At 37.3% G+C, this 115,343-nt stretch carries 88 protein-coding genes and 2 pseudogenes (2 of these 90 only partly in view); 36 read left to right on the top strand and 54 right to left on the bottom strand.

Going from position 1 to position 115,343, the window contains the following annotated elements; all coding sequences use genetic code 11:
* From QUE35_RS01555 to QUE35_RS01500, 12 genes are all read right to left on the bottom strand, one after another.
* Nucleotides 1–223 carry the beginning of a hypothetical protein gene (locus QUE35_RS01555; RefSeq protein WP_009316896.1) on the bottom strand. It extends 962 nt beyond the left edge of the window, so only the first 223 of its 1,185 coding nucleotides appear in the window; it begins with the start codon at nt 221–223; its stop codon lies beyond the left edge, outside the window.
* A 234-nt stretch (nt 224–457) separates the two neighbouring features.
* Nucleotides 458–970, bottom strand: a complete 513-nt coding sequence (locus QUE35_RS01550) for a hypothetical protein (protein WP_009316895.1) — start codon at nt 968–970, stop codon at nt 458–460.
* Nucleotides 971–1,067: 97 nt separating this feature from the next.
* Nucleotides 1,068–1,487: a DUF1893 domain-containing protein gene (locus QUE35_RS01545; RefSeq protein ID WP_009316894.1), complete on the bottom strand. Its 420-nt coding sequence runs from the start codon at nt 1,485–1,487 to the stop codon at nt 1,068–1,070.
* On the bottom strand, nt 1,484–2,890 hold the full coding sequence (locus QUE35_RS01540) for an aldo/keto reductase (RefSeq protein WP_022599333.1): 1,407 nt from the start codon (nt 2,888–2,890) through the stop codon (nt 1,484–1,486). Before QUE35_RS01540 ends, QUE35_RS01545 begins: the two co-directional genes overlap by 4 nt.
* Nucleotides 2,891–2,905: 15 nt before the next feature.
* Nucleotides 2,906–4,399 carry a 4Fe-4S binding protein gene (locus tag QUE35_RS01535; protein WP_009316892.1) on the bottom strand — a complete coding sequence of 498 codons (1,494 nt, stop codon included), beginning with the start codon at nt 4,397–4,399 and terminating at the stop codon, nt 2,906–2,908.
* 35 nt (nt 4,400–4,434) lie between these two features.
* Nucleotides 4,435–5,283, bottom strand: a complete 849-nt coding sequence (locus QUE35_RS01530; RefSeq protein ID WP_009316891.1) for a carboxymuconolactone decarboxylase family protein — start codon at nt 5,281–5,283, stop codon at nt 4,435–4,437.
* A gap of 168 nt (nt 5,284–5,451) precedes the next feature.
* Entirely contained in the window at nt 5,452–6,801 is a 1,350-nt protein-coding gene (locus tag QUE35_RS01525; RefSeq protein ID WP_022389709.1) for an MATE family efflux transporter, read from the bottom strand.
* 247 nt (nt 6,802–7,048) lie between these two features.
* Nucleotides 7,049–8,077 (bottom strand): NAD-dependent epimerase/dehydratase family protein, encoded by a 1,029-nt coding sequence (locus tag QUE35_RS01520; protein WP_031257994.1) that lies wholly within the window; start codon nt 8,075–8,077, stop codon nt 7,049–7,051.
* A 44-nt stretch (nt 8,078–8,121) separates the two neighbouring features.
* The gene (locus tag QUE35_RS01515; protein ID WP_244925440.1) at nt 8,122–9,468 is read right to left on the bottom strand and encodes an ArnT family glycosyltransferase; all 1,347 of its coding nucleotides are present in this window, start codon (nt 9,466–9,468) and stop codon (nt 8,122–8,124) included.
* A 181-nt stretch (nt 9,469–9,649) separates the two neighbouring features.
* Entirely contained in the window at nt 9,650–10,291 is a 642-nt protein-coding gene (locus QUE35_RS01510) for a lipid-A-disaccharide synthase N-terminal domain-containing protein (protein ID WP_022599341.1), read from the bottom strand.
* Nucleotides 10,284–11,018 carry a glycosyltransferase gene (locus tag QUE35_RS01505; RefSeq protein ID WP_022599343.1) on the bottom strand — a complete coding sequence of 245 codons (735 nt, stop codon included), beginning with the start codon at nt 11,016–11,018 and terminating at the stop codon, nt 10,284–10,286. The genes QUE35_RS01510 and QUE35_RS01505 overlap by 8 nt, the downstream gene beginning before the upstream one ends.
* Before the next feature lie 245 nt (nt 11,019–11,263).
* Nucleotides 11,264–12,352, bottom strand: coding sequence for an MBL fold metallo-hydrolase (locus QUE35_RS01500; protein ID WP_022599345.1), 1,089 nt, complete (start codon nt 12,350–12,352; stop codon nt 11,264–11,266).
* A 361-nt stretch (nt 12,353–12,713) separates the two neighbouring features.
* On the opposite strand from QUE35_RS01500, the gene mltG reads away from it, so the two are divergent.
* Nucleotides 12,714–13,781, top strand: a complete 1,068-nt coding sequence (gene mltG, locus QUE35_RS01495; RefSeq protein WP_122329701.1) for an endolytic transglycosylase MltG — start codon at nt 12,714–12,716, stop codon at nt 13,779–13,781.
* Between the two features lies 1 nt (nt 13,782).
* On the opposite strand, the gene QUE35_RS01490 is transcribed toward mltG, so the two are convergent.
* Nucleotides 13,783–15,318, bottom strand: coding sequence for a sulfatase (locus tag QUE35_RS01490; RefSeq protein WP_022599351.1), 1,536 nt, complete (start codon nt 15,316–15,318; stop codon nt 13,783–13,785).
* A gap of 261 nt (nt 15,319–15,579) precedes the next feature.
* Here QUE35_RS01490 and QUE35_RS01485 point away from each other — a divergent pair, with 261 nt between their 5' ends.
* The 4 genes from QUE35_RS01485 to QUE35_RS01470 all read left to right on the top strand — a co-directional run bounded on the left by QUE35_RS01485 (nt 15,580) and on the right by QUE35_RS01470 (nt 19,058).
* Nucleotides 15,580–17,169: a thiamine pyrophosphate-dependent enzyme gene (locus QUE35_RS01485; RefSeq protein WP_009316885.1), complete on the top strand. Its 1,590-nt coding sequence runs from the start codon at nt 15,580–15,582 to the stop codon at nt 17,167–17,169.
* A 12-nt stretch (nt 17,170–17,181) separates the two neighbouring features.
* Nucleotides 17,182–17,763 (top strand): indolepyruvate oxidoreductase subunit beta, encoded by a 582-nt coding sequence (locus QUE35_RS01480; RefSeq protein WP_022599353.1) that lies wholly within the window; start codon nt 17,182–17,184, stop codon nt 17,761–17,763.
* A gap of 114 nt (nt 17,764–17,877) precedes the next feature.
* Complete coding sequence (locus QUE35_RS01475; protein ID WP_009316883.1) at nt 17,878–18,561, top strand: 5'-methylthioadenosine/adenosylhomocysteine nucleosidase; 684 nt, start codon at nt 17,878–17,880, stop codon at nt 18,559–18,561.
* A gap of 8 nt (nt 18,562–18,569) precedes the next feature.
* Entirely contained in the window at nt 18,570–19,058 is a 489-nt protein-coding gene (locus QUE35_RS01470; RefSeq protein ID WP_022599355.1) for an S-ribosylhomocysteine lyase, read from the top strand.
* Between the two features lie 244 nt (nt 19,059–19,302).
* On the opposite strand, the gene QUE35_RS01465 is transcribed toward QUE35_RS01470, so the two are convergent.
* The 3 genes from QUE35_RS01465 to QUE35_RS01455 all read right to left on the bottom strand — a co-directional run bounded on the left by QUE35_RS01465 (nt 19,303) and on the right by QUE35_RS01455 (nt 23,410).
* Nucleotides 19,303–20,343, bottom strand: coding sequence for an AI-2E family transporter (locus QUE35_RS01465; RefSeq protein WP_022599357.1), 1,041 nt, complete (start codon nt 20,341–20,343; stop codon nt 19,303–19,305).
* Between the two features lie 154 nt (nt 20,344–20,497).
* Nucleotides 20,498–22,993: a beta-galactosidase GalB gene (gene galB, locus QUE35_RS01460; RefSeq protein ID WP_009316880.1), complete on the bottom strand. Its 2,496-nt coding sequence runs from the start codon at nt 22,991–22,993 to the stop codon at nt 20,498–20,500.
* A 159-nt stretch (nt 22,994–23,152) separates the two neighbouring features.
* Nucleotides 23,153–23,410: a hypothetical protein gene (locus QUE35_RS01455; RefSeq protein WP_009316879.1), complete on the bottom strand. Its 258-nt coding sequence runs from the start codon at nt 23,408–23,410 to the stop codon at nt 23,153–23,155.
* A gap of 296 nt (nt 23,411–23,706) precedes the next feature.
* On the opposite strand from QUE35_RS01455, the gene QUE35_RS01450 reads away from it, so the two are divergent.
* The 5 genes from QUE35_RS01450 to QUE35_RS01430 all read left to right on the top strand — a co-directional run bounded on the left by QUE35_RS01450 (nt 23,707) and on the right by QUE35_RS01430 (nt 29,045).
* Nucleotides 23,707–24,249, top strand: coding sequence for a ferredoxin domain-containing protein (locus QUE35_RS01450; protein WP_031258000.1), 543 nt, complete (start codon nt 23,707–23,709; stop codon nt 24,247–24,249).
* A complete protein-coding gene (locus tag QUE35_RS01445) occupies nt 24,246–25,277 on the top strand; it encodes an agmatine deiminase family protein (RefSeq protein ID WP_009316877.1) in 1,032 nt (343 codons plus the stop codon). Before QUE35_RS01450 ends, QUE35_RS01445 begins: the two co-directional genes overlap by 4 nt.
* A gap of 12 nt (nt 25,278–25,289) precedes the next feature.
* Nucleotides 25,290–26,177: a carbon-nitrogen hydrolase gene (locus QUE35_RS01440; RefSeq protein ID WP_022599363.1), complete on the top strand. Its 888-nt coding sequence runs from the start codon at nt 25,290–25,292 to the stop codon at nt 26,175–26,177.
* Between the two features lie 215 nt (nt 26,178–26,392).
* Nucleotides 26,393–27,712: an MFS transporter gene (locus QUE35_RS01435; protein WP_022599365.1), complete on the top strand. Its 1,320-nt coding sequence runs from the start codon at nt 26,393–26,395 to the stop codon at nt 27,710–27,712.
* A gap of 142 nt (nt 27,713–27,854) precedes the next feature.
* A complete protein-coding gene (locus QUE35_RS01430) occupies nt 27,855–29,045 on the top strand; it encodes an FprA family A-type flavoprotein (RefSeq protein ID WP_022599368.1) in 1,191 nt (396 codons plus the stop codon).
* A 137-nt stretch (nt 29,046–29,182) separates the two neighbouring features.
* Here QUE35_RS01430 and QUE35_RS01425 read toward each other — a convergent pair whose 3' ends face one another.
* Both QUE35_RS01425 and QUE35_RS01420 read right to left on the bottom strand, forming a co-directional pair.
* Nucleotides 29,183–30,445: a porin family protein gene (locus tag QUE35_RS01425; RefSeq protein ID WP_022599370.1), complete on the bottom strand. Its 1,263-nt coding sequence runs from the start codon at nt 30,443–30,445 to the stop codon at nt 29,183–29,185.
* Nucleotides 30,442–30,996 (bottom strand): RNA polymerase sigma factor, encoded by a 555-nt coding sequence (locus QUE35_RS01420; protein WP_022599372.1) that lies wholly within the window; start codon nt 30,994–30,996, stop codon nt 30,442–30,444. Before QUE35_RS01420 ends, QUE35_RS01425 begins: the two co-directional genes overlap by 4 nt.
* 185 nt (nt 30,997–31,181) lie before the next feature.
* On the opposite strand from QUE35_RS01420, the gene QUE35_RS01415 reads away from it, so the two are divergent.
* On the top strand, nt 31,182–31,937 hold the full coding sequence (locus QUE35_RS01415; protein ID WP_286261735.1) for a NigD1/NigD2 family lipoprotein: 756 nt from the start codon (nt 31,182–31,184) through the stop codon (nt 31,935–31,937).
* 80 nt (nt 31,938–32,017) lie between these two features.
* Here QUE35_RS01415 and QUE35_RS01410 read toward each other — a convergent pair whose 3' ends face one another.
* Nucleotides 32,018–32,503 (bottom strand): GNAT family N-acetyltransferase, encoded by a 486-nt coding sequence (locus tag QUE35_RS01410; protein WP_022599374.1) that lies wholly within the window; start codon nt 32,501–32,503, stop codon nt 32,018–32,020.
* A 319-nt stretch (nt 32,504–32,822) separates the two neighbouring features.
* Between QUE35_RS01410 and QUE35_RS01405 the strand changes: the two genes are divergently transcribed.
* Complete coding sequence (locus QUE35_RS01405) at nt 32,823–33,326, top strand: hypothetical protein (protein ID WP_147404855.1); 504 nt, start codon at nt 32,823–32,825, stop codon at nt 33,324–33,326.
* Between the two features lie 599 nt (nt 33,327–33,925).
* On the opposite strand, the gene QUE35_RS01400 is transcribed toward QUE35_RS01405, so the two are convergent.
* On the bottom strand, nt 33,926–34,189 hold the full coding sequence (locus QUE35_RS01400; RefSeq protein ID WP_147404854.1) for a hypothetical protein: 264 nt from the start codon (nt 34,187–34,189) through the stop codon (nt 33,926–33,928).
* 539 nt (nt 34,190–34,728) lie between these two features.
* On the opposite strand from QUE35_RS01400, the gene QUE35_RS01395 reads away from it, so the two are divergent.
* The 4 genes from QUE35_RS01395 to QUE35_RS01380 are packed head-to-tail and all read left to right on the top strand — an operon-like array spanning nt 34,729 to nt 39,588.
* Complete coding sequence (locus QUE35_RS01395) at nt 34,729–36,162, top strand: TolC family protein (protein ID WP_022599378.1); 1,434 nt, start codon at nt 34,729–34,731, stop codon at nt 36,160–36,162.
* Nucleotides 36,163–36,187: 25 nt separating this feature from the next.
* Nucleotides 36,188–37,180, top strand: coding sequence for an HlyD family secretion protein (locus QUE35_RS01390; RefSeq protein ID WP_022599379.1), 993 nt, complete (start codon nt 36,188–36,190; stop codon nt 37,178–37,180).
* Between the two features lies 1 nt (nt 37,181).
* Nucleotides 37,182–38,366, top strand: coding sequence for an ABC transporter permease (locus QUE35_RS01385; RefSeq protein WP_022389727.1), 1,185 nt, complete (start codon nt 37,182–37,184; stop codon nt 38,364–38,366).
* On the top strand, nt 38,350–39,588 hold the full coding sequence (locus QUE35_RS01380) for an ABC transporter permease (RefSeq protein ID WP_022599384.1): 1,239 nt from the start codon (nt 38,350–38,352) through the stop codon (nt 39,586–39,588). Before QUE35_RS01385 ends, QUE35_RS01380 begins: the two co-directional genes overlap by 17 nt.
* Nucleotides 39,589–39,694: 106 nt before the next feature.
* Here QUE35_RS01380 and QUE35_RS01375 read toward each other — a convergent pair whose 3' ends face one another.
* From QUE35_RS01375 to QUE35_RS01340, 8 genes and pseudogenes are all read right to left on the bottom strand, one after another.
* Nucleotides 39,695–40,573 carry an arginase family protein gene (locus QUE35_RS01375; protein ID WP_022599386.1) on the bottom strand — a complete coding sequence of 293 codons (879 nt, stop codon included), beginning with the start codon at nt 40,571–40,573 and terminating at the stop codon, nt 39,695–39,697.
* A 219-nt stretch (nt 40,574–40,792) separates the two neighbouring features.
* Entirely contained in the window at nt 40,793–41,521 is a 729-nt protein-coding gene (locus QUE35_RS01370) for a hypothetical protein (protein ID WP_244925439.1), read from the bottom strand.
* Between the two features lie 143 nt (nt 41,522–41,664).
* The gene (locus QUE35_RS01365) at nt 41,665–42,645 is read right to left on the bottom strand and encodes a DUF4249 domain-containing protein (RefSeq protein ID WP_022389731.1); all 981 of its coding nucleotides are present in this window, start codon (nt 42,643–42,645) and stop codon (nt 41,665–41,667) included.
* 4 nt (nt 42,646–42,649) lie between these two features.
* Nucleotides 42,650–45,241 (bottom strand): TonB-dependent receptor, encoded by a 2,592-nt coding sequence (locus tag QUE35_RS01360; RefSeq protein ID WP_031258006.1) that lies wholly within the window; start codon nt 45,239–45,241, stop codon nt 42,650–42,652.
* Nucleotides 45,241–46,041 (bottom strand): FecR family protein, encoded by an 801-nt coding sequence (locus QUE35_RS01355; protein WP_022389733.1) that lies wholly within the window; start codon nt 46,039–46,041, stop codon nt 45,241–45,243. Before QUE35_RS01355 ends, QUE35_RS01360 begins: the two co-directional genes overlap by 1 nt.
* 72 nt (nt 46,042–46,113) lie before the next feature.
* Entirely contained in the window at nt 46,114–46,623 is a 510-nt protein-coding gene (locus tag QUE35_RS01350) for an RNA polymerase sigma-70 factor (protein ID WP_022599394.1), read from the bottom strand.
* A 571-nt stretch (nt 46,624–47,194) separates the two neighbouring features.
* Nucleotides 47,195–48,304, bottom strand: a pseudogene (nspC, locus tag QUE35_RS01345) (carboxynorspermidine decarboxylase); the annotation flags it as partial.
* A gap of 36 nt (nt 48,305–48,340) precedes the next feature.
* Nucleotides 48,341–50,695 (bottom strand): annotated as a pseudogene (locus tag QUE35_RS01340) (ATP-dependent helicase); the annotation flags it as partial.
* Nucleotides 50,696–50,921: 226 nt separating this feature from the next.
* Between QUE35_RS01340 and QUE35_RS01335 the strand changes: the two are divergent.
* Together QUE35_RS01335 and QUE35_RS01330 are read left to right on the top strand one after the other, a co-directional pair.
* Nucleotides 50,922–51,497, top strand: coding sequence for a superoxide dismutase (locus QUE35_RS01335; protein WP_022389737.1), 576 nt, complete (start codon nt 50,922–50,924; stop codon nt 51,495–51,497).
* Nucleotides 51,498–51,905: 408 nt separating this feature from the next.
* Complete coding sequence (locus tag QUE35_RS01330; protein ID WP_009316843.1) at nt 51,906–53,267, top strand: TrpB-like pyridoxal phosphate-dependent enzyme; 1,362 nt, start codon at nt 51,906–51,908, stop codon at nt 53,265–53,267.
* Between the two features lie 297 nt (nt 53,268–53,564).
* Here QUE35_RS01330 and QUE35_RS01325 read toward each other — a convergent pair whose 3' ends face one another.
* From QUE35_RS01325 to QUE35_RS01305, 5 genes are all read right to left on the bottom strand, one after another.
* Nucleotides 53,565–55,598, bottom strand: a complete 2,034-nt coding sequence (locus QUE35_RS01325; protein ID WP_286261712.1) for a M13 family metallopeptidase — start codon at nt 55,596–55,598, stop codon at nt 53,565–53,567.
* A gap of 19 nt (nt 55,599–55,617) precedes the next feature.
* A complete protein-coding gene (locus tag QUE35_RS01320) occupies nt 55,618–57,570 on the bottom strand; it encodes an ABC-F family ATP-binding cassette domain-containing protein (RefSeq protein WP_022599401.1) in 1,953 nt (650 codons plus the stop codon).
* A gap of 235 nt (nt 57,571–57,805) precedes the next feature.
* Nucleotides 57,806–58,198, bottom strand: coding sequence for an MmcQ/YjbR family DNA-binding protein (locus tag QUE35_RS01315; RefSeq protein ID WP_022389812.1), 393 nt, complete (start codon nt 58,196–58,198; stop codon nt 57,806–57,808).
* A gap of 11 nt (nt 58,199–58,209) precedes the next feature.
* Nucleotides 58,210–58,884, bottom strand: a complete 675-nt coding sequence (locus tag QUE35_RS01310) for an NAD(P)H-dependent oxidoreductase (protein WP_022599403.1) — start codon at nt 58,882–58,884, stop codon at nt 58,210–58,212.
* A gap of 17 nt (nt 58,885–58,901) precedes the next feature.
* A complete protein-coding gene (locus QUE35_RS01305; protein ID WP_009316838.1) occupies nt 58,902–59,477 on the bottom strand; it encodes a sugar O-acetyltransferase in 576 nt (191 codons plus the stop codon).
* A gap of 454 nt (nt 59,478–59,931) precedes the next feature.
* Here QUE35_RS01305 and QUE35_RS01300 point away from each other — a divergent pair, with 454 nt between their 5' ends.
* From QUE35_RS01300 to QUE35_RS01290, 3 genes are all read left to right on the top strand, one after another.
* A complete protein-coding gene (locus QUE35_RS01300; protein ID WP_031258013.1) occupies nt 59,932–60,525 on the top strand; it encodes a sugar O-acetyltransferase in 594 nt (197 codons plus the stop codon).
* Nucleotides 60,518–61,027, top strand: a complete 510-nt coding sequence (locus tag QUE35_RS01295; protein WP_022599405.1) for a prolyl-tRNA synthetase associated domain-containing protein — start codon at nt 60,518–60,520, stop codon at nt 61,025–61,027. The genes QUE35_RS01300 and QUE35_RS01295 overlap by 8 nt, the downstream gene beginning before the upstream one ends.
* A gap of 268 nt (nt 61,028–61,295) precedes the next feature.
* A complete protein-coding gene (locus QUE35_RS01290; protein ID WP_022599407.1) occupies nt 61,296–64,193 on the top strand; it encodes a PD-(D/E)XK nuclease family protein in 2,898 nt (965 codons plus the stop codon).
* Between the two features lie 55 nt (nt 64,194–64,248).
* Here the strand turns inward: QUE35_RS01290 and QUE35_RS01285 are convergent, their stop codons facing one another.
* A complete protein-coding gene (locus QUE35_RS01285; RefSeq protein WP_009316834.1) occupies nt 64,249–64,899 on the bottom strand; it encodes a carbohydrate-binding family 9-like protein in 651 nt (216 codons plus the stop codon).
* A gap of 12 nt (nt 64,900–64,911) precedes the next feature.
* Nucleotides 64,912–65,556: a LysE family translocator gene (locus QUE35_RS01280; protein WP_009316833.1), complete on the bottom strand. Its 645-nt coding sequence runs from the start codon at nt 65,554–65,556 to the stop codon at nt 64,912–64,914.
* A gap of 265 nt (nt 65,557–65,821) precedes the next feature.
* On the opposite strand from QUE35_RS01280, the gene purL reads away from it, so the two are divergent.
* The 3 genes from purL to QUE35_RS01265 all read left to right on the top strand — a co-directional run bounded on the left by purL (nt 65,822) and on the right by QUE35_RS01265 (nt 72,445).
* Nucleotides 65,822–69,517: a phosphoribosylformylglycinamidine synthase gene (gene purL, locus QUE35_RS01275; RefSeq protein WP_022599409.1), complete on the top strand. Its 3,696-nt coding sequence runs from the start codon at nt 65,822–65,824 to the stop codon at nt 69,515–69,517.
* 100 nt (nt 69,518–69,617) lie between these two features.
* Nucleotides 69,618–71,021 carry an amidophosphoribosyltransferase gene (locus tag QUE35_RS01270; RefSeq protein ID WP_009316831.1) on the top strand — a complete coding sequence of 468 codons (1,404 nt, stop codon included), beginning with the start codon at nt 69,618–69,620 and terminating at the stop codon, nt 71,019–71,021.
* Nucleotides 71,022–71,227: 206 nt separating this feature from the next.
* Nucleotides 71,228–72,445, top strand: a complete 1,218-nt coding sequence (locus QUE35_RS01265) for a glycosyltransferase 87 family protein (protein WP_022599411.1) — start codon at nt 71,228–71,230, stop codon at nt 72,443–72,445.
* 17 nt (nt 72,446–72,462) lie between these two features.
* Here QUE35_RS01265 and QUE35_RS01260 read toward each other — a convergent pair whose 3' ends face one another.
* Nucleotides 72,463–72,804, bottom strand: a complete 342-nt coding sequence (locus QUE35_RS01260) for a cupin domain-containing protein (RefSeq protein WP_022599413.1) — start codon at nt 72,802–72,804, stop codon at nt 72,463–72,465.
* Between the two features lie 238 nt (nt 72,805–73,042).
* On the opposite strand from QUE35_RS01260, the gene QUE35_RS01255 reads away from it, so the two are divergent.
* The 6 genes from QUE35_RS01255 to QUE35_RS01230 all read left to right on the top strand — a co-directional run bounded on the left by QUE35_RS01255 (nt 73,043) and on the right by QUE35_RS01230 (nt 79,841).
* Nucleotides 73,043–73,918 (top strand): electron transfer flavoprotein subunit beta/FixA family protein, encoded by an 876-nt coding sequence (locus QUE35_RS01255; RefSeq protein ID WP_022599415.1) that lies wholly within the window; start codon nt 73,043–73,045, stop codon nt 73,916–73,918.
* A 48-nt stretch (nt 73,919–73,966) separates the two neighbouring features.
* The gene (locus QUE35_RS01250) at nt 73,967–74,986 is read left to right on the top strand and encodes an electron transfer flavoprotein subunit alpha/FixB family protein (RefSeq protein WP_009316827.1); all 1,020 of its coding nucleotides are present in this window, start codon (nt 73,967–73,969) and stop codon (nt 74,984–74,986) included.
* A 15-nt stretch (nt 74,987–75,001) separates the two neighbouring features.
* Nucleotides 75,002–76,708, top strand: coding sequence for an acyl-CoA dehydrogenase family protein (locus tag QUE35_RS01245; protein ID WP_022389822.1), 1,707 nt, complete (start codon nt 75,002–75,004; stop codon nt 76,706–76,708).
* 111 nt (nt 76,709–76,819) lie between these two features.
* A complete protein-coding gene (locus QUE35_RS01240) occupies nt 76,820–77,413 on the top strand; it encodes a WG repeat-containing protein (RefSeq protein WP_122329699.1) in 594 nt (197 codons plus the stop codon).
* Between the two features lie 221 nt (nt 77,414–77,634).
* A complete protein-coding gene (locus tag QUE35_RS01235) occupies nt 77,635–79,158 on the top strand; it encodes a family 43 glycosylhydrolase (protein ID WP_009316824.1) in 1,524 nt (507 codons plus the stop codon).
* Between the two features lie 50 nt (nt 79,159–79,208).
* The gene (locus QUE35_RS01230) at nt 79,209–79,841 is read left to right on the top strand and encodes a chloramphenicol acetyltransferase (RefSeq protein WP_009316823.1); all 633 of its coding nucleotides are present in this window, start codon (nt 79,209–79,211) and stop codon (nt 79,839–79,841) included.
* Here the strand turns inward: QUE35_RS01230 and araJ are convergent.
* From araJ to QUE35_RS01205, 5 genes are all read right to left on the bottom strand, one after another.
* A complete protein-coding gene (araJ, locus tag QUE35_RS01225) occupies nt 79,836–80,993 on the bottom strand; it encodes an MFS transporter AraJ (RefSeq protein WP_022599419.1) in 1,158 nt (385 codons plus the stop codon). The genes QUE35_RS01230 and araJ overlap by 6 nt on opposite strands.
* A gap of 135 nt (nt 80,994–81,128) precedes the next feature.
* Nucleotides 81,129–81,968 carry a patatin-like phospholipase family protein gene (locus QUE35_RS01220; protein WP_022599421.1) on the bottom strand — a complete coding sequence of 280 codons (840 nt, stop codon included), beginning with the start codon at nt 81,966–81,968 and terminating at the stop codon, nt 81,129–81,131.
* A 119-nt stretch (nt 81,969–82,087) separates the two neighbouring features.
* Nucleotides 82,088–83,569, bottom strand: a complete 1,482-nt coding sequence (proS, locus tag QUE35_RS01215) for a proline--tRNA ligase (RefSeq protein WP_009316820.1) — start codon at nt 83,567–83,569, stop codon at nt 82,088–82,090.
* Between the two features lie 115 nt (nt 83,570–83,684).
* Nucleotides 83,685–84,395, bottom strand: coding sequence for an OmpA family protein (locus tag QUE35_RS01210; protein ID WP_022599436.1), 711 nt, complete (start codon nt 84,393–84,395; stop codon nt 83,685–83,687).
* Nucleotides 84,396–84,491: 96 nt separating this feature from the next.
* Nucleotides 84,492–84,812, bottom strand: coding sequence for a hypothetical protein (locus QUE35_RS01205; protein WP_009316818.1), 321 nt, complete (start codon nt 84,810–84,812; stop codon nt 84,492–84,494).
* Between the two features lie 303 nt (nt 84,813–85,115).
* Between QUE35_RS01205 and QUE35_RS01200 the strand changes: the two genes are divergently transcribed.
* Both QUE35_RS01200 and QUE35_RS01195 read left to right on the top strand, forming a co-directional pair.
* Nucleotides 85,116–88,385, top strand: a complete 3,270-nt coding sequence (locus QUE35_RS01200; protein WP_031258018.1) for a discoidin domain-containing protein — start codon at nt 85,116–85,118, stop codon at nt 88,383–88,385.
* Nucleotides 88,386–88,630: 245 nt separating this feature from the next.
* Nucleotides 88,631–91,936 (top strand): glycosyl hydrolase family 28-related protein, encoded by a 3,306-nt coding sequence (locus tag QUE35_RS01195; protein WP_022599440.1) that lies wholly within the window; start codon nt 88,631–88,633, stop codon nt 91,934–91,936.
* A gap of 496 nt (nt 91,937–92,432) precedes the next feature.
* On the opposite strand, the gene QUE35_RS01190 is transcribed toward QUE35_RS01195, so the two are convergent.
* The 3 genes from QUE35_RS01190 to QUE35_RS01180 all read right to left on the bottom strand — a co-directional run bounded on the left by QUE35_RS01190 (nt 92,433) and on the right by QUE35_RS01180 (nt 98,492).
* Entirely contained in the window at nt 92,433–94,904 is a 2,472-nt protein-coding gene (locus QUE35_RS01190) for a beta-galactosidase (protein WP_022599442.1), read from the bottom strand.
* 188 nt (nt 94,905–95,092) lie between these two features.
* A complete protein-coding gene (gene clpB, locus QUE35_RS01185) occupies nt 95,093–97,681 on the bottom strand; it encodes an ATP-dependent chaperone ClpB (protein ID WP_009316813.1) in 2,589 nt (862 codons plus the stop codon).
* 301 nt (nt 97,682–97,982) lie between these two features.
* Complete coding sequence (locus tag QUE35_RS01180) at nt 97,983–98,492, bottom strand: hypothetical protein (protein ID WP_009316812.1); 510 nt, start codon at nt 98,490–98,492, stop codon at nt 97,983–97,985.
* A gap of 247 nt (nt 98,493–98,739) precedes the next feature.
* Here QUE35_RS01180 and tgt point away from each other — a divergent pair, with 247 nt between their 5' ends.
* Both tgt and QUE35_RS01170 read left to right on the top strand, forming a co-directional pair.
* Nucleotides 98,740–99,870: a tRNA guanosine(34) transglycosylase Tgt gene (gene tgt / locus QUE35_RS01175; protein WP_022599444.1), complete on the top strand. Its 1,131-nt coding sequence runs from the start codon at nt 98,740–98,742 to the stop codon at nt 99,868–99,870.
* Between the two features lie 10 nt (nt 99,871–99,880).
* Nucleotides 99,881–100,951: an LptF/LptG family permease gene (locus QUE35_RS01170; protein ID WP_009316810.1), complete on the top strand. Its 1,071-nt coding sequence runs from the start codon at nt 99,881–99,883 to the stop codon at nt 100,949–100,951.
* A gap of 79 nt (nt 100,952–101,030) precedes the next feature.
* Here the strand turns inward: QUE35_RS01170 and QUE35_RS01165 are convergent, their stop codons facing one another.
* From QUE35_RS01165 to QUE35_RS01150, 4 genes are read right to left on the bottom strand one after another with little or no spacing between them, the layout of a single operon-like run.
* Nucleotides 101,031–101,306: a CXXX repeat peptide modification system protein gene (locus QUE35_RS01165; protein WP_009316809.1), complete on the bottom strand. Its 276-nt coding sequence runs from the start codon at nt 101,304–101,306 to the stop codon at nt 101,031–101,033.
* A gap of 23 nt (nt 101,307–101,329) precedes the next feature.
* A complete protein-coding gene (locus tag QUE35_RS01160; protein ID WP_022599445.1) occupies nt 101,330–102,307 on the bottom strand; it encodes a CXXX repeat peptide maturase in 978 nt (325 codons plus the stop codon).
* Nucleotides 102,297–103,454, bottom strand: a complete 1,158-nt coding sequence (locus QUE35_RS01155; RefSeq protein ID WP_009316807.1) for a radical SAM peptide maturase, CXXX-repeat target family — start codon at nt 103,452–103,454, stop codon at nt 102,297–102,299. The genes QUE35_RS01160 and QUE35_RS01155 overlap by 11 nt, the downstream gene beginning before the upstream one ends.
* A 5-nt stretch (nt 103,455–103,459) precedes the next feature.
* On the bottom strand, nt 103,460–104,188 hold the full coding sequence (locus tag QUE35_RS01150; protein ID WP_009316806.1) for a hypothetical protein: 729 nt from the start codon (nt 104,186–104,188) through the stop codon (nt 103,460–103,462).
* Nucleotides 104,189–104,668: 480 nt separating this feature from the next.
* On the opposite strand from QUE35_RS01150, the gene QUE35_RS01145 reads away from it, so the two are divergent.
* Both QUE35_RS01145 and QUE35_RS01140 read left to right on the top strand, forming a co-directional pair.
* Nucleotides 104,669–108,877 (top strand): acyl-CoA dehydratase activase, encoded by a 4,209-nt coding sequence (locus QUE35_RS01145; RefSeq protein WP_022599449.1) that lies wholly within the window; start codon nt 104,669–104,671, stop codon nt 108,875–108,877.
* Nucleotides 108,870–109,502, top strand: a complete 633-nt coding sequence (locus QUE35_RS01140; protein WP_009316804.1) for a TetR/AcrR family transcriptional regulator — start codon at nt 108,870–108,872, stop codon at nt 109,500–109,502. The genes QUE35_RS01145 and QUE35_RS01140 overlap by 8 nt, the downstream gene beginning before the upstream one ends.
* Before the next feature lie 75 nt (nt 109,503–109,577).
* Here QUE35_RS01140 and QUE35_RS01135 read toward each other — a convergent pair whose 3' ends face one another.
* From QUE35_RS01135 to QUE35_RS01110, 6 genes are all read right to left on the bottom strand, one after another.
* Nucleotides 109,578–110,096 (bottom strand): ferritin, encoded by a 519-nt coding sequence (locus QUE35_RS01135; protein WP_022599451.1) that lies wholly within the window; start codon nt 110,094–110,096, stop codon nt 109,578–109,580.
* A gap of 126 nt (nt 110,097–110,222) precedes the next feature.
* Nucleotides 110,223–112,307 carry a right-handed parallel beta-helix repeat-containing protein gene (locus QUE35_RS01130; protein WP_022599454.1) on the bottom strand — a complete coding sequence of 695 codons (2,085 nt, stop codon included), beginning with the start codon at nt 112,305–112,307 and terminating at the stop codon, nt 110,223–110,225.
* 31 nt (nt 112,308–112,338) lie between these two features.
* Nucleotides 112,339–113,028: an RluA family pseudouridine synthase gene (locus QUE35_RS01125; RefSeq protein ID WP_022599456.1), complete on the bottom strand. Its 690-nt coding sequence runs from the start codon at nt 113,026–113,028 to the stop codon at nt 112,339–112,341.
* A gap of 103 nt (nt 113,029–113,131) precedes the next feature.
* Nucleotides 113,132–113,878: a 3-oxoacyl-[acyl-carrier-protein] reductase gene (gene fabG, locus QUE35_RS01120; protein WP_022390653.1), complete on the bottom strand. Its 747-nt coding sequence runs from the start codon at nt 113,876–113,878 to the stop codon at nt 113,132–113,134.
* 26 nt (nt 113,879–113,904) lie between these two features.
* The gene (locus QUE35_RS01115) at nt 113,905–114,849 is read right to left on the bottom strand and encodes a 3-oxoacyl-ACP synthase III family protein (protein ID WP_022390654.1); all 945 of its coding nucleotides are present in this window, start codon (nt 114,847–114,849) and stop codon (nt 113,905–113,907) included.
* 36 nt (nt 114,850–114,885) lie between these two features.
* A protein-coding gene (locus QUE35_RS01110; RefSeq protein ID WP_031258025.1) for a TetR/AcrR family transcriptional regulator crosses the window boundary here: on the bottom strand, nt 114,886–115,343 show its 3' portion. The gene runs 127 nt beyond the window's last position; 458 of the gene's 585 nt are visible here — the last part of the coding sequence; its start codon lies beyond the right edge, outside the window — the gene reads right to left on this strand; its stop codon occupies nt 114,886–114,888.

Genomic DNA, 115,343 nt, shown 5'->3' with positions numbered 1-115,343 from the left:
CAACCTCAGAAAAGCATCCCAAAGAGGCTCTCTCGGAATGCATCCAATCGATATATCTTTCAGAAGGAACTATTACATCATCACCATTCTCTGCATACCAAACCGGCAAGAACGCCAAATCTTCAGCTATAATTCTGGCTCGAGGAGGAGGCATATAATTTTCACCGCCATTGGCAACAGAAAGATCATTCTCGGGATTAAAAATATAGAGAGCACCAGACATATTTACACTATTCTGGCTGCAAAAATAAGAGTTTTATTTTAATGGATATTTAAAGCCTATCTAAATTTTGCTTTGAGAACTTATTATAGACTAAAGGATTCGTCAAACATATATAGATAATAAAACAAAAAAGAATCCTCTCTTTACGAAAAACTATTATTTTGATTAACCGACTTCAAATAATTATGTATTATTCGACTGGCTCTATGAGCCAGCCTTAGGTTCTCTTATTAATTATTTATATATTAGATATTTAATAAATAAATATCCTCCTATAACCTGAAAGCACATTCCCGGTAATCCGATACGAAAATCCTGTATTGCAATATAAAAATTATCAGAAATCACCCACTCGCCTAATGTCCCGAGAAACTGATAAGTTAAAACAACGGCTAATAATATAGGTATAGATACACGGTTAAAGTGATCTGCTGCATAGCCTGCCGCTACAGCCAGTACAACAGATTTAAAAAGAATACCGGGCAACACTTCAGGAAAAGGCATACCGAAAAACAGAGAATTCAATATCGGAGATAGTACACCTGTCAATAGACCTACTTTCCAGCCATATTTATATGCTCCTATAAGAGTAAAAAAGTAGATCGGCAACCAAGTAATACCTCCTTGAGGAATAAGATGACATAATTGGGGCAATACCATATTTCCCAATATAAATAACATTGCCACCATATATGTTCTCATATCTCGATAATCGAGAGCATAAAGATTAAGAGTTGTTTCTTTCATATTTTTAAATACTTTAATTCAATTATAATTACCTTAAAGACAAGAGTTTTGTTCATCACAAACTCTATTTAATCAGGGTTATAAGAATAATTTTCATTTATTTCACATTCTTTTTCTGCATAAAATCCTGTACAATCCTAAAAGAGGATATTGCAGAAACAGATTTAAAACAAGCTGATTCTAAAGGACACCAACCGTCTTGATTACGATTTTTGATATAGGGAACTTGACAACCGAAACTTACCTTTACAGACGCATTCCTCAATAGAGACAGAGCCGGCGTACTGATAACATCTGCATGCAACTCTCTTATTTCTCCAAGTATCATCAACGATGCCGCAGCTTTCCCGACAACTTTATCTGCAACCAACGCTCTTTTTAAGAAAGTTCGATCATTAAGTAATAAATCATATAAATCTATAACACCTCTCCGACTAAAAGTCCGTGTTTCATTGAGACCGAATATAACACAAGAATAATTCTCCTTATGTAACAAATTTACAAGAGAGGTCATCATACAACATTTTGTTTTAGCTTTTCTACAAAACTGTCTATTCGATGCAACTCCTCCGGAATATCAATGCCCTGAGGGCAATGATGCGAACATTGGTTACATCCTATACAATGATTTGCCTGCCTCAATTTCGGTACACTGCGATCATATCCCACAAGAAACGCACGACGGGCTTTTCTATAATTTTCTGTTCCTATATTTTCAGGAATATTTCCCTCGTTTACACATTTATTATAATGTAACAATACTCCCGGTATATCGATACCATAGGGACAGGGCATACAATATTTACAATCATTACAAGGCACTGTCGGATATTGCATCATAAGTGCGGCCGTTTGTTCTAAAAAATCGAACTCTTCATCGGTTAAAGGTTTCAATGGCGAATACGTCCGAAGATTATCTTGCAGATGTTCCATGTAAGTCATTCCACTTAATACGGTCAATACACCCGAAAAAGATCCGGCAAAGCGAAATGCCCAAGAAGCGACAGAATCTTCAGGACGTCTTTGTTTCAGACGCGACACAATATGGTCATGTACATTCGAAAGACGTCCTCCTAATAAAGGCTCCATAATAATTGCCGGAATATTTCTTTTTTGCAGTTCATTATACAGATATTCCGCATTCGTATTTCGAGGATTAATCTCTTTAGCATACTTCCAATCAAGATAATTAAGTTGAATTTGTACAAAATCCCACTTTATCGAGTCATGTATCGAAAGCAAATAATCAAAAACCTTAATATCGCCATGATACGAAAATCCAAGATTACGGATTCTCCCGGCCTTACGTTCTGCTATTAAAAAGTCTAATATGCCATTATCTATATAACGTTTTTCAAACTCATCCAAACCATTCCCCATCCCCACTCCATGAAGCAACATATAGTCTATATAATCTACTTGCAATTCTTTTAACGAATTACGATACATTGCCATAGATGCTTCCCGACTCCATGTTTCAGGTGAAAAGTTAGACAATTTTGTCGCAATAAAATAACTATTACGAGGATGACGGCTAAGAGCAATACCCATAGCATGTTCAGACCGGCCTTTGCAATAAGCCGGAGATGTATCAAAATAGTTCACACCATGTTCTATTGCATAATCGGTGAGCCTATTGACCATATCCTGATCAATGTCGTCACTATTGTCCCCTGCACCGCGCTGGGATATTGTCGGCAATCGCATGCAACCATAGCCTAAAAGAGAAACTTTATCTCCCGTTGTCGGAGAAGTCCGATAAGTCATTTTATCTGTAGGTATTTCACCCTCTCCTCCAGCAACAGAACTTCCCGCATTATTTTTACATCCGTAAAATGCGGCTGCCGACACCGCAGCCCCAGTTCCAAAAACTTTAAAAAATTTCCGGCGATCTATACCAGATTTATTATTTTTTTCCATGACCATTCTCTTTAATTAAACGGTTTTATGTATTTCATGCCCTTCTACATAAATAGCACTAAACGGACGGGCAGGACACAAGTTCTCACAAGCACCACATCCGATACAACGCTCAACGTTCACAACCGGAATTTTAGGAGAATCATAACTTTCAGAGTCGGAAGCTACCATTTGTATAGCTCCTGCCGGACAATGACGAGCACAATTTCCACAATCAACACCATCGGTCAAAACTACACAATTTTCTTTTATCCATACAGCATGCCCGATTTGGATAGAAGACTTTTCAGAAACAGAGATGGGACGTATCGCTCCTGCCGGACAAACTTCAGAGCATTTTGTACATTCAGGTCGACAATACCCTCGTTCATAAGACATCTCCGGTTGCATCAATGTCATCAGACTGCCTGAAGGCCGTAAAACTTGATTAGGACATACCGAAACACATAACTGACATGCCGTACAATGTTTTGCAAAATTACGAACACTCAACGAACCCGGAGGGGTCAATGCCACCACACGATTTGGAATTTTTTTGTCTTCTATTACTGCCAAACCTCCGTCAACTTTTTTTTCCTGCGCTTTTATAACCGTCGTAGCTGCAAAAAGAGCCGATACCGAAAGGAAATTGCGACGAGCACTATCAATCTGATCTTGAGTTACAACCGGGCTGCTGATTTTATCCTTTACTGCAGACCGCCGCATGTATTTTATCGCTCCATGCCGACATTTATCTAAACAGTCCAGACATACGACGCAACGGCTATAATCTATTTTATGTTTTTTAGAATCAATGCACGCTGCCTTACAATGTCGTGCACACAGCCCGCAGCTATTACATTTAGAAACATCTATTACCGGTTTAAAAAGGGAATATTTAGCAATGATCCCCAGAAATGTTCCTACCGGACAAATCGTATTGCAATATGTCCGTCCATTCCGCCATGCCAACAAGACTAATACACCGAATGTGATTAAAGCAATGATAAAAGTAGAAAGACTTTTTACCCACACATCTACTTCATAAAAAGCATAACTTTCTGCCCGTTCTGCCAAATAAGCGAACATATTATTCCCTAATTGGTATAAAGGGGCAAACAAATTAGATATTATCCGTCCATAAGAACTATAAGGAGCCAATAACGCAACGAATGATCCTACTCCTGCCAAAACAGCAATAATAAATACAATCAATATTCCATATCGTAGCCAAGAAAGTGCACGGGAATAGGTATATGGTAACTTTTTTCCCCGCTTTCCGAACCATGCTATTATATCCTGAAATACGCCTAAAGGACAAATTACAGAGCAATAAATACGTCCGAATAACAATGTTAAGAGTAAAAGAGACAATATTACCCCCACATTTAATGCCAATAATGCAGGTAAAAACTGTATTTTGGCAAGCCACCCGAACCAAACATGCAATGTCCCTGTAAAATCAAGAAACAATAATGAAATGAGCGAGAAACAGATTATAGCTACCGACACTCTGACTGTTCGTAACATATCAAAAAATTATTTAGTTTATAAGATGGATTTTTTCATTCCGAAACATCTACCGCTTTTATGATATTAATGGCATTCAGAGCATTTGGAAAACCGATATAAGGGAGACACTGTATCATAGCCGCATATAATGTCTCTTTATTATTGCCTGCCCGCAAATTACCGATCGTATGGGAATAAATCTGATTGCCTGCACCCAACGTCGCCAATATACAAATAGATAATAATTCGCGAGTTTTAATGTCCAAAGTATTACGAGTATAAAAATCGCCAAAACACACTTCCGTCAAAAAACGGGAAACATCCTCCCCCATTCCTTGAGGAAGGGAGTTCAACGCATCTCTTATCTCCGTTCCATATAACGGAGTCTGAATGCTGCTTCCTTTCTCATAACGGTTATATTCGGAGACTGTTCCTTGAGTTTCTAACGGCAAAGCAATCCCTCTCTCCTTAAAAACTTCATTAAGCGTTTCTATTGCATTCAGTGTTCTCGGAAAACCGATAAACGGCGCACATTGATAAACAACCTCACGTAATTCTATCGGAGTAACACCCACATTTAATGCAGCCATAGAATGAGTTTTCAACTGAGGTAAAGTTTGCATTGCGGTTAAAGTGACACAAGTAATCATTTCTCGAGTCTTTATATCAAGGCTACCGGTTTTAAAAACTTCACCGAAAATAAACTTTTGCAAAATATCCATCAATTCCGGATCTGTTCCTTTCCCTGTCAAAGCCTCTCCTCCAAATAACTTTGTATAATTTTCTTTACATAAATCTACTCTATTCATACTTTTCTCAACAAATTTCTCATTTTTGTTTTGTGCTATCACTAATGCTTTAACAAAAAAAACGAATAACAACGATAACAATAATTTCTTCATGTATAAATTTATTATCAATCAACTGTACAAATTTAAATATGATAGCTCAAAAATAATGTAAACAAATTACAGAGAATATAACCAAAATTACAGATTTACAAAATTTATATACCGATTTTTTACCTTCACTCAAAATCTTCTGAGAATTCACCTCTCTGTTCTCTTCAATCAATCATTCATTTTGCGATAATAATAAAACATTATTATAGCGATTGTCGTCATAATTTCCGATAAAGGTAAAGCCAACCATATTCCTTCAACACCTAACATGTGTGGCATTATAAGAAAACTCGGGATGAGAAATATAAAACCTCGTAATAAAGCGAACCACGTTGCCGGTCTCGCCCGTTCGACACTCTGGTAGTAACCGACAGCTGTTAAATTAAAAATAAAACATACAAATCCTATTGCAAAATAAGGAAAACCTTCGATTGCTATACGGGCTGCGACATTATCTTTATCAATAAAAAGACCTACCAAAAAATCCGGACAAGCCACAAATACGACCGTTACTACCACGCCACATAAAACCGCCGTTAACAATGCTATTCTTACGGCTTCCGTCACTCGTTTTCTATATCCAAGGCCAAAGTTATAACTGATAATCGGCTGTGCCGACTGAGCAACAGCATTTCCGACCATAAACACAAAAGGAATATAGTAACAAGCAATACCAAATGCTCCTACACCATCGTCACCCAAATAATGCATAAACACCTGATTGCCAACAAACATTAATACCGCTAATGTAGCTTCTCCTAATAAAGCCGAAGAACCTATGCGACATTGATAGCCAATGTTCCTGACAAATAAACGAAAGCTCTTTACACTCCACTTCAAAGGATACAGGCGTAACCGACGGGCAAAAAACAACAAATATAAAATAGCAATTATCCCACCCGAAATAATACTTATAGATGTTGCTAAAGCAGCACCCATTACTCCCCAACCGAAAGGAAAGATAAAAATCCAGTCAAGTACGACATTAATTACCGCTGTTACAAGACTACAAAACATCGCCAGTTTCGGTGCTCCGTCAAGACGGATAATAAACAAAGAAACAGCAATCCAAATTTGAAATATCCACGATGGTACAAACCAAAGCAAATAGTCTGTTACCATAGGGCGTAGATGTTCCGAAGCACCGAGTAAATAAGCCGTATCATCTGGAAATATCATCATTAAAAACGAAAGTAACGCTGCAATAATGGTAACAAAAAATAAAGCTTGCGTCACATTAATACGTGCAGTATTTTGTTTGCCTCGAGATAAATGTATAGAAGCGACAACCGAACAACCAGCACCGACCATCAATCCGACTCCGGTAAAGAACATCAATACCGGAATTAAAATATTAATAGCCGCAATGCCATCGCTGCCTACACCATGTCCGACAAATATACCGTCTATTGCCGTCACAGCAGACATACTCAACATGCCTAATAAAGTAGGGATGAAATACCTTCTGAATAAAGTAAACACATTTACTGTTTTCAAATCAATCGCATCTCTTTTCATAATATAGTAATTTTTACATTGTTGTTTACCTTCACCTAAACAAAAAATACCGGATAAGTTGATTGGTTTTACCCAGTCATCTTATCCGGCATTCACTTGCCTCCGATGAGGATTACAAAACGCTCATTGGTTCTATTTTCGAGTGCGAAGATGGGTCAAATCTTTAAAACATTCAAAATATTCCAATTCTTTTTTGTAACAATTTATTATAGTCGCAATCCCATCATCTAAAACACAATCAATTTTATTAATCGACCCTACATAACTTTTTCTCGTAAAAAACTTTATACCAATTATAAAAACGAGAGATTCCCTCCTCCACAGAAACTAAAGGCGTATATCCAAAATCATTTTTCATACGAGATATATCCGCATAAGTACAATACACATCACCCGGCTGCATTTCTACCATTTGTTTTATGGCTTTTCGTCCCGTGACATTTTCCATAATAGATATAAAATCCAATAACTGTACAGGTTTTGAATTCCCAATATTATAAACACGATAAGGAACGTCCTCCACAGAAGGATTGTTCAACAAACACATAATACCGTCTACTATATCATCAATATAGGTAAAATCACGACTCAACTTGCCGTAATTAAAGACTTGAATCGGACGCCCTTCTAAAATAGATTGCATAAATAAAAAAGGTGCCATATCTGGGCGTCCCCAAGGACCGTAAACTGTAAAAAAACGCACTCCGGTAGTAGGGAGTCCAAATACTTTACTATATGAATATGCCATCAACTCATCGCTTTTCTTTGTTGCAGCATAAATACTAACCGGCATGTCTGTCATATCACTTTCCACAAAAGGGAGATGTGCATTCGCTCCATAAATGCTACTGGAACTTGCATAAATAAGCTGTTTAATTTTGTGATAACGACAATTCTCCAATATATTCAAAAAACCCAAAATATTAGATTCTACATAAGCATAAGGATTTTCCAAGGAATAACGTACTCCCGCTTGGGCTGCCATATTTATGACTATATCAAACCGTTCTGTATCGAAAAGGAGCTTCATATTTATTCGATCAGTCAGGTCAAGTTTGATAAATTGATAAGCAGGATACACCGTACTTGCTATTTTTTTATTTTCTTTTATGTCTTTCTGTAGAATTCCTACTTCTGCAATTCTCGCATATTTTAAGGTTGTATCATAATAAGAGTTGATACAATCTAATCCTATAACTTCATAGTTTTGTTTCAACAAAGATTTCACAATACTTGATCCTATAAATCCAGCGGCACCTGTAACTAATACTTTCATCATACACTTTTTATTGCATCAAAACTAAATTTGCTCTCCAAGAACTATTTCATAACAACAACTGCATAATGCCCCACTCTATATACATTTATTTTAGAAGATGGAAACTCTTCCAGTTTATCGGCAGGCAACATGAATACACCTTTATATTTTCCTGAATCAACAAATTCATCCGGAGACACTACCTGTATACTCTTATGCAGATATACATCCATATTCTCAGGCCGATAAAGTCCCCAAACATAATATTTTTCTAAATTGTATTTTTGAGCAACTTCTACACTCTTAGCACATAATTCTCTATAACCAATTTCTGCATTAATATCAGATAGTCCCCAACCTCCAACAAAAACAGAACAAAACAATCCACAAAAAAGAACACAAATAGATATATTAATTTGTTTTTGCTTATAAAGTATATAAAATGAATAAAGGCCAGATAAAGTCAAGATACTTGCAGCTATATAAAATAATTGTGTATTTAAATAATAAATGCTACCGTTTTGTTGCACCAATACCATAAATACCGGTAAAAAGCATGCAAAAATTACAGAAGGGATAGATATAGATAATGCTAACCAACGATTCCAACTAAAATTCGGTAAAAACATAATTGTTAAATAAACAATAAAAGGAAATGCAGGAAGCATATAGACTTCTATTTTTGAACTAATTAAGGACAATAATAAGAATGTCACAACTATTACTACAAAGAAAAATTTCTGTAATTCAGTATGTATCATTTTTTTACATACGGCAACTGTAATAACACCAACCAACAACAAAGACCAAGGGAATAGAGAATACCATATTGAAACGAAATAATAATAAAACGGTGCCTTATGATGGAAAGAATCGACAGCACGGTCAATTGTTTGATGAAATAATAAATTATTCAGATATTCTTTGCCTCCTTCCCAATAAACTGCGCCAAACCATAATAAGCAACCTATAAAAAGAATTCCCCATGTTTTCCATCCCCAATATCGTCCGATAGAACGGATACGACCTGTCAACCACAAAAAAGTTATAGTTGAAAATAAAGGTATTAGTATTCCAATAGGTCCTTTGGTAAAAACCGTTAAAAAAATGTATACAGGAAAAAGCAATGTATTAAAGCGCATATTTCCTTCGTTATACATCATCTTATGAAAAGTGTATAGAGATAGAACTATAAACATGCACATCAGCATATCCATACGTAAAATAAGCGACAAGCCAACAAACAGTCCACAACTCAACATAAGAAGCTCTCCTGTCAAAAGATATTTTTTATCTACTTCACCAGCAACCCAACGATTCATTACAGAAACTATAATAAATGCCGGAATAAGTGAGAAAAGAGATAAAAACCACATACAATGTTCTCCTAACAGCCATTTGCCTGCCATAATAATCCAGAAATAAAGAGGCGGTTTATCAGCATAAGGTTCTCCATGATTAGAAAACGTTATCCATGATCCGTTTTTTATAGCTTCATCAGCAATACTAAGATAACGCAACTCATTCCCCGGTGTATAATCCCGTAAGAATAATACTGGAAGCAGAGCAAGAAATACAAATATAAATACTCTATAACTTTTCATCATTCATTACCATATTATTATGTCCTATCCATAGATTCCTCATATAAGCTATAGATCCAAAAGTCTGCCCGATTATCAATACAATATCCAAACGCATAATACCATATATAATAATAAGGAGAGACCCGAATAAACTAATAAGCCAAAAACCTCCTGGAAGAACCGACATACCCTTTTTATAAGAATAGCATAATTGATAAACAAAACGCAACGTAAACAATATCTGTCCAATAGATCCCAGAATAATGATTGCTAACGGAATAGTATCATTTTGAAAGAAATCTTGAATAAATGTTTTTGCATGACACAATACAAAGCAGACTGCAATAAACGGAGTCAGCACAAGAACCCATTTCAATATCGGTGCGATATTTTTCCATATTCCTTTTCCTTTTAAATTCCACAAATACACATAATAAGACATAAATTGTCCTAATATTATTGCAAAATCATTTCGTAACCATCCATAAATACATAACAAATAAGCCCCCATTAAACTGAATATCCAAAAGATAGATGGAGACAAAACTTTTCCCGCCTTTTCTGAAAGAAACCACTGAACGAGTATTCGTGCGGAAAAAAACAACTGTGCCAAAAAACCTATAGATAAAACAAATAGATTACTCATATAAATTATAATCTACAATATGATAATCAATAAATCTTTTCCTCATCCAATAAAATGCAAAACAATCAATAAAAGGAGATATCAATCTATTCCATAAATGATATTTAGAACTTCCCGCTACACGGGGAAAATGATGTACTGGTATTTGTTTTATTTTTCCTTTTTGCAAAAGAATCAAAGCCGGTAAAAAACGATGCATTCCAGTAAAAAACGGAATGCGTTTAGCGTAATCCGCACGCATTACTTTCAATGGGCATCCAGTATCCTTTACTCCATCATGAGTAATCATGCGACGAAAACCATTAGCAATTTTCGACTGCATTTTTTTTAAAATCGAATCTTTTCTATTAGTACGGATTCCCATAACAAGTTCATAATCGGATATATATGATAATAGCAGATTAAAATCCTCAGGAACAGTCTGCAAATCAGCATCCATATATCCAATATACGAAGATTCTGTTACATCGATACCTGCTTTCATGGCATTACTAAGCCCACCGTTTTTTCTTAAAGAAATATAAAAAAAATCTTTATGACGCGCACAAACATCCTTTATTCGTCCTAAACTATTATCTGTAGAGCCATCATTAACAAATAATACACATGACGAACACATTGAATGAGGCAAAAAATCACTCAATTTTTCCTCTAACAAATAAATATTTTCTTCTTCATTATAAACAGGTATTACGATTGTAAATTGGTAATCTATAGTCTTATTCATAATTTACATTTTTACACAAAAATTACGATAGAATAAACATATTAAGAGAGAAATTCTCCATTACTCTCTTATATTTTAATTTTATCGCAAAGAAATAAGATATACATACTATGAATAAGACCTATAAAGAAAAAAAAGTGATCTATTTTTCCATCAACAGAAAAATAGATCACTTCTATAACCTTATAGAACATAAACTTAAACTCAATCAAGCATATCAAATCATCTTGACAATTAATAACGAATCACTCATGCCAATTCACAACTTCTCCGATACGAGGTATCAAAACATCCAATGAATCTGCTTGCATATTTCGAGCATTTTGTAACGGCTCGTCCCAACGATGCTTCGATAACGCATATTTAGAATGATGCACAGTCAATATTTTCTTTGCTTTTAAATCTTTTGCCGCACGAGACATATATTGCGGCATTAAATGAATATATTTCCAATCATCACTATATTGCCCATTTTCCAAAATCGCAAGATCTATATCCGGGAAACGTTCACCTATAACTTCAAAACGCGAATCATATCCACCGTCTCCTCCTATATAAATTTTTTGAGAAGGAGTTTCCAATAAAAATGAAGCCCATAACGTTCGATTCGGAGTAAGTCCCCGCCCCGAAAAATGGCGGGCAGGCAAACAATGGACTGTCAACCCGGGATCGAGAGATTCATTCTCATTCCAATCGAGCTCTACGATCTTCTTTTTATCAAATTTCCAATATTCAAAATGTTCTCCGACACCTAAAGCACAAATGACTTTCCCAATGCGAGGCCTCAATTCAACAATCGTTTTATAGTCTAAATGATCCCAATGATCATGTGTTATAATTAAATAATCGATATCCGGCATATCTTCAGGATAATAGACATCAGTTCCTTTAAAAGGTTTATTGATAAACGAAACAGGAGACGCGACATAGAAAACCGGATCGACAAGTATTCGTTTTCCTTCTAACTGCATGAAATAGGAAGAATGTCCAAACCAAATCAAAAAATCCGAATCTCTCTTTATATGCCGAATATCTGATTTGACGACCTGCAATGCCGCATCCGGTCTTAGTCCCGGATCTTTCTTAAAAAGAAAATTTATAAAACTCTTAATCCGATTTTCATCATTCGTCAACATCGGAGTTACACATTCATTTTTAAACTCTCCGTCCTTAAAATTAGGAGAACGTTCAATCCTAACCAATCGTTCCCCTCGCGGTAATCTTCCAAAGCTCGGTTGATTAAGGAACAAACAAACAAGAGCAAACAATACTATAATAACCGCCAATACTACCAATATCACCATAGCAATCTTACTTTTTTTCAAGATTTTCATACATCTATATTCATTTTCGAAACAAAAATACTTTGATTTGTGAATTTAAAAAGTACATAAATTACGGTTATTCATACCTTAATCACTGTTAGTAAGAATCTGTTTAAATTTTCCGATAAAAATTCTTTAAGTTTTTCTTCGGTAGGTATCTCCGTCTCTATGCATAACACAACCCGCTACACTTCTTATCTTAACAATAAAATCCCCAAAAACAGTTTTCCCCAAAACGTTTGTACAGAATTTAACAATCTCTTAGAACGAGCTCTAATATTATTTTACAATCAGTAAAAACAACATTTCTATTAAATACTTATCTTTGCCGACGCTCTCGAATTTCACAAATGCCTTTTAATTTATAAATATGGCAACAAAGATATCAAGACGGAAGAAAAAAAAAACATGCGGATCTAAAAAAAATATTCTGTACATCATTACAGCCGTAGCTGCAATATTTCTTATCAGTATCGGTGTTATATTCAAACGGTATGTATTAGATAAAGTCACAGATACTTCATTTTTTATATACATCGATGAAAACAGTTCTCTCGATAGTGTTACCGAAGACCTTCAAAAATATTTAGAAAAAAGTGATGTCAACAAAATAAGACGACTCTCTAAATTAAACGGATATACTCCATGGAATAAACCCGGAGCATACCGAATAGATCCGGAAATGAACGCAATCCGTATTTATCGTAAACTCTCTACCGGAAGCCAAACCCCGATAAGATTTACTTTTAACAATATTCGTACGAAAGATGATCTTGCCGAGACTATCGATAAACAACTAAAAATGGATAAACAGGAAGTCCTCGAATTATTAAACGATTCGGCTTTTTGTACAGACATGGGGTTCGACACATATACAATACCGGCACTTTTTCTTCCCGATTCCTATGAAGTTTACTGGACCATTGCACCTCGCAAACTAATGGAAAAAATGCGTCAAGAATATGACAAGTTCTGGACTGACGACCGTAGAATGCTTGTAACACAAATCGGCATCTCCCCGATCGAAGTATCGACTTTAGCTTCAATCGTAGAAGAAGAAACTAAAGTTCCGGACGAAATGAATATGGTAGCCGGACTATATTTAAACCGCTTAAAAAAAGGGATGCCTCTGCAAGCCGATCCCACTGTAAAATATGCAGTAGGAGATTTTTCGATACGGCGTATTCTCCATGAACACCTAACAGTCAACTCACCATATAACACATACAAAAATACCGGATTACCTCCCGGTCCTATACGCATTCCTTCAAAAGCCGCAATAAAAGCAGTTCTGAATTATCGTCACCATCCGTTTATATATATGTGCGCCAAGGAAGATTTTTCAGGACGGCACAATTTTGCGACAACATACGCAGAGCACCAAAATAATGCGATAAAATATCATAAAGCCCTAAACAAACGTAATATATTAAAATAAACTATTCATCAGGATAACCGCACGGTATACCAGAAACTTTGTAAACAGGCATATTGGCTTTTGTTTCACGTAAACGATTGCTTAGATCTTTAGAAAGGTTCTCTTTTATTTTATCATAAAGAGGATTTTCACTCAAATCATGTTTTTCACTGATATCATTCGCTAAATTATATAATTCTGTGCATCGTGTTTCATAATCAAATAATAACTTCCAATCTCCCTTTATAATAGCACTTGACGGACGTCCGGCATCTCCAGTCCGTTCTCCCCAATCGTTCGGATAATGAAAATAAAGTGCCCTGTTTTTTTCTACCGCTCCTGATCTCAACAGTTTTACCATGCTGACTCCATCAACCCGCTGAGGAACAGAATAATTTTCTATCTGTGCCATCTCAAGTAACGTTGGAAAAAAATCTTCGATAATCACATTAGAGCGATTAACACTATTCGGTTGAGTTACTCCCGGCCAAAAAATTAACATCGGCTCTCGAATTCCTCCTTCATAAAGGCTACCTTTTCCCGACCGTAAAGGAGCATTTCTGTTCGGCTCACGGTACGATGAAGAATACCCTCCATTATCAGACATGAAAATAATAATGGTACTTTCGGCAATCCCTTTTTCCTCAAATAAATCCATCATATCTCCTAAACTTTTATCCATTCCTTCTATCAAAGAGGCATATTGTGCTTCACGATCGCACATCCCCTTTTTTATATACTTATCATAAAAACGCATATCTTTCTCGAACGGAGTATGAACGGCATAATGAGATAAATACATAAAAAACGGGCGGTCCGATTCTAATGCCCGATTTACTAATTTTTTTGCCTCCATAGTCAATGCTTCGGTAAGAAATATGTTTTCTTTACAATAATAATCTATGTTAGGCATCGGTACTTGCCATATCTCCGCATCTTCTCGATCAGCTCCATATCCCCGACATCCTGAATAACTCCCCATCGCTCCAGCTGCATGTCCCCCTATATTGACATCAAAACCACAAGTCAACGGATCAGCAGCCGTGGTTGTTCGAGAAGCAAAATGGGCTTTACCTACAATATAAGTCTGGTAACCGTTTTCTTTCAGAATCTGGGGTAACATTTTAGCATAAAACATGTGGGAATAATTTTGAACGACAGCGTTTGACGGACATATTCCATTCCAATTCCACTCAAAATCAAAATATTCATTATTTCCATCGGTAGGAGTATCATAATGCAATGTCCAGTTCGAAACTTTATGCTGCAAAACATTCGCCCCCGTCATAAGGCTGCATCTTGAAGGCGAGCTAACCGATGCCGCATAAGCATTCGTAAACTTCACACCCATTCTTGCAAGTCGCTCCATATTAGGAGTTTCATATAAATTATTAAAAAGAGTTTTTTCATCAGCAAAAGGCACCGATGTATCTTGCCATCCCATATCATCTACCATAAAAAAAAGAATATTAGGTTGTTTAGTTGCTGACAACGACACAATAGGTTGCAATAACGAAAAGAAAGAAATCCCGGTACAGGCTAAACTTTTAAATTTCATAGTATCACATTTTTTAGATTTTAATCTTGAAGTTCCAAATTCAAAACAAACTCTGCTTTTCCTAAAAACATATCATTGTTCCGAACACAGAATGATTTACGAAAATATGTAAATTCATCCGATAATACAATATTTCGATAAATATTTTCTTATATTTGCAACTAAATCATAACAAAAAGAATCTTCACAGGATTATCAGATATCTTTTTGAAAGAAACACACATAAATTTACAAGTCTAATAACCGTCAAAGTATAAAAGAATGAACAAACATCTATTTTTAGGAGACGAAGCTATTGCCCAAGGCGCACTCGATGCAGGTCTTTCGGGAGTTTATGCATATCCCGGTACTCCTTCTACCGAAATAACCGAATATATACAAATTTCTCCTGAAGCAAAAAACAATACGATACATACCCGCTGGTGTACGAATGAAAAAACCGCTATGGAAGCAGCTTTGGGTATGTCTTATATAGGTAAACGGGCGCTAGTTTGTATGAAACATGTCGGAATGAACGTTGCCGCCGATGCGTTTATCAATGCCGGAATGACCGGAGTCAATGGTGGACTCATTGTCGTAGCGGCAGATGATCCGTCCATGCATTCATCTCAAAATGAACAAGATTCTCGTTTTTATGGAAACTTTGCATTTGTTCCGATGTTCGAGCCTTCCAACCAACAAGAAGCATACGACATGATGGCAGCAGGGTTCGGTCTATCCGAAAAATTCAAAATTCCGGTGTTATTGAGAATTACCACCCGACTGGCACATTCTCGTGCAGGTGTAACGACAACATTGAAAATAAAGGATCAAAACGAGATTTCGTTTCCTGATAATACCGGACAATTTATCTTATTACCTGCAAACTCCAGACGTCGTTTCAGAACGTTGTTAAACGAACAAAAAGACTTTACAGAAGCGTCTGAAAACTCATCTTTCAACCGTTATATCGATGGTCCGAACAAAAAAATGGGAATCATCGCCTGCGGTATAGCCTATAATTATTTAATGGAGAATTACCCTGAGGGATGCGATTATCCGGTTGTCAAACTATCTCAATATCCGTTACCGTTGAAAATGTTACAAAAATTATTCGACACATGTGATGAGATATTGGTTTTGGAAGATGGGTATGCATTCGTTGAGGAAAAAATAAAAGGTATTATTCCGTCTAAAATAATAAAGGGGAAACTTGACGGAACACTGAATCGTGACGGAGAATTAAATCCCGATCGTGTAGCAAAAGCTTTAGGACTGAAATCAGGTGCAGAGTTTGAAATACCGAATATTGTAGCCATGCGTCCACCAGCTCTTTGTCAAGGATGTGGACACCGTGACATGTATGAAGCGCTCAATAATGTAGCCAAAACATATAAAAATGCCCGGATATTCAGCGATATAGGATGTTATACATTAGGAGCGTTACCGCCTTTCAGAGCTATACATTCATGTGTAGATATGGGAGCATCCATCACTATGGCTAAAGGTGCCGCTGACGGAGGATTATTTCCGGCTATTGCCGTAATCGGGGACTCGACATTCACGCATTCGGGAATTACCGGATTACTTGACTGCGTCAATGAAAATGCAAACGTCACGATCGTCATATCCGATAATGAAACTACTGCCATGACCGGAGGACAAGATTCTGCCGGAACAGGGAAAATAGAGGCTATATGCAAAGGTATAGGAGTTGCTCCGGAACACATTCGCGTACTGATTCCTCTAAAAAAGAATATGGAAGAAATGGAACGGACTATACGGGAAGAAATAGAATATAAGGGTGTTTCGGTATTAATTCCTCGTCGAGAATGTATCCAGACTTTAAGTAGAAAAAAACGTCAAAAATAAAATCCGACAAATATGAAAACAGATATAATTCTTTCGGGTGTAGGCGGTCAAGGTATTCTATCTATCGCTGCAGTAATCGGTGAAGCCGCTATACATAACGGACTATATATGAAACAAGCTGAAGTTCACGGCATGAGTCAACGAGGAGGCGACGTACAATCTAATTTACGTATTTCGGATAAACCCATAGCATCAGACCTCATTCCTTTAGGGAAAGCAGATCTCATCATTTCTCTCGAACCGATGGAGGCTTTACGTTATCTTCCGTATCTTGCCAAAGACGGTTGGATTGTAACTAATTCAACACCGTTCATCAATATCCCGAACTATCCAGAACCGGAAGATGTCATAAAAGAAATTAATAAAATGCCCCATAAAATCATTTTAGATGTAGATACGATAGCAAAAGAAAGCGGTTCGCCCAGAACAGCCAATATAGTCATGTTAGGTGCAGCTTCTCCATTTTTAGGTATCCCCTACGAACAAATAGAAACCGGAATACGGGACATATTCGGACGTAAGGGAGAGCATATAGTAGAAATGAATCTTAAGGCATTGGAGGCCGGTAGAAAAGTTGCGGATCAGCTGAAATAATCAATAAATATTGACAATAAAAAGCGTGTTTATCCTATTTATTAGGGAGAGACACGCTTTCAATTTTATATTATCCCATACAAATCGTATATTTGCCGATAAATAAAAATAAAAATGACAATAGGAATTATAGTTGCCATGCTATCGGAATTAGCATGTATAAAAGATTTGCTTACCGACTGTCGGGAAGAATCGAACGAAGGAGCAATTTTTTATATAGGGAAACGTGGAAATCATACTCTCATTTTAACACAAAGCGGCATAGGCAAAGTCTGCTCTGCGACAAGAACTCTGAATATGATATATCATTATCATCCAGACTGTATATTGAATACAGGTGTTGCCGGGGGTATAGATATATCGACCCAAGTTTTTGACATCGTAACCGGAAAAGAAATCGTTTATCACGATGTATGGTGCGGAGAAGAAAACGAACCTGGACAAATTCCTGAATATCCCGCCCGTTTCTATTCCGATCCCGAACTGCTGGAAAAAGCCTTATCTCTACAAACGTCAACACGAATATACAGCGGTCTAATATGTAGTGGGGATCAATTTATTACCAACCGTAAAGAATTAGACAAAATAAAAGCTACTTTTCCAAACGGTCTTGCTGTAGATATGGAATCAGCTTCTATTGCACATGTTTGTTACATGAATAAAATACCGTTCTTGAGTTTCCGCATTATCAGCGATACTCCCGGAATAGAAGACCATACGACTCAATACAATCGCTTTTGGGAAGAAGCTCCTCAAAAATCATTCGAAATAATAAAACAATTAATCGATATATTATAAAAACAATTATGAAAAAAATACCCAGCTTTACAATAGATCATATCCATTTATTACGCGGCATTTATGTTTCACGAAAAGACTATATAGGAAATCACACGATAACTACATTCGATATACGAATGAAAGAACCGAACCGTGAACCGGCACTCGGATATGGAGCTTTACACACAATCGAGCATCTGGCTGCAACTTATTTAAGAAACCACAATATATGGGGAGAGAAAATCGTATTTTGGGGACCCATGGGATGCTGTACTGGAAATTATTTTTTGGTACAAGGAGATTTAGAATCAAAAGATATTGTCGAACTTATGCGTGAAACATTCCGGTTTATACGAGACTTCGAAGGCAAAATTCCGGGAGCTGCACCTCAAGATTGTGGAAATTACTTGTTACACGATCTTCCGATGGCCAAATATGAAGCAGATAAATATTTGAAAGAGGTTCTGGATATTATAGAAGAAAAAAATCTTGTATATCCGAGTATTAAAGAATAACAGATCATATATATAGAAGACTTACGAACGGTATTCTCTAAATCCTCAAAGGCTCGGAATGGCAACACAGATTTTTTGAAAAAAACTCGTAAAACTGCTTACAAATGAGTTATAGGATCGGCCGCTGCGATATCCAATATCGTTCATCCGACAAATAAAGACGGATAAACAGACTGAAAAGAGACTTAAAAATAGAAACAAAAGGCCCTCTCTTTTCCAATTCTTAATCATCTGGACGATTTGTCTATAATCTCTTTATATGTGTTCTCGAAGAAGAATTGTTATTCTCTAAATATTCACGCTTAAAAATATCGGCACAAAGGAGGAATATAGATAACAATAGCGGACCGAAAATAACTCCCATAAAGCCAAATAACGGAAGACCTATAATAACTCCGAATATTGTTATCAACGGATGTATATCTGCCATTTTTTTCTGAATAACAAAACGTATCAGATTATCGACATGTGTAATAATAAGTGCTGCATAAATCAATAACCCTACGGCATCCCACCAATCTCCTATAATGGCAAAATAAATAACTAAAGGTACCCAAATCAATGCCGTACCGATGATAGGAATCACTGTCGCAAAGCATGTCAATATTCCCCACAATAATAAGTCGGGAACATTGAATATATAATATCCCAACATGGCTACTGCTCCCTGTATCACAGCTAATAAAGGAATACCTATGGCATTGGATTTTACTACCATATTTACATCATGCAAAATTGTCAATTTATTCTTTTCTGTAAAAGGGAGTATATCCATTATATAATTTTCCATTTTGTCATTTCCCAATAACATGAAATAAAGGACAAAAATCAAAACAAAAATATTCAGTGCCAAACTTGTAATTCCTCCCATTAACATCTGACCAACTTGAGGAGCCCATGATATTACAGATTTTAAATTATCTGTATTCAAAATATCATAACCTATCTTTTGCTTTATTAATACGGATATTTGTTCTACCGGTGCAAGTACCACCTGAGGATCGAGATTGATATGCTGCACTTTCATTATCAAAAACCAAACAACGAGAGAGATCGGGATCAAAAAACAAAGTACGGTTTCCATGATTAAAAGAAATGCGGCAATAGAACGTTTTATCTTTCTTTTTTCAACAAGATGTTTCATCTGATTTCTAATCAATGTATATATAGTGCATGCTCCTAACAAACCACCTAAAAAAGGAATAAGTTCGAAAAAAATAACAATGCCCAAACCCAGAATCAGTATAATAATCGAATACTTAAAATATTGTTCTTTTAAACTCATAATCTAACCGCAGTTTCTAAATTCCCGATCTATATTTAACGGTTTAACAAGGCGAATGTTTAGAAATAGATAAGAAAAAAAATATTATAATAATATCCAGCATAAAAAAGTCTGACTTTATTCAGCCAGACTTTTCTTCTCAATATTTATAGTTTTATTCGCTTATCAACTTAATAGACGCGCTTTTTATTCCGGGTGATGATGCTTCAAAAATAATTGTACCGGCCTTCGATATTGTTTGCACAATTGCAGTCAACTGACCGCTGAAAAGTTTCATCTCTGGTTTCTGAAATGACTCGAGACTTGCCGGATTACCGTTTGCCGCAGCACGGAAAACGCCAGCACCTTTTACCTTGAATTTAATTTTTGACGTAGCATCCGGACATAAGTTTCCATCTTTATCTACAACCTTTACATTAATAAAAGATAGATCTTCTCCATCTGCCGCCAAACGATCTCGATCTGCCGTTAGCACTAAATGGTGTGGTTTCCCTGCCGTATGTACTTCTTTTTCGGCAACAGCTTTTCCTTCATTATCATAAGCAACTACTTTAACCGTTCCCGGTTCATAACGAGTATCCATCCACATTAACCGATATCGTTTCTGCCGTTCGAAACTTTTTTGAGCGGCATCTGTATAAGTACTGTCTATGCCGATACTCAGGTCTTTTGTTCTTTTCCCCTGACTCTTTCCATTAATGAATAATTCGGCCGAAGGATAATTAGTATATACAAATACCGGCGTGATTTCTCCCTCACGTCCTTTCCACGTCCAATGAGGCAATATATGTAAAGTCTCTTCTTCCCTATTCCAATGACTCCGATAAAGATAAAAACGGTCTTTGGGAATACCTGCCAAATCTATAATTCCGAAAAGAGAACTATGGCTAGGCCAATCTGTATAATAAGGAGTCGGTTCTCCCAAATAATCGAAACCTGTCCAAACGAATTCTCCTATACAATAAGGAAGATCTTCATGTTGTATAAAGTCATCTTCCGGAAGGTTAGACCAACCGCAATGCTCTACATCATAAGACGAACTTTGATGGTCTTCATAGCGCTGCATCGCCTTTCGCTCTACTGGGAATTTATACACACCTCGAGAACTGACAGTTGAAGCCGTTTCGCTTCCTAAAATAATTCCCTGAGGCAATTTTTTATAATTAACCTGATAGCGGAAAGGACGATAATTAAATCCGGCAACATCCATTACTGCAGCAAAATTATTATTTACTACTGCATCAGGAGCATCCATACCCTGAGTTACCGGACGAGACGGATCTTCACGATGGCAAATATCCTGCAATCGTTTAGCAATTTTACAATCACCTTCAGTCCATTGATTAGGAACTTCATTTCCGATGCACCACATAACGACACTCGGATTATTACGATAATTCCATATCAGATTTACCAGATCTTTTTCCGCCCATTCATCAAAAAAAAGATTATACCCGTTTTTACACTTAGGAGTATTCCACTCGTCAAAGCTCTCTACCATAAGCATCATACCCATTTCATCACAAGCTTTTACCAACTCTGGAGCCGGCATGTTATGAGAAGTTCTTATTGCATTACACCCCATATCTTTTAACAGTCGTATTTGACGACGAATGGCAGCATCATTCACCGCTGCTCCCAATGGACCTAAATCATGATGATTGCAGACTCCTTTAAAAACAGTTTTTTCTCCATTTAGAAAAAATCCTTTCTCCGGAATTATTTCTATCGAACGAATTCCGAATGGAGTACTATACTGGTCTTTCAATGTAGTTCCTTCATATAAAAACGTTTTAGCAGTATATAAAACCGGCTGATCAGGAGACCACAAAACAGGATTCTTAACAACTATTTCCTGTGAAATATCTCCATACAGTAAAGAGGTAAGCGAAGTTTTAGTTTTTTGTATTTCCTTATGCGACGAATCAAAGATAACTGTTTCTATCGTATAAAGTCCTGGATCGGCATTTTCCGGCAAACAGACTTTTGTACGGATATTAACTTTTGCAAAATCTTTATGAATAACCGGAGTAGTTATATAAGTACCCCAAATCGGAATATATGCATCTGACGTTGTTATAATATGAACATTCCGATACAACCCTGCCCCAGGATACCAACGGGACGATTCCGGTAAATTCTCTAAACGAACGGCCAATACATTTTTCTTGCCTGAAACCAAATAGGGAGAAATATTGAAATAAAACGAATTGTAGCCGTTAGGCCACTCTCCGACTTTCTGTCCATTAATATAAACATTCGCCTGACTCATCGCACCATCGAATAAAATAAAAGACTGTCTATCTGGAGCGAAATCGGGAAGTTCAAATTCGATTCTATACCAGCCTACTCCGACAAAAGGTAAACCTCCAGTCCTACCGGCATGTTCCAGCGCTTCCTTTTGCCCATCTTGTGTAATCGCTACATTTTGCTTATCATTTTGAGAGCTGAACGGACCGTATATAGCCCAATCATGAGGAACGACTACAGGCTGCCATGCACGATCGTCAAAATCAGGATCGACAAACTCCGGATTATCGTCTCGGGTAAATTTCCATCCCTCCTTTAACAAAACTTCATTTCTAATTTGAGAAAAACAAATGAGATTAAATCCAAATAAAAAGATAAGAATGCACCAATTACGTTTCATAGTATTTTGATTTTTCATAGTTTCGTATGCAAAAATAGCACACTTCTCATTTATTTTATTACACAAAAGCTGTATATTAATAATTATATAGATTTTACTATAATAATTAAGATAATATACAGCCTTTATTTATCCGACCTAATCGGTCAATAGTCTAAATCAGCTATCATATCCATCATATTCTTCTTTATTCGGGAATATACTATCCCATATAGAATCATCACCCTCTATATATTCTTGATAAAATACTCCAAAACCTTTTTTCTCGGAACATCCCATAGCAGCACACCATTCTTCGTATGATTTTTTTAACTCTTCATCTTCATCCATCATCAATTTCAATTCATCAAAAGCGGCGTCTTGTTCACGATATTTTTTAATCAAACTTTCAAATAATTCTTCAATATCTCCATCCATAATACAAGAATTTAAGCAATTTCTCAATTTGTTAACCGTATCATAAGATTCTCAAATATAAAATTTTTTTTTGAAAATCTCTATCACAAATAACACAATTTCACCATATATAGTTTTAGTCTTTTGTATAAAACAATAATCTCAATTTTTTGTTTTATTTCAATTAAAACTAAGAGCCTGTCTAAAAACAAATGAGAATTTCATTTTGTTTTGTATTTGAAAAAGCAAAAATAAAAATTACATTTTACAAAAGAGTTTCATTACCTTTGTCGATACTTAAAAACTATAAAAGTATTATGATTATTGACGAAAGGATATCGAGACAATCTTACATGCTGGATGCGGCCAAGCAGATAATGACAGCTGCCCGTACCGCCCCTAAAGGGAAAGGTATAGATATTCTCGAGATTATAACGATTACCGAACGGGAAATAGAAATACTTTCTCAAGAAATGAAAAAACTTTCAGAAGAAACCAGTCTGAAGTTTTTAATGCGTGATTCGGAAAATATTCTTTCAGCCGATGCCTTGATACTTATCGGAACAAAAGAACAAAAACAGGCTCTAAATTGCGGGTATTGCGGCTTTCCCACATGTGCGGAAAAACCACAAAACACACCATGTGCCATTAATTCTATAGACGTAGGTATCGCTATCGGATCAGCTTGCTCAAAAGCATCCGACCTAAGAGTAGACAGCAGAGTAATGTTTTCTGCCGGATGGGCTGCTCAGCGAATCGGTTGGATGAAAGGATGCCATCAAATTATCGGTATCCCGATCAGTGCATCTTCTAAAAATCCTTTTTTTGACAGAAAACCTAAAGAAACAGAAACAAAGTGAAGCAAAATTTCTATTTACCTGCCGAATGGGAAGAACAATCGGGGGTGCAACTGACATGGCCTCATGCGGGAACAGATTGGGCACATATGTTAAAAGAAGTCCAATCTTGTTTTATAGAAATCGCTAAAGAAATTTCTAAAAGAGAAAAACTTCTGATCGTCGCACCCGATGTTGAAAATGTAAAGAAACAAATTTGCAAAAAAATAAATACAGATAATATTCGTTTTTTCGAATGTGAAACAAACGATACTTGGGCTCGAGATCATGGAGGAATTTCTATTCTGGATAAAAACGGCAATGCAGGAATTATCGACTTTAAATTCAACGGTTGGGGATTGAAATTCGCAGCTAATAAAGACAATCTTATTACCGGGAAAATTTTTCAGTCCCAATTATTTAATGCCCAATATATAAATTGTCTGAATTTCGTTATCGAAGGAGGATCTATCGAATCGGACGGAAAAGGAACTTTGCTCACTACAAGCGAATGCTTGTTATCTCCTAACCGCAACGGAGCATGGAACAAAGATCAGATAGAACAATATTTGAAAGAAAATTTGGGAATATCCCGAATCTTGTGGTTAGACCATGGCTTTTTAGAAGGAGACGATACCGACAGCCATATCGATACATTAGCTCGATTTTGCCCGAATGATACAATTGCTTATATACAATGCAATGATCCGAAAGACCATCATTATAAAGCATTAAAAGATATGGAGTCACAACTGCAAAGCTTTCGGACACAAGACAACAGACCTTTCAGACTCTTGCCCTTACCTATGGCTGATGAAATCGTATTCGACAATGAAAGGCTGCCTGCTACGTATGCTAATTTTTTAATCATAAACGGTGCTGTTCTATACCCAACTTATAACCAGCCGATAAATGACAGCCGGACTGCTGAAATATTGACAACAGCTTTTCCTGAACGTCAAATTATCGGGATCGACTGCCGTGCTTTAATCAAGCAGCACGGATCTTTACATTGTGTAACCATGCAATACCCGAAAAACGTAATAAAATAATAAAAGCGTATTATGGAGAAAAAAATAAAAGTCGGACTTATTCAACAGTCCAACACAAATGACATACATGCAAATATGCAACAGTTAAAGGCCAATATAGAAGATTGTGCTTCAAAAGGAGCTCAACTCGTTGTATTACAAGAATTGCATAACAGCCTTTATTTTTGTCAAACAGAAGATACTCGATTATTCGACCTTGCCGAAAGCATTCCTGGCCCATCTACCCGTTTTTTCGGAGATATAGCACGATCACTTGAAATCGTACTGGTCACATCTTTATTTGAAAAAAGGGCTCCTGGATTATATCACAATACGGCAGTCGTATTCGACACAGACGGGAATATTGCCGGAAAATACAGAAAAATGCATATTCCCGACGACCCGGCATATTATGAAAAATTCTATTTCACTCCGGGAGATCTCGGTTTTGAGCCGATACAGACATCAATAGGAAATCTCGGAGTATTGGTTTGCTGGGATCAATGGTATCCAGAAGCTGCCCGCCTTATGGCGTTAAAAGGAGCAGATATTCTTATCTATCCGACTGCAATCGGTTGGGAAAGCAGTGATACTGAAGATGAAAAAAATCGACAGCGAGATGCATGGATCATATCGCAGCGAGGACATGCGGTAGCCAATGGACTACCCGTAGTTTCTGTAAATCGTACAGGCTATGAGCCAGATCCATCAGGTCAAACCGGAGGTATCCGGTTCTGGGGAAGCAGTTTCGTCGCCGGACCACAAGGTGAGTTCTTAGCTCAGGCATCCGACAGTCAAGAAGAAAATCTCATTATCGAAATAGACCTGAACCGATCAGAAAACGTTCGCCGCTGGTGGCCTTTCTTAAGAGATCGAAGAATCGATGAGTATGGAAACATAATTAAACGTTTTATCGATTAATACGAATTTTATCTTTCTCATCAGATATCATGCCCTGCCGATGTCATAATGGTTTTGGTTTCGACAGGGTATTTTATGATTTATAAAAATACCGCTTGGTACGCACCAATCGAATTATATCCTCCTCTTTCTCATCATACGCGCCATTATACAACAAACTTTAATCGAAGATATTTGTTTAAAATAAAGATTTTTCACCGGATAAACATAGATTCATGAAACATCCTCGATTAAGTTTGCCTCAGATATGGAACATGAGTTTCGGATTTTTAGGAATACAATTCGGATTTGCTTTACAAAATGCAAATGCGAGTCGTATTTTACAAACATTCGGGGCTAATGTAGAACATCTTTCTTGGTTTTGGTTAGCAGCCCCGCTGACCGGAATGATTATACAACCGATTATAGGTTATTATTCTGATCGTACGTGGACTCGATTAGGGAGAAGAAAACCTTACTTTTTAGCCGGAGCAATCCTAACATCTGTAGCTCTTGTTTTCATGCCAAATTCAGGATCTTTATCCGGTCTCATTCCTCCGATGTTTATCGGTGCGGGTATGCTAATGATTATGGATGCTTCTATCAACGTAGCGATGGAACCGTTCAGGGCTTTAGTGGCAGATCTACTGCCTTCTGAACAACGTACACTCGGATTCTCAATTCAGACATTTTTAATAGGTGTCGGAGCTGTCGTTGCGTCATGGTTTCCTTATATTCTTGCAAACTGGTTAGGAATATCAGGAACAGCAGAGGCCGGAAAAGTACCAGATAATGTAATTTTCTCATTTTACATAGGTGCTGCCGTACTGTTAGGAACTGTTCTATGGACAATTTTCCATACACAGGAATATCCTCCGGAAATTCATACCCGATTTAATCATGAAAATACAACGGAAACTGCTGAAAAGAAAGGATTTTTCAATATATTTCAAGACATTATACACATGCCTAAAACAATGGCTCAATTGGGCATAGTACAATTTTTTTCTTGGTTCGGGTTATTTTCTATGTGGGTATATACAACTCCGGCTGTCGCCGACCGCTTTTTTGGAACGACAGACCCGTCAAGTAACGCTTTTCAAGAGGCAGGCAACTGGGTCGGAGTGCTTTTCGGTATTTATAATGCGGTAGCAATGGTTTTTGCATTATTTCTTCCCGTAATAGCAAAATATATAGGAAGACGCGGAACTCACGCTTTGGCTTTGGTATGTGGAGGGTTGGGGCTTTTGTCTTTCGAAATATTTACCGATGCACACATGCTTGTCTGGTCAATGATCGGTATCGGTATTGCTTGGTCCAGTATTTTGGCTATGCCTTATGCTATATTGGCCGGAGCCATCCCGGCCTCCAAAATGGGAGTGTATATGGGTATTTTCAATTTCTTCATTACAATTCCTCAAATTATAAACGGGATTTTCAATGGCTTTATCGTCGAACATATTTATAACAGAGAAGCCATATATGCCCTATCGACAGCCGGAATATTTTTACTGATAGCAGCATTGTCTGTTTTTTTCGTAAAAGACAAATCATAAATATCTAAGAATTTACCTGAATTTTCCAATAAGAAAATATTGTCAGATCATTTTACGATTTTACGAAAAACAGTTTTCTCTTTTCTTGAAAAGATACATTTTTATAACTTTGTAACCGAAAAATAAATAAAGAGAAAATAATATGTCAACTATTACAGAAATCAGTAGAAATATCCATTATGTAGGAGTAAATGACCGTACAAAACATTTATTCGAAGGATTATGGCCATTGCCTCTCGGGGTTTCTTATAACTCATACTTGATCGTTGATAAAAGTGTTGTTCTGATCGACACCGTAGATCATTGTTATACTGATCTGTTTTTTGAAAAAATAAAAAACATCTTGGGAGAACGTCCTATAGACTATTTGGTTGTAAATCATATGGAGCCGGATCATTCGGCTTCAATAAACGATCTTTGTCGTGTATATCCGGATATTAAAATTATCGGGAACAGCAAGACAATCGGAATGATTGAAGGATTTTACGGGATTTTCGACAAATTCCACGAAGTAAAAGACGGTGACCGGTTACCTTTAGGTGAAAAAGTACTTACTTTTTACATGACTCCCATGGTACACTGGCCTGAAACCATGATGACTTATTGTGAAGATGATAAAATTCTTTTTTCCGGAGATGCATTCGGATGTTTCGGAACATTGGACGGCGGAATCATAGACTATCAAATGAATACCGAAAAATATTGGGATGAAATGTTCCGGTATTATTCCAATATAGTAGGTAAATACGGAGCTCCAGTACAAAAAGCTCTTGCAAAACTTTCAGGAATAGACATACAGATAATCTGTTCTACTCACGGTCCGATATGGAAAGAAGAAATACAGAAAGTCATAAGTATATATAATAAACTAAGCTTATATGAAGGAGAAGAGGGTGTTGTAATCGCATACGGAAGCATGTACGGTAATACCGAAAAAATGGCAGAAGTTATCGCCAGAGAATTAGCTGCTCAAGGTATTAAAAATATCGTTATGCACAATGTGTCAAAATCGGATATGTCATATATCTTACGTGATATATTTAAATATAAAGGACTAATTATCGGAAGTCCGACATATACCAATGAGTTATTTCCCAATATCGAATCATTGGTTTCAAAATTGGAAAGTCGGGATATGAAAAATCGAGTATTCGGATATTTCGGTTCATTCTCATGGGCCGGAGCTGCAGTGAAACGACTCTCTTCTTTTGCAGAGAGAATGAAATGGGACGTAACCGAAAATCCGGTAGAAATGAAACAAGGTATTACGTCTGAAAAGATAGCCCAATGTCAAGAATTGGCAAAAGCCATAGCAACGAAATTGAAACAATAAATCTTTTAACCTAATAAAGAAAACCGTTGTTCTAAACTCAAAGAATAACGGTTTTCTTTTTACTTAACCCAATCATTAAACTTTAAATAAACTCTATTTCCCAAAATACGGCACGAATATATAAAACGACAACAATATCAGAATCCGAACCTCAATCCTATTTGTAAATTGATATTAAAAGGTTTCTCTTTTCGAATTGTCGAGACATCTGTTCCGTCATCAAAATAATATATCGCCCCCGGCTCAGCATAAATTCCGAAATGATCGGTTATATTAAATTGAGCACCAAACGACGCAAGAACAGACCACTGCAGTTTTTTCACATCCAAATGGTCATCTCCAATAAAAGATAAGTCATTTTGCATTTCATAATGAGTTTTCAATTGAGATTTGACACACTTTTCCACTGCTCCTCCGGCAGATAAATACAAAGAAACTCGCCTCTTTTTTACAAAATACCAACCAGCCTTTAAAGGTATACCTAAATAATGAAGTCTCTGTTCCTGAGAATAGTATATATCATTTCCGGCCTTTAAATCTGAAGATAATAAAGTATATGTCAGCCCGGTCTCTATAGAAAAACTATTTGAAAGATCTTTACGCAATGAAATACCAAACGTAACAGGGAAATGGTGTTTAATATCAGTTGTAGTCTCCAAATTAATATTTTTCAGCATAATCTGTTGATAGGCTGCCGTAATTTTCTGGTCTTCGGACGTCTCGTTCTCTCCAGTCTGTAACATATTCATACTCCGAGGCATTATTCCTGAACGATCAAGATTACTAAACCCATAATGATTCTCTGCAGAAGCAATCATATTATTCCCGACCGAAACGCCTATTGACCAACCTTTGCTTTTCTTAGGCAACTGTCTAATTTCAAAATCTTTGCCAACAGAAGAGCCATTCATAAAATGTTCTTTTTTTTCTTGTAATGTATTTTTTTTTTCTGACAGGTCTTCAACTTTCTCTTGTGAAGGGGCTTGAATCGTATCGATCAATTGTGCAACAGCTATATTTTCTTCCCCCAAAACATTGTTTCCCGTTTTCTTTTCTACTGTCCTAACATAAATCGGAGCATGTGTGATTATTTTATTACTATCGGTTACAATTGTTTTCCGAAAAGGCTTATCGACCTTATGATGTTCGAAAATACGAGAAGGAGCATCTGCTGTAATGATTCCGTCATTATCAGAAGTATAAGTAAGAAAATACAAACCGACCGATATAAATAGCAAAATAACTGCCGCCACAGCAATTCTGGGGAAACGATGCCGTTGCCTACTATTAAAAGACAATTCCTCGTCTAATCTTTCCCAAACGTCAGAAGGCGGCAATTCAACATATCCTTCCATCCGTTTGCGGAATCTTATAGTCCACTTATCATCTTTTTGTTTCATACGCTCGCTTTCGTTAAATACATTTTTATTCTCTTCGCCAATATAGCTCTAGCCCGGAAAAGCTGTGAAGAGGAGCTTTTTTCATTGATTCCCAATAAAGCAGCTATTTCTTTATGAGATTTTTCTTCGAAAGTATATAAATTGAACACCGTCCGATATCCGGACGGCAATTCCGATACAAATTTCATCAGTACAGTCTGAGGAATCTTCTCCAAATCCTCATCTTCGCTCTCTGGATCAATAATATCCGGGACTTCATTTAAAGTCAATACACGATTCATCTCCCCATCCTTACGGATATACTCTAATGCCGTATTGACCATTATACGACTCAGCCAAGCTTTTAAAGAACCTTCTCCTCTATAATCGAACTTGTCGAAAGATGTAAATATCCGGAGGAAACCATCATGCAAAATGTCTTCAGCAGCCTCCCTATTTCCGGAATAACGAATACAAAGAGCAAACAAAACACCTGCATACAACTCATACAATTGTTTTTGTGCAGATTTATCTTTTTGCTTACAATGCTCAACCAGTTCTTCCTCCCTCATTCTTGTTTTTAAATCACACTTTAATTTATAAATGCAGAAAATGTAAAAATACTGCACCGGATAAAAGAGAAAATATCTTTTTAACTCTTTAACATTTTTCGATGCAGTATTTCCTCCAAATTACCATTTACATTACAAAAGAGATAAACTGAATAAAAAACAATAAATTAAAAAAGGAATGACTTATGAAAAAAAAATCGATTTTTCTGACAGGTTTAATAATGCTGCTCTCATCGGTTATTCTGCAATCTTGTAAAGATGATGACGATGATGTCTATTACTACAACTCGTATGCATATGCTATCGGAGACATGGTTGTAAAAGAAGGTGAATCTCCCTATCTGCAATTGGACAGTAAAAAGACCATGTTACCCTCCAATACTTCGATACCCTCTTTTTTCTTAGAAGACGGGCGACGCGTAATCATCAATTTTTCTCTATTACAAGAAAATTATATGGGATATGATTATTATGTCGCTATTAACGATATAGACACTGTTCTGGTTAAAAATATCATCCCCATTACACCAGAAACCGCCGACAGTATCGGCAACGATCCTGTAAATATCATCGACATGTGGACGAGCGATGAATACTTAACCATACAATTTGAAATGCAAGGTGCAGGAGAGAAAAAACACATGGTAAACGTTGTGCGAGATTTTTCTCTTTCGAACAATCCCGACAAAGATAATTACATGCAACTGGAATTCCGTCATGACATGGAAGACGATCCGAAAATAGACAGAAGATTGTGGGGGGTTGCCTCGTTCAGGCTGAAAGATTTAGCTCCTCAGGAAAGCAACTTGTCGGGCCTAAAAATAAAAGTCAATACATTCGGAGGAGAGAAAACGTACAATCTCAAATATGACAAAGAGAAAAGTCTGAATACAAACTCAGAGAAAATTCAAGAAAACAGCTCATTCATACATATCAAGTAGAATCTTTAACCTTAACTATGGGAAAAGCCGGTTATTTTGATTAACAACCGGCTTTTCTTTTATAAATTCTAAAAAACCACCTAAATCAACAATAGTTGATAGTCTGCAACATCCAGCCACCGGCCGAATTTCAACCCCACCTGCTCAAAAAAAGAAACCTGCTTAAACCCAAGTTTCAAATGTAAAGAATCACTAACTTCATTACCCGATGTAATACAGGCAATCAACGCATGATAGCCACTTTTCCGACATTCTTCAATCAATTTTCGCATCAGTGCCTTCCCGATACCTTTTCCCACATAATCGGGAGATACATAAACTGTAGTTTCAAGCGTATATTTATATGCAGCCCGTTGTTTCCACGGATGAGCATAACAATATCCCACGACTCTATCGTCTATCTCATAAACCCAATAAGGAAAATTCTTAAAAATTTCGATTATACGAGAACGCATTTCTCCCTCTTTTAAAGATTTTGTCTCAAAAGTAGCTACACTATGTATGACATATTCATTATAAATATCTGCAATAGTCTTACTGTCCCGAAGTTCTACCCGTCTAATCATAACTATTATAAATCATTTAGTACAAATACATTTTACAATTCTTTGATAAGAGTAATAAATATATCAATTCTTTAAAAAGTATACCGTAAATAATAGATTAAATTGTCATAAATAGATTTCGTGTTGCACATTTGACATTATTCATAAATATCCCTATATTTGTAAAAATGTTAAGTCTGTTTAAACCTTACACAGTTAATAAAATATATAGCGTACGCGCCATACAGAAAAAAGGAAACAGGCAGAAATATGATAATAGGTAAATCATAAATTCAACAAGATTCGGTCACAAAAATATTAATTATTAAAATTTAGTATCATGATTAAGAAGATTTTGAGTATAGTATTAGTGTTCTCAATGTTGAATTTGAACTTTTTGGCAGCAACACCTCTCGAGAGAGGGACTATGTTTATAGTAAGACTGCTTTCTACTGTAAAAAGCAATTCAAAAGAAACTATTTCAGCAATAGTGGATAATGATGTGAAAGGAAAGAACGGTGAAATTTTAATAAAAAGAGGAACACCTGTCCAGACTTCCATAAAACAAGAAAAAGCAAGAGGCTGTGGTCGTGGAGGATTCGTAGAATTAAAATACATATCTACGACTTCTGTCGATGGACAAACAATATTACTAAATGGAAGTTCAAGTGAAACCGGAAAAAATAAAAAAGGTTTAGCAATCGGCTTAGGAGTAGGCTTAAACTTTACATTTTTACCTATAATCGGACTTGCTTTTTTATCTATAAAAGGAGAATCTGCAACTATCGAAGCCGGAACAATTTCTAATGTATTCGTCATGAATGATTATAACATTGAAAATTAGTATTAAGATATAAGTAAATAATTATTTTAAAATTCATAGATAACAAAAAGGCTTACGGTATGTAAGCCTCTTATTGTCTAAATTTTCAATTACCAAAAATCTAACAACCATCGAATCTTTCATGCCTCTAAAAACTTAAACAATACTATCATCTCTCTATTCCAAATTTTCCAAACACAAAATTTAGTCAAACTCCGATTCGAAAATACCGACAAAATATTTATCTTCGTAAAAGAAAGTAAACCTTTGGCTCACATTTTTGATTTGCCTATTTTGTACCGATTTATACGCCAAGCATAAAGTCTATGACATGACCCAATTCGGAATCTTTCCAGACACTCAAACTGAAACGTCGTCTCTCATGCAAAATCTGTTAACAGATTAATTTTATAAGAATAATAAAATCCTGAAAAATACAGAATACGAACCTTATCATTGGAATAAGAAAGCTATTTTACTCGAACGTGTAACCAACACTACGATAAAAGAATAAATCAAAAGAATGGGATATAAAAGAGTAGAGTGTTTAAAAGCATTAAACACTCTACTAAAAACGAATACAAAGTCTGTTTGCAAATTAAAAAATATCATTTCGTACTTTATTCAGCAATCGATTTCCGAAGTTTCGAATTTAACTCATCGGTTTTCTGCTGAAGTTTTTCTTGAGCTTCAGTCAAATTATCAATCGCTTTATTTACAGATTTCTCGATTCTACGTGAAGCTTTCGATATATTTCTATCAATAGACCGACGTCCTTCACGAACTTTTCTTTTCAAATTACACCGGGCATTCTGATTACAAGATAAATACAACGTCACTCCTACCGTTGCAGCTACAGCTGCTAATAAAACAATCTTTTTCATCTTCTCTACGATTTTAGTTTCAAACTCTTTATATAAAGAAACAAACCAAGAACTCATTACGTTTAATACTTTTCGGTAATATATCCTAAAATCACAAAATAAAACGATGAAAAAATTTTGTTTTTACAAGTAAGAGCCTGTTTAAATTTTGTTCGTGCCAAATTTTTGAGGATTCCTTTCTAAGGATGTTTTTCCTTCCTCGAGAAGGACCATAATAGCAAAAAGTACGGATAAAAAAATGGTTGTCATCCCGACAACCAATCTTCTATTAACCTTAAATTTAATACCATGAAAAAATATGATACAAATGTAAAAGTATTTCTATACTTAGACAAGGGGAAAGGGTTATATTTAAAGTTATTTTTACATACACATTCTTTATTAACAAATAATAATCCATATCATATCTAAATATATTGTCTGAAAGATTCATTAACTCTTTTTTTAGATAAAATTATCCGCCGCGTCTTTATTTTATCGAACAAACCTCCTGACTTCCCCGTTTATAGAAAAATAGAAATCTATAACGAAAAAGGTATATGTTCAGGTATTTTATATCATGTAGTATATTACTTCTCATCTCATCACCGATCCTCTTCGGACAAAATCAAGAGATAAGTCTCAGCTTTGAAGAGTCTATACAACTACTTGACAAAGGTAATCAGAGCCTTCAAATCGCAGATAAAGAAATTGAATGGGCAAGAAGCGAACACCAGCGTCTGAATGCTTTCTGGTATCCGGCAATCAATGCAACAGGGGCATACGTACACATGGCAAATAAAATAGAAGTGAAAGAATCACTGAACCAATTTACCGATCCGGCAAAAGATTTTATTCATTCTATTATTCCGGATGACCAGATTATATCTTCTATCTTAGACAAAATAGGAAGTTATTCTCTCAGTTTTCCCCTTGCTCCACAAGATCTGACAACTATCGACGCCAATATTACATGGCCTATCTTTACCGGTGGAAAACGTATTTATGCTGGAAAAATAGGAAAAGCAATGGTTTCTATCGCTGAAGTGAATAAAGAACAGATCAGCGCTAATACTCGTATAGCTCTTGTCGAAAGTTATTTCGGAGTACGATTAGGACAAAAAGTCGTCGAGGTAAGAGAGCAGACATTTCAATCTTTGAAAAAACATTATCAGAATGCATTAAAACTTGAAGCAAACGGAATGATAAATAAAGCTGAGAGATTGTTTGTACAAGTAAATATGGATGAAGCTAAACGAGAATTAGAATCTGCAAAGAAAGATTTAGATGTCGCCCAAAACGCACTAAAGACATTGATCAAAATGGAAACGGATGGTAATATTCGTCCTATCTCTCCCCTTTTCATCAATGATTCTCTACCGACAATTCTCTATTTCAAAAGTTTGATAGAAAGTAATAACTATCTTATAAACCAAATGCGACTACAAGAAAACATCGCTAACAATGAATTGAAAATCGGACGTACGGGTTACATTCCAAATATCGCCTTATTCGGTAAACAAACTCTATATGCACACGGTATCGAAAAGAACCTACTTCCCCGCAGCATGATCGGCGTAGGATTTTCATGGAACATTTTCGATGGACTGGATAGAGAGAAAAAAATTAGACAAGCCAAAATCACCAAACAAACATTGGCATTGGGAAAGGATAAAGCTATTGATGACTTAAATGTAGTTCTGGAAAAATTTTACAGCCAGATACAAAATGCGTTGAATAATGTTTCGGCTCTAAACACGACTATAGAAATGAGTAAGGAATTAGTTCGCATACGTAAAAAATCTTTTACAGAAGGTATGGCTACCTCAACAGAAGTAATAGATGCCGAAGTAATGTTGTCAAAAGTACAAATAGCCTCTTTACTTGCTTATTATCAATATGATGTTGCCTTGATAAATCTATTATCGGCATGTGGTATTCCCGACACATTCCATCAATACTGCAAAGAGGGGATAAACGAACCTTTTCTATGACCTATTATATTAATTATACATAACTATGGACAGAACAAAAAAATATCTGATAACGGCTTTCATATCTGTTTTAATAATCGTCGCTCTCATCTCTTTCTTAGGAATGATATTACTCGGGAATAAACCGACAATTCTGCAAGGACAAATAGAGGCTACCGAAATACGTATATCCGGGAAATTACCGGGACGGATCGATACATTCTTAGTCAAAGAAGGTCAAAACGTCTCTGCCGGTGATACTTTGGTAATTATCAATAGCCCTGAAGCTCGAGCAAAATATGAACAGGTAAATGCATTGGAAAACGTCGCGAAATATCAGAACCAAAAAATTGATGAAGGTACTCGCAGCCAAATTATCGAAACGATGTTCCAAATATGGAGCAAGGCTAAATCGGATCTGCAATTGGCAAAAACGACTTACGACCGTATTCTGACATTATATAAAGACAGTGTCGTAACTTCACAAAGAAAAGATGAAGTCGAGGCGATCTATAAGGCTGCGATAGCTAATGAAAAAGCTGCATACCAGCAATATTTGATGGCTTTGGACGGGGCTCAAAAACAAGATAAAGAAAGTGCCCGGTCATTGGTCAACGCAGCAAAAGGAACAGTCAATGAAGTCGAGGCTCTATTGCAGGATGCCAAACTTACAGCTCCCGAATCGGGACAAATAGCCTCTATCTATCCCAAACGTGGTGAATTAGTCGGTGCAGGTACGCCTATCATGAGTCTTGTAGTACTGGATGACGCCCATGTTGTACTGAATGTAAGAGAAGATTTCCTTCCTTACTTCAAGATAGGAAAAACATTCAAAGGCAATGTTCCCGCTTTGAATAAGAAAGAAATAATATTTAAAACAAATTATATCAGTCCCTTGGGTAGTTATGCAACATGGAGATCTACTAAGCAGACCGGAAGTTATGATCTGAGAACCTTCGAATTGCATGCCCTGCCCACTTCTCCGGTCGAGGATTTGCGCCCAGGTATGTCGGTATTGGTAAACCTTAATGAACAATAGAATGAGTACCCGTTCTGAAAAAGGATCTTTTTTCTCTGTATTCGAAAGGGAAATAGCACGTATGACATCTCGGAGATTATATTTCGGAGTATGTATCGTATTGCCTCTATTTTGCGTCTTTTTTATGGCAACGATATTCGGATCGGGACAAATGGAAAACCTCCCTATCGGAATCGTCGATTTGGATCAAACAGCGACTTCAAGAAACATTTCCAGAACAATCGAAACAGTACCAACCTTTAACGTAATCGCTCATTACACTGACGATATTTCTGCACGGACAGCAACTCAACAAAAAAAAATTTACGGATATTTAGTTATTCCTGAAAATTTTGAAGAGAATGTTCTTTCGGGTAAAACCACAACACTCTCCTATTACTACCACTATGCTCTGTTAAGCGTAGGTAGTGAAATACAAGGAGCTTTTGAAACCGTACTGCAACCGTTAGCTATAACGCCCATTATAAATGAAGCAACAGCGTTAGGAATCAGTGAAAATCAAATCGAAGACTTTCTTGTTCCAGTCAATGAACAAGGCCACCCTCTTTACAATCCCGATCTGGATTATTCGGTATATCTAAGTAATCCCTTTTTCTTTATTCTATTTCAAGTTATCATTCTGTTAGTAACCGTATATACAATAGGAAGCGAGATTAAATTCCGTACGGCAGACGAATGGTTAAAATGCGCCGATATGAATATATTTACAGCCATAACCGGGAAATTATTACCCTACACCATCCTGTTTATCATTATAGGAATATTTTCTAATTATATCATGTTCGGTGTTATGCAAATTCCTTTTTCTTGCGGATTCACCCCCTTGAATCTAACAACAATATTATTTGTCATAGCTACTCAAGCTTTAGCTGTATTTTTATTCTCCCTATTCCCGGCAATCAGTATTATCATCAGTATCGTATCTATGGTCGGATCATTAGGTGCAACTCTGTCGGGCGTGACATTCCCTGCTCCATTTATGTTTCCGGCAGTATATTACGCTTCATTTTTATTCCCCGTCCGCCATTTTGTAGAGATCAATCAAAACTTGTTGTACGGAGACTATGGATTTGCCTATACATGGCAGAACATAAGCGCTCTATTTTTATTCATCTTGCCGGCTATCCTTATATTACCGCATCTGAAAAAAGCTATATTAAGTCATAAATATGAGAATATCAAATAAAATATCATCTTGGTTTAAAGACATCGCAACAATAATAATGCGAGAATTCAAAACAATCGGCACAAGCTATGCCATATTACTCGTGCTGATGGGAGGAATTTTCGTATATGGGCTTCTCTATAATTATATGTATGAACCGAATTTGATCAGAGATGCTCCTATTGCAGTCGTAGATCAATCTCATAGCGCTTTGAGTCGAGAATACACCCGTCTGATCGATGCCGCACCTCAAGTAAAAGTATATTGTAACGGAGACGATTTTCCAGAAGCTAAAGAGCTAATGAAAAAGAATGAGGTTATCGGCATTATATACATTCCCGAAGATTTCGAAACAAGAGTAAATCGTGGAGATGAATCGATATTCGTCATGTATGGAACAACCAACGCATTTCTCTATTATCTGGCGATGCAAGAATCTTCGGCAGGAGCTATGCTGGAATTAAATAAAAAATATCGCCCTGAAATGCTTGTCTTTCTACCTCAACAAGACACTCAACAAATAACACAATCCAAAGCAATAACTGTCGTAGGAACAGCCCTGTATAACCACACAGAGGGATACGGGAGTTATTTAATTCCGGCAGTTCTGATGGTTATAATCTTTCAGACCTTATTAATGGTAATCGGAATGATCAGCGGTGATGAAAAAGACTCCGGATCTATTTCGCAACTTCCGGGCAAAGGATTTTCTTTTGGCAGAATGTCCGGAATTATCATTAGTAAAACTTTTGTCTATTGTTTCCTATATGCCTTTTTCTCCCTGTTTTTATTAGGATTAATGCCCGTAGTATTCAGTTTACCGAATATAGGGAATAAATATGAAATAGTTATGTTGATGATTCCGTATCTGCTTGCCACCAGCTTTTTCGGATTAGCAGCTTCGGTATTTTACACCGATTCGGAGACTCCGTTGTTAATGATCGCATTTTTTTCGGTCGGGCTCATCTTCTTGTCCGGAGTATCCTACCCGTTAGAACTCATGCCATGGTACTGGAAAGCATCTCATTTTATTTTCCCGGCAGCTCCGGGCACATTAGCTTTTGTAAAAATAAATTCAATGGGTGCAACCATTGCCGACATACGACAAGAATATATCACTTTATGGATACAATGTGCCGTATATTTCATTTTGGCCTGTTTAGCTTATAGGCACAATATAATGACATCTGCAAAAAGAACAGGAAAAAATCATAATATCCGACCAATAAATATACTAAAATAAAAACAGACCGGAAGAAACACTAAGGCAATCTTAAAATTTCCTTATTGGAAATTTTAAAACCGGCTCTTATTTCTTATCTTTTTATCAGTATTACCTGCATCTATATTTATTTCAATAAAGGCAAACGGTTTAACATGTCTTTAATTCTGATCGCTGTACGAGGCATAGGTTCGGCAATGGTCAGACCGACAATTTCTTTTTCTACAGCAATATCATTTATTACACGAATAACCTCCTCCATTTTCATTCCCTCCGGGTCTGTCCCTACTGCCGCAACAATTTCCGAAGGATCAAGAACATCCATATCAAAATGAATCAATACTTTAGATGCGCCACAAGTTTTCAGCCAACACTTGACCGCATCGCTATTCTGAGCCACATCTTTTGGAGCAAGATGAGGAATTCCATATTGTTTTTGCCGAACAATAATCTCTTTGCGCTCCCAATTACGTAATCCGACAAACAATATTTTCGATGATGCAATCCGGGAAGGAAGTTCTGCAATAATCTCTTTATCTCCGTATCCCATACATGCCGTAACCGCCATTGCATGATATCCCGAATAAACATCACCGGGCAATGTAATGTCAGGATGTGCATCTATCCAAATAACGGCTACATCATTATCGTATTTTTCAGCAAGATAGGTAAACGGCACAACGCTAACCGAACATTCACCTCCAAGCGTTACTATTTTATCGGGATTGCTAACTCGCAACATACTTAATGCAGCCCTTGTTTGACGTATTATGATATCTTTATCAAGAATTCCATCCTTCTCTTTACGCTCAACAACCTCAGTCGATACGGGAACGACCAACTTCTCCTGTCCATTATCCGGTGCAAGAAAATCAAGCAATCGAGCTCCTAAAAAATATCCTCGTGAAGCATCTGCCGGATTCTTTATTTCTGAAATCCATTTGGCAACATTTCCTCCTTGCCACTGCGGATAAATCAGACGAATTACAGATCCCTTTTTTTCCATACCTTATTGTTAAAACCATTTTTCACGAAACTTCCAAACCTGGCCCGAGTAAAATTGAGACAAGCTTTTAGCTATGATGCAAAATTAAACATTCTCAATAACATGAAAAATTTTTACTAAATAATTACATCTCGATAAACATACAAAAAATATATAAAGATCAAGTTAAATAAGCGTGACACTACTCGGAAGAGAGATAGAAAAAATTATCCAACAATATTATTTAAATAACTGAATGAGTCCACTGCCTACATCAACACTAAGTTTATTTCCTTTGTATCGAAAATAAGGTGCAATTATAGGTACTGTTTGTTCGTTGCGCAACCGGAAATCACAACAACGCTTAACTCCAATATCCATTCCCCAATTAGGATGCATATCATAAGTAACAAAACCTCCATAATTAATAGTTCTGAAAGAAGAAGAAAATATAAGCGAGTACGAAGCAAATGTATTTAAATTAACTTTCTCATTAACAGAGTAAGATAAACTACCAAACAACCCGAACAACAAACTTTCATATCTCGGTATATGCCATTTTAGTGCATATGTAAAGATATTTAAAGAACAACGGTTCATAGAATACAATCCAATACCGGCATAATTCATTTGTCCTAAACCGATAAAGTTAATTTGTTTACCCATACCATAAAAACGGCCATACGGATAGCGCTTTATGACACCTGACACGCTGTATTCTCCTTTATGTAAAAAAGACTTATTGGCATAGAACTCCGAACAATAAGAATATCCGTTATTAAATGCAAATTTATTCGAACGAGAGATTCCAAAAAGAAGAGTATCAGCCTTTACATTCATACCCTTTTCAAATATAACACGATCATTACTTAAGCAAAAATTACCTTTTTGAATAACCATTACCGAATCATGCACTCTGACCTCTTGGCAATAAGAACAAACATTGCTACCCCCCAAGAAAAAAGCCATAATCAAACATATAAATATTTTCCAATGCATAAAGAATATATCCATTCAAATTAAACTTCCCGAATCCATATCCTCAGATAGATCTAAATTTTCACTAAAAAATAGGCAATTATACCTAATGACAACATCTGACTCTATTTTATTCAGTCATCTTTTAAATTGTCGATCCATTGCGTTCGGAGAATTCTACAACCACCCACGACTCCTATACCATTTATAACATTTGTATAAGTAGCCCGTATGGGAGCTAACTCAGAATGCCCCAGTCCATTATTTTTCTGTTCATTTAGCGATTTCAAAAATTTATAAAACTCTTCAGAAAGGCTATATAAAATAACCCGATATTTCGTTTTACAAACAATATGTTCATATCCGTCGGGAGTAATGAAATCATCCTCATAGTCTGCCATATAATAGGTATTTAACCTAAATGTATAGCTTTTACCCTGAATTTTAGTATCATCCCAATAATATAGATTTTGATAAAAATCATTCTCATTCATCAGTATATCATCCAATCCCGAAGAGTTATTCAATAAAGGCTCATCATCCAAATCAAACACTATCGGGCTAATCGATTCTGAATAATTTCCATTACTCCAATACATCTGTTTATACTCAATTCTCATAGCGTAATAATCTTTTGTGCTTGCATCGTCATCGAAATGTATCTGAAACTGAAGTTTATCCATATCAGTTTCTTTTCTAATCAAATCGACCGACTTTAAAGGAAATGGTTTCGGAATAATCGTTGCAGCAGAGACAGTCTTCATACCGTCGGCAGATGCCGTTATATTTATTTTATCCCCATCTTTGTATTTCTTTACCACATAATAACTTTGAGCCGGAATACCCGGTATAGAATCATTCGTCCATGAAAAATGCATTGTCTCATCATTTACCGAAATAAGGACATTCGCAGCTTTCAATCCTTGACTAAGTTCTCCTTTCTGACTAACAGGAAGGCTGCGTGACAAATGTACAATAGTCGTATCGCCACTTCCCGGATAACAATATAGTACCAATTTAGGAGACTCTATAATATCATCCAACTTAAAGTGATATGTGCAAGATGAAAACAGAAATACACAAAAAAATAATATGACAAAATATAAATACCTCATGCGTTTAAAACTTTAATGTGTAACTGAATGAAGGGATTATAGGAAAGATTCCTATCGCCTTGCCTCTGAAACCACCACTCGGTAAACGTTCTATTCGAGTATAAAATGCATTCATACGGCAATAAGCATTGTAAACACTGATATTCCAAATACGCTCAAATCCTCTTTTTGTTATATGGTGGAAGTTCATACCCAGATCAAGACGATGATATGCCGGCAATGTGATATTGTTCGGCCTTTCATAAATCAGTTCCGGTTCACTCGAACCGGGTACATTCGGAAAAGACGGACCATTCACATATTGAGTAGGAACAGTAGCTCTATCTCCGCTACGATATGTCCATGCGGCATAAATATCTATATGACCGCTGAATTTATGACGGAATAAGAGATTAAATTTATGACGATTGTCAAACTTACTGTAATACCAATCCGGACAAAAATCTTCAAATTTTTGTTTACTCCATGATAATGTATATCCAGCTTCAATAATATTATTCCGGTTTCTATATTCTAAAAACAGTTCCATACCATAAGACTTTCCTTTACCCGTTTTCACCAGATTATCCCAATTATCGGCCGGAAGCATCAAACTATTTCCTCCATCATATTCAAGCAATTGACTTGTAGTACGATAATACCCTTCTATGTTCAAACTAATATGTAAAGGCAATTCTACATACACTCCGGCAGCAAGTTGTCTTGAATGCATAGGAGGCACTTTTCGTGTAGATGGTACCCAACTATCAGTCGGAAGATTAAGATAAGTATTCGATAATTGATGTGCGAATTGGCTCATCTCAGCATAAGATGCTTTTACAGCAACTCGATCTGCACATTGATAACTCATAGCTACTCTCGGTTCGAAAGAATGATAATATCTCCCATCTGTCTGATAGACCGCATAATGCAAGCCGGCATTGGCTTTTATCCTTTGTGTCAGTCGCATTTCATCTTCAATATAGAAAGAAACTTCACCACCTCTATAACGACTTGCACTTTCCAGCGATATAGTATCAATATCCGAATATTTTTCTGTCAGATTTCGAGACGCTATATTTTGAGGATGATAAATATGGTATAAATAATTATTACCAAAACGGATATGATGATTCACTCCGGGACGATAATCAAACTCTATACGATAACCAATATCATTTATCGAAGAGTGATTGAATCTCTCTCTCCGATTCATATAAATCTGATCCTTATCACTAAAATAGCGATCATCTTCTACATAGTCATACATAGAAGTATTACGTGCATATACAGCGGTAAAATTTCCTGACAATTTAGAAGTGAACTGATAGTTCCAAGCCAAAGCAGCAGTCAAATTCCCCCATGTCACTTTAAAATCTGAATTATAATGTTCCTTATCTGCATTCATAATACTTCCTTCAAAGATCTGCCGAGCTTTCACTTTCAATAAATCATTGCCGGAATATATACTGAGCGACAGTTTGTTCCTATCCGAAAATCGGTGAGTAATTTTCCCGTTGATATCATGAAAGGCATAACGCAAATTCTTCTTGTCTTTAGGATTAGAACGGTTAAGTACAAAAAATATAGGAGCAGTAAAAAGATCTGTCCAACTTCTTCTCATAGCAACATTAAACGATGTCTTGTTTTTTATTATAGGACCTTCAAATTGAATTCTACCATCAAGTAAACCCAGAGAAAAATTCCCATGAAATTCTTTCATGTCTCCCTCTTTGGTACGAACATCGACTACTGAAGATAGCCTGCCTCCATAACGGGCAGGGAAACCACTTTTATAGAAATCTACATTCTTGACAATATCCGTATTAAAGGCCGAAAACAGACCTCCCAAATGGTTAATTTGATAAAGGGGTGTTCCGTCAAGCAAAAAAAGATTCTCATCGTTTTTACCGCCATGCACATACATTCCAGAAAGGAGTTCTGTCCCGGCAGATACACCAGGGATAGTTTGAAGAGTTTTCACAAGATCAGGAGAACTTAATAACGAAAATTCTGCATTCAATTGTTCTGAGGTCAGCGACACTTTTCCTGTTTGTGTCGTATGAAAAGGTGAATTCAAATCTCCTATTACTTCTATTTCGGACAATGAAGCAACACCTTCTTTCATATAAACAGTGCCGTTATAATTTGAATTTAAATTCAATTCCTTTATAACATCTTGATAACCTATATAAGAAAAACGTATATTATGTTTCCCTTTCGGCAATGTTATACTGAAGAAACCATGTTCATTACTTAACGTTCCTTTTTTTGTATTCATGTCAAATATCGTCACATTAATGAGTGTTTCTCCATTTTCCTGACATACATATCCAGAAAAAGTATAACTATCTTGGCGGAATAGTAAAACATATTCATCCCGAATTTCCCATTGTATGCCAATACCACTGAATACTCTTTTTAAATTTTCGACTAACGAACTACCTGACAAAGGAGCACTTTTCGGTTTAATACTTGCCAAAGAAGAATCATACACAAAATTTACATGATACATATCTTGCATAGCATCTATGATTTTTTTCATTTCCGTCGTACTTTGTTGGGCATTTATACTCAGGCATGCGTACAATAAAATCACAGTCATTATGAATTTCATCATCTTACCTTTTCAATATTCACGTTCAATACTTTCTCTATGATCTCAATAATCTCATCCAAACTTTTTGATCTAAAATTGGCAGTCAGTCGCTTATTCGGATAGTCAACAGCCAGTCGTACCTTATAATATCTCGATAGCTCGTCAAGTACTACAGATAACGGTGTGTTATCAAATATAAAATTACCTGTCATCGAGCGTTTCATCACTTGCAGTTTATGCTGACCTTTAACGGCCTCCACTGTCATCCCCTCTGTCAATATCAGTGTATCAGGTTGCCCGATAATCGAAAATTGAACTTTTCCTGAGTCAACCCGAATAAACGCCGTATCGATCCGACTTTCATCTATTGTGAAACAAGTACCCAAAACTTTAACTTGAGATAGTTCCCCTTTTACGGTAAACGGACGTGAAATATCATGTTTGACAGAAAATGACACCCTTCCTCTCATTTGTACCTCACGACAAGAAAGCCGATAACTTTCAGAATAAAAACGAATAGAAGAATGAGGAAATAAAATAACGGAAGAACTATCCGGAAGAAGATAAACTACTGAATGAGAATCGGCTGTTACTTCCGTCCATTCTTTTTCCTCATAAAATTGATATTGCATAAAAAGCACTATGAATATTGCGGCGGCAACACCGGTAAATACCCACCAAAAACGTGCGATATTTTTATTACACTCCGATATTTGATGTTTGTCTTTAAAATCTTTTAATGCTTTTTGCGTATCCAACTTATTTTTCTGATAATAATGCAAAACAAAGCGAAGACATTTTTCTTCTAAATTTCCCATACTTTTCAATCTTTATTTCTCGTAACTATGACTGTTACAATAAAAAAATTCACTATAAAGGAATAGTAAAGATTAGTTAAATAAGAAAATATAAATCTTTTGCGCACCTTCGCGTATCAGCCGAAGAGCTTTACTAATATGATTATCTACCGTATTTACAGAAATGTGTAGTCTGTCCGCAATTTCTTTATACTTCATGCCATCACGCTTATTCAGTAAAAATACTTCTCGACAACGTTCTGAAAGAGTATCAATAATCGTCCACATTCGAGCTTCTGCAAGCGAACGTTCTTCTGCCTCTTCATCGGTCAGAATATCTTCCAAATCAAATGGAGAGAGGTTTGTCTCATAAATCGAATTCTCTTTCAGATAATCCAAACTACGATTTCGTACTGTTTTATAAAGGTATGCTTTGACATTCTCTATTTCAACACTATTTATTCTCTCCCATAAAGAAAAGAAACTATCTTGCACTATATCTTCAGAAATATCAGGATTATGAACATAATGTAATGCATATAAACATAATGGACGATAATAGCATTTAAATATTTTGTCAATATCTATTGCAGATTTATTCATACAAATGAATTTATATATTCAACTATTCTATTATTTAGGGACTCAAAATAAAAGAAAGTCCACTATCCATTATTGTTAAACAAATTAAAGACATATCATTTTTTATTGAGAATATTTCTATATCCTATGAAATTTTCATTCTCTATGATATTACAACGACCATACAAAAAATTCTACTATACATTTTTACAAGAAACCGTATACAAAAAAAATTTTCGAAAAATATTCCGATATAAACAAGTCTATTATCTAATAATTAAATTAACGACGATCTATTGAGAAGAAAATAAAAGAATCAAATTTTCAAAATACTATTTAGAAGTTTATATCTTTAATCCTATTTTAGGGAAGCATGTATATAAAAAAGAAAAGGTTGTCATCTCGACAACCAATCTTCGTTAACCTTAAATCTAATACCATGAAAAACACATCGCAAATGTACGAACATTATTTATATATGCAATACTATTATTCTATAAAATAGAATACATTAACCACAATTAACTATTTATTTATCAATAAAGCTTTTATGAAACCTTTTTTTACAAAAAATTTCCCTTTATCCAATATATTAAGCCATCCGATTTTTATAATCGTCATAAGTATAGGTACGCCATATTTTCAATTCTTCATCCTTTGTCCATAATGCTAATGCCGGATGTGGAATACCGTTGAACATATTCGTTTTGACAATTGTATAATGAATCATATCCTCAAACACGATCTTATCACCTACTTTCAATTCTTTATCGAACGACCAATCTCCCATATAATCTCCACTCAAGCAAGAATTTCCACCTAAACGATATGTTGGTTTTCCCGGAACAGGATCTGTCGCTCCACGAACGACCGGTTTATACGGCATCTCCAGGCAATCAGGCATGTGACACGTAAATGAAACATCCAAAATTGCGGTTTTTATTCCGTGATTTTCAACAATATCTACAACAGAAGAGACCAGAACCCCAGTCTGCCAAGCAAATGCACTACCCGGTTCCATAATAATTTCCAAATTGGGATGTCGTTCTTTGAAGGCTTTCAATACGCCTATCAAATGCTCTACATTATAATCCTTTCGAGTCATAAGATGCCCGCCCCCCATATTCAACCATTTAACCTGCGGTAATAAATGTCCGAATTTTTTTTCTACCTGCTCCAATGTTTTTTCTAAATCATACGATGACGATTCACAAAGCGTATGAAAATGCAAACCTTCGACTCCCTGCGGCAATACGTCACCTAATATAGAAGCAACAATTCCCAATCGAGAACCGGGAGCACACGGATTATAAAGATCTGTCTCTACATCCGAATATTCAGGATTGATACGTAATCCGCAAGATATTTTATTCCCAGCAGCTAAAATTTGAGGATAAAAATGCTGAAACTGACTGAGAGAATTGAAAGTTATGTGACTGCTATAATTCATAATAGCCGGAAAATCGGCATCGATATATGCCGGAGAATAAGTATGAGCAGGACTCCCCATTTCTTCATAAGCCAACCGGGCTTCGAATACGGAACTTGCCGTTGAATACGGAATATATTCCCGTACAATGGGGAATGCTTTCCATAAAGCAAACGCCTTAAACGCCAATATGATATTTACTCCCGCACGTTCTTTAACCGAACGAATCAGTTCTAAATTTTTACGAAACAACGCCTCGTCCAACACGTAACAAGGCGAGGGTATTTTTTCTATATCCATAATCTTATTTTCTATTACGGTAAATTTCGCGAATTTAAGCAGTAATTGTTTCTTACCGACATTTTCAAATTCAACTCCGATTTTAGCATTATCTCCATCTCCTGAAATATCGATAACCTCTCCTCGTCCGAAACGATCATGCCGTATCACACTTCCTACCTGTATGTTTCCGATCTGTTTCAATGTTCCTGACGTCTCCTTGGAAACAGCTTGTTCCATTCGTGTAAGCGGTCTGTACTGTTCCGAATTATAAAGGTCTGACTTCTTGGCTTTCAAGTTTACAGAATCCTGCCCGTCTGACCATTGACGACTATGTACACGACTGAATACATTTCCGGAAGAGAAACGATCCACCTCCCGTCTTTCCGGTCTTTCATCGCCATTGAGGGCAGAAGGCAAAGATAAATATCGAGAATCCATGTCTTTAAGAAAACGGCTGGGAGGCATAGCTGTAGGACTTCCGTTGCGATAACGAGTACCCGCATACGAAAGTATGCAATTTTTTTCCGCACGGGTAATCGCGACATAAAGCAGCCGTCTCTCCTCTTCTATTTCCCGTTCACTACTCTTACACATCGCCGACGGAAAGAGGTCTTCTTCAAGACCTACGACAAACACATTCGTAAATTCAAGACCTTTTGATGCGTGAACGGTCATCATCGTAACTTTATCGCTATTTTCCTCTTTATCATTATCCTGATCGGTAGCCAAAGATATTTCATTCAAAAAATCGATTAATGAAACCGACTCGTTTCCTTCTTCTTCACGTAAAGAACAAAACTCCTGCACTCCATTCATCAACTCCTGCAAATTTTCCTGACGGCTCAAATTCTCCGGAGTACGGTCAGAAAATACCGCTGCAAAAATTCCCGACTGTTTGACTATCTGCTCTGCCAGATCAAAAGCATTTTTCTCCTCTGCTGCCTCCCTGAAAGAGTCGATCAACTCTTTGAAATTTTTCAACTTGTCCAATGTGCCGTTATTAACAGAAAGGGCATAAGCGAGAGGATCAGAGACAACCTGCCACAAACTTACGCTATGCTTCGTGGCACATTCACCTATTTTGCGAAGAGTAGTATCTCCTATTCCCCGAGAAGGATAATTGATAATCCGCTTCAAAGCTTCCTCATCATGCGGATTGACTGTCATACGAAAATAGGCGACAATATCTTTAATCTCTTTTCTTTGATAGAATGATAATCCCCCGTATATTTTATAAGGAATATTTTTCTTCCGCAATGCTTCTTCAAAAATTCGGGATTGTGCGTTTGTCCGGTAAAGAATAGCAAAATCGCTATACGAAAATCCCGAAATGGCACGCATTTCGGAAATACGGTTCGCCACCATATATCCCTCTTCAAAATCGGAATACGCATTCAACACAGCAACTTTACTCCCCTCGTCATTATCCGAAAATACATGTTTGGGAATCTGTTCTTTATTTTTTTCGATCAAGCTGTTTGCAGCAGCTACAATCATGCGTGTAGAACGATAATTCTGTTCTAATTTAAATGTCCGGCAGCCGGGATAATCTGTCCGCAAATTTAAAATATTGCTGATATTCGCTCCCCGAAACGAATAAATACTTTGCGCATCATCTCCTACTACACATATATGATTGTGATCTTTTGCCAATTGGTGCACAATGAGATGCTGTGCAAAATTGGTGTCTTGGTATTCATCTACCAAGATAAACCGAAATATATTCCTGTAATGATCCCGAACATCGGGATGATCCCGAAACAGAATATTGGTATAAAGCAGTAAATCATCAAAATCCATCGCCCCCGCACGAGCACAACGATTCCAATATTCTGCATATATATCTTTTATAAGCGGTTTTTTAGAACGAATATCCGCTTCTATCAACTCTTTTGAAGCTGCATAAGCACCAGGAGTAATCAAGGCGTTCTTTGCATTTGAGATAATAGCTTGAACCGTTGCTGGCTTATAAAGCTTGTCATCCAAAGCTTTCTCTTTTATAATAGCTTTTATCAAACTTTTAGAATCGGCACTATCATAAATTGTAAATTTAGAATCAAAACCGATACGATCGGCATAGGTCCGCAAAATCCGCAAAAACACCGAATGAAAAGTGCCCATCCACAAACGGGATGCAGTATCTTCCCCTACTATTCGGGAAATACGCTCTTTCATCTCCCGTGCCGCTTTATTGGTAAAAGTCAATGCTAATATATTATAAGGAGCGTAGCCTGTTTGCAACAGATATGCAATTTTATAGGTAAGTACACGGGTTTTACCAGATCCTGCACCGGCAATAACAAGTGAAGGACCATCATTATATAAAACAGCTTCCCGCTGACTTGGATTAAGATCTTTCAAAAACTCTTCCACACTATACATTCTTTTATGCAAATGTAATTATTTTTTCCCGTTTCACAGAACTTTTACCGACAACGGCTGTTTATTAAGTAAAGCAAATAAAAAAGGGCTTTTCTAACAATAGAATAATACTGACTAAAAGAGCTTTAAGATTTTATTTGCAAAAAAAGATTAAAAAACGAACAATTACAGAACTTTTTCGCTGTTAGTTTGTTTTACTAATAAACAACGATAAAAAAATAGAATTATGAAATACGAATTGCCCAAATTACCATACGAATATGATGCATTAGAACCTGCTATCAGTAAAAAAACAATAGAGTTTCATTATGGCAAACATGAACAGACTTATATTAATAATCTGAATAATCTGACTAAGGATACACCTTATGAAGATACACCGATCGAAACAATTATCAAAGAAGCTGACGGAGCTTTATTCAACAACGCATCTCAAGCATGGAATCATATATTTTACTTTTTCAGTTTTACTCCGCACAAAAGCGAAGGACCTAAAGGTGCTTTAGCAAAGGCAATCGATGAAAAATGGGGTTCTTTTGATGCTTTCAAAAAAGCTTTTGTCGATGCAGGAGTCGCCCAATTCGGATCAGGTTGGGTATGGCTGGTAAAAGATAAAGATGGCAAGCTGGACATCATTAAAGAAGGAAATGCCGGCAATCCGATGACAAAAGGATATACACCGCTTCTCACTTTCGATGTCTGGGAACATGCCTATTACCTCGACTATCAAAATCGAAGAGCCGATCATTTAAATGGTCTATGGGATATCATCGATTGGAAAGTAGTTGAAGAGAGGTATTGATTAATTCGCACTTTTCAAATAGTCGCGCGTGATGCGTAACTTTTCTAGCACTTTAAAATAAGCATAATGTGATGAATTCTAAAAGAGAGGAATACTACGTGAGTAGTCCCTCTCTTTGCTTTTTTATATATACGGCTCATTTCGACACAAAACTAAAAAACGCCATCGAAAACAAGTATCAAAAAACATTCGTACAAAATCGAGATAGGTTATAAACAGATTCTATCATTTCACCGAAAAATTATTTTTTGATCGATTTGTTTATCAATATTGAATTATCCTTTCTTTTTGTTTGATTTTTTAATTATTATTTGTTCCTTTGTTTCAAGATTCTTTTGTTTGAGATAATTTTACAAAAAACATCAGATAAAAAAGTCAACTAATAATACCATAACTAAAACTCTTATTATGGATACGAAAAAATTTTTATTACAAGAAAACGACATCCCCAGAGCGTGGTATAACATAGTGGCGGACATGAAAAACAAACCCATGCCACCTCTTCATCCCGGAACAAAAAAACCGCTGCAACCGGAAGATCTCTATCCGATTTTTGCAAAAGAATTGGTTCATCAGGAACTAAATACAACCGATGCATGGATAGAAATACCCGATGAAATACGGGATATGTATAAAGTCTGGCGTCCTACTCCACTAGTACGTGCCTACGGATTAGAAAAAGCTTTAGATACACCTGCACATATTTATTTCAAAAACGAAAGTGTAAGTCCTATCGGTTCACACAAACTGAACTCGGCGATAGCTCAAGCTTATTTCTGTAAAAAAGAAGGTGTAACCAATATTACTACCGAGACAGGAGCAGGACAATGGGGAGCTGCACTTTCTTATGCTGCCAAAACATTCGGACTCGAACTGGCCGTATATATGGTAAAGGTCAGCTATCATCAAAAGCCTTATCGCCGTTCTATCATGCAAACATTCGGTGCACAGGTAATTGCATCCCCAAGTATGTCAACAAAGGCTGGACGTAAAATACTGACCGATCACCCTAACTATCAGGGCAGTTTGGGTACTGCTATTTCAGAAGCGATCGAATTAGCTCTGCAAACCCCGAATTGCAAATATACGTTGGGAAGCGTTTTAAACCACGTTATGCTACACCAGACCGTGATAGGTCTCGAAGCCGAAAAGCAAATGGAAATGGCAGGTGAATATCCCGACATCGTCATAGGTTGCTTCGGAGGAGGTTCTAATTTTTCCGGAATATCTTTTCCTTTCTTACGTCATAAACTGACAGAAGGTAGAGATATACGAATTATTGCCGCCGAGCCGGCTTCCTGTCCTAAACTGACACGCGGCAGATTCCAATACGACTTCGGAGATGAAGCGGGATATACCCCGTTACTCCCGATGTACACACTCGGGCATAACTTCGCACCTGCAAATATACATGCCGGAGGCCTTCGTTATCATGGTGCCGGATCGATTGTCAGCCAATTGAAAAAAGATAATCTCATGGAAGCTGTAGATATCAAGCAATTAGATACATTCGAGGCGGCAACGCTTTTTGCTCGTACCGAAGGTATTATTCCTGCACCCGAATCATCTCACGCTATTGCCGCAGCAATACAAGAAGCACAGAAAGCTAAAGAATCAGGAGAAAAGAAAACAATATTGTTCAACCTTTCGGGACACGGACTCATCGATATGGCGGCTTATGATCAATATTTCTCAGGAGACCTTATAAATTGCGAAGTAACGGACGAAGATGTAGCAAAAAATCTTGAAGAGATAAAAGACATTATTTAAAATCCTGTCGTAAATTTTCCGACAAAATATTATTAGGTCATTTTTGTGTTTGCTTCCGGTCTTTTTTCCCGTTTTCACTCATCAGATAGCCCGCTATCCTTCTTGTAAAAACAGAAAAATATCCTTGAAAAGAATTCTCAAAACTGACGCGAATAAAATTTAGACAAGTCCTAAGATTTGATTAAAATAAACAGGAAACTCCGGTAATAATTATAATATTTTTACCGGAGTATTTTTTGTAATTAAAAAGCCGGAATCTTGGCAAAATCCCGGCTTGATTCATATAAATAAAATTACTTACCAAATTGTTACTCTATCTTCAGGTTTCATATACATCGGATCTTTTTCCGTAATTCCAAAAGCCTGAAAAAAGCTTTCCAAATTACGTAATGCAGCATTTACACGCCATTTGCCTAAAGAATGAGGATCGATCTTAGTCAATCGCAATATCTCCTCATCCCGGATATTCTGCGCCCATAATCCTGCATAAGCCAAATAAAAACGTTGGTCGGGAGTAAATCCGTCGATCGGTTTCAAATCCTGTCCCTTCGTCGCATTTTTAAATGCAGTATAAGAGACCCGCAATCCTCCATGATCAGCAATATTCTCACCTAATGTGAAACGTCCGTTTGCATGTACTGTATCCAGGACAATAATACTGCTGTATTGATCAGCCAATTTGTCCGCTCTCAAATTGAACTGCTTCGCATCTTCTGCCGTCCACCAATCTTTCAGATTTCCATCTTTATCATATTGACGACCCTGATCATCAAACCCATGAGTCATTTCATGCCCGATTACAACGCCTATACCTCCATAATTTACAGCATCATCGGCATCCATATAAAAGAACGGCGGCTGCAAGATACCGGCCGGGAAACAGATTTCGTTCGTAGTCGGGTTATAATAAGCGTTTACTGTCTGCGGACTCATCAACCAACGGGTTTTATCGACCGGTTTATTTACATCGCTCAACATATAATCAGACTCGAATATAGCAGCTTCTCGGACATTATCCCAATATGATTTTTTCGGATCGATCGTTAATCCGGAATAATCACGCCATTTATCGGGATAACCGATCTTTACATAAAAAGCAGCAAGTTTTTCTTTTGCCTTAGCCTTAGTCTCTGCGCTCATCCATTCCAAACTATCGATATGCTCACCTAACGAAATTCGTAAATTTTCTACCAATTTAAGCATCCGTTCTTTTGCTTCAGGCGGAAAATATTTTGCGACATACATCTCACCCAACGCTTCGCCCAAAGCTCCGTCCGTTACACTCAACGAACGCTTCCAACGAGGTTTTAATTCTTGTTGCCCGGAAAGAACCTTACCGTAAAAATCAAAACGCGCCTGAACAAAATCATCACTCAAATAAGACGAAGCCGTATTTATTTGCTTAAAAATCAAATAATCCCGGATTTCTTCAGAGGTCAAACCTCCAACTAAAGCATCCATACCTTTTATAAAAGGTAACTGATTAGGGTTGATTTCGTTTAAAGAGTCCAAACCCAAAGCAGAAAAATAAGATTTCCAATCAAAACCGTTCATTTGCTTTAGAAAATCCGTCATTGGCATTTTATTATAATTTTTCAACGGATTCCGGGTTTCTTCACGAGAAAATGCAACCTTAGCCAATGCCGTTTCTATATTCATAACATTCTTTTCGGCAGCAACAGCTTTCTCTGCAGAATAACCAGCCAACGTAAACAGCTTATTTATATATTTTTTATATGCATCCCGAATTTTTACGTTAGCGCTGTCTTCGGACAGATAATAATCACGATCTCCCATACTCATGCCGCCCTGATATAAATTAACAATGTTCATCGAACTGTTTTTTTCATCAGCACCTACATATAATTGAAAGAAAGGAGATGATCCTTCTTTATGCATTTGAGCAACGAGAGATGCAAAAGCAGCTTTATCATCCAAAGAAGCTATATTTTTCAAAGCCTCCGAAATAGGAGAAACGCCTTCTTTATTAAGACGAACGCTGTCTAACCCCATTTTATATAAATCACCGACTTTTTGAGCAACCGATCCCGGTTCGTTTTCAGCTTTCTCCAACTCATCTATCAGCTCACGCATCTGTTTTTGATTGTTTTCGGCCAAAACATCAAATAAACCATAACGTGCATATTCAGGTTTCAACGGATTTTTTTTAATCCATCCTCCACACGCATACTCATAAAAGTCTTCTCCACAAGCCACTGTCGTATCCATATTAGACGGATCAATAGCCAAATTTTTCTCCGCTCCGGGCTTAGGAGCACAACCGGTAACCAAGACCCCGGCAACCAAAGGTAAAATCAATAATTGTTTCATTATTATTTAATTATTACGTTTATAAATCTTGTAATCGCAAATTTTCAAGTTGCTCACTGTGTTCTGTCCAATTCTCCATAACTTCATCCAGAGTCTTTTTCAATGCTCCATGTTTCTCATAAAGCTGTGTATCAGAAGCCCCCTCAGGAGAAGCCAATTGCTCTTCAACAGATTGTATTTCCGCCTCTATCTGTTCAACTCGTTTTTCATTATCCGCAATGGCTTTTTCCAATCTTTTTATCTGGCGTTGCAATTCTTTCCGTTCTTCATACGACAACTTCGTCTCCGAAATTTCCTTATCTCCGGAATTATTAGAGACAGATTTCGAACCAACGTTATTATTACGCTCCAAGTCCTGTAGTGTTTCCATTTTTTTCCGTTGCAGAAAATCGTAAATGCCACCCAGATGCTCCTTTATTCTCTTATTCCCGAACTCATAGACCTTATCAACTAAACCGTCTAAAAATTCCCTGTCATGAGAGACTACAATTACTGTGCCGTTAAAATCTTTTATCGCCTGTTTCAAAATGTCCTTGGTCTTCATATCTAAATGATTGGTAGGCTCATCAAGAATCAGAAGATTCACCGGTTCAAGCAAAAGCCGGATCATGGCCAGCCGAGTCTTTTCCCCTCCCGACAAGACTTTTACTTTTTTATCGGATGCTTCGCCCCCAAACATAAAAGCTCCTAAAATATCCCGTATTTTGGTACGTATATCCCCTACGGCCACACGATCTATCGTATCGAAAACCGTCAGATTTTCATCTAACAACTGTGCTTGATTTTGTGCAAAATACCCGATTTTGACATTATGACCGATTTTCAATGTTCCGTCATAGTCGATCTCTCCCATTATGCACTTTACCAATGTCGATTTTCCTTCCCCGTTTTTTCCGACAAAAGCCACTTTTTCACCCCTCCGGATCGTAAAATCAGCATTCGCAAACACAACATGATTGCCATAGGTCTTACCTACTCCTTGCGCTATAACCGGAAAGTCTCCGGAACGAGGTGCTGGAGGGAACTTTAAATTAAGACGAGAGGTATCGACTTCATCAACCTCGATTCGATCTATTTTTTCCAACTGTTTAATACGAGATTGCACTTGAACGGCCTTTGTCGCTTTATACCTGAAACGTTCGATAAAAGCTTCCGTATCTTGTATTTGCTTCTGCTGATTTTCAAAAGCCCGTTGCTGCTGTTCTAAACGTTCGGCTCGTAACTGAACATATTTGGAATAATTTACTTTATAATCATAGATGCGACCTAATGAAATTTCTATGGTGCGAGTTGTCACCGCATCTATAAATGCTCGGTCGTGAGAGACCAGCACTACGGCATTCGCTCTTGTCGCCAAAAAATTTTCCAACCACTGAATCGATTCTATATCCAAATGATTGGTGGGTTCATCAAGCAACAGCACATCCGGACGCTGCAAAAGCAATTTCGCCAATTCGATACGCATGCGCCATCCTCCGCTGAATTCAGATGTCGGGCGATCGAAATCTTCTCTGACGAATCCCAATCCCATTAATGTTTTCTCTATTTCCGCCTGATAATTTGCAGCACCGATCATCGTTAACTGCTCATTCGCATCTGTAACCCGCTCTATCAAATCATGATAATCCTGACTATCATAATCGGTTCGATTCGACAATTCCCGGTTCATACGGTCGATACGAGACTGAAGTTCAAATATATGAGCAAAGGCTTGTTCTGCCTCTTTCATTACCGTACGCGAATCGGATATTTGCATCTGCTGGGGCAAATATCCGATCGTCATATCTTTAGGAATATTCACCGTCCCCGATGTTGGCTGTTGCAATCCGGCGATAATTTTCAACATGGTAGATTTTCCTGCACCGTTCTTCCCGACCAGAGCTATTCGATCTTTTTTATTTATTACATAGGTTATATCATCAAAAAGCGGATTTCCGCCAAATTCCACCGATAACCCTTCTATTGAAATCATAACTGGTTATAATTACTTTATGAAAGTGCAAATGTAAAAAAAAACGTCCACTACAACGAATTTTAAATCATCGAATCTTTATAAGCATATCTCTATAAAATGAGCGTTCAAATCTTAATACGGTAACTTACACAAAGAAATTCAACAATATCGAACAACAGGCTAATCCTTAAAAACAGCAAAAGTACCGACTACAATAGTCGATACTTCTACAAAATATTTCGATATTAAGAACCTATATCGATTTTAGGCCAGTTGCTCCCTGTGACATCAATCCGGTTCTGTCTTTGAGCGGTAATGCGGCAACTACCGTATCATAAGAAATCCGGATCAATTCTTTAATCCGGACATCAGACAAGTCTCTGCCCGGATAAATACTATTCCAGTATTTCTTATTCATATGCCAACCCGGTCGAACAGCATCATATTCAGACCGAAGCTCCTCTCCCATTGCCGGAGGCAACTTGATATTGATAAAATCAAAATTATCTACATCACAAAAACAGAACCATTTTCCGCATATATAAAAACATAAACCGCTGCTATAAACTTTATGACCTATCCAAGGCATTTTCTCCGTTACCCCCGGCAGTGACAAACAATAGTCTCGCAAATCCTCAACAGTCATTATTGTGCATATTATTTGATGTTAACTCTTTCTACCATTGCTTTCAGACGAGCCTTATATTCCTCTTTACCTTTCTGTAAATTTTCTTCTGCGACAGTAGCGTTTTGCGGATTACCATAAACGACAAGCGGATCATTCCAAATCATTTTCGAGTGATTAGCCTGACCTTCATAAGGACGCAAATACTCGGACATCGTATATTTATTGCGTCCATCGTGCTGATAAGCAGCCTCTTCAGATCCAGTTGTGGTAACAACCATGAACTCTTTGCCTTCTATCAACCCTTCTTGTGTAAATGCCATGAATATTTCATCTGTCCACTGTTTCAACAAATGGGGCGCACTCATCCAATAAAACGGGAACTCATAAACAATACCTTTTGCCTGCTTTACTACATCACGGTACACATCAGGAGCAACAGGATAGTCATAAATATTGATTACTTGCACACCCTCTACTTCGGCTGCAGCCTGAGAAAGCATGGCATTCATGTGGCTTTTATTAATGTCGGGATGTGCAAGAAGCACGATCACAACGGCATCGGTTACAGGAACAGTTTTAAATGAGTCTTTCATTGCTGTCAAATTTTCTCGTTGATTGTCATTGCCATTTTTACTTGCCTGTTTGCAAGAAACAAATGCTATCATAACAACAATCAAAGTTAATAATGAAATTTTCTTTTTCATAATAATTTATTACGTTTTTACATCTGCTTTTTCAGCCTAATCTCCTTAATAAATTTAGCCGGATTTCCACCAACCACTGTATAAGGCGAAACATCGTGAGTCACGACACTATTAGCTCCTACAATCGATCCATATCCGACAGTAACACCAGGCAAAATAGTGGAATTAATCCCTATCCAAACTTTATCTTCTATAACAATAGGACGACCATAAGTTGCACTACGGTTTTCCGGATCAGAATCATGATTAATAGTAATGAGATTCACTTTCGGAGCAATAAATACATCATTTCCAATCGTGATACCGCCACGATCAAAAAAAGTACAACCCTGTTGAATCCAGCAGCGCTTTCCAATACGGATATTTTTTCCGAAATCTACATAAAAAGGAGGAAGTAGTGTCACTGATTCATCGACTTTCCGCCCGATAATTTGCGAAAGATAATCACGGACTTCTTCTGGCGAATGATAACCAGTATTCAACTCATACGCTAATTTCATTGTATCAAAAATAGAATTTATCAACTCATCATAACCAGGTTCATTGGGTGAAACCAGCGCACCCGAAAGATCTTTTTTGAAAATATTTTCCATATTAATATTATTTTACAGTATCAGTACAAATACTTTTTATAGTATCGAGAAAATCGATTATATTCTGACAAATATCTATCAATAAGGTAAATTTAGTACTGTGCAAAAATAAATTTTTATTCTAAAAAAAGAGAGAACCATATTACAGATAATCGTAACCATATTACAGATCATTTCCATGTCTATAATAAGAGCCTCATTCTCCAATCTAGAAAATTATTATAATTATCTTCAATTATTTACCTAATTTGTACGGCTACCTCTATTTATTTTTTTAGTAAAGAGTAACAAACTTTTTTGATTGACATAATCGAGATCGTTTTAACCCTAATATAAATGATAATTATAATACTTCTATTTTTTGCAGCCAATTTCATTGATAGAAAAACATTTTAACAAATATTTAATCACTTTCTTACTTCAATTTTCTTCTTTTGCAGAAAGAATATTTTATATGGGAACAGAATATGAGAAATGTATGTCGGGCAAGCCTTTCATCGGAAGCAAAGACCCTCAAATTACAGAGATGATTTTGCGCACAAGACGACTATTAATGCAGTTTAATGCTACCGACTATGCCGATACAAAACGTAAACAAGAATTACTACGTGAGATATTCGGCAGCATGGGTAAAGGTGTACATGTAGATATTGATTTTCATTGTGAATACGGGAAACACATTTTTGTAGGCGACAAAGTGATTATCAATATGAACTGTACCTTTGTGGACAATAACCGTATCGATATCGGCAACAATGTCTTGATTGCTCCCAATGTACAAATATACACAGCGACACATTCTATTAAAATAAATGAACGCATGGTACATGAATGGTCGGAAAGTGAAGAAATCTGTCGTACATACGCCTTACCTGTAAAAATAGAAGATGGCGTATGGATTGGCGGAGGTTCTATCATCTTGCCCGGAGTCATTATCGGACAAAATAGCGTTATAGGTGCAGGCAGTGTAGTTACTCATTCCATCCCAGCTAACTGTGTGGCAGTAGGAAATCCTTGCCGTGTAATTAAACAAATAAACAATGAATAATCCCGGGAAAATAAACAGTAAGCAAATGATATATGAGTATCTGAATTATTGTAAGATCGGTTTTGAAATAACAGAGCATAAGGCTGTTTATAATATGGTTGAACTTTCCGATATATCGTTACCTTATCCTGAAGTCATAGCCAAAAACTTATTTTTACGTGATGATAAGAAACACAACTATTACCTCATAACTGTAAAAAGTAACAAACGGATCGATTTGAAAGCAATCAAACGTAATTACGGTACAAGACCGTTAAGTTTAGCCAAAGAAGAAGAATTAAGAAATATTTTAGGACTTACCCCCGGCACGGTTACACCTTTCGGTATATTGAATGATAAAGAATGTAAAACGCTCTTTTTTCTTGATGAAGACTTTTTAGCATCGCCTGCCATTATCGGCATACATCCTAATGACAACACTTCTACCGTTTGGCTAAAAGTTGAAGATTTACTGCACATAATAGAAAAACACGGAAACAAAGTCAGAATAATTTCTACATGAACATCTAATAGTCTAATAAAATTACAGACAAACAACTAAAAGCCTGTTTAAATTTTCTAATAAGAAAACATAGACAAATTCTTAGCTAATAACTTATGAAATAATCAAATAGCAACTCACTATTATAAAAAAGTCAAGCTTTCTTTGAGAAGTAACCTCCAAAACTTAACCTAAAAGGATTTTCTTCTTTACATAAATCTGTACCTTCCGAAAGTTTTCCCACAAATTTTGCTTATACTTGTAAGAAATTATCTTGCATCGCATATTTATGAAACCGTTTTTATATCTTATAGCCCAGACTTTTTACAAAAAATACGGTAAAGAGATACAGAATATCGCATTTGTATTTCCTAATCGCCGTGCTGGAATATTTTTTCAAAAATACCTTGCCGAAGTAGCCGGACATCCTTTATTCTCTCCTCCGATAATGACCATTAACGATCTGTTCATCCGTTTGACACCTTATCAACCGGCAGATAAAATTCAGATGCTTTTTGTTCTTTATCGCCATTATATAACTTTAAGCAACTCCGATGAAAGTTTCGATAATTTTGTTTTTTGGGGAGAAATGCTTCTCAATGATTTCGACGATGTAGATAAATATGTAGTGAACGCAAAAGATTTATTCACTAATATTCAAGATTTGAAAGAGATAGAGAACAGATTTTCAGATATATTGACAGAGACTCAAATAGAGTTTATCCGCAGATTTTGGGATCATTTTATACCGGCAATGGAAAGCGAAAAAAAAATGCAGTTCGTTGCCTTATGGAAAATTCTGTATCCTCTTTATAAGGCTCTTCGAGACGAGCTAAAAACCAAAGGAATCGCATACGAAGGTATGATATTCCGAGAAGTAGCGGAGAAAGCAAAACAGCGGGAGGAATTGCACATTCCTTACAACCAGGTAGTTTTTATCGGCTTAAATGTTTTAAGTACTTCTGAAGAAATGCTAATGCATCGACTAAAAGAATTAGATATCGCCGATTTTTATTGGGACTATAACGCTCCGACCCTCCAAGATGAATATAATAAGGCTACATTTTTTCTTTCCCGCAATCGTAAGGCCTTTCCTTCGAAATTATTATTAGCAAACGACAAAGGAAAAGAAACTTGGCCTGAAATAGAATTGATCGGTATTCCGTCTGCCGTAGGGCAAGCTAAACAAACACAAGAAATCCTGAACGGATTGATTTCATCCGGAGCTATCCCTGATCCGTCAAAAGCAATCAATACGGCAATCGTCTTGCCTGACGAGCATTTATTACTCCCGATGTTATATTCCATACCGGAAACGATCGACCCGATCAACGTGACCATGGGATATACTTTATCTAATACTCCTGTTGCAGGCCTTATGGAATCTATATTCGATTTGCAGAAGCATTACCGCATGATACAAGGTGAGGTACAATTCTATCATCGAAAAGTTCTTTCTATCCTCAGTCATCGATATATACTATTTTCCGGAGAAAATGAAATAAATCTATTATCAAAAGAGATAAAACAATATAATAAAGTATTTATTCCGGTTTCGGAATTAGGAAGAACAGAATTACTGAAACTGCTTTTCGTAAGCTTAGAAACTGCGAATCAAGCTGCCGACTATCTGATCAACATTTTGGAATATTTACAGCAGGGTCTGCAAAATGATCATAATGACTCCGAAGAGGAAGAACATACCGTACAATTTTCCGAAATAGAAAAAGAGTTTTTATTCCACTATTATATAACAGTAAAAAGGCTGAAAGACGTCATTAAGGACGAAAACATACAAATGAATGTTTCTACATTTTTCCGGCTACTCGGTAAAATGGCAGGAAGTATCTCCATTCCTTTCAGAGGTGAACCTCTTTCCGGTTTACAGATAATGGGAGTTCTGGAAACCAGAGCTCTCGACTTCGAAAACTTGATCATCCTATCTATGAATGAAGGAATATTTCCGATGACAAAAGTCGCCAATACATTTATTCCCTATAATTTGCGCAAGGGATTCGGACTTTCGACCATAGAACATCAAGACAGCATCTATGCCTATTATTTTTACAGGATGATATATCGGGCAAAAAGACTTTATTTATTATATGACACCCGTACCGAAGGATTACAAACCGGTGAAATGAGCCGATACATCTACCAACTGAAATATCATTACCAAGTGCCTATTCAAGAAAAGGTCATGAGTTACGATATTACGGTTAAAGAAAATCAGATTATTCAAATACCCAAAAACGAATTTGTTCAAAAACAGCTAAACCGATTCCTGTCCGGAGGAGACCGGGCTTTGTCGGCAAGCGCCATCAATACCTATATCGATTGCCCTTTAAAATTTTATTTAGGTTATGTCGAAAGGGTATCTCCAGAAGACGAAGTAGCAGAAAGCGTCGAGGCCAGTACATTCGGAAGCATCTATCATGGAGTAATGGAGAATATTTACCAACGGATGCAGGGAAAACTCGTTACAGGAGACTTACTTGAAAAGATTCAAAAAGACGACACGCTATTAACAAACTTAATAGAAGCCATGTTTGCCAAACATTATTTTCAAACTTCTCGAATACGCCCCTTAACCGGGCAAAATTATCTGACGGGAGAGATTATCCGCAAATATGTCAAACAAACTTTAATAACGGACAGAAAGCATACTCCATTCATATATCTCCATTCAGAATTTCCTATCGACACTACTCATACATTCGACAGAATACGCCAAATCCGCTTAAAAGGATCTATCGACCGAATCGATGAAAAAGACGGCATTACAAGAATCATAGATTATAAAACAGGAAAAGGAGAAACAACCTTCAAAACCATGTACGACCTATTCGACCCACAAAAAAGAGATCGTCCCAAGGCTATCATGCAAGTATTCATGTATGCTATGATATATTCCCAAATAAATCACCCAAAATCTCTCTGTCCCGGCATCTACCACCTCAGAGATCTATTTAAAATACAATTCGACTGGTCTATCATCCATGAAATAAAAACGGAGAAAAAAAGAATAGAACAAACTATATATGACTTTTCCCCTTATATTCAGGAATTTACAGATACATTCAATAAATGCATCCAAGAAATCTTTAATCCCGAAATACCCTTTAAACAAACTGAAAATACTCAAATATGCGAATATTGCGATTTTGCAACAATCTGTAAGAGATAGAAAGAAGGCTCAAAAAAGACAAAACAGCGAGGTATTGAAACACCTCGCTGTTTTGTCATCTAAAGTATATCTCTCCAAAAAATTCGGGTCTGTGAAAATCGGGATTTTCCGTCTCAATAGGACTCCAACTCAAATAATGAGGTAAACTCGAATTGTCTGCACATTTATAGAAATTGGCATATAACTTTTCGGGTAACGATTCAGGGTTAACCCCTATCAAATCGAAAGGGATGGAAACAAGCAGTTCCCATGCAAATATTCCTTGCATCTCCTGAAACGGTTTATGTCCGGCTGAAGCATAACGCTCTATACATGCCATCTTTTCCGGAGAAAAATGGGTGCATATTTCCCGACTTTGACGCTTCGACGCCAATGCCGTACCGATGCAGTTGAATTCAAAATTATAATATTCGGTTTCACCCGGAACTTGCACAAAAAACTCTACACAGCTATCCTGCCATACCGGAGAATTATCTTCGCTATTCAATGCCAACAGACAATTTCCCCTAACAAAATACTTGATGTAAAGAGCCGTTTCGCTTCGGGCTATATCGAATATAGTGATCGGCTTATACGGAAATTGTTCGGGCCAATTCACGCACTCCACACTTTGCCGTGCAGCTTTTTCCTCAAGCAACTCACACGCTTTTTCCAACGGCTGATCTTTTAAGCCCGGAATAAAAGGTACTGACAAAACTTTTTTCATAGTAAAAAAAAATTAATGATTGAAATATCCTGACATACCCATAAAACAACCTACTAAAGACATGATAATAATAACGCCTCCAATACAGCGGTTAATCAACCATAAGCTACGCAAATTGAAACGAGTACGCACCTTATTTATAAAAAATGTTATTGTAAACCACCAAGAAACAGCCCCTATGATAATAGAAATATAGCCGAGAATATAGTGGTACAAAGTAGATTCGGGAACAAAGAAATTAAGTCGGGCGAACAATCCTATAAACAGAAACAATATCAACGGATTTGACAATGTAAGAAAGAATGCTGTCACAAAATCTTGTGTAAAAGTATTTTTATTCGCACTTTGTTTCTTAATATTCTTTGCAGGATTTTGACGATATAAATAAGCCCCGAATCCGGCCAACACAAGGCTTCCCAATATCTGGATCAAATATTCATTCGTTTCTATAAAATCTATTACGATAGACATACCGAGACCTGTCAACACCGCATAACCTAAATCTGAAATGGAAGCGCCCAGCCCGGTAACAAAGCCCGACCACCGCCCCTTATTCAGAGTGCGTTGTATGCATAATACTCCGATAGGGCCCATGGGTGCCGATACCAAAATACCGATAGCCAAACCTCTTATAATTGTGTATAATACCAAATCCACTATTTCCCTATTTACACAGTTAATCTGTTTCTGAAATGCAAATATAAGTCATAAATGTTACATTTCCGCCAATTGTTTTGGCTTTATTGTTTTAAAGAACGCAGCTTTTGATTAATTTTGCAAACGAAATCTGAGAAAGGATAACATCTCTTTTTTATATTTCGAATCAAAGTGCAGATGTCTTATTACATAAAGATAAGAGAATAAAAATATTATCAAGAACAATAATAACAGTCAAAATAATTCACAATTTAAATAGACTATAATGGTTCTTTTTTTCAAAACACCTTCCCGGAATGTGATAGCAGTCGATACCGATCACACTCTTTCGTCCCATGAAACAGAGAAACTGAGCTGGCTCTTCAGTGAGGCCGAAGTACTAAACGAACAAATTATCGACGGCTGGTTCGTCGGTCCTCGTAAAGAAATGATTACCCCGTGGAGTACCAATGCTGTGGAGATTACCCAAAACATGGGATTAAAAGGAATAACCCGTATCGAAGAATATTTCCCTGTAAAAAGCGAAAAGGCAGATCACGATCCGATGCTCCAACGCATGTATAACGGACTAAATCAGTCTATTTTTGAAATAAACAAATTACCTGATCCTATCGTCTATATAGACGACATCGCTTCATACAGCAAACAGGAAGGACTTGCACTAAGTGAAGATGAAATAAATTATTTGAACGATTTAGGAAAAAAAATCGGACGAAAACTTACCGATAGCGAAGTATTCGGGTTTTCCCAAGTCAACTCAGAACATTGCCGACATAAAATATTCAATGGAGTTTTTATCATCGACGGACAAGAAAAAGAAAGCTCTTTATTTAAATTAATAAAAAAAACATCCGAAGAAAATCCGAACAAATTAGTATCGGCATATAAGGACAACGTTGCTTTTAACGAAGGACCGGTAATCGAACAATTTGCTCCGGCATCACAAGACAAGCCCGATTTTTTTGAAATTAAAGATATAAAAACCGTTATTTCCCTAAAAGCGGAAACACATAATTTCCCGACTACCGTAGAACCGTTTAACGGAGCTGCAACCGGAACAGGTGGAGAAATACGCGACCGATTAGGCGGTGGGAAAGCGAGTTTACCTATTGCCGGAACAGCAGTATATATGACCTCATATCCCAGAACGGAAAAGGGGCGCGAATGGGAAAAGAAAGCTATGCCAGAACGGAAATGGCTTTATCAAACACCGGAACAAATTCTGGTAAAAGCATCAAACGGAGCATCGGATTTTGGGAACAAATTCGGACAACCGATGATCTGCGGATCTCTTCTTACTTTTGAGCACGCGGAGAACTATAAAAAATTTGCATACGACAAAGTTATCATGTTGGCAGGAGGTGTCGGCTTCGGAACTATGCGGGACGCTCTCAAAGGGGCTCCTAAACCCGGTGAGAAAGTTGTCGTTATGGGTGGAGATAACTACCGTATCGGAATGGGAGGCGGTGCTGTATCATCCGTAGAAACCGGTGTATATGCCAATGCTATCGAACTAAACGCTATACAACGCGCTAATCCTGAAATGCAGAAACGTGTATCGAATGTCGTTCGTGCACTTGCCGAATCGGACAATAACCCCATCGTTTCTATTCATGACCATGGAGCCGGAGGACATTTGAATGCCTTGTCGGAACTGGTAGAAACGACAGGTGGTAAAATCGAGATGGACAAATTGCCGATAGGTGACCCGACTCTTTCTGCAAAAGAAATTGTCGGAAACGAAAGTCAGGAACGCATGGGAATGCTTATCGGTGAAAAAGACATCGATCATGTTAGAAAGATCGCAGACCGTGAACGTGCACCGATGTATGTCGTAGGAGAAACTACCGGAGACATGCGTTTTGTCTTTGAACAAAAAGACGGAATAAAACCGATAGATCTCGCCATGGAGGATATGTTCGGCAAAGCGCCCCGTACCTTTATGAAAGATCACACGGTCGAAGAGAATTATCAGGACGTTGCCTACGAAACCGGAAAAATACATGAATATCTGGAAAATGTCCTACAACTTGAAGCCGTAGCTTGCAAAGATTGGCTGACCAATAAAGTAGATCGTTCCGTAACCGGGAAAGTGGCTCGCCAACAATGTCAGGGTGAAATACAACTACCTCTCAGCGATTGTGGCGTAGTAGCTTTGGATTATCGGGGGAAATCGGGTATTGCTACTTCTATCGGACATGCACCGCAAGCAGCCATGATCGATCCGGCTGCCGGTTCGGTACTTGCCATATCGGAAGCTCTTACCAACATCGTATGGGCACCGATGACAGAGGGATTGAAAAGTGTATCGTTAAGCGCCAACTGGATGTGGCCATGTAAAAATGAAGGTGAAGATGCCCGTCTATATAAAGCGGTGGAGGCTTGCAGTCAATTTGCTTGTGATCTGGGAATCAACATCCCCACAGGAAAAGACAGTCTGTCTATGACTCAAAAATACGGTGACGAAAAAGTTTTCGCTCCGGGAACTGTTATCATCTCAGCGGGAGGTGAAGTGTCGGACATAAAAAAAGTCGTTTCTCCTGTACTCATTCGTGATCGCAATACGGCTATTTATTATATAGATTTTTCATTCGATAATTTTCAGCTCGGGGGATCGGCTTTTGCACAATCGCTCGGAAAAATCGGTAAAACAGCACCTACTGTAAAAGATTCGGAATACTTCGTTTCAGCATTCAATACAATACAAGAATTAATCGAAAAGGACCTCATTCTGGCAGGTCATGATATTTCGGCCGGCGGTATGATTACTGCCCTGCTCGAAATGAACTTTGGAAATCCGGAAGGCGGTTTGGAAATAAATCTCGATAAAATCGCAGAAAAAGATATTATAAAAATCCTTTTCAGTGAAAATCCGGGAGTATTGATTCAGGTAAAAGACAAGAACAGCGTCGAAAAGATTTTGCAAAATAACGGCATCGGGTTTTCCAAAATCGGACGGCCTTGCAAAGAACGTCACATTCTGGTCAAGAAAGACAATGCAGAATATCAGTTTGGAATCGATTATTTGCGTGACGTATGGTTTTCTTCCTCTTATCTGCTCGATCGTAAACAAAGCGGAGAAAAAGCTGCCGCCGCACGATTCAACAACTATAAGGAACAACCTTTACAAATTAAATTTAATGACGATTTCACCGGAAAAATGGCACAATACGGAATCAGTGCCGACCGCAGAAAACCGAGCGGCATAAAAGCGGCTATTATTCGGGAAAAAGGTGTAAACGGAGATCGGGAAATGGCTTATTCTCTTTATTTGGCCGGTTTCGATGTCAAAGATGTCCATATGACCGATTTGATCAGCGGGCGGGAAACGCTTGAAGATATAAACATGATCGTTTATTGCGGAGGTTTTTCCAATTCGGATGTATTAGGTTCTGCCAAAGGCTGGGCCGGAGGATTTCTTTGGAATGAAAAGGCTAAAGCCACTTTGGACAATTTCTATGCACGTGAGGATACTCTAAGTTTAGGTATTTGTAACGGCTGTCAACTTATGGTAGAATTGGGACTATTGACTCCGGATCACGAAAAGAAACCTAAGATGCGACATAATGATTCACATAAATTCGAATCTGAATTTATCGGCTTGACTATTCCCGAAAATAATTCAGTAATGTTCGGATCTCTGTCAGGCAGCAAATTAGGAGTATGGGTAGCTCACGGAGAAGGAAAATTCGAATTACCTTATGATATCGACAAATATAATGTCATAGCAAAATACAGCTACGATGCTTATCCGGCCAATCCGAACGGATCACCTTTTGCCGTTGCGGGTATCGCAACAAACGACGGACGGCACTTGGCTATGATGCCACACCTCGAACGCGCGATTTTCCCATGGCAATGGGGGTATTATCCGACCAACCGTAAAAACGAAGATCAGGTGACCCCGTGGATAGAGGCATTCGTAAATGCCCGCAAATGGGTAGAACAGCATAAAAAATAATAATGCTATAACGGGAACGCTCGGGTATATACCGAACGTTCCCGTTCTTTTTAACATCAATAACATCACATCTACAATTAAGTATTATATTCAATAAACAATGGGCGGTTTTTTTGGAACGATAAAAAAAGAAAATTGTGTAGCCGACCTCTTTTATGGGGTAGATTACAATTCTCACATGGGAACAAAGCGTGGAGGTATGGTAACTTTGAATAACGGAAATTTTACTCGCTCGATTCATAATATCGAGAATTCTTATTTCCGTACAAAATTCGAGGCTGACCTTCCTTCTTTTTCAGGAAATTCAGGAATAGGCGTTATCAGCGATACCGATGCTCAGCCGATTATCATCAATTCTCATTTAGGGAAATTTGCCGTAGTAACAGTTGCTAAAGTAACTAATCTGCCGGAACTTGAAAAGGAACTTTTGGCAAAAGGAAATCACTTTTGCGAACACAGTAACGGCATTACCAATCAATCGGAATTGGTGTCCATGCTTATTATCGAAGGCAAAACTTTTGTCGAAGGGATAGAGAATGTCTATAATCGATTGAAAGGTTCTTGTTCGATGCTTCTTCTTACAGAAAACGGAATTATTGCGGCACGAGATAAATATGGACGAACACCTATCATGATAGGAAAAGGGAAAAACGGTTATGCGGTATCATCCGAAACCTGCAGTTTTCCGAATCTGGGTTATGAAATGGATTATAATATAGGACCGGGAGAAATCGTTCAAATTACAGCCGATGGTTTTACTCAACTGCGAAAACCCAATAAAAAAATGCAAATATGTTCTTTCCTTTGGGTATATTACGGTTATCCCGTATGCGAATATGAAGGGAAGAATGTTGACGAGATGCGTTTCGACTGCGGTGTGGAAATGGGTAAAAACGATGATATCGATGCAGATTTTGTATCAGGTATTCCCGATTCCGGGGTCGGCATGTCTCTGGGATATGCTGTCGGAAAACAAATTCCATATAAAAGAGCGATCGTTAAATATACTCCGACATGGCCGAGAAGTTTTACTCCTCCTACACAAGAAATGCGAGAACTGGTAGCAAAAATGAAGCTGATCCCTAACAAAAAATTATTGAAAGATAAAAAGGTCGTTTTTTGTGATGACTCTATTGTCAGGGGAACTCAACTTCATGACAATGTAAATGATTTATATCGTTATGGAGCTAAAGAGGTGCATATGCGCATCAGTTGTCCTCCATTAATTTACCCTTGTAAGTTTCTGAATTTCACAGGTTCAAAATCGGAGTTGGAACTCATCACGCGGAGGGTTATAAAAAATCTTGAAGGAGATTGCTCTAAAAATCTCCCGGCTTATGCAACCACAAATTCTCCCCAATATTGCAAAATGGTGGATTGCATCCGAAAAGATCTGAATATTACGACTTTGAAATTCAATCCATTGGAAACGCTCGTCAAATCAATAGGTTTACCTAAAGAATGTATTTGCACTCACTGTTTCGATGGAAGCAGTTACGAATAACATACCGATAAGAAAAACGATATGCACTCTAAAAGTTAAACGAAAACTTTTAGGGTGCATATCATTTTTTATATTATAACAGTCTAATTTTATAAACATGCAATTCTTCCCAATATTATAAAATAATCAAACAAGGTTTCTTATTACCTTAAATATATAATATATTTGCATTACATTGTTTTTTAAGACATTCAAGTAATGCGTTTATGAACCAAAGTAGAATCAAAAAAATATTCACAGGACTTACTTTTTTATTAGCTTGTATCTGGATCATACTATTGTTTGCAGATCCCTCACACCAACTTCATGTATTTTTTCTGAAATTAGATAATTTCTTTGCCGACTTCTATAATACTCTAATTTATATTGCCGATAAGAACCCGTATTATAATGAATTGAACGGTACTTGTAACAAAAATTATTTACCGTTCTCTTACATGATCTTATATCCGTTTACTTTGCTTACCAACTACTCTTCAATATCGCTTGAAGATTGTTGGAATTCTCAAATAGCCGTATTGAGCTGCTTTTTCTTTACATTACTCTCGCTCTTCCTATTATTTCATTCTCTATATCTTTTGTGTATAAAATATAAATGTTCTCCGATCATATTGTTTATCATATTTTTTTCATCCATCAATCTTTACGCTTTGGAGCGTGGAAACGAAATTATGATCTCAGCAGCTTGCATCAATTACTTCGTATATGTGAAAGATCAAAACGAAAAAAAATGGTATGGAATAATTTGTCTGGCTATCGCCTCTGTTTTAAAGATATTTCCGGCTATATTCAGCTTATATTATTTATACAAAAAAGAATACAAAACATTTTTCCAATATGCAATTCTTGCTTTTTTATTGGCATTCTTACCTTTTTTATTTTTTGAAAACGGATTCGAAAATATCGGTCAACTGTATGAAAATGTAAAAGAACAAACAACTATTTACGGAATGTCTTTCTCGGTATATCGGTTCGGGATCATTCCTTTATTCCTACAATTAGGAAAGACATTGAATATAGAAAATCAATTTATACTTTACGAAACGGGTAAATATCTAACTTATATCTTGGGATTGCTTTCCACAGGATTATTCTTTACGACCAAATCTTCTTTAATCCGTTTTGGCTTAGCGGCTATGATTTGTGTATTAGTTCCCCAGCAAGCATTCGTTTACAACGGTATCTATATTTTTCCGTTATTGATCATGTTATTATCCGCAAACAGCAAATTATCCAGCATAGAGACCTGCTTAACTCTGTTTTTATTTATTTGGATACTATTACCTGTTCAGTTAAATAAATTCACTCCTAAAATCAATAACATAAGCATGATATTAATGTGGGTATTATTTATTTCGATAGCTATACGACAATATCTACTAAACAAGAAAAATAATTTAAACTCCTCGTCAAAAGAACGATAAAAAGTTTGCCCCAATAATCATTTTATAAAATCTTCCCGCATAGGAGTAAATGTATCGATTAAAATACCGGTCTCTATACATTTGCAACTATGCAATATTCCCGAGCGCATATAAACGCCATCTCCGGCACGAACAATCTCGGTTTCACCTCCTACGGTAAATTCAAATATTCCGCTTACAACATACGTAGCCTGAGTATGCGGATGTGTATGAGGTGCACCTTCCGCTCCTGTTTCGAACTTAACCTTAACCATCATCATATTCTTATTATAAGCCATAATCTGACGGATGACTCCAACTCCGGCACTCTCCCACTCTGTTGTATTCTCAAACTGAAAACTATCGCTCTCTTGTTTCATAAATCATATTTTTACGATTCAAAGATAATAAAACAGATATGAATCAAACAACAGTAACATGCACAAAAGCCTATCTAAAAAAATTGCTTTTATCCTTAAGAATTCGTTCGGAACATCTTCCGGAACATCAAATTTTCAATAAAAACACTTGTCAGATTAACAGCTTTCAGTAAATTTGTGGAGCGTTGAAAAATGCTTTTTAGATAACAATATTTCAAATCTAATATCTCTATCAATTATGAGTTTAAAAATTATCGTACTTGCCAAACAAGTACCGGATACGAGAAATGTAGGTAAAGATGCCATGAAAGCCGACGGAACGGTAAATCGAGCAGCATTACCCGCTATTTTTAATCCAGAAGACCTGAATGCACTCGAACAGGCTCTGCAATTAAAAGAACAGTACCCCGGATCGACCGTATCATTACTGACTATGGGACCTCCTCGCGCCGCTGATATTATACGAGAAGGCTTGTTCAGAGGAACTGACGGCGGGGTATTACTTACCGACCGGGCATTCGCCGGTGCTGATACATTAGCAACATCTTATGCATTGGCTTGCGCTGTCAAGAAAATGAAAGACTACGATATTATTATCGGAGGCCGTCAAGCAATTGACGGAGACACAGCCCAAGTAGGCCCTCAAGTCGCAGAAAAACTTGGTTTGCCACAAATTACTTATGCAGAAAAAATCTTAAAAGTTCAGGACGGCAAAATACAAGTCAAAAGACGTCTGGAAAGAGGTGTCGAAGTTGTAGAAGCCAAATATCCGGTAGTCATAACCGTTAATGGAAGTGCAGATGATTGCCGTCCGCGCAATGCGAAACTAATACAGCGGTATAAATATGCCAAAACCATCAGTGAAAGACAAAATCAGGATAATGACTATTTCAGCAATTTATACGAAAACCGCCCTTATCTGAATCTAACGGAATGGAGTGTGTCCGACGTTGATGCAGACCTGGATCAAGTAGGATTGGCTGGGTCTCCGACAAAGGTAAAACAAATCGAGAATGTCGTTTTTCAGGCTAAAGAAAGTAAAAAATTATCCGGAAACGACACAGAAATAGATGAACTCATGAAAGAGTTAATAGTAAACCACACAATCGGATAATAATCAGATACGTGACAAAAAATCATTAACTCTCCAAAAGAAAATCGTATGAATAACTTATTTGTATATTGCGAAATAGAAGACGGCATCATCGCCGATGTAAGCTTGGAATTGCTTACTAAAGGCCGTTCGTTGGCCAATCAACTGAATTGTAAACTTGAGGCTCTTGTTATCGGTAGCAATTTAGACGGAGTAGAAAAACAAATTTTCCCATACGGGGCTGATACGGTTTACCTTGTCGATGACAAAAGGCTTTATCCTTATACGTCACAGCCTCACGCATCGGTTCTTATCAACCTTTTCAAAGAGAAAAAGCCTCAAATCTGTCTTATGGGAGCAACCAGCATCGGCCGCGATTTAGGACCTCGTGTCTCTTCTGCTTTGCATAGCGGATTAACAGCAGATTGTACTGCTCTTGAAATAGGATCTCACGAGGATAAAAAAGCAGGAAAATCTTACGAAAATTTATTATACCAAATTCGCCCGGCTTTCGGAGGAAATATCGTTGCAACCATCGTTAATCCGGAGTGTCGACCTCAAATGGCAACAGTGCGCGAAGGTGTAATGAAAAAAGAAATCGTTTCTCCAACATATAAAGGCGAAGTAGTTAAACTGGATGCATCAAAATATGTTTCGGATACCGACTTTGTCGTTTCTGTAATCGAACGACAGATCGAAAAATCAAAAATCAACATCAAAAGTGCCCCGATTATCGTTGCCGGAGGTTATGGAGTAGGATCGAAAGAAAATTTCAAGTTACTTTATGATCTCGCCGCTACCATCGGTGCGGAAGTAGGAGCTTCTCGTGCCGCTGTCGATGCAGGTTATGCAGAACATGAACGTCAGATCGGACAAACAGGTGTTACCGTACGCCCGAAACTGTATATTGCCTGCGGTATTTCCGGACAGATACAACATATTGCCGGTATGCAAGACAGTTCGATGATCATCGCAATCAACAATGATCCGAATGCACCGATCAACACAATAGCAGATTATGTAATTACCGGAACTGTAGAAGATATTCTTCCGAAAATGATCAAATATTATAAGAAGAATAGCAAATAATAAACTCAAAAGAATATGGCTAATTTTTATTTAGATAACAGTGACCTTAAACATCACTTGAACCATCCGCTAATGAAGCGTTTGGTAGCTCTTAAAGAACGAAACTATACCGATGCCGAAAAATATGACTATGCTCCCATCGATTTTGAAGATGCGATGGACAGTTATGAAAAAGTTCTTGAAATCGCCGGTGAGATATGCGGAGACATCGTTGCTCCCAATGCCGAAAGCGTAGACCATGAAGGTCCTCAAGTTATAAACGGACGGGTTAAATATGCTTCCGGAACAGAAAAAAATCTGGACGCCCTTGTAAAAGCCGGCTTAATGGGAATTTCTATCCCTCGCCGATATAACGGACTGAACTTTTCTCTTGTACCGTATATCATGGCAGCCGATATGGTAAGTCGCGCAGATGCCGGATTTGTTAATATTTGGGGATTGCAAGATTGTGCTGAGACTATCTACGAATTTGCCAGCGAAGAACAAAAACAAAAATATCTCCCTCGTGTTTGTGCCGGAGAAACTATGGCTATGGACTTGACCGAACCGGATGCCGGCTCAGATCTTCAAGCTGTTATGTTAAAAGCAACTTACAGTGAAAAAGACGGATGCTGGTATTTGAACGGTGTAAAACGATTCATTACAAATGGAGACGGACATATAGCTCTTGTTCTGGCTCGTTCGGAAGAAGGGACCAAAGACGGCCGCGGATTATCAATGTTTATCTACGATAAAAACGATGGCGGCGTAACCGTTCGACGCATAGAAAACAAAATGGGAATCAAGGGTTCTCCTACTTGTGAACTGGTATTCAAAAATGCCAAAGCCGAGCTTTGCGGAGATCGCAAAATGGGGTTGATCAAATATGTCATGGCATTGATGAACGGTGCTCGTCTGGGAATTGCAGCACAATCGGTCGGAGTATCTGAAGCAGCTTATAGAGAGGCTCTTACTTATGCTCAAGAACGACGACAATTCGGTAAAGCAATCATCGAATTTCCAGCCGTTTATGAAATGTTATCTCTGATGAAAGCCAAACTCGATGCATCTCGTTCACTACTTTATGAGACAACCCGTTTTGTAGATATGTATAAAGTATATGAAGATATTTCAAAAGAACGTAAACTCGAAAAAGAGGAACGTGACGAGATGAAAAAATATCAAAGACAAGCCGATGCTTTCACTCCTCTTGCCAAAGGAATGAGCAGTGAATTCTGTAATCAAAATGCTTATGATTGTGTACAGATTCACGGAGGTTCGGGATTCATGAAAGACTATGCTTGTGAACGTATTTACCGGGATGCTCGTATCACTTCTATTTATGAAGGTACAACACAATTGCAAGTTGTCGCTGCTATCCGTCACGTAACTACCGGGACATTCCTTAATATGATGAAGTTCTATGAACAGGAAACAATCTGTCCTGAGTTAGTTCCTTTACAGAACCGGTTAAAAGCCATGACTGAAATTTACGAAAAAACAGTGGCTTCGGTTGTCGAGACTAAAGACAACGAATATATTGATTTTCATGCACGCCGTATGGTAGAAATGGCCGGTCACATCATTATGGGACATTTATTGCTATTAGATACGACCCGATGCGATTCATTCCGCAATTCGGCAGAAGTATATATCCATTTCGGAGAAGCTGAAGTAAAAAAACAGGCTGAATTTATCAGTAAATTCAATGTTGAAGATTTAGAATTTTATCGCAAAGGATAATTCTCCTTACAAAAATCCAGAAGAGGCGGTCTCAAAATGAGACGGCCTCTTTTACGTATATTTGTAACCCAATATAGTTGATCAAAAGAAAACGATAAAGTATATTTTATTATGAAATATTACATCGGGCTTTTTATCTTATTATTATTTATCGGATGTATATCAAATAAATGTTATACAGTCTATCAGATTGATAATGGTGAAGACTATATACAAGACGGAATGCGCCGCATTGTAGATAGGCGGGGGCGTATAGGATATATAGATGAAAAAGGGGCAATTATCATTAAACCTCAATTTGCTTTTGGTTTTCCTTTTAAGGATGGAAGAGCGAAAGTTACAAATAAAGGAGAAAAAAAAGTAGTACCAAATTCTAAAGGGGAATATCATTATTGGGAGAGTGATAAATGGTTCTATATAGATAGGACAGGAACACTACTCCCTCAATTCAGTGTTATGGAATGGATACCAACGCAAATTATAGATGATAAAGAAAATAGACAATATCGAATTGGTTTTATAGGATTAGCCCGGTGGTTCTATTTACCTTATGATAACTCTAATGATTGGATGATGATAAAGATAAAGGATGCCATCAAAAATATTACGATGATAGAAGTCACTCTGTTAAACAAAAGTACTATTATAGCTGTTAAACACAGCTATAAAGAACGACCAAGTAACCTTCTTATAACAGATCCTTGATTACAAAATATGCCCAAGATTTTGTTCTTTTAAGTGATTGTTTTATTTTTGTAGTTAGAAGAGTTATTCGACAGCATAACAATTCAAAACACTGAAATTCGCACGGTTTGCAAATCGTCACCTTTTATTTTTCAAATAATTCACTAAAAGTTTATTTATCATCGGTTAAGTCTAACTGATGATAATCTAAAATAATAATTCACCACACAAACTACACACACATGAAAAAATTATTACTATTATTCGCTTGTATATCATGTATTCATTTTACATCAGGACAGCGAGTCGAAACATACAATAATCCGGTAATTCGGGGCGATCTGGCCGACCCTACGATTATCAGAATCGGCAACACTTATTATGCGACAGGGACATCCTCAGAATGGGCTCCGTATTATCCAATGTTTAAGTCAAACGATTTGATCAACTGGAAACAGACCGGACATATATTCAATAAACAACCCGAATGGACACTCTCTTCGTTCTGGGCTCCCGAATTGTTTTACCATAATAACAAAGTTTATGTTTATTATACTGCTCGAGATAAGAACGGCGTTTCGTATATAGGTGTTGCGACTTCCGATAATCCGGAAAAAGAGTTTACGGATCATGGATTATTAGTCAAGTTCGGAAAAGAAGCTATCGACGCTTTTGTCATGGAAGATAACGGAGATTTATATATCACTTGGAAAGCTTACGGTCTTGACAAACGCCCGATAGAATTATTGTGTAACAAAATGTCTAAAGACGGATTACGGCTCGAAGGAGAACCTTTTACCCTTCTACGGGATGACGACCACACTTTAATGGAAGGTCAATATTGGTTTAAAAAAGGCGACTACTATTACTTAATGTATGCGACGAATAACTGTTGCGGTCCTAAAAGCGATTATCAGGTTTATGTCGCCCGCTCAAAAACACTAAAAGGCCCTTATGAGAAATATGAGGGTAACCCGATTCTTACAGGAAGTAACGACATTCTTTCTTGTGGACACGGTACTGTGACGACAACTCCGGATGGACGCATGTTTTATCTTTGTCATGCTTATTTAAATGGAGCGGGATTTTTTACAGGAAGGCAGCCTATTTTATTAGAGCTGACCATAGATAAAGATCAATGGCTTCGATTCAAGTCTGGAGATATAGCTCAACTTCAACAACCCGTACCATTTCCCGGAACAAAGCAAAAAATCATAAACGAATTTCGTGACAATTTCAAAAGTAAAAAACTTAAAAATGACTGGTGCTGGAATTACCTCTATTCAGATATAGATACAAAAACAGGTAATGGATATCTATTGCTCAGCGGTACTCAAAAAAATAACAGTCAAAACGGAACTGCCTTATGTGTACGATCCGTAAAACCGAATTATTCATTTGAAACCCAAGTAACAAACTCGAACAAAAGTTTGAAAGGCCTTACTTTTTATGGCGATGACAAAAATCTGGTTATATTGGGATACCAAAATAACGAGTTAATTTTAAAGGAAGTAAAAGACGGAAAAGAAAATATCATAAGAAAAATGAATTTACCGACAAATAAACCTTATCTAAAAATAAAAATAACAGAAGGATGCAATTGTTCATTTTTCTGGAGTAAGAATCAAAAAGATTGGCATATAATAAATACAGACAAGAACGGATATAATCAATTAGATCGCTGGGACAGAGTCGCCCGTCCCGGACTTATTCATTGCGGAGAATCTGATCAACCTGCTGAATTTTCATATTTCATTATTCAATAATGATATTAGGGCCTGTCTAAAATATACAATAAAAATACGGATTTGGAAAAATGAAACAAATTATCGACATAAACTCTTGGAATAGAAAAGAACATTTTTATTTCTTTTCAAAACTCGATGATCCTTTTTGGGGCATTACTACAACCGTTGATTTTACCAAAATCTATTTGCTAAGCAAAGAATTAGAAAAACCTTTTTTTCTTTACTCTATACATTTTCTATTAAAATGTATCAATGATATAGATGCTTTTAAACTGCGAATAGAAGGTGAAAATGTCGTGAAATACGATAAAATCAATATTTCTCCCACAATCGGAAGAGAAGACGGAACTTTCGGATTCGCTTTTTTCGAATATAGTACAGACTTCAATATTTTTATGCAAAACGCTGAGAAAGAGATAAACAGAGTAAAAAATAGCACTGGATTATCTTTCTCTGAAAATACAGGAAGAAAAGATCTCATACGCTATTCAGCTTTACCTTGGTTTGCTTTTTCCGACATGAAACATGCAGATTCTATCAGAACCGGAGATTCTGTACCTAAAATTTCTACGGGAAAATTAATACAAGAAAAAAAGAAATATACTCTTCCTATCTCTATCAGTGCACACCATGGGCTTACGGATGGTCGTGATGCAGCTCTTCTTATACAAAAAATGATCGATGCACAATCTTTATTATGACCGGATTCTCATAGATTCGTATTTTCTAAAAAAGATCGTCAACAAAATAAAACCGCATAAGGCAAAAGGAGCTCCGATCAGTGCCGGATATTGGTAACCCATATTGGCTTGTAGGGGCAATCCTCCACAATAAGCACCAATAGCATTTCCCAAATTGAATGCAACCTGGACACTTGCTGCCCCCAACATTTCTCCACCCTTAGAATAACGAATCAGCAATACTTGTTGCGGGCTTGAAACCGCAAACAGACCGGCTGTACAAAGGCACATTAAAAGGACTGACAACCAAGGAACTTTTGCAAAAAAGAAAATCATGAGCAATACAATGCATATACTCCCCTGTGCAAAAGCCGCTACCCTTCCCGGTGTATATTTATCAGACATTTTTCCTCCCGTCAAATTACCCACGACCATACCAAACCCGGCAAGAACCATAAAGAAAGTAATCGAATGAGGTGAAAATCCGGAAACATGTGTCAACAAAGGGTTTACATAACTATACCAACAAAATACTCCTCCATTTCCCAGCATAGTCGCACCTAATAATAACCATGGTGCTGGAGACTTAAGAAAACGAAATTGTCCTTTCAACCCCGTATCCGGCAAGTTCTCGACTTGAGGAACCCACCGCCAAATATAATACATAATAATAACACTCCATGCTCCTACCAAAAGGAAAGTCAACCGCCAAGATATCGACGCGCTCAAAGACGTCCCCAAGGGAACACCAAACAAATTTGCAATAGTCATTCCCGCAATCATAATAGAAACGGCTTCCGATCCTTTTCCTTTATCCGCCAATTTTTCAGCTACGATAGATGCGACACCGAAATAAGCTCCATGCGGTAATCCGGATATAAAACGAGCGACAAGCATTACCCAATAATTCGGAGCTAAAGATGCACAGATATTTCCTATCATAACAATTGCCACCAAACCCATCAGAATACGTTTCAAAGGAAATTTTCTCGCTAAAATAAGCATAGGTGCACCAACACAGACTCCTAATGCATACGCAGAAATCAAATGTCCTGCCGTAGCAATGTTTATATGCAAATTTTTAGCAACATCCGGCAAGATTCCCATCATTACAAACTCGGCGATCCCCAAACCTAATGTACCGAATGCCAATGCTATAAGACTTTTTTTCATATCCTTAAAAATTTTCAGTCGGCAAAATTAAAATATTATCGTAACATAAGGTTTTCTTTAACTGTTTTTTTACGTTCATTCTTCAAAAACGCAGAACTCCTTTTCTATGAAAACATATTAAGTAAAAATAAATGCCTACAAGTTAACAGCCGAAAAAACAGCTTCGGCACAATAATATCCTTCTTCGTATAGATCTGTCAATTTTTTTATATTCTGTTCTATCCGATCAACGACTAAGGGCTTTTGAGGACGTATAACGATTGCCTGATTATTTTTTTCCATCATTTCTATTTCATCCATCGTTTTATTGTACTCACGCATACGGTGACAAAGCCGATTTTTCAATGCCGGATATTTATGATAAAAAAATGGTGGAAGTTTCACCTCTTTTTCTTCTTTTCTATATCCCTTATTACGTGTCAAGACCAAAACCATCTGATCATACCCGTCTTCACAAGCTTTCCGAAAAGGTATAGGATCACAAATTCCTCCATCCAGCATCGGTTTATTATCAATCCATACAATCGGCGAAACAAACGGCAGGCTGCTGGACGCCCTACATATCTGCAATAATCTTTGCGGAGATCGTTTTTCTTCAAAATATTCGGCTTCTCCAGTTTCACAATTTGAAGTAACCATGATAAAACGATCCGGTGATGCAAAATAGGTATCAAAATCATAAGGAAGAACCTTATTGGGCATCTCATCAAATAAAAAGTCCATATTCAATATACTTTTATTGCTCCAAAAAAATTTAGGACTTATATAATGATATTTATCCAATAAGTCTATATTCGAAATTTTAGCTCGTCCCCGTTGTTTCGATGCATACGATAATCCATTACAAGCTCCTGCCGATACACCTATCGTATATGGGAAATAGATGTTTTTATCCATAAGATAATCCAGAACTCCAGAAGTAAATACTCCTCTCATTCCACCACCCTCTAAGACTAAAGCCCAATCACTAATCATAATATTTTTTTGTGTTAGAACAACCAAAAATAATAAAAGTTTCGTTTTTCTATATCAATGACAAAAAAATAAGGAAACCTTTTTCAAAGTTTCCTTATTGACTAATATACCGTCTGTTTTTAATATGCACGGGCAAATAGAACTCGTCGAGCAGAAGGCTTACCGGTTACCATACAAACACCCGGAGTCATATCTCCATCAAAAGGAATGCAACGTATCGTCGCTTTAGTTTCTTCTTTGATACGAGCTTCTGTTTCTGGTGTTCCATCCCAATGAGCAAGGATGAATCCGCCCTCCTCAATCTTTTCTTTAAATTCATCGTAAGAATCGACTTCAACAATATGTTTAGCACGATAATCAAAAGCTTTTTTATAAATATTAGACTGAATATCATCCAGTAACTTTTTCACATACAATTCGATATTATCGCAAGAGACCGTTTCCTTTTCTAATGTATCGCGACGCATTACCTCCATCGTGTTGTTTTCTAAATCCCGTCCTCCCATAACCAAACGAACAGGCACTCCCTTCAATTCATAATCGGCAAATTTAAATCCGGGACGTTTATTGTCGGCATTGTCATATTTGACAGATATTCCCAATTCTTTCAATTTAGCCACGATACCGGCAACTTTCTCATCAATGACAGCCAGTTGCTCCATATTTTTATAAATGGGGACTATTACTACTTGAATCGGTGCTAACTTAGGAGGCAATACCAAGCCGTTATCATCGGAATGAGACATAATCAAAGCTCCCATCAAACGAGTAGAAACTCCCCATGAAGTCGCCCAAACATAGTCGAGTTTATTATTTTTATCAACAAACTGCACATCAAAAGCTTTTGCAAAATTTTGTCCGAGAAAATGAGAAGTTCCCGATTGCAAAGCTTTACCGTCTTGCATCAAAGCTTCGATAGTATAGGTATCCAAAGCTCCGGCAAACCGTTCGTTTGCCGACTTAACTCCCTTGATTACCGGCATCGCCATATAATTTTCAGCAAAATCGGCATACACATTCAACATGCGTTGAGCCTCTGCCTCCGCTTCCTCACGGGTAGCATGGGCCGTATGACCTTCTTGCCAAAGAAACTCTGCCGTACGCAAGAATAGCCTTGTGCGCATCTCCCAGCGCATCACGTTTGCCCATTGATTGCAGAGAATAGGCAGATCACGATAAGATTGTATCCAATTTTTATAGGTACTCCAAATAATAGTTTCGGAAGTAGGTCGTATAATCAACTCTTCTTCCAGTTTTGCTGCCGGATCGACAATAACGCCAGAACCGTCTTCTGCATTTTTCAACCGGTAATGAGTCACAACCGCACATTCCTTAGCAAAACCTTCGACATGTTCCGCCTCACGGCTTAAATAAGACTTAGGGATCAATAGCGGAAAATAAGCATTGACATGTCCGGTTTCCTTAAACATATCATCTAATTGACGTTGCATTTTCTCCCATATTGCATATCCGTAAGGTTTTATAACCATACAACCTCTTACTGCCGACTGTTCCGCCAAATCGGCTTTTACGACCAAGTCATTATACCATTGAGAATAATTTTCACTGCGTTTTGTCAGGTCTTTCAGTTCTTTTGCCATGTATTTATGATATTTTTATAATCCTAATTTTGATTTCGAGATGCAAAATTATAAAAAAGCGGAATTATTTCATGCTTTTACTATTGAAAATCAATATAACAATGCACATTTATAACTAATATGTAATCTTTCCTTTTCCTGCTAACTTTAACAAAGCCTCACCCGGGACAAGATAAATTTCCATACGCCGATTTTCGGTTCTATTGGCATCCGATGTATTCGGCATTATAGGATTTGAGTTTCCCATACCATAGGGAACTATGTAGTCTGACACTCCGCCATGCTCTTGTAACCATCCTGCTACGGCACGTGCGCGAGATTCGGATAACCTACGTGTATAAGCATCACTGCCTGTATCATCGGTATACGCAGCCAACAAAATATGATAATAATCGGGATTCTCTACATATTTGACAAACGGACGCAAAATCAATTCTGCTCTATCCCACAAAAGTGTATCATTGGGTTGGAAAAGCTGGTCCATCGGAATAACGACCTTTATAACTTCTCCTTTTCGAGGCGTAGATAATTGAGCATGCTTTATCCGGCTCAAACGACGTACTTCCTGAGACAAAGCAGTTTTCAAATTATTGACAGCCGAACTTGCCGGAACTGGTATTTTAATGTTTTCCTCTAAAGTAAGTTCATGGAGGTTTATGTGTATCTCATCTTTTTTTTCTCTCTTTTTAAAAAAGCGTTTTCCCGAATCTATCCAACGAGATATACGGTTTTTCTCTTTTACAGATTGATTATCTTGTGCCTCTATATAAAAAGGACAAGATAGCAATAAAGTCAGCAAATATATGATATAAATCTTGGTTTTCATTAAAAACGAGCTATACGGTACTGGAGACAAACTCTCACAAAAAAACGGAAAGATATATAAATATCATTCCTTTTCATACAATCATAAAAGTAACAATCATTCGAACATTCCTATAGAATCGCAATATTCAAGTTCACCTTGAACTACCATAGAAACATCATCCGCATCAAATCGTGTAAATCCGTTTTTACGAGCATTCGTTATCACATACTCGGTCAGTTCATCTTCTATGATATCGACCTCACTATCATTGTTCTCATCCATATATCCTTTACTTTCGTAAAATTCATATATCAGATCGATTACATAGTTGATATCATCATCAGAAAACTTAGAAGCGACTTCTCCAGGAAGAAAATTCCGAATAAATTTCACGGCGTCATCTTCATCATATTGCAAATCATCTTGTTGGCTCATAAAGATAAATTTATAAAGTTTATCGGGTAAAAGTAAGCAACCTTATCGGCATATCCAAACTCATACACTCTTTTTTGAGTATTTTAAAAATAGAGGAAATAAAAACAAATTAATTTTCTATCTCAAACAAATATTAATTCTCAATTAATAATAAATCGAGCCATAAAATAAGCATGTAAAATTATTTTTGTTAAAACTTAATTTTAAAAACCCATTTAAATCTCATAAAAATACTTTATTAACGATCTGCTCTACTTTCAATAAAATTGTCAAACAGATTCTAAACTTGAAAATAAAATAGAAATGAAGAAAAAAATTTGCACCTGTTTTCTTATGACAGTCATAGGCATGAGTTCGCTGTACGCCCAAAATTGGCGGCTTATAAAACCCGCCTACCCGACAAAAGACGCTTTCGTAGCGGGATACTCGGTTACCGACTTCGGAGCTAAAGGCGACGGTATAACAGATGATACCGAAAGTTTCCAGAAAGGGCTTAACAGCCTGACTAATGTTGGTCCATCGAAAGTTAACGGCGGAATACTATTCGTACCAGCCGGAAAATATGTCATCAAAGGAAATCTTAATATTCCCAAAGGGGTGACAATACGAGGCGAATGGAAAAAACCGGAAAAAGGGCAACCGATAGAAGGGACTATTCTTATGGCATACGCAGGACGAGGAGATGAGAATGCTACCCCGTTGATTACAATGGAGCCGGCAGCCGGAGTCATGGATTTAGCAATTTGGTATCCGGAACAAACTCCGGATAATATCGTACCCTACCCCGCTTCTATCGTAATGGGTAAGCCCAAACATTTCGGGAATGAATATTGTAATGTTAAAAATATTACACTAGTCAACTCCTATATCGGTATTGCAATCTCCCGAGTAAACGGAGGAGGATGTCCGGTCTTTTATGACATATACGGAAGTCCTCTATCGGTTGGTATCGAAATCGACTACATCGCAGACGTAGGACGTATAGACCGCGTAGATTTTTCTCCGGCTTATTGGTGCGGATCGGGGCTTCCCGACTCTCCAGCAGCAGGCGGATCATTCGATAAATGGATCTACGAAAACGGAACCGGTATCATGATGCGTAAAAACGACTGGTCATATACTACCAATATCACTGTAGAAGGTTATAAAGTAGGGTTCAACGCAGCTCCATCGATTACGAATGAAGGGTCTAAACCCAACGGACAAAATTACCAATTGAAAGTTATCGGTTGTAAAACGGGTATCCAATGCGATGCTATTGCCAACTCAGGAATACAATTTACACGAAGCATCATAAAAAACTGTGAAAACGGTGTAGTCGTAAACAAAGGTACTGCAGGTGCATTGCATTTTCATACTTGCGAAATAGATGCAACTCAAAACGCTTTTGTCACAGATGCAGAAAGCTCTACCCGTATTATGATTCTTCAAAATCAAATTCAAAAGGGGAATGTCAATATCAATGGGGCTATTTTGACTTTTATCGACTGCGATTTTTATAATCCCGCACCACAAATCGTTCTCGGAAGAAATGCCAGAAGCATAATTACGGGAAATCGGTTCAAAGAAAAAGTAAACATAGAGAATCATTCTTTATTGGAATGTATTATAGACCACACTCCTGTTTCATTGGAAAAACTTCCGGAATTTCCCGTGGCAATGTTAGAAAATCAAAAACAAAAACCGGACAGAGAATATTTGTACCTGGCAACAGATCCTGAATTCGGTGCAAATCCTGACGGAAATACCGATAACACTCAAGCTATACAAAAAGCTTTAGATAAAGCCGCTGCTGAAGGAGGAGGAATCGTTTATCTTCCACCGGGGAAATACAAGGTATTAGGAAATCTGAATATTCCTTCAGGAGTAGAATTAAAAGGAGCTCTGGATAACAGCTCTGCTCCTGTCGGTCCCGGGAGTATCCTGCAAGTATATTCAGGGAAAGGGAATTTAAACGCCCAACCTTTTATGACGATGAAAGAAAATAGCGGATTAAGAGGCGTCGTATTCGACTATCCTGAACAAAAAACCTCAGACCTTCCCAACCCTATCGTCTATCCTTATTGCGTACAAGTACAAGGAAAGAATGTATATATTGTTAATGTCGGTATTCGAGCTGCTTATCAAGGTTTCGATTTATTTACATACAAATGCGATAACCATTATATCGATTATATTTCGGGACATTCGCTAAAAACCGGAATAAAAGTAGGTGGAGGATCGGAAAATGGAAAAATCTGCAATCTACAATATAATCTCATCGTCTATGCTTGCGGTTACCAGACAAAATTTGGTAGCTTCAGCAATTCTATAGAAGCTTATAAAGATATGGTATATACCTATGGTTATGAAAACTTCGACTTTTTAGTGGTTGAAAATTGTAAAGATGAATGGTTATACAATAACTTCGCTTTCGGTGCTCAACGTGGATTACTGTTTACCGGCAATAATGCCGAAAACGCTTCTAACGGTATAAGTGTAGGAATGGCAATAGATGGAGCAAGAAGAGCATATTGTTTCGATGCATTAAACAGTAAAGGGTTCGACTTTATTAATAATCAGATTGTATCTACGGGAGAACCGAATACTCGATATATCGAAACAACAGCGAACTTTACCGGAAGAGTAACTTTACATAACTCTGACTATTGGGGCAGCGCTCTACAAGGGGTACAAGTAGAAAACGGGACAGTCAATCTGATTGCAGCCAGCTTCGTACAACCAGGGAAAGACAGATTTGCCAATATTATCGGAGGTAAGTTGAATATTACAGCATCTCACATTACACTGAAAGACCCGCTATTGAATTCAGATAATGAATCTCGATTTTCAGCCCAATCTTCCGTTTTAGATGGGAAAGGAATAACAACCTCGAAATGTGAACTCTGGAAAAATAACATGAGTAACACTCCGACATTGGCGATACCACAGTCCAGTGTACTGGACAGAACAGGCTGGATCGCCTCCGGCTCAAAAAACAGTAATAGTGCCAATAATGCCATAGATGGAAAAGAGGATACCCGATGGACCAGCGGTTCTCAAAAAGAACCGGGAGACTGGTTTAAAGTCGATATGCGAAACAAACAAAAATTCAATCTCATCATTCTCGACACGACAGGCAGCCCCAATGATACTCCGGCAAAATATGAACTGTATGTCTCTGATGACGACCTTGACTGGGGAGAACCTATCGCAACAGGAGAAGGTAGTAGCATGATGACGATCATCAGTATTCCTACACAAAATGCCCGCTATTTCAAAGTCGTACAAACAGGCAATACGAAAACTAATTATTGGTCGATACACGAAGCGTATGTCATTAATGATGATTATGAAAATGCCGTAAAATCGACTTTTCAAAAGGACTCGAACATTTTTTATGCTAACGGTAATATTTGTTTAAAAGGGTTTTCCGGAAAATCAGAAATAAACGTATTTCGAATAAACGGAGAAAAAGTTTTCTCTTGCCAATCGGAATCTCAACAAGTGCAAGTTCCGATGGAACAAGGAATATATGTTGTTCACGTCAACAATCAAAATCATAGTTTCTGTAAGAAAATAATTATTCAATAAATCTTTTACCAAAACTTGTTCGATTTAATATTAATATAACATTATTTATTACGTGAAAAAGAATAAGGATATCTCCGTTATACATGGGAATATCCTTATTTTTTCTTTGAAATAAACATTTGGACCTTTCCACAATTAAATCCGATCTATTTAATCATAATTTAATTCCTTTTTTATTCCAAAATAAGAAAATTCATAATACATCGCCCATATCTTTGTTTATTATTAATAAAACAAAATACACCATGAGAAAAAGAATACCTATTATTTCATTTTTATTTCTTTTTTGCTGTATAACAACAGTCTGGAGTCAGAGACCTGTTCCGACAACCATCACATGGGAATTGGCAACACCCCAATACCCTACACCGGATGCATTTGTTTATGCTTTTAATGTAAAGGAGATGGGGGCTAAAGGTGACGGCATAACTGACGACACAGAGGCATTTCAAACAGCATTAAATAAATTAAAACTTATAAATAACGTAGCAACCCGTTTTGGAGGTACAGTTTTTGTTCCTTCGGGAAAATATGTCATTAAAGGTAATCTAACGATTCCCAAAGGGGTCACACTTCGGGGAGAATGGAAAAAACCGGTAAAAGGAGAACCGATAGAAGGGACTATTCTAATGGCATACAACGGACGAGATGATGCCGCCGGAACTCCTCTGATCACATTAGAACCGGCTGCCGGTTTTCGGGATATGGCAATCTGGTATCCGGAACAAACTGCAGACAATATTGTTCCGTATCCGGTTTCTATAAGAATGGGACGAAATGGGATTTTCGGAAACAATTTCTGCAATGTCAGAAACGTTACCTTGGTGAACAGTTATTTCGGAATAGAAATTTTCGATGAACAGACTGCCGGCTGTCCTGTTTTTTACGATATATACGGAACTCCCCTTTCGGTCGGTATAGAATTTGACAACATCGCAGATGTAGGACGTATAGACCGTGTCGATTTTTCTCCGGCTTACTGGAGCGGTTCAGGATTAGAGGGTTCTCCACAAATAGGAGGACCGCACGAACAATGGATTTATGAAAACGGAACCGGTATCATGATGCGACGCAATGACTGGTCTTACACTTGTTATGTCAGCATCGAAGGCTATAATACCGGTTTCAATGCCGCACCCTCCACAGCAAGTCCGGGATCGTTCCCTAACGGGCACAACTATGAATTATCATTCAAAAACTGCAAAAACGCTGTAAAAATAGACGCTATTTCCAATGCCGGAATTTTATTTTCAAAAATACATATCGATGATTGTGATAATGGGTTTGTCATTTCTCCGGGTGTCGGAGCAACGCTTCACATGATGGGATGCGACATCTCGACAAATCAAAATGCAATCACGACAGATAAAGAAGCATCTACACGTGTCATGATGCAAAGTTGTGAAATAAAAGAGGGCGAAATAAATATAAACGGAGGAATCTTATCTTGCACCAGTTGCGATTTCAATAATAGTTCCCCACAAATACACATAGGTACTAATGCTCAATATATTATTACAGGAAATAGATTTAAAGAAGCTTGTAATATCGATAATAAATCTCTTTTTAAAGGGTATATCGATCATTCTCCAATTACGGTAAAACCATTACCTGAATTTCCTCAGATTAGTCACGATACACAAAAACAAAAACCGGAAAGATTGACGTTGTATAAAGCAGAGATGAAAAACGGCGTAGATCCTTCCGGAAATTCAGATTGTACCTCTGGACTTCAAAAATTATTAGATCAAGCAGCTGCAGAAGGAGGAGGTATCGTATTTTTACCTCCGGGAACTTACCGATTTAACGGCAACCTAAATATTCCGTCGGGAGTAGAACTAAAAGGAGCAATCGATAATAGTACCACTCCCGTAGGCGGAGGTAGCATTATACAAGTATATAACGGTAAAGGCGATGAAAATGGAACTCCATTTATCACCATGCAAAAAAATAGCGGTTTACGAGGAGTTACCATTAACTATCCGGAACAAAAATCCTCTCTCCTGCCCGATAATATATTAAAATATCCTTATACGGTACAAGTACAAGGAGAAGATGTGTATATTGTCAATATTGCCATTCGCGCTGCTTACAGAGGATTCGATCTATTTACATACAAATGCGACAATCATTATATCGACTATATTTCAGGGCATTCATTCAATACCGGAATTCGTGTAGGCGGAGGATCGGAAAATGGAAAGATATGCAATCTACAATACAATCCGATCTGCTATACAAACGGTTATGAATCGAAATTCGGCAGTTTCCCAAATTCCGTAAAAGAATATGGAGATATTGCCGGAAATTATTGTTTCGATAATTTCGACTGGTTGGTTTTAGGCGATTGTAAAAACGAACTGTTATACAATGATTTTGCTTTCGGAGGACAACGAGGGGTAATATTCTCTCAGGATAATGGAAAAGGGCCTCAAGGAACAAGTGTCGGATTAGGAATCGACGGAACACGCAGAAGTATGTATTTTGGAGGAATGTCTCCTGAAGGGTTTGAACTCATAAACACGCAAGTAGTAGCAGTCGCTAAAGGCTCGTCTGATCTTTCAAACACAAAATATCTCGAACTCTCAAGTGATTTCACCGGTGGAGAAGCGACTTTATTCAATTCCGACTATTGGGGTAGCGCCAAACAAAGTATTTTAGCAGAAAACGGGACAATAAATTTATATAACGCATGGTTTCAATCTCCCGGAGAGAATCATTTTGCCGATTTGAAAGGAGGAACTATAAATATCGTCAATTCAAATATATCTACTAAAAATCCATTATTGACAAATGGCAGCGAAGCACATCTTTCGATCCAATCTTCTGTTGTCGATCCTTACAATAGCAACACAGACAATTGTATCCTCTGGAAAAATAACTTAGCGAATACGCCCGAACTAGCCGATGTCGAGATGTTGGACAGGAGCGGATGGATAGCTTCGGGATCTAAGAATAACGGCGATGCAAAAAACGCTATAGATGGAAAAGATGATACCCGATGGACCAGCGGACCGCAAAAAGAGTCGGGAGACTGGTTTAAAATAGATATGCGGAGTCCTCAAAAATTCAATACGATTATTCTGGACACATCGAAAAGCCCGAATGACTCTCCGGCAAAATATGAGCTGTATGTTTCTAATGACGACCTTACATGGGGAGAACCCGTTGCAAGCGGTGTAGGCGGAGGAACATTGACGATTATTAATATGCCGACACAAGATGCCCGGTATTTTAAAATAATACAAACCGGAGATACCAAAACAAATTATTGGTCGATATATGAATTAAAAGTAATCTACAATAGCACAGAAACCGGAATAGAAACATATACTCAAAACGAGGGTAATGTCTATTGTACAAACGGAAATATTCACTTAAAAGGATTTTCCGGCACAAGTAAAATATCGATTTATAATCTTGAAGGGAAAAAAGTTTATTCTGTGAAAACAGATACGAACTATATAAAATCAGGACTTACTCCGGGTATATATATTATACACATACAAAATGAAGAAAAACAATTCAGAGGGAAACTGAACATACAATAAAATAAACTGCAAATCAAGAGCAGAAACAATAAATTTATTCGATCCGGAACGTAATCGTTTAATCTTGATTTTATTAGAACAAGAAATAAGACATGATAAAATAACCAATCGCAGAGAATAATATGCGGTTGGTTATTTATTTGAACGATTATCTAAAATCAACACATCAGTCTATCTAAATTCTGCACAAACATTTTGAGTACTGTTTCAAGTATTTGTATTCCAATAAGAAACATACGGACTACCAAACAGTAAAATAGACAAAAAAGAAAAGCAAAAAATTCTGAATATATAATTTTATCGGAAATCTTAAACAGATTAAACATTGCATTGCACTAAAAAATACACCCCAAAGTTTTTTTGTCTAACTTTTGGGGTGCTGAACATCTTGAATCTCGTATTTTTAGTATGAAATAAAACAAAAAGTGATTCGCAATATTAATCCATAAATCTCAACAACAAGAACAAGAACAAGAACAATATCCAATTCATGAGGTCACAATTTAAAAGGATGAGGCTTTACATAAATTTTAAAATCCCTGATTCCTCCGGGAACTTCACTCTCCATACGAGGCAAATACTGAATTCCGGTTAATGTATAAACTGCTCCTAAGTCAATGACTACGGAATGAGGATAATCAATCCCCGCAACAGTACTCCAATAAGTAGATTCCTGCAAATCGAAAATTTTATCTGCCGAACGATTGACATGCGACACATCCTCACTATCGGCATAAGTTACAATCCACGGTTCACGAGAAAGTCGTTCACCATTTTCAGTCAATACATGCATTTCTGCAATACAAGCAAGTTCTTTCCCATCTTGGGCATTCAATGCTTCTAAACAAATATAACGACCTGTAACAGGTTTATCAAATTTTATTTCTTGCCAGCCATTTCCCGATTTAAAACATCCTGAAAAAACAGGAGATTCATTCGAAAGATTTAAGTTTTCACCCTTTTTACGATGCGTAAGCGGCTTTTGAACAAGCAATTGATCCAAAAGCGGCTTATCCAAACCTTCAGATTTCGCATCTTTAGGACCGATAATATCAAAAACGAGGATTTCATTCTCTCCTTTCTTCAACCAACAACCCGGAACATAAAGCGTCTGTTGCGGACCGATTTCCCAAATGCGCCCTAATGCATAACCGTTGACATAGACCAGTCCCTTACCCCACGTCTCGAAATTCAAAAAGGTATCGCCTGGCTTTTTCACTTGAAAAGTCGCCCGATAACAACCCGGAATACGCTGACCGTATTTATCTTTTAACGACCGTATCGGGTGGAATTTCATTTTTTTATAAAATTCATAGGAATCTTCAATATTGAAAACTTCCCAATTCTTTAAATCGCAAGTAAAAGGATACCCATCTATATTTATAGAAAGCTCCACATTTTTCGTAATACCTTTATAATCTTTAATTGCTCGTCCGAAATTAATACGTCCCATAGCCTCTACAAGAATATCAAGCTGTGCTCCTTTCGGACATGCTGGTAAAGTAAGTTGTTTTTCTCCGTTACGGCGATCCAGCTTTCCTATATATTTACCATTGACAAAGATCTGTGCATAATCGTGCGCCTCATTTACCGTAAGTTGTGCTGAAGAGGTTATTTCCGGTAAAATCGTACGATAAAGAATCGTACCGAATCCTTGATCATACTCTTCCATAGTGCGAATGTTTTTATCTTTTTTGGATATCGGTAAATTTGCAAATAACGGAGCGACTTCTGTAAATTGAAAAGCAGGAATACTAACAGATTTGATCATATCCGGCACTTTCGTCTGTTTCTCCCCATTCATATATTTTCCCAATGTTTTCCGTAACGCCCAATATTTGGGTGTAGTTTGCCCCGATTCGCTAATAGGGGCATCATAATCATAAGAAGTAACATCAGGGGCAAATCCCGGAGAGTTTGCTCCTGCCCAATGCCCCCAATTAGTTCCCCCGTGGGTCATATAGAGACTAAACGAAATGCCTTTCGACAGCATCTCATCAATACCAGCTATCATGTCCGAAGCCGGTCGGGTTTCATGGTTAGCACCCCATTTATCGAACCAACCACTCCAAAACTCACTGCACATCAACGGGCTATCGGGACGAAGCTTTTTCAATCCTGCAAATTGCTGATCGATATTAGCACCCGTGCCGAAATTTATAGTCCAAAGTAAATCCGGCAAAGCATTTTTGGTAAAATTTGATGCCCAGTCACACTGAAATAATGTTACATCTCCAAAATTAGTACGTACAATATCACGTATCAGAGATACATATTCTTTACTTTCTCCGTAAGACCCGTATTCATTTTCTACCTGGACCATAATGATAGGTCCTCCATTCTGAATGGTCAATCCGCCAACTTGTCGTGCAACTTCCTGTTCAAATATATTTACACGTTCTATAAAATACGGATCTGCTTCTCTCAGGCGTATATCTTTTTTCTTAAGTAACCACCAAGGTAATCCGCCCATCTCCCACTCGGCACAGACATACGGACCCGGACGTAAAATGACATACATATCATTTTGCTGACACAGCCTACAAAATGCAGCCAAATCATTTTGCCCGGTAAAATCAAACTCTCCCGGTCGAGGCTCATGCAAATTCCAAAACACATAGAGACATATCGTATTCATACCAAGAGCTTTACAAAGCTTGATGCGCTGTTCCCAATATGGTTTCGGTATGCGAGGGTAATGTAATTCTGCCGCTTTTATGATAAAAGGCTTACCGTTCAATAGGAAAGTACCTTTCCCAACTTCAAAGCCAGATCGAGGCATTTCACCTTTTCGAATTTCATCATTTACATTAAATTTATCTTCATGGCAAACCTCGTATCTATAAACTGTATTCTTTGGGTTTTCCTCTCTTGACACCACAAAATCACTGACTAAACTATTCTTTGCCTCTATCACAAAGAGATTGCACACAATTCCAAACAATAAACTCAAAAATATATTTCTCATACAACCAGTATTAGATATACAAATCTATGATTTTTTAAAATGCAAATGTAAATGAAAGGGGGAAAAGAAAAGGAATAGAAATATTTCAAAAAAGATCAATTTTAAATCAAAATCCAAGACTCACAAACAAAAAAAGGGGAACTTTACTTTTTAATAGTAAAATTCCCCCTCTATTATAGAAATATCAATTAATTTCTAAATACCAACCCGTTTTCATCAGCATCGATAACTATGGGTTTGCTTTTATCTACTTTCTGAGCCAATAAATCTTTTGACAATTGATTCAATATATATCGGTGAATGATACGTTTTACGGGACGAGCACCGAATTGCGGATCATAACCTTCTTTAGCGACAAATGCCAAAGCTGCCGGTGTAATATCCAGTTTCACACCATTCGAAGCCAACAATTTCTCAATTCCTTTAAGTTGCATTGCAACAATCTGTTCGATCTCTTTTTCATTAAGAGGAGTAAACATAATCGTTTCGTCGATACGATTCAGGAACTCAGGACGTATAGACTGCTTCAACAAATCCAAAACCTGACGTTTGGTCATTTCTGTAATTTCATCTTTATTTTCGGGTGTAATTTTCTCGAAATTCTCCCGAATAAGACTTGATCCCATATTGGAAGTCATGATGATAATCGTATTCTTGAAATTCACCAAACGCCCCTTATTATCGGTCAAACGTCCGTCATCCAACACTTGCAATAAAATATTGAAAATATCGGGATGAGCCTTTTCTATTTCGTCGAACAACACTACCGAGTACGGTTTACGCCGTATCGCTTCGGTCAACTGCCCGCCTTCTTCATATCCGACATATCCGGGAGGCGATCCGATAAGACGGGTCACACTGAATTTGTCTTGATACTCACTCATATCGATACGGGTCATCATATTTTCATCGTCAAACAAATATTCCGCCAAAGCTTTTGCCAACTCTGTTTTTCCGACACCCGTAGTTCCCAAGAAAATAAATGAGCCTATCGGACGACGCGGATCACTCAGTCCCGCACGACTACGACGAACTGCATCCGAAACAGCCTGTATTGCTTCTTCCTGCCCGACTACACGTTTATGAAGTTCTTCTTCCAGATGAAGCAGTTTTTCTTTTTCACTCTGCATCATCTTGCTGACAGGAATTCCCGTCCATCTGGAAACGACATCGGCAATATCTTCCGCATCCACCTCTTCCTTGATCATGGCAGCTCCGCCTTGCAAAGTCTTCAGTTTTTCCTGAACATCTTTTATTTCTTGTTCTTTGGCCGTAATCTTTGCATACCGTATTTCAGCGACTTTTTCATAATCGCCCTCTCTCTCCGCACGGTCGGCCTCAAACTTAAGGTTCTCTATATCGATTTTGTTTTGCTGAATTTTATTGACCAATTCCTTTTCGGATTCCCACTTAGCTTTAAATTTCGTTTCTTCCTCTTTCAAATTGGCAATTTCCTCATTCAACGTTTTCAGCTTATCTTTATCATTTTCTCTTTTGATCGCCTCCCGTTCGATTTCCAACTGTTTGATACGACGAGAAATCTCATCCAAAGCCTCAGGAACAGAATCTACCTCAAGACGCAGCTTGGCGGCAGCTTCATCCATTAAATCGATTGCCTTATCCGGTAAAAACCGATCTGTAATATATCGTTCGGACAGTTGTACGGCAGCAATGATCGCATCATCTTTAATACGCACTTTGTGGTGATTTTCATACCGTTCTTTTAAACCTCTCAAAATCGAAATCGTACTCAATTCATCAGGTTCATCGACCATAACAATTTGGAAACGACGTTCAAGAGCCTTATCTTTTTCAAAATATTTCTGATACTCATCTAAAGTAGTAGCTCCGATCGAACGAAGTTCTCCTCTTGCCAATGCAGGTTTTAAGATATTGGCGGCATCCATTGCCCCCTCACCTTTTCCCGCACCGACTAAAGTATGTATTTCATCTATAAAAAGAATAATCTCTCCTTCAGCCTGAGTCACCTCATTAACAACAGCTTTGAGTCGTTCTTCAAACTCGCCTTTATATTTAGCTCCAGCAACCAAAGCTCCCATGTCCAAAGAATATATCTGTTTACTTTTCAGATTTTCAGGAACATCACCACGTACAATTCTGTGAGCCAAACCTTCTGCTATGGCAGTTTTACCAGTACCCGGCTCTCCTATTAATATAGGATTATTTTTCGTACGCCGACTTAATATCTGCAATACCCTACGGATTTCATCATCTCGTCCGATAACAGGATCAAGTTTTCCGGTACGGGCACGTTCATTCAAGTTAATTGCATACTTACTCAAAGCATTATAAGTATCTTCAGCAGAAGCATCCTTTACACTTTGTCCCTTTCTCAATTCATCAATAGCCGCTCCCAATTCTTTTTCATTAATTCCGGCATCTTTCATAAAAGACGATGCAGAACTTTTTGTCTGTAATAGAGCCATTAGAATAGACTCTAAAGCAACAAACTGATCTCCCATTTTAGAAGAGTAGTCAGAAGCTTTCTGCAATACCGCATTTGCTTCACGACTCAAATAAGGTTCACCGCCACTCACCTTAGGTAAAGAGGCAATCTCCCGATCAACCGCTGTTTTCAGTAAGTTGACATTAACGCCTAATTTCTGAAAAATATAATTGACAAGGCTTTCTCCTACATCAACAACACCTTTCAGCAAGTGTACCGGCTCGATAGCCTGCTGTCCATTGGCAGAAGTTATCTCGACTGCTTTCTGAACAGCTTCTTGCGATTTGATTGTAAAATTATTAAAGTTCATATCTTTTTTCTCCTTTCCATTCTTTTTTTAGTTAAATTCAAGAAGTTATTCGCAAAAGGGATGCCAAATGAATTTACGGACAAAAATACTAGTAACCAATCGGTTAAAATGACAAAATGACCACATTAAAGATTACGAACAACCTACCGATAAAAAAATGTATTTACACTTAAACAGTTCCATAAACTGACATTTTGACCTATATCACCTATAACAACTCGAGTTCAGCTTTGTTCGACAAACAATAAAGAAGAAGCAGTAAACTAATACTTCTTCAAAGAGTCTATTTTTATAAAAGGTGTTATTTAGAATCTAATTTATTCAGATTCTGGATGATCAACCGCGCTCTCTCAGCACTTTTAATCTCCTTCCGATGCCGGATATAATAGACCGGATCAAGACTGAAACCAACACTTTTCGCCCGTTTAGCTCCTGATAAATTCAACATTTGAGCTACATTATTTCTTGCTCTCAACATCAATGCGTTTTGCTCCTCATCTCCCTTATAATTCGCCATATGAATAAGTAATGCCCGCTTTATTGTCTGAGAAGGATTATTAGGTAAGGCAAACTTATACTCCGACAGTTTAAGATTCAACGGTTCTATATACGCCTCTATCGGCATCCCTACTAAAAGCGTGTCTGCAATTTGACGCTTTTGCAATACCGGGCTTTCAAGCGGAAGTGTAAATGTTTTTCCATCAAAAAGTAGTTTCGGAGTCTCTACGGGCGGTTCTTGCGCAAACATGTACGACGGATATAAAATCAGTCCGACAAAATACGACCAAACAAGTACCGCCTTCCGTGTCATAATAACATTGGGTAATTTTTATACAAATATATTTTATCATCCGGGGAAAAAGAGAAAATCATTTTTCATTAACCTACTTGAACAATAAGAAACAAAAAACACCTGTAAAAAAACATCTAAAGACAAAACTTCTTATCTTGAAGATAAATTTTATCTTTTCATAGAGAATTTTCGATATTCTATCTGTTGCGGATAGCAATTCTATCTTTAAAAAGCAGTATATTTGCGACAAATTTTAAATAAAAGAATGGACTTCGAATTACAATATACCGATCCTTGCAGTCGTGCCAGAGCGGGGAAAATAACTACAGATCACGGATGTATCAACACTCCTATATTTATGCCGGTAGGTACTGTCGCATCGGTGAAAGCCGTGCATCTGCATGAACTGAAAGAGGATATAAAAGCCCAAATTATATTAGGAAATACATACCATCTTTATTTAAGACCCGGTCTCGATACTTTGGAGAAAGCCGGAGGGCTGCATAAATTTAACGGTTGGGACAGACCTATTCTTACCGACAGCGGAGGATTTCAAGTTTTTTCTCTTTCAGAAAACCGGAAGTTAACTGAAGAAGGGGCACATTTCCGTTCTCATATAGATGGTTCGAAACACCTTTTTACACCTGAGAAAGTTGTAGATATTCAACGCATTATCGGCTCGGATATTATGATGGCTTTAGATGAGTGCCCTCCCGGACAATCAGACTACTCTTATGCAAAGAAATCTTTACAACTTACGCAACGCTGGTTAGAACGAGGATGGAAACATTTTTGCGAAACAGAGGGCAAATACGGATACAAACAAACATTTTTTCCGATCGTACAAGGATGTGTATATCCCGACTTGCGTAAAGATGCGGCAAAACATGTAGCTCAGTTAGAGGCTGACGGGAATGCCATCGGAGGTCTGGCTGTCGGAGAACCGACAGAAAAGATGTATGAAATGATCGATGTCGTAAACGAAATATTGCCGACCGATAAACCCCGTTATCTCATGGGTGTAGGAACTCCTGCAAATATTCTGGAAGGAATAGAACGCGGTATCGATATGTTCGACTGTGTAATGCCTACTCGCAACGGTCGCAACGGAATGTTATTTACAGCAAACGGGATCATGAACATGCGGAATAAAAAATGGGCGGACGATTTTTCACCTATCGATCCGGACGGCACATCCTATGTAGATCATCAATACTCGAAAGCTTACCTAAGGCATCTGTTTATCAGTAACGAAATTCTCGCCATGCAAATTGCATCGGTGCACAACCTCGCTTTTTATGTATGGCTTACTCAAGAAGCCCGAAAACATATTCTGAACGGTACTTTTAAAACTTGGAAAGACGAGATGATAATACGGGTTACACACCGGTTATAAACATTATCGCATGCTAAAAAAAATCGACATATATATTATCAAGAAATTTTTGGGGACTTATTTTTTCGCCATTGCTCTTATCATATCGATTGCGGTAGTCTTCGACATAAATGAAAAACTGGATTCGTTCCTCAACGCTCCGTTAAAAGCCATAGTCGTAGATTATTATTTGAATTTCATCCCCTATTTCGCCAACTTATTCAGTCCGCTATTCACTTTTATCGCCGTTATTTTCTTTACATCCAAGCTTGCCGATAATTCTGAAATCATCGCCATGTTATCCAGCGGTATAAGTTTCAGAAGATTGATGATTCCCTATATGATTTCGGCAGCGATTATCGCAGGTGTTACATTTTATCTTAACAGCTATGTAATCCCTCCTGCTAATGTCACCCGTATCGAGTTTCAAAACAAATATGTAAAAAACAAAAAAGTGGATTATGCCAGCAATATACAGTTACAAGTAGAACCCGGTGTAATCGCTTATATGAGTCGATACGATAATAATACGAAGACCGGCTATCGTTTCTCTTTAGAAAAGTTCGAAGGAAAAATTTTGAAATCGAGACTAACTGCTCAAACTGTTACTTATGATTCTGCATACCATTGGATTATAAAAGATTATATGATCCGAAATTTTAATGGAATGCGGGAAGAGCTAACTCGGGGTAGCCGCTTAGATTCTATCATCACCATAGAACCTTCAGATTTCCTCATATCCAGATATGACAGTGAATTAATGACGACCAGCGCACTGAAAACATACATCGACAGACAAAAAAAACGTGGTGTAGCCAATATCAAAGATTTTGAAATTGAATACGAGAAACGATTTGCAATGACGGCAGCCTCTTTTATCCTTACCGTAATCGGGATGTCCCTCTCTTCGAGAAAAGTCAAAGGAGGAATGGGTGTCAATATCGGTATCGGCCTGCTTTTAAGTTTTTCTTATATCCTTTTCAGTACCGTTTCGTCAACTTTTGCCGTATCCGGAGCAACATCTCCGCGTGTTGCCGTATGGTTACCCAATATCGTATATAGTATTATAGCTGTTTATCTTTATCGAAAAGCTCCGAAATAAATTACAGAGTATAAAAATGAACAACAAAGAAAATGAATTTATATTTCTTTGTTGTTCTAATAAAATATACGTACAAAGACTAACGTTTAACCAAGAAAATTTCACAAGTATCAAAATCTATTTCCCACCTATGATCCGGCAAAGAGTCCCATTGATACTTCTGAGCTTTCTCATCCCACCATGATTGAAACTTGGTTGCCGTTATACTCATATCTGCTACCAACTTATTATATAATGCCTCATTTTCCGCATCAAGAACTTTAAATAACTCATTAAGACCATTTTTTCTTTCAAATAATGTTCTAATCTCATCTCTTTCTTGCTCCGACACAGAACCTATTAACTTTCTTTCCATTTTCTATCTTTTTATTACATTATTCATTTTACTATATCTTGATAATAATCTAACGGGTCTAAATAATATAGTGGCGGTATATTTTTTATATGACTGAAAAAATGCTTGCTTTGCAGCTTCTGCAATAAAATACCAGACAAATTCCGTTCATGATGGCTCAATACACATTGTTGATGAGAAGGAGTATTGACTTCATGTGTCATCTTCTTATTCAAAAATACACATCTTCTACATTGATATGAGTCACAAATACGGCACAAAGCAGAATATTGTATTGTCAATAAATGACTATTAGGTATATTGATACCTGTATTTAAAGAACCGACTGCATGATCCTCATCTTCATAATAAAATGCCGGACAAACATAAAAACAACCATTCGGAGCTATCGTTAGATGTTTTATCCCCGCATCACAAGAATTTACGCTATCTAAAACCATCCTATCGGTTACCATATTAAACTCAAATGCATTGCCCGATACTAACAAATCGTATATAACATTTTTTAACGGCTCTATATCTATCCTGAACTGATTTAAAGCCGATTCCGTTGCCGATCCAACATTTTTAAAAAGAACATTCAACCTTCGAAAATAATGGTGATACTGATATATAAGCATTGGCAACTGCTTAGCTTCTTCAAGGTCCATTCTCAAAATAATATTATATTTCTTACCTTGAAGAGTGTCTAAATTTTGAAATTTTCCTAATTCGACAATTATAATATCATTTTCCGGATCTGGTAAACAAAACTTCAGAGTATCTATATCCAGCACTTTTATATGAGCAAAACCATCCAAAAGTTTTAGATGTTCCTCCGATATTCTGGCACTATACAAGACCGTTGCCGCATAGCCTCCCCTTTCACAAAAATTTATACTATCTTTCAATACGTCAATCGGCATCAATCCGGTCATTTTTGTTTTGCTATCGTAATAACAAAAAGACGGAGCAATATCGTCTGTAACAATAACGACAGATTCCAACTTACTATTTTCCATTTTCAATTCTGTCCAGTTTATTCCAAAAGTATTTATTAGCCCGGACACGAGCCTTATGCATTTTACAAATATAAGTAGCTCGCTGAAAAATTGTGTCCGAATCAGCAAAATCATAATTAGCTCCCTGACACCAAGCGCATCCATTGCTATCTTCGCAGTCCATACACTCCATACTACTTTGCGTCGATTTTCGTAATGTTTCAAACGGCCGTAACAGATTTTTATCAATACCCGTTTTACAATCCCCGATCTTTAATCCGGGTTTATTATTTAAAGAATAATCAATAAATCGAATACAAGGATAAAAACCGCCATCACATCCCACCGCAATCATTTTACCTGCACCACACCAGTTCGAATCGTTACCGTCTTTTATTACCGGTTCACTTAAACTCCGATCAAATAGAGAACAATAAAAATTATTATAATACTTATTTGCTATTATTTCGTCCGCAAGTTCGGTTAACTGCCTCTCAAAAATAAGATCATCGCCATCTTCCCAACAATTCTCAAAAATGGTATTCATATTCACATACTTTATACCGATACTCCATAAATGCAAAACACTATCTTTAACATACGGAAGATCATCATGAGAAATCGTAGCTTTTGTCGTTGCTTCAGGAAATTGCGCCAACCAAAGTTTCACATTCCTCAACACTTCTTCATAAGAACCTTCACCGTTCGGAAATATTCGCTGACTGTCATGTTTCTCTTTATTTCCATCTATAGATATACCTATACTCAGATGCTTGCTATTTTTCTCTATAAATTTTTGGACTTTGGGAGAACTATATAACAGTCCATTAGTCGATATACTTATTCGATAAGAATTGAACCAAGGATGATTCATTTCAAACATTCTAATTTTGATGTAATCACAGATACGATCGATCAGATCGATTTCCATAAGAGGCTCTCCCCCTATAAATTCCCATACGACACCCTCATTTCCAAACACCAACTGCGGCATATCAAGTATCATATCCACAGATTTAGCAGCAATGTCAAACGACATTTTCTTAATACTGTTTTTTCCTGTTATATAACAATACTTACAGCGCAATTGGCAATTCTCCGTTACGATAAAAGTTATATGTCGGGCATTACCTTTTATCCATTCACGTTGGCTTTCTTCCTGTACCATGCTGATTAATAAAAAGCACAATTAAGTGAACACTGAGTATCGCATCCCGAACGGCACGTATTATCACAACCGGTAGTGCAACTTTTTCCACAAGCACCACATCCTGCTATGCAACTATTCGCACATCCCGACCCGCAAGTAGAACATGTGCTGGATCTTGATGTCCCACTACAAGTGGCAGAACATCCACTACAGCCGCTGGAAGTAGAAGAACCTTTGCAACTTCCCGAACACTGAGTACTACAAGTCCCCGAGCAAGTACCACCGCAACTGCTGCTACATGCCCCCATACAACCCACACTACAAGCTTTACTACAAGCGTTAGAGCATCCTGAACTACAAGAACTGCTACATCCGGGAGGAAGTCCGCAACCAAATTGTTCTATACTGCTTTTTAATCCGGTATTAGAACAAGTATTACCACATGTTGCTGTACACGCATCAATACATCCACTCGTACAATTATTGCCGCATGTTGCCGTACAAATATTAGAACAGTCTCCTCCACAACCAGAAGAACAATCTCCGCTACAAGAAGAACTACATGAATTATTACAACCGAGATGACCTCCACCTCCTCCAGAACTTAAATCTTCTGTATCTTTTTCACAAGAAGTAAGTAATGAAGTTATTGATATAGAAGTAAGTATAGGTATAGAAAATAATGTTTTCTTAATAAACTGTCTTCTATCTAAAGAAGATTTCTCATCTATTTTATCATTTTCTATCTTCATAAAAAATAAATGAATTAAATTATCCTAATCGATCTGCCGGCAAAATTACAAAATAGAAGTCTGATACCCGATTACTATATGTACAATCTATATGCAATATTCGCAAAATTTATCTATATATGCAAGTAAATGGTAACAAACTTAATAAATAATATATATATCGCAAAATAGTATCAATCAATAAAAACAACGCACTACAATACTTTATAAAATCAATTTTTATCAAATCTAAAATTAATTCTTTCGCTATCTTACTTTACTTCAACAATAAGTATTATGCGACCTTTATAAATTTTCCAATAAGAAAGTATTATCTGATCACTTTTGTGTTTTCTTTCGTTGATTTTCAACCGACTATATCCCGGATTCTATCAAAAAAATATTAACAACAGTTATTTATTTTCAACCGCTCTTGGATCTTAGCACACCAGTTTTTACTTTTGCGTTTGACAATAGTGTAAAATAATATATAAAACACAAATGATTAAGGTTGGTATAGATATAGGCTCTACAACAGCCAAGATTGTCGTACTTGACGAGTATGACAAAATCATATTTTCCGCATACGAACGACATAACGCCAAAGTAAAAGATCTGCTTATATCGTTTATGAAAAATCTACAATCTCAAATCGGTGATGTAGAAGTAACGATTGATATTACTGGTTCGGTAGGCATGGGAGTATCAGAAAAATGTTCATTTCCATTCATACAAGAAGTAATAGCCGCAACTAAAGTCGTACAAAAAGACCATCCCGATGTAAAATCAATGATAGACATCGGAGGCGAAGATGCTAAAGTCGTATTCTTTAACGAAGGCAAAGCGACAGATTTGAGAATGAACGGTAATTGCGCCGGAGGAACAGGAGCTTTTATAGACCAAATGGCGATACTTCTCGGAATACCTACTGAAGAATTGAATCAACTGGCAATAAGGGCAAAGAACATTTATCCGATAGCTTCACGTTGTGGAGTATTCAGTAAAACCGATATACAAAATCTGATAGCAAAAAACGTGAACAAAGATGATATTGCCGCTTCTATATTTCATGCCGTAGCCGTACAGGTCGTTGTCACACTGGCTCATGGATGCGATATACAAACACCAGTCTTATTTTGTGGCGGACCTCTTACTTTTTTACCGGCACTGCGACAAGCATTTAAAGACTACCTTAAAATAACAGATGACGGCATTGTCATACCTCAAGACAGCCATCTAATTCCTGCGTTAGGAGCTGCCCTTTCTGCAGATAAAAATAAAGCGATCAAATTATCTTCACTAATTGAAAATATACAAAAAGGACTGAATAATACTGTTACGATCGCCAAAGGGTTAGAGCCGATATTTAAAGATGAAGAAGACTATAAATCTTGGAAATCAAGAATATCTTGTCACGAAATAAAAGAGACAACACTCACTCGTGGTAAAACCGAAGTAACTCTCGGGATAGACTCGGGCTCTACAACGACAAAAATCGTGGCACTGAATAATGATGGCGAGATAGTTTTTCATTATTATCATAACAATGACGGTAATCCGATCGCTACGGTACAGAACGGATTGAGATTGTTTCAAGATAAATGTAAAGAGGCTGAGGCAGAAATCGTCATAACCGGAAGTTGTTCAACGGGCTACGGTGAAGATCTGCTAAAAGCTTCATTTCTTCTCGATTACGGTATTATAGAAACTATTGCCCATTACATGGCTGCCCGGCATATTACAAACAAAGTATCCTTTATTCTCGATATCGGAGGGCAAGACATGAAAGCGATATTTATCAACGACGGTGTAATAAACCGTATGGAAATAAATGAGGCCTGTTCCTCAGGATGCGGCTCTTTCATAGAAACATTTTCAAAATCATTAGGGTATAGTATAGATGAATTTTCCCGTAAAGCCTGTGAAGCAACATTACCTTATGATCTCGGCACTCGCTGTACCGTTTTCATGAATTCTAAAGTAAAACAAGCTTTACGTGAAGGAGCCACGGTAAGTGACATAGCCGCCGGACTATCCTATTCGGTAGTTAAAAACTGCCTTTATAAAGTACTACGTTTAAAAAATACAGAAGAACTCGGCAAACATATTGTAGTGCAAGGCGGTACCATGAAAAACGACTCAGTAGTGCATGCTTTTGAGAAACTAACAGGACATGAAGTATTCCGTTGCAATCATCCCGAATTGATGGGAGCTATAGGTTGTGCCCTTTATGCCCGGCAAAAACAGGGTAATATAATATCTCTTGAAAAATTTATCGGCAGTTCTGATTATACTACACACCCACAGCAATGTCACGGATGTGAAAATCAATGTTTAGTCACAGTATACCGTTTTAACAACGGCAACCGTTATTTCTCCGGGAATCGTTGTGAAAAGGTATTTACAAATAAGGGTCAAAAAAACGAACACGGCATTAACGCATATACACGCAAGCTGGAGCTACTCTTCGACCGTAAAGTCAATATCGACTTTCCCATAACAACGATCGGGATGCCCCGTTGTCTTAATATGTATGAGGAATATCCTTTCTGGCATACGCTTTTTACACACTGCAATATCAATGTTATACTTTCTGACGCTTCTACGTTTGCCGACTATGAAGCAAGTGCAAAACAGGTTATGTCCGACAATATCTGCTTCCCGGCAAAACTGGTGCATAGTCACATCAAAAATCTAATCACTAAAAAAGTCGACCGTATTTTTATGCCTTTCGTTGTATATGAGAAACTCGACGGGGGACAAAACAGTTATAATTGTCCTATTGTGTCAGGATATACCGAAGTCATAAAAGGGGTACAACATGACAATATTCCGATAGATTCTCCAGCAATAACCTTTAAGAACAAGCAATTGCTCTTCAAACAGTGCACTGCGTATCTGGAGCAATTCGGCATAGCCCGCTCCACCATCAAAAAAGCTTTTGAAAAAGCAATAGCCGCATCGAATGAATATGAGGCGGAAATAACAAAATATAACAGGGATATATTGGAACAGAATAAAGACACGCAAAAGCTTACAGTTCTTCTTGCGGGCAGACCGTATCATACCGATCCGCTGATTCAACATAAGCTCTCGGATATGATCTCCGCAATGGGAGCAAATGTAATAACAGAAGACATTGTACGAGGCCTCGACATTGAAATAAACGACGTAAACTTCATTTCTCAATGGGCTTATACCAACCGTATCTTGAAAGCTGCCAAATGGGCGGCAAAACAGGATAAGCACATCCAATTCATGCAAATGACCTCTTTTGGATGCGGACCGGATGCTTTTTTGACTGACGAGACACACAATCTGCTAAGACGTCATGGAAAGACTCTGACTCTATTGAAAATCGATGATGTGAGCAATCTCGGTTCACTCAAATTACGTGTACGATCGGTAATAGAGAGTTTAAAGCTCTCAATGCAAAAAACACAGGAAAACGAGACGTTGCCATTTATGCAAACTCCCATATTCAGAAAAAAAGATAAATACCGAAAAATCATAGCTCCTTTTTTCACCCCTTTTATTTCTCCGCTAATACCTCCGCTCATGGGACTTGCCGGTTATGATGTCGATAATCTTCCTGTCAGTGATTCACAATCATGTGAATGGGGATTAAAATACGCTAATAACGAAGTATGTTATCCTGCTACACTTATTGTCGGAGATATAGTAAAAGCGTTCAAAACCGGGAAATACGACCCTCAAAATACGGCTGTTGCAATTACACAAACCGGGGGACAATGCAGGGCATCCAATTACATTTCTCTCATTAAAAAAGCTCTGACAGAATCCGGATTTAAAGATGTCCCGGTCATATCGATCACAGCCAATTCGGGTATAAACAATAACCAGCCCGGATTCAAAATCAATTGGATAAAAGTTTTCCCAATTGTTGTTACGTCATTACTATACAGCGACTGCCTGGCAAAATTTTACTATGCATCGGTTATTCGCGAAAAAGAAAAAGGAATGGCTGCTCTCCTACTCGACCATTACATGAATGCAGCGATAGAAGCTATCCGAAAAAACAGTGTAAATGAGATTTGGAATCTACTTTCATCTGCAGCTCAAGCTTTCAATAAAATTGTTTTAGAAAAAGACACGAACAAAGTAGGTATAGTAGGAGAAATTTATCTGAAATTCAATCCGTTTGCACAAAAGGACATTACATCATGGCTGACAGAGCAGGGTATAGAAGTAATTCCTCCGCTTCTGACAGACTTTTTTATGCAGAGTTTTGTAAATACAAAAGTCAATCAAAACAATAAACTTTCAAAAAAAATTCTGCCGGATATTGTTATTCATTGGATATACAATAGGGTAAAAAAACAAATAGATCGAGCAAATACCGTCAGTCGTCAATTTCGTTATTTCACTCCATTCGAAAGTATCTTCTCTAAAGCAGAAGAAGCCAGCAAAGTGATATCGCTTTGCGCTCAATTCGGAGAAGGATGGCTACTGCCCGGAGAGATTCTCTCAATGACCAAACAAGGAGTAAAACATGTTATAAGCCTACAACCTTTTGGCTGTATTGCCAACCATATCGTGGCAAAAGGGATGGAAAAACGAATAAAAGATTTATATCCAGAAATAAATTTTCTATCTTTAGATTTCGATAGTGGAGTCAGCGATGTCAATATAAAAAACCGAATACTCCTTTTTATTGATAATTTAAAAAATAACTATAATCATGACTGAAAATAAAAAGAGCGAAGATTTGGAAACAAAAATAATAGAAGCTGCCAAAGAGCTGTTTATTGAAAATGGTTTTGCGGAGACCAGCATGAGCGACATTGCGACAAAGGTAGGAATAAATCGACCCGGAGTGCATTACTACTTCCGGACAAAAGATAAAATGTTCCAAGCCGTGTTCGGATCGATTGTAAAATCTTTGATACCCAAAGTTCAGGATATAATATTACAACAAGACACACCGATCGGAGAACGTATAGGAAGAGTCGTAGATGCTTACTACGAAGTATTTAAAGCCAATCCTAATCTACCTATATTTATAATGAAAGAGATGCATCGCGATTTCGATTACTTTTCTAAAACTATAACTGAAATGCACTCTGTCCACTATTTCGATACTATAAGAAATGGATTACAAAATGAAATGAAAAAAGGAAAACTCAAAACAGTACCCATGCGCTTTCTGTTTCTCACATTTTATTCGTTATTGACAATGCCATTCTCAACAAAAAACATGTGCCAAAATATTCTACTCGAAGAAAATGAAACTTATGATGAAATGCTTGCGAAATGGAAACCATACATCATCACACATGTATGTAATCTTCTTTCAAATGAAAATCAGAACTGAAAAATATCACTATAAATATAGAAAGGGAAACAGATAAAAATCTGTTTCCCTTTTATAATAGCCTAGCCGGATTTATTATTTCCCGGCTAACGGAGCAGCTTGTGTATAAGTACGAGCACCGAGTTCCTTATCTAAAGTATAGATACCAAATCCATTGTCCTTAATCATTTTAAGACTGTCAATAATGCCTTGAGCCGTCTCTTCTTCTTCTACTTGTTCATCGATAAACCACTTTAACATACTTTGAGTCGCATAGTCTTTTTCCGCTGTAGCCAAAGCATACAAATCATTGATCATAGAAGTTACTTTCTGTTCATGAGCGAGAGTATCTTCAAAAGCAGACAAAGGAGTGTTCCATTCGGTCTTTACCTCGGCAATAGGAGCTAATGTTACTTTTCCCCCTCGAGAAAGAATGTATTTTGTAAAAATCAACGCATGATCTTGCTCTTCTTTAAACTGAGTTTCAAACCAATTCGCAAATCCGGGGTTTCCTTTTACTGCAAAATTAGTAGACATAGACAAATAAAGATATGCAGACCAAAACTCCGCATTTACTTGAGCATTTAAAGCTTCCTCAATCTTTTTACTTAACATGACTATTTAATTTTAATAAAATGAATAGAACTTTCAAAGATATACAAATCTTATCAAATGCAATAATGATTTATCATTTTTCTCAAATAAAAAACTTGTTTATCCAAACATATTTTATTCTCTCTTTCAATCGACTGAGATCTTTTCCATTTGTAAAGTAAGATCTGAACATAAATGTTCTTGCGCTCCCAACTTTCCGTTACGATCATAGCAATTACCTGACACAGAAAGATTTTTAACCGCAAAAGCTTCGACTCCATATCCGTTATTATAGCGGATTCTATTTTTTCGAATTTTGAGATTACTCGATCCCTTATATAAAAATTCCGACAAAATACCACAACCGTCATTTCCTTCTATCAAATTTTCAGAAATATTTATACCGGAACATTCGGACAATAAAACTCCATGCCATGCATTCCGGGCTATTTCACAATCTTTCAAATCTAATGAACGGCAATGATCCAACACAACACCTGCTCCATGTAAAGAGGTATCGAAACGACTATCCCGCACAACTCCACCATCAACACGCTGCAACAATAAATTATGTTGAAGTCTCGGCCCCGGTACGACAAATGTCCCATTCTCAGTAAAATCGCAAGCTTCTATTTTTACATTTTTTGCACCTGAAATATATACTCCTGTACGAGAAAAATTAATTACAGAAAGATTTCTCAAGGTTATCCCGGAAAGTGAATAATTTTTTTCACTACGGAAAGATATTCCGGCCAAATTATTTGCATAACGTCTTTGTCTTTCAAAGCGTCCGGCATTGGGATCAAAACCAGCAGCATGTTCCCGAGCACCTTCTATTATCAAATTTTCAATAACGACATCACTCATGTCTGGCGTGGCAGCCATAATTGCAGCAGTTCGTACAGACGGTGTAAACATAAGAACTGTTTTTGTACCTTCTCCGATCAAATGCGTCCCCGAATGGATTTTCAGAGTTTTATTCATCGTGTACTCTCCGGCTTTCAAAAAAATTGTACGCTTGTGTCCCGCCTCATTATCCAATATTTGCTGTAACGAATCTCCAGGCGATACGACAATCGCACCTTCCGGTATTTTAAAATCCGATACTCTTAACGCTCCTGCAGGATAAGCAATCTTACTGCAAATCAAAGGTCTCTGCTCGGGCGTTTTTCCCTGAAAAGCCGCACGGAAAGCTGTAAGCAATATCAACGAAGACTTATCCCGAACTTTATCACATATAGAACGAGTATATGGCATGTCTATTCCCTGGGCTTTATAGTGTTGATAGACATACTCTATCCCGTAATCATTGCGTAAATCCTTATCACGATGAGAAGGTTCTCCGTAAGAGAAAATATCTTCTCCTAAAAGAAAACGAGAAGTATATTCATAACCTAATGCCAAACGGTTATCACCGGCAGAAAAAAGATCAACGCCTTGTGTATAGGCAATTCGGGCTGCTCCGGCAAATTCACCAAGCCCCATTTGTACATGTCCCTGATCCCGGGTAGTTTCTTGACATTGTCCATTCGGAAAAATATATTTAATCAAACTGCCGTTTGCCTTTCCATGCAAATAATGATAAACTGCATTATCAAAAAGCGGCCGATCATTGGTAAAAATAGCGATCGACAATAAAGTATGCATAATCGCTCCATCCCAATTTCCGTTTGCCTGAGGGAAATAGAATCTCAATAACGGATAATACACGCTCATAATCATTTCTGTAAAAGCCGCTGTGTGATTTTCAGTCCAACCCGGATAAGTATATCTTAAAATTTCAGCGGCATTGCAAAATTTATATCCGGAAAGAGCAACCAGCAACTTAGCGTTGTTTTCGTCCAGACTACGCAATGATTCAGACCACTTTCCTATAATTTCGATCGCTTTTTCTGCATAGGCTTTATCTTCTGTAATATACCACAAAACAGCACAATTATAAGCCATTACCGCACCTTTAGAAAGATCCGATCCGCCAATATCAGGTTTTCCGTACGGTCCACTGATAACATGCGCATAAGTCTTAACTTCGAAAGAAAGAGGTGTTTCCGCCTTTAGACGCTCAAAAGCTCCCCGCCAAGGCTGTTCTCCCGCCAATGTTTTATTCTTCATCAACTCAAGATCTTCCCGGCACATATCAATACCGGGATGGATAAAGGTCTGTGCCGACAAGCCGACAAAAACGAATACGGTAATCAAAAACACTACCGCAAATTTAAGATGTGTTCTCATAATATAAAATAATTAGTGTGTGTATAATTCTTTATTCTGAAAAAGATCCGGCCAACTTCTCAAAAGTTTTCCAAAGATTATTATCCGGAACCGGGGCAGTTATATCGATTTCTACCTTGGATACCGGATGAATAAATTTAATATGACGGGCATGCAGGCTAATGCCTCCGTCCGGATTAGATCGCTCAGCTCCATACTTCAAATCACCCTTTATAGGACACCCGATCTTAGACAATTGGCATCGAATTTGATGATGTCTTCCTGTTTTCAAATCTATTTCCAATAAATAATATTTATCACTATGAGCAACTATCCGATACGCAAGAACGGCTTCTTTAGCATTAGGTTTCATTCTGTCCCATGCAATCGACTTGTTTATTTTCTCATTCCTCACAATATAATGAGTAATCTCATCCGAGTCTTTCGGCGGACGATTTTTTACGATCGCCCAATATTTTTTTTTCACCTCGTTATTGCGAAACATCTCATTCATCCGTGTCAGAGCTTTGCTTGTTTTAGCAAAAATCACCAATCCGCTCACCGGACGGTCGAGCCGATGGGTTACCCCGACAAATACATTTCCGGGTTTACCGTACTTCTCTTTCAGCCATAACTTCAATATTTCAGATAGAGGAGTATCTCCGGTTTTATCACCCTGTACGATCTCCGATGTCGTTTTATTTACGATAATCAAATGATTATCTTCATACAATACCGTCATAAAATATACATTAGATATGAAACAAAGATAGGGATAAAAAAACAGAAGGTAAAAGAATCGTAATGATTCTTTTACCTTCTGAATATATGTTATAAAATATTCTTTACATATTCATACCGCCACAACAGTGAATAACTTGCCCGGTAACATATGAAGAAAGGTCGGAAGCAAGGAAAGTACATACGTTAGCAACATCTTCGGGTGTACCGCCACGACGTAATGGAATTTGTTTTGCCCAAGCTTCTTTCACTTCATCAGATAATGCACCTGTCATATCGGTAATAATAAATCCCGGAGCGATACAATTGGCACGAATACCGCGAGAACCAAGCTCTTTTGCAATAGATTTAGCCAGACCTATCATACCGGCTTTCGATGCTGAATAATTACATTGTCCGGCATTACCCGATACACCGACAACAGAAGACATGTTTATGATACTCCCGCTCTTTTGTTTCATCATAACAGGAGAAACTGCGTGTATAAAATTAAATGCAGATTTCAAGTTCACATTGATTACCATATCCCATTGGGCTTCTGACATACGCATCATCAGACCGTCCCGAGTGATTCCTGCATTATTTACCAAAATGTCGATGCGTCCAAAATCTTTTACAATCTCAGTAACAACGTTATGTGTATCTTCAAAATTCGCTGCATTCGAAGCATACCCTTTTACTTTTACACCTAAAGCTGCTATTTCAGCTTCTGTAGCTTTTGCATTATCATCAATGGCCAAATCGGTAAACGCAATATCCGCACCTTCATTTGCAAATTTGATGGCAATCGCTTTGCCTATTCCACGAGCCGCACCTGTAATAACGGCAACTTTTCCTTGCAATAATTTCATAAGTTATCTTATTAAATAGATTAAAATCAAAATTTCACTAAAAATCCGCCACTTGAATAACCTCCACCAAAAACAGTGACAGCGACCTTATCTCCTTTTTTCATTTCATGGATATGCTGCGCCAAAACCAGCATGGCACTTGCCGAACCTGTATTTCCCAACTCCCGAATATTATTCAGAAAACGGTCTTCTCCGAGCTTCAACTGATGAGCGACATTCGCTACGATACGCATATTTGCCTGATGACATATAATATAATTCAAATCGTCAATCGACATCTGGTTATCCGAAGTCAAATGTTCAAGAACTTCAACCATATATTTACACGCATGCATGAACACATCTCGACCTTCAGGCATTGTAATTCCATCTTCTTTCGGTTTCAAATGCACAGCATCCGGGCCTTTACCGATATGCCCCAAACCTCGAGTATAAATACTGGTTATCTCCGCTTCGCCTTCTTTCTGCAAATCTTTAGAAACAAAAAGAGCGACTGCGGCATCACCCCATAAATGTCCGCATTTGGGATCACTTTCATTGCTATAATAAGTATTATGCTCTGAACAAACAACCAAAGCTTTGGTTGCTTTTCCCATGGCAAAATAGCCCTCAACAACCTCAAGTGCATTACTGAATGAAGAACAAGCCGATGATATATACAAAGCTTTTGCCTTTTCTATCTTAAATTCGCGTTGGGCAACATGAGCCAAAGTAGCCACCGTATCACGAGGAGAATAACATGCGGAAACAATCAAATCAACATCTTTTATGTCGTACGGCAAATGTGGTATGGCAACCCGTATCGCTTCTAACCCCATTGTATCTGAATTTTCTCCTTCTCCGGCCTTAGATCGCGTATTTATACCCGTTCGCTGTAATATCCAGTCACTGGTTAACCCATTAATTTCAAAAAAATGGTCGTTAGACACTCTTTCTGTAGGGATATAATACCCGGTCGCATTAATATACATACAATTTTAAATTAGTAATTTATTAATTTTGTTGCTTTATTTCTTGATTCCATACAACACAAGATCTGCTATATATTCTTTTACCCGAAGCCTTTCCAACCCCATCTCGGTAAAATTATCCCGTATATAAGGCACATCTAAACCTTTTAGAGCATAATGCAATATCGTCGCTGTTGCAGAAACGCTGGTAATTCTAAAATCTCCTCTATCGACACCCTCCTTCAAAATTCCCTTTAGCAACACAACTTCGTGCATATCGATATTCTTACGAGCTTGCTCTACTTTCCAAATATCCCTGAAAAACTCTGCTTTTAAAGTGCCATTACGCAAAACGGTCTCTTTAACCGCCTCAAGTCTGGTAAGAATATAATTAGTAAGTTTTTCTTCAGGAGGGAGATCTTTATTAGCTATATCTTTAAGCCGTTGCAATAAATGTGCAAGTTCCGATTCTACTACTGCCCAATAAATCTCGTTTTTATTTTTGAAATACGTAT

Origin of the sequence: Coprobacter fastidiosus (assembly GCF_030296935.1) — a bacterium.
In the GTDB taxonomy this organism is placed as follows: domain Bacteria; phylum Bacteroidota; class Bacteroidia; order Bacteroidales; family Coprobacteraceae; genus Coprobacter; species Coprobacter fastidiosus.
The sequence above is the reverse complement of the archived record's forward strand: the minus strand, read 5'-3'. Positions and strand labels throughout refer to the sequence as shown.

What these genes read in the sequence shown, in the direction of transcription:
- QUE35_RS01505 (WP_022599343.1), bottom strand. Translation starts at nt 11,018, where the DNA reads ATGAATAAGACTATAGATTACCAATTTACAATCGTAATACCTGTTTAT.
- QUE35_RS01515 (WP_244925440.1), bottom strand. Translation starts at nt 9,468, where the DNA reads ATGGCAGGCAAATGGCTGTTAGGAGAACATTGTATGTGGTTTTTATCT.
- QUE35_RS01295 (WP_022599405.1), top strand. Translation starts at nt 60,518, where the DNA reads ATGAATAATCCCGGGAAAATAAACAGTAAGCAAATGATATATGAGTAT.
- QUE35_RS01395 (WP_022599378.1), top strand. Translation starts at nt 34,729, where the DNA reads ATGTTCAGGTATTTTATATCATGTAGTATATTACTTCTCATCTCATCA.
- QUE35_RS01375 (WP_022599386.1), bottom strand. Translation starts at nt 40,573, where the DNA reads ATGGAAAAAAAGGGATCTGTAATTCGTCTGATTTATCCGCAGTGGCAA.
- QUE35_RS01550 (WP_009316895.1), bottom strand. Translation starts at nt 970, where the DNA reads ATGAAAGAAACAACTCTTAATCTTTATGCTCTCGATTATCGAGATATG.
- QUE35_RS01455 (WP_009316879.1), bottom strand. Translation starts at nt 23,410, where the DNA reads ATGGATGGAGATATTGAAGAATTATTTGAAAGTTTGATTAAAAAATAT.
- QUE35_RS01415 (WP_286261735.1), top strand. Translation starts at nt 31,182, where the DNA reads ATGAAAAAAAAATCGATTTTTCTGACAGGTTTAATAATGCTGCTCTCA.
- QUE35_RS01285 (WP_009316834.1), bottom strand. Translation starts at nt 64,899, where the DNA reads ATGAAAAAAGTTTTGTCAGTACCTTTTATTCCGGGCTTAAAAGATCAG.
- QUE35_RS01135 (WP_022599451.1), bottom strand. Translation starts at nt 110,096, where the DNA reads ATGTTAAGTAAAAAGATTGAGGAAGCTTTAAATGCTCAAGTAAATGCG.
- QUE35_RS01430 (WP_022599368.1), top strand. Translation starts at nt 27,855, where the DNA reads ATGTCAACTATTACAGAAATCAGTAGAAATATCCATTATGTAGGAGTA.
- QUE35_RS01245 (WP_022389822.1), top strand. Translation starts at nt 75,002, where the DNA reads ATGGCTAATTTTTATTTAGATAACAGTGACCTTAAACATCACTTGAAC.
- QUE35_RS01145 (WP_022599449.1), top strand. Translation starts at nt 104,669, where the DNA reads ATGATTAAGGTTGGTATAGATATAGGCTCTACAACAGCCAAGATTGTC.
- QUE35_RS01400 (WP_147404854.1), bottom strand. Translation starts at nt 34,189, where the DNA reads ATGAAAAAGATTGTTTTATTAGCAGCTGTAGCTGCAACGGTAGGAGTG.
- QUE35_RS01180 (WP_009316812.1), bottom strand. Translation starts at nt 98,492, where the DNA reads ATGACACGGAAGGCGGTACTTGTTTGGTCGTATTTTGTCGGACTGATT.
- QUE35_RS01475 (WP_009316883.1), top strand. Translation starts at nt 17,878, where the DNA reads ATGACAATAGGAATTATAGTTGCCATGCTATCGGAATTAGCATGTATA.
- QUE35_RS01220 (WP_022599421.1), bottom strand. Translation starts at nt 81,968, where the DNA reads ATGATTAGTGATTGGGCTTTAGTCTTAGAGGGTGGTGGAATGAGAGGA.
- QUE35_RS01155 (WP_009316807.1), bottom strand. Translation starts at nt 103,454, where the DNA reads ATGGTACAGGAAGAAAGCCAACGTGAATGGATAAAAGGTAATGCCCGA.
- QUE35_RS01200 (WP_031258018.1), top strand. Translation starts at nt 85,116, where the DNA reads ATGAAGAAAAAAATTTGCACCTGTTTTCTTATGACAGTCATAGGCATG.
- QUE35_RS01255 (WP_022599415.1), top strand. Translation starts at nt 73,043, where the DNA reads ATGAGTTTAAAAATTATCGTACTTGCCAAACAAGTACCGGATACGAGA.
- QUE35_RS01160 (WP_022599445.1), bottom strand. Translation starts at nt 102,307, where the DNA reads ATGGAAAATAGTAAGTTGGAATCTGTCGTTATTGTTACAGACGATATT.
- fabG (WP_022390653.1), bottom strand. Translation starts at nt 113,878, where the DNA reads ATGAAATTATTGCAAGGAAAAGTTGCCGTTATTACAGGTGCGGCTCGT.
- QUE35_RS01235 (WP_009316824.1), top strand. Translation starts at nt 77,635, where the DNA reads ATGAAAAAATTATTACTATTATTCGCTTGTATATCATGTATTCATTTT.
- araJ (WP_022599419.1), bottom strand. Translation starts at nt 80,993, where the DNA reads ATGAAAAAAAGTCTTATAGCATTGGCATTCGGTACATTAGGTTTGGGG.
- QUE35_RS01535 (WP_009316892.1), bottom strand. Translation starts at nt 4,399, where the DNA reads ATGTTACGAACAGTCAGAGTGTCGGTAGCTATAATCTGTTTCTCGCTC.
- QUE35_RS01355 (WP_022389733.1), bottom strand. Translation starts at nt 46,041, where the DNA reads ATGGGAAATTTAGAAGAAAAATGTCTTCGCTTTGTTTTGCATTATTAT.
- QUE35_RS01365 (WP_022389731.1), bottom strand. Translation starts at nt 42,645, where the DNA reads ATGAGGTATTTATATTTTGTCATATTATTTTTTTGTGTATTTCTGTTT.
- QUE35_RS01470 (WP_022599355.1), top strand. Translation starts at nt 18,570, where the DNA reads ATGAAAAAAATACCCAGCTTTACAATAGATCATATCCATTTATTACGC.
- QUE35_RS01330 (WP_009316843.1), top strand. Translation starts at nt 51,906, where the DNA reads ATGGATACGAAAAAATTTTTATTACAAGAAAACGACATCCCCAGAGCG.
- proS (WP_009316820.1), bottom strand. Translation starts at nt 83,569, where the DNA reads ATGGCAAAAGAACTGAAAGACCTGACAAAACGCAGTGAAAATTATTCT.
- QUE35_RS01335 (WP_022389737.1), top strand. Translation starts at nt 50,922, where the DNA reads ATGAAATACGAATTGCCCAAATTACCATACGAATATGATGCATTAGAA.
- QUE35_RS01440 (WP_022599363.1), top strand. Translation starts at nt 25,290, where the DNA reads ATGGAGAAAAAAATAAAAGTCGGACTTATTCAACAGTCCAACACAAAT.
- QUE35_RS01360 (WP_031258006.1), bottom strand. Translation starts at nt 45,241, where the DNA reads ATGAAATTCATAATGACTGTGATTTTATTGTACGCATGCCTGAGTATA.
- QUE35_RS01205 (WP_009316818.1), bottom strand. Translation starts at nt 84,812, where the DNA reads ATGAGCCAACAAGATGATTTGCAATATGATGAAGATGACGCCGTGAAA.
- QUE35_RS01450 (WP_031258000.1), top strand. Translation starts at nt 23,707, where the DNA reads ATGATTATTGACGAAAGGATATCGAGACAATCTTACATGCTGGATGCG.
- QUE35_RS01435 (WP_022599365.1), top strand. Translation starts at nt 26,393, where the DNA reads ATGAAACATCCTCGATTAAGTTTGCCTCAGATATGGAACATGAGTTTC.
- QUE35_RS01305 (WP_009316838.1), bottom strand. Translation starts at nt 59,477, where the DNA reads ATGGAAAATATTTTCAAAAAAGATCTTTCGGGTGCGCTGGTTTCACCC.
- QUE35_RS01325 (WP_286261712.1), bottom strand. Translation starts at nt 55,598, where the DNA reads ATGAAACAATTATTGATTTTACCTTTGGTTGCCGGGGTCTTGGTTACC.
- QUE35_RS01140 (WP_009316804.1), top strand. Translation starts at nt 108,870, where the DNA reads ATGACTGAAAATAAAAAGAGCGAAGATTTGGAAACAAAAATAATAGAA.
- QUE35_RS01150 (WP_009316806.1), bottom strand. Translation starts at nt 104,188, where the DNA reads ATGAAGATAGAAAATGATAAAATAGATGAGAAATCTTCTTTAGATAGA.
- QUE35_RS01210 (WP_022599436.1), bottom strand. Translation starts at nt 84,395, where the DNA reads ATGAAAACCAAGATTTATATCATATATTTGCTGACTTTATTGCTATCT.
- QUE35_RS01350 (WP_022599394.1), bottom strand. Translation starts at nt 46,623, where the DNA reads ATGAATAAATCTGCAATAGATATTGACAAAATATTTAAATGCTATTAT.
- QUE35_RS01410 (WP_022599374.1), bottom strand. Translation starts at nt 32,503, where the DNA reads ATGATTAGACGGGTAGAACTTCGGGACAGTAAGACTATTGCAGATATT.
- QUE35_RS01315 (WP_022389812.1), bottom strand. Translation starts at nt 58,198, where the DNA reads ATGACTGTTGAGGATTTGCGAGACTATTGTTTGTCACTGCCGGGGGTA.
- QUE35_RS01240 (WP_122329699.1), top strand. Translation starts at nt 76,820, where the DNA reads ATGAAATATTACATCGGGCTTTTTATCTTATTATTATTTATCGGATGT.
- QUE35_RS01130 (WP_022599454.1), bottom strand. Translation starts at nt 112,307, where the DNA reads ATGAGAACACATCTTAAATTTGCGGTAGTGTTTTTGATTACCGTATTC.
- QUE35_RS01190 (WP_022599442.1), bottom strand. Translation starts at nt 94,904, where the DNA reads ATGAGAAATATATTTTTGAGTTTATTGTTTGGAATTGTGTGCAATCTC.
- QUE35_RS01270 (WP_009316831.1), top strand. Translation starts at nt 69,618, where the DNA reads ATGGGCGGTTTTTTTGGAACGATAAAAAAAGAAAATTGTGTAGCCGAC.
- purL (WP_022599409.1), top strand. Translation starts at nt 65,822, where the DNA reads ATGGTTCTTTTTTTCAAAACACCTTCCCGGAATGTGATAGCAGTCGAT.
- QUE35_RS01260 (WP_022599413.1), bottom strand. Translation starts at nt 72,804, where the DNA reads ATGAAACAAGAGAGCGATAGTTTTCAGTTTGAGAATACAACAGAGTGG.
- QUE35_RS01425 (WP_022599370.1), bottom strand. Translation starts at nt 30,445, where the DNA reads ATGAAACAAAAAGATGATAAGTGGACTATAAGATTCCGCAAACGGATG.
- QUE35_RS01485 (WP_009316885.1), top strand. Translation starts at nt 15,580, where the DNA reads ATGAACAAACATCTATTTTTAGGAGACGAAGCTATTGCCCAAGGCGCA.
- QUE35_RS01380 (WP_022599384.1), top strand. Translation starts at nt 38,350, where the DNA reads ATGAGAATATCAAATAAAATATCATCTTGGTTTAAAGACATCGCAACA.
- QUE35_RS01125 (WP_022599456.1), bottom strand. Translation starts at nt 113,028, where the DNA reads ATGACGGTATTGTATGAAGATAATCATTTGATTATCGTAAATAAAACG.
- QUE35_RS01420 (WP_022599372.1), bottom strand. Translation starts at nt 30,996, where the DNA reads ATGAGGGAGGAAGAACTGGTTGAGCATTGTAAGCAAAAAGATAAATCT.
- QUE35_RS01165 (WP_009316809.1), bottom strand. Translation starts at nt 101,306, where the DNA reads ATGGAAAGAAAGTTAATAGGTTCTGTGTCGGAGCAAGAAAGAGATGAG.
- QUE35_RS01510 (WP_022599341.1), bottom strand. Translation starts at nt 10,291, where the DNA reads ATGAGTAATCTATTTGTTTTATCTATAGGTTTTTTGGCACAGTTGTTT.
- QUE35_RS01465 (WP_022599357.1), bottom strand. Translation starts at nt 20,343, where the DNA reads ATGAGTTTAAAAGAACAATATTTTAAGTATTCGATTATTATACTGATT.
- QUE35_RS01290 (WP_022599407.1), top strand. Translation starts at nt 61,296, where the DNA reads ATGAAACCGTTTTTATATCTTATAGCCCAGACTTTTTACAAAAAATAC.
- QUE35_RS01525 (WP_022389709.1), bottom strand. Translation starts at nt 6,801, where the DNA reads ATGAAAAGAGATGCGATTGATTTGAAAACAGTAAATGTGTTTACTTTA.
- QUE35_RS01530 (WP_009316891.1), bottom strand. Translation starts at nt 5,283, where the DNA reads ATGAAGAAATTATTGTTATCGTTGTTATTCGTTTTTTTTGTTAAAGCA.
- QUE35_RS01490 (WP_022599351.1), bottom strand. Translation starts at nt 15,318, where the DNA reads ATGAAATTTAAAAGTTTAGCCTGTACCGGGATTTCTTTCTTTTCGTTA.
- QUE35_RS01115 (WP_022390654.1), bottom strand. Translation starts at nt 114,849, where the DNA reads ATGTATATTAATGCGACCGGGTATTATATCCCTACAGAAAGAGTGTCT.
- QUE35_RS01250 (WP_009316827.1), top strand. Translation starts at nt 73,967, where the DNA reads ATGAATAACTTATTTGTATATTGCGAAATAGAAGACGGCATCATCGCC.
- QUE35_RS01405 (WP_147404855.1), top strand. Translation starts at nt 32,823, where the DNA reads ATGATTAAGAAGATTTTGAGTATAGTATTAGTGTTCTCAATGTTGAAT.
- QUE35_RS01320 (WP_022599401.1), bottom strand. Translation starts at nt 57,570, where the DNA reads ATGATTTCAATAGAAGGGTTATCGGTGGAATTTGGCGGAAATCCGCTT.
- mltG (WP_122329701.1), top strand. Translation starts at nt 12,714, where the DNA reads ATGGCAACAAAGATATCAAGACGGAAGAAAAAAAAAACATGCGGATCT.
- QUE35_RS01500 (WP_022599345.1), bottom strand. Translation starts at nt 12,352, where the DNA reads ATGAAAATCTTGAAAAAAAGTAAGATTGCTATGGTGATATTGGTAGTA.
- galB (WP_009316880.1), bottom strand. Translation starts at nt 22,993, where the DNA reads ATGAAACGTAATTGGTGCATTCTTATCTTTTTATTTGGATTTAATCTC.
- QUE35_RS01195 (WP_022599440.1), top strand. Translation starts at nt 88,631, where the DNA reads ATGAGAAAAAGAATACCTATTATTTCATTTTTATTTCTTTTTTGCTGT.
- QUE35_RS01480 (WP_022599353.1), top strand. Translation starts at nt 17,182, where the DNA reads ATGAAAACAGATATAATTCTTTCGGGTGTAGGCGGTCAAGGTATTCTA.
- QUE35_RS01545 (WP_009316894.1), bottom strand. Translation starts at nt 1,487, where the DNA reads ATGATGACCTCTCTTGTAAATTTGTTACATAAGGAGAATTATTCTTGT.
- QUE35_RS01540 (WP_022599333.1), bottom strand. Translation starts at nt 2,890, where the DNA reads ATGGAAAAAAATAATAAATCTGGTATAGATCGCCGGAAATTTTTTAAA.
- QUE35_RS01300 (WP_031258013.1), top strand. Translation starts at nt 59,932, where the DNA reads ATGGGAACAGAATATGAGAAATGTATGTCGGGCAAGCCTTTCATCGGA.
- clpB (WP_009316813.1), bottom strand. Translation starts at nt 97,681, where the DNA reads ATGAACTTTAATAATTTTACAATCAAATCGCAAGAAGCTGTTCAGAAA.
- tgt (WP_022599444.1), top strand. Translation starts at nt 98,740, where the DNA reads ATGGACTTCGAATTACAATATACCGATCCTTGCAGTCGTGCCAGAGCG.
- QUE35_RS01310 (WP_022599403.1), bottom strand. Translation starts at nt 58,884, where the DNA reads ATGAAAAAGAAAATTTCATTATTAACTTTGATTGTTGTTATGATAGCA.
- QUE35_RS01265 (WP_022599411.1), top strand. Translation starts at nt 71,228, where the DNA reads ATGAACCAAAGTAGAATCAAAAAAATATTCACAGGACTTACTTTTTTA.
- QUE35_RS01385 (WP_022389727.1), top strand. Translation starts at nt 37,182, where the DNA reads ATGAGTACCCGTTCTGAAAAAGGATCTTTTTTCTCTGTATTCGAAAGG.
- QUE35_RS01230 (WP_009316823.1), top strand. Translation starts at nt 79,209, where the DNA reads ATGAAACAAATTATCGACATAAACTCTTGGAATAGAAAAGAACATTTT.
- QUE35_RS01520 (WP_031257994.1), bottom strand. Translation starts at nt 8,077, where the DNA reads ATGAAAGTATTAGTTACAGGTGCCGCTGGATTTATAGGATCAAGTATT.
- QUE35_RS01370 (WP_244925439.1), bottom strand. Translation starts at nt 41,521, where the DNA reads ATGGCTTTTTTCTTGGGGGGTAGCAATGTTTGTTCTTATTGCCAAGAG.
- QUE35_RS01390 (WP_022599379.1), top strand. Translation starts at nt 36,188, where the DNA reads ATGGACAGAACAAAAAAATATCTGATAACGGCTTTCATATCTGTTTTA.
- QUE35_RS01170 (WP_009316810.1), top strand. Translation starts at nt 99,881, where the DNA reads ATGCTAAAAAAAATCGACATATATATTATCAAGAAATTTTTGGGGACT.